The organism is Kribbella sp. NPDC051718 (genome assembly GCF_040681515.1).
Classification (GTDB): domain Bacteria; phylum Actinomycetota; class Actinomycetes; order Propionibacteriales; family Kribbellaceae; genus Kribbella.
In genome coordinates, this window is sequence record NZ_JBFAYZ010000002.1 from 55728 (window position 1) to 167761 (window position 112034).

Below are 112034 nucleotides of genomic sequence, written 5' to 3' on the forward strand. Positions count from 1 at the left end.
CCGCCGGTGTTGCCCGCGCTGTACTCACCAAAGCCCGTGTAGCCCGCGCCGAGACCGGCGATCTTCTTGGCCGCTTCCTGTACCTCGGACCAGGTCTTCGGCGGCGAGTCCGGGTTCAGGCCCGCCTGGGTGAAGAGCTTGCGGTTGTAGACCAGGCCCATGTTGTAGTTGTTGCGCGGCAGACCGTAGGACTTGTCGCCGTCCTTGAAGACGCTCTGGACGTCGGGGCGGATGTCCTTGAGCTCCTTCACGTCGCCGATGTACTGGCTGATGTCCGCGGCCTGCTTGGCCTTGATGATCTTCTGGACATCGGTGTAGTAGACGTAGAACACGTCCTCCTGGGTGCCGCCGGCCAGCTTCGCCTGGAAGGTGTCCGGGTTGATGCAGGGGAACGCGTCCTTGCTCTGGATGGTGATGTTCGGGTGCAGCTTCTGGAACGCCGCGACGTCCTCGTCCCACCCGGCGCGTTCCTTCGGATTGCTCTTCGGCGGCTGGCAGCCCACGGTGATGGTCACGGGTGCGTTCGCGTCGCCCGAACCCTGGGCGGCCGGCTTGTTGTCGTCCCCGGATCCACAGGACGCGGCGGCTAGGCCGAGCCCTGCCACGAGCAACAGGCTGAGCGCCTTGCGGTGGCTCGTTGTCCTCATCGATGTGCCCTTCTACTGGCGAGGGCGCTTTCCGTCCCGCCCCTCGGATGTGGTCCGTACCGTAGGCAACGCGACTAGATGTGCGCAATAGTTCGATCGCAAGTTGCAAAAACGTGACTCCTGACCGGAACAACGCAAAACGGGGGCCTTGAGCAGGATTTCTGCTCAAGACCCCCGTGGGGTGTCTGTCGTTGTCAGACCTTGGCGGCCGTCCGCAGCCGGGCGGTCGACGCGCGGACCACCAGCTCGGGCTCGAACAGCAGCTCGTCGGCCGGTACGGCGGCGCGCTCGATCAGCGCCACCAGCATGTCCACCGCGGCCCGGCCCATCGCGTCGATCGGCTGCCGGACCGTGGTCAGTGGCGGGTCGGTGCAGTTCATCATCGCGGAGTCGTCGTACCCGATCACCGAGACGTCGTCAGGTACGGACAAACCGGCCCGGCGGACGGCCCGGATCGCGCCGAGCGCCAGGATGTCGCTCGCGCAGACGATCCCGGTGACGCCCTGCTTGACCAGCCGGGTCGCGGCCGCGTGACCGCCCTCGAGCGAGAACATCGTGTGCTCGACCAGCTCCGGATCAGCCTCCGGAGACTTCAGGAAGGCGTCCAGCTTGCGCCGCGAGGGGATGTGGTCGCGCGGGCCGAGCACCATCCCGATCTTCTGGTGCCCGAGCGCGCGCAGGTGCCCGATCGCCATCTCCGCGGCCACCACGTCATCCGATGACACCTGCGGGAAGCCGAGGTGGTCGACGGCCGCGTTGACCAGCACGGTCGGCAGCCGGCGCTCCTGGATCAGTTCGTAGTGCGCGTGCGGCGCGTCCGCCTGGGCGTAGAAACCACCGGCGAAGACGACGCCCGAGACCTGCTGCTGGAGGAGCAGGTCGACGTAGTCAGCCTCGGACACACCGCCGACTGTCCTTGTGCACAGCAACGACGTGAACCCCTGCTGCGCGAGCGCTCCACCGACTACCTCGGCGAAGGCCGGAAAGATCGGGTTCTGCAACTCCGGCAGCACCAGGCCGACCAGGCGGGCCCGATCCCCCCGGAGCTGGGTCGGCCGCTCGTAGCCGAGCACGTCGAGCGCGGTGAGCACCGCCTCGCGGGTCGCCTCGGAGACCCCCGGTTTGCCGTTCAGTACCCGGCTCACGGTCGCCTCGCTGACCCCGACCTTCTTCGCCACCTCAGCAAGTCGTCGCGTCATAGCGCAAACACTACGCCACATTCCGCAAATTCTTGCGGCCACTTGCGTTCGTTACCCGATCCGTCAGGAACTGCCACACTGGTCTGCGTGCCTCGTTTCGTAGCCACTCGCCCGGACACCGGCCTGCTGTCGCTCCCCTGGGACATCCCACTGGAGGACTGGCCGGAGGACCAGCTGGTCGCGCTCCCCCGCGGTATCTCGCGCCACGTCGTCCGGTTCGTCCGGGTGAACGGGACCGTCTACGCGATCAAAGAGGTGATGGAACACCTCGCGATGCACGAGTACCGGCTGCTGCGCGATCTCGAGCGGCTGGACTCCCCCTCGGTCGAGCCAGTCGGCGTCATCACCGACCGGCTGGACAAGGACGGCGAGCCGCTCGACTCGATCCTGGTCACCAAGCATCTGCAGTTCTCGCTGCCGTACCGGGCGCTGTTCTCCAGCACGCTGCGACCGGACACGGTCAACCGGCTGATCGACGCGCTGGTCGCGCTGATCGTCCGGCTCCATCTGCTGGGCTTCTTCTGGGGCGACTGTTCGCTGTCGAACACCCTCTTCCGACGTGATGCCGGCGCCTTCGCGGCGTACCTGGTGGATGCGGAGACCGGTGAGCTGCACCAGGAGATCTCCGACGGGCAGCGCGCGCACGATCTGTACACGGCCGAGATCAACCTGTTCGGCGAGCTGTCCGACCTGGAGGAGGGCGGCCTGCTCGACGAGTCCATCGACCCGTTGGAGACGATCCACTCGATCACCGCCCGGTACGAGGCGCTCTGGAAGGAGCTGACCGCGCCGGAGGAGTTCCGCACCGACGAGATGCACCGGCTGGACTCGCGGATCCGGCGGCTGAACGAACTCGGTTTCGACGTCGCCGAGATCGACATCATCACCGACTGGGACGGCAGCCAGGTCCGGATCCAGCCGAAGGTCGTGGACGCCGGCCACCACTCGCGCCGGCTGCTGCGGTTGACCGGGTTGGACGTCGAGGAGAACCAGGCGCGCCGGCTGCTGAACGACCTGGACTCGTACTCGGCTGCGACCGACCAGCAGGGCGAGGACGAGGAGATCGTCGCGCACGAGTGGCTGACCGAGGTGTTCGAGCCGGTCGTCCGGTCGGTACCGCGGGACCTGAAGCGCAAACTCGAGCCGGCCGAGGTGTTCCACGAGGTACTGGAGCACCGCTGGTTCCTGTCCGAGCAGGCCGGCCACGAGGTCGACACGATGGAGGCGGCCCGCTCGTACGTCGAGGAAGTCCTCGCCGCCAAGCCCGACGAGAAGCTCACCTTGCCACCCGCGCCGCTGCCGGGCGCGACGCTGGATCCCGATCTGGACTGATGCAACGTCTGGGCTCCTACTGGCGTGGTACGGGGTAGGAGGTGGCAGATGGATTTCGACGAATGGATCCAGTTACGCGGGGCGGCGCTGCTGCGGTTCGCATATCTGATGACGCGCGATCACTCGCGCGCTGAAGAGGCGGTCCAGGACGCCCTGGTCTCGGCGTACTCGCGGTGGTCCCGGATCCAGCGCGTGGGCGACCCGGAGGCGTATCTGCGCCGGTCGGTCATCAACGCGGACATCGCCCGCTGGCGCAAGTTCTTCCGCCGCGAGACCCCGGTCGCCGAGCCGGCGACGCTCGACACGGCCACTCAGGACCACGCGGGCCCGCACGCCGAGCAGGACGCGGTCTGGACGCTGTGCGCCTCCCTCCCGACCAAACAGCGCGCCGCCGTCGTCCTCCGGTACTACGAAGGCCTGCCGGACAGCGAGATCGCCGAGATCCTCGACTGCACCTCCGCAACGGTCCGTTCCCAGATCCACCGCGCCCTGGCGTCGCTCCGTACGACCCTGAGCACAACCGAGGAGGTCGCGCAGTGACGACCGAAGACCCGACCGAGACCCTGCTGACCGAATCGCTGGACCGCCACGCCGCCGAGGCGCCCGACGGCCACCACCTGCTGACGACAGTTCACAGTCGCCTGCGCCGCCGGCGTACCGGCCGAACCATCGGCGCTGCGGCACTGGCGGTCGTTGCGGTCGCCGCGACCATCACCGTGACCCAGTCCCTGAACCACGACGCCGGCCCGGCTGGGAAAACGGCCAGCACCGCGGCGACGAACTTCCGCTGGGAGTCGTACAAGACGGTCCAGGTCCAGGTGCCCGCGAGCTGGAAGACCTTCAGCTCCGGCCCGGCACCGTGCGGCACTTCGAAGGCACCGGGCGTCGGCCGGCTCTCACCATGGATCAGCCTCAAGAACCCCGTGTGTTCCGTGGCGGTCCTGCCGCTGGCCGAACGCCACGAGTACGTCTGGTTCGACGACGTCCAGAAGCCCGGCGTGAAGCAGTACGACGGCGGCTGGACCGAGGAGACCCGCGAGGTCGGCGGCGTCCACGTCAGCGTGCTCACCAAGGACGACGCCCTCCGCCAACGCATCCTCAACTCGGCCGTCCCCCTCACCAACGGCCCGGACGCCTACGGCTGCGAGCAGAACGGCTATCTCCCCAACGAGGACGATTCCACCGAGCCGCCGGCCCTGGGCAAGATCGACTCCATCGACATCTGCGAATACTGGGGCCCCTACCACTCCACACAGCAGCCGTCCCTGATCGCCGGCTCAAGGCTCGACGGCAAACAGGCGACCAGCCTGGCCCAGCAGATCACCAAGGAACTCAGGACCGCACCCAAGACGTCCAGCGAGTCTCCGTTGTTCTGCTTGCCGGTCGGCCTGAGAACCATCCGCCTCACACTGCACGGCCCCGACGGCGACTGGTCCATGCTCTTCAAGGAACAGAACTGCATGAACCGCTACTACACGAAGGTCGGCTCCGACCTCCGCCTGTTCTCCATCGCCTTCACCGATCTGGTCTTCACCGGCGTCCACCGCCCGGACCAACCAAGCGACATTGCCCTACCCGTAGGCATCACCCCACCGGCCCGCTAGCGCGGGGGCATGCGGAGGGCGCCGTCCAGGCGGATTACCTCGCCGTTCAGCAACTGGTTGCTGACGATGTGGTCGACGAGGGCGGCGTACTCCGAGGGGCGGCCAAGGCGGGCCGGGTACGGGACCTGCTGTTCCAGGACCTTGCGGGCGTCTTCGGGGAGGCCGGCGAGCATGGGGGTTTCCATGGTGCCGGGGGCGATCGTTACTACCCGGATGCCCTTGTCGGCCAGGTCGCGTGCAGCGGTGAGGGTCAGGGCGACGATCGCGCCTTTGCTGGAGGCGTACGCCGTTTGGCCGATCTGGCCGTCGTAGGCGGCGATGGAGGCGGTCATCACCACTACGCCGCGGTCGCCGTCTTCGTCGGGCTCCAGGGCGATCATGCGCTCGGCGGCCAGGCGGAGGACGTTGAAGGTGCCGATCAGGTTGACCTCGATCACCTGGCGGAAGGTTGCCAAAGGCAACGGACCCTTGCGGCCGACGACCCGGCCGGGGGTGGCGATGCCGGCGCAGGTGACGACGAGGCGGAGCGGGCCCAGCCCGGCGGCGGCGTCGAGGGCTGCGGTGACGGCGGCCTCGTCGGTGACGTCGGTGGGGACGAAGACGACGCGGTCGCCCAGTTCGTCGGCGATCGCCTTGCCCGCCGAGGACGGGAGGTCGCAGATCACCACGCCGGACCCGGCGGCGGCATACCGGCGTACGGTCGCCTCACCGAGCCCGGAACCACCGCCGGTGACGAGAACGACATCGGACGCGGCAAGCTTCATCGAACGCTCCTGAGGAGATCGCGGCTGATCACCAGTCGCTGGATCTGGTTGGTTCCTTCGAAGATCTGGGTCACCTTGGCCTCGCGCATGTAGCGCTCGGCCGGGAACTCGCGGGTGTAACCGTAGCCACCGAGCACCTGGACCGCGTCGGTGGTCACCTTCATCGCGGCGTCGGTGCAGACCAGCTTGGCGATCGCCGCCTGCTGGGTGAACGGCCGGCCGAGGTCGCGACGGCGAGCAGCCTGGATGTACGTCGCCCGCGCCGACTCGGTCGCCGCGGCCATGTCGGCCAGCAGGAACTGCATGCCCTGGAAGTCAGAGATCGGATGACCGAACTGCTCGCGGCCCTGCGAGTACGACGCGGCGAGGTCGAGCGCCGCCTGCGCCAGGCCGACCGCACAGGCGGCGATGCCGAGCCGGCCGGAGTCGAGCGCCGAGAGCGCGATCCGCATCCCGTCACCCTCGTTGCCGATCAGGTTGGCGACCGGCACCCGGACGCGGTCGTAGTTGACCAGCGTGGTGGTGGATCCAGTCAGGCCCATCTTGCGTTCCGGAGCGCCGAAGCTGAGACCCTCGGCCGATGCGGGCACGTGGAAGGCGGAGATCCCGTGCTTCGGGTCGGCCGACGTCCGCGCGAAGGTGGTGTAGAAGTCGGCGTGCGAGCCGTGCGTGATCCAGGACTTGGTGCCGGTGAGCACGTAGTGGTCGCCGTCGCGGATTGCCTTCGTTGTCATCCCGCTGATGTCAGACCCGGCCTGCGGCTCCGAGAGCGCATAGGCGCCGAGCAGTTCGCCGCCGACCATGTCGGGCAGCAGGAGCTCGCGCTGGTCCGCAGTACCGAAGGTGGCGATCGCGTAGCTGGTCATCGTGTGCACGGACAGGCCGACGCCGACCGACATCCAGGCCGCGGCGATCTCCTCGAGCATCTGCAGGTAGACCTCGTACGGCTGCTCGGCGCCGCCGTACTGCTCCGGGTAGGGCAGGCCCAGCAGCCCGGCCTTGCCGAGCGTGTGGAACGCCTCCCGCGGGAAGGTCTCGGTCTCCTCGGCCTTGGCGGCGTACGGCGCGAGCTCGTGCTCACACAGGTCCCGCACCAGCCCCAGCAGCTCACCGGCCTCCTCGGTCGGGAGCAAGCGATCGACAGCCATCACGCACCCCTCTCAGCGGCTACCGAAATGATACTCCTATCGATACTGAAGACCAAAGTTCCGTATCGTTCTATGCTGTCTCGATATGACAACAGTCGTCCCCGGGCGTCGTACCCGCAGGCAGTCCGAACTGCTCGACCGGCTCCTGTCCCTGTTCCTCACCCAAGGCTTCAGCCGGTTCACCCTGGACGACCTGGCCGCCGAGCTGCGGTGCAGCAAGACGACCCTGTACGCGCTGGCGCCGAGCAAGGAGCAGCTCGCCGTCGAGGTGGTCAAGCACTACTTCAAGAATGCCACCGCCGAGGTCGAGTCCGCGGTGGCCAAACAGACCCGGCCGGACCGCCGGATCGCGGCGTACCTGAACGCCGTCGCCGACGCGCTGCGGCCGGCCAGCCGGACCTTCCTGGACGACGTCGCGACGTTCGCGCCGGCCCGGTCGGTGTACGAGCGCAACACCCGGATCGCGGCGGACCGGGTCCGGTCGCTGATCGAGGACGGGATCGAGAGCCGGGCGTTCCGGCAGGTCGACATCGGCTTCGCGGCCGAGATGGTCGCGCACACGATGCAGGCGATCCAGCGCGGCGACATCGCCCGGCGTACCGGCCTGAGCGACGCCGAGGCGTACCGCGAGCTGTCCTCGTTCGTCCTGCACTCACTGCGTCACGACTGAACGACAGCTTGCTGCCAAGTCCCCCGGCTGAACCGGTCGCGGTGGAAAGGTGTGCTCCATGACATCGCTTTCCCTCCGCCGCGCGATGGCGACGCTGGCCACCGGCGCGCTCGCCCTGACCGCCATCCCAGCCGCCCACGCTGCCTCCGCCGCCCCCCAGCAGACGCCGCCCGGACCGCGTACCGCCGCCGCGATCTCGGCCGCCCTGACCAAGGACGCCGCCGTCCCTGGCACGGCCTGGATGACCAGACCGGACGGCAAGGTCGTCGTCTCCTACGACTCGACCGTGATCGGCACCAAGTACAACTCGCTGACCAAGGTCACCAAGCAGTTCGGCGACCAGGTCGTGATGGAGAAGCTCCCCGGCAAGCTGACCAAGTACGTCAACGGCGGCGGTGGGATCTACAGCGGCGACTGGACCTGCTCGGCCGGCTTCAACGTCCAGCGCAACGGCAAGTACTACCTGCTCACCGCCGGTCACTGCGGCAAGGACGCCGCCACCTGGTACAGCGACGAGGCCCACCGGAACCTGGTCGGTTCGGTCTACCGGCCCAGCTTCCCAGGCAACGACTACGCCGTGATCACCTACCGGGCCGGCCTCAAGCCCGGTGGCAGCGTGAGCCTCTACAACGGCCGCTCCCAGGACATCGTCCGGGCTGCCAATCCTGGTCTCGGCCAGACGGTCTACCGCTCGGGTATCACCAGCGGTCTGCACGGTGGCAAGGTCACCGGCCTGAACGCCACGGTGATCTACGACGAGGGTGCGGTGGGCAACCTGATCCGTACCAACGTCTGCGCCGAGCCCGGCGACTCCGGCGGCCCGCTGTTCTACCGCACGTACGCCTATGGGCTCACCTCCGGTGGTACCGGCGACTGCAGCTCGGGTGGAGTCACCTACTTCCAGCCGGTCATCGAGGCGATGAACGCGTACGGCGTGACGATCTACTGACTCGACGGCTTGGCATCTTGGCCGCAGCCGGTAGCGTCGTTTGAATGCAACTGAAGCTGGGTCCGCTGCTCCGGTACGTCGACGAGACACGCGCGACCGTCTGGGTGGAAACCACCTCAGCGGGCGAGGTCGAAGTACTGGGGCACCGGACCCAGACCTGGTCGGTGCACGGTCATCACTACGCGCTGGTGCTGATCGAGGGACTGCAGCCGGCCAGCGCCACGCCGTACGAGGTGCATCTGGACGGCGTGAAAGCGTGGCCGCTGGAGGAGAGTCCGTACGGGCCGAGCGTGATCCGGACCCCGCGGGCCGACGGGACCTTCCGGCTGACCTTCGGGTCCTGCCGGCGGTCGGCGCCGTTCGACGAGCAGGGGTTCAAGGATTTCGGCCCGGACGCGTTGGTGGCGCTGGCCGGGCGGATGTCGTCGGGTGAGGCCGACTGGCCCGACGCGGTGCTGTTGCTGGGTGATCAGGTGTACGCCGACGACCCGTCGGACGCGGTCCTGGCGAAGTTGCGGGCGGCGCACGGTGGCCGGCAGGGGTCCGAGGTGGCCGACGAGATCGGCAACTTCGAGGAGTACACCTGGCTGTACGACGATGCCTGGCTGAACCCGGCCGTCCGGTGGCTGTTCTCGACCGTGCCGTTGTGCATGCTGCTCGACGACCACGATCTGCGCGACGACTGGAACACCTCGCTGACCTGGCGGCGCTGGGTCACTGCGCAACCGTGGTGGCACGACCGGGTGGTCGGCGCCTACGCGTCGTACTGGGTCTACCAGCACCTCGGCAACCTGTCGCCGGAGCAGCTGGAGAAGGATCCGACGTACGCTGCGATGCGTGGGCTGGACGACGAGGACGAACGCAGCTCCTACCTCGACGCCTTCGCCTGGGAGGCCGACGAGGACCCGGCCTCGACCCGCTGGAGTTTCTACCGCGACTTCGGCGCCCGGTCTCGCGGGGTCCGGTTGCTGGCCGTCGATTCTCGTTGCTCGAGGCAACTGCAACCCGGCGAGCGGGCGATGGTCGACGCGCACGAATGGGAGTGGGTCCGGCGGCACACGATCGGCGCGACGCAGCCGATCAACCATCTGCTGCTCGCGTCCACGCTGCCGTTCCTGCTCGCACCCGGGCTGCATCATCTGGAGGGCTGGGACGAGGCGATCTCGTCGGGCGCCTGGGGCCGGCTCGGATCACGGCTCGGCGAGAAGATCCGGCAGGGCATGGATCTGGAGCACTGGGCGTCGTTCCGCAACTCGTTCGACGATCTGACCGATCTGCTCGGCGAGCTGGTCCAGTCGGAGAATCCGCCCAGCTCGGTGCTGATGCTGTCCGGTGACGTGCACTGCAGCTATCTGGCCGAGGCGTCGCTGACGGACGTCGAACACCCCGGTACGGCGATCCGCCAGCTCACCATGTCGCCGTTCCGCAACCCCGTCGGTTGGCATATCAGGCTGGCCAACAAGTTGCTCGACAGTCGTGGGATGACGAAGGTCCTGCACGGACTGTCGCGATCGGCCGGGGTCCGAGAGGTCGCGGCCAGCTGGCGGACGGCGTACGGGCCGTGGTTCGAAAACGGCGTCATGACGGTGACCGTGGACGGCGACACCGCGGCCGTCGACGTGGATCACGCGCGGCTGGTGGACGGGCGGCAGGAATTGGTGAGCACGCTGCGTTACCAACTCGCGCCTGAGGGTATGCAAGGGGTGCGGCGGAGGTAAACCCTTACGCTCCGAGTTGACCCGGGTACTTTATGACAGTTTCGGGTAGAACAGATCACGGTTGGATCAAGGACGCTCCCGCCCCGAGCGCGTCCTCACCCCACGAGGAGGCTGACCGTGAAGTTCGCCCGCATCACCGCAGTACTCGGCTCCGTAGGTCTGGCAACGGCAGGAATGCTGGCCACCCAGGCATCGGCCGCACCCACCCCCGTCTCGACGTTGTCGGCAAGCGCCATCACCGCGACGCTGAGCAAGGACGCATCCATCCCCGGTACCGCCTGGAGCACCCAGCCGGACGGCCGGATCATCGTCTCGTACGACAACACCGTGACCGGCTCGAAGCTGGCGTCGCTGACCGGTGTCACCAAGCAGTTCGGCAGCCGGGTCACCCTGGAGAAGCTGCCCGGCAAGCTGACCAAGTACATCAGTGGCGGCGACGCCATCTACGGCGGTCAGTACCGCTGCTCCCTCGGCTTCAACGTCCGCAGCGGCAGCACGTACTACTTCCTGACCGCCGGCCACTGCGGCAACATCGCGTCCTCCTGGTACGCGAACTCCGCCAAGACGACGCTGCTCGGCACGACCTACGGGTCGAGCTTCCCGGGCAACGACTACGCGATCGTCAAGTACTCCACCTCGTACACCAACCACCCTGGCAACGTCGACCTCTACAACGGCTCGACCCAGGACATCACCACGGCCGGCAACGCATCGGTCGGCCAGGCCGTCAAGCGCAGCGGTAGCACCACCGGTGTGCACAGCGGCTCCGTCACCGCGACGAACGCCACGGTGAACTACGCCGAAGGCACCGTCACCGGTCTGATCCGGACCAACGTCTGCGCCGAGGGCGGCGACTCCGGCGGCGCGCTGTTCGCCGGTACCACCGCACTGGGCCTGACGTCCGGCGGCAGCGGCAACTGCTCCTCCGGCGGTACGACCTTCTTCCAGCCGGTCACCGAGGTCCTGAGCCGGTACGGCGTCAGCGTCTACTGATCGCTCGCGCTTCTGGACGCCCCCTGCCGCGTGCGGCAGGGGGCGTTTCGGCATAACTCCTGAGTTAGGTACGGGCATAACACGGGCTCGGCCAAGTGAGGGATGACCCTTACGTTGTGGAGTTGTCCGAGTACGGATAGACAGGCCGGGTAGGTCCCTCTTCGGTTAGGTCTAGGACGCGTCCGCCCCCGAATGCGTCCTCATCGTGAGGAGACTGACTATGCGTATATCCCGTACCGCGGCAGTGCTGGCAACCGCCGGCCTCGTCGCCACCACCTCTCTGCTGGCCACTTCGGCCACCGCCGCGCCACCAGGCCCGGCCGCGATCAGCGCGATGCTGACGCGTGACGCGTCGATCCCGGGTACCGCCTGGGTGACCGACGCCAAGACGGGTGTCGTCACCGTCTCGTACGACGACACCGTCACCGGCTCGAAGCTCGACGCGCTGACCGGCGTCACCAAGCAGTTCGGTGGCAAGGTCAAGGTCGAGAAGCTGCCCGGCAAGCTGACCAAGTTCCTCAGCGGCGGCGACGCCATCTACGGCGGCCAGTACCGCTGCTCGCTCGGCTTCAACGTCACCGACGGCAGCTCGTACTACTTCCTCACCGCCGGCCATTGCGGCAACATCGCGGCCACCTGGTACGCCGACGGCGCCCACACCCAGACGGTCGGCGACACCCAGGGCTCGAGCTTCCCCGGCAACGACTACGCCTTGGTGAAGTACCCGGCCGGTACGCCGGAACCGCCCGGCAACGTGGACCTCTACAACGGCTCCTTCCAGGAGATCACCTCAGCCGGTGACGCCACGGTCGGCCAGTCGGTCACCCGTAGCGGCAGCACCACTCAGGTCCACACCGGCACGGTCACCGGCGTCAACGCCACCGTCAACTACGCCGAAGGCACCGTCACCGGCCTCATCCAGACCAACGTCTGCGCCGAAGGCGGCGACTCCGGCGGCGCCCTCTTCTCCGGCACCACAGCCCTAGGCCTCACCTCCGGCGGCTCCGGCAACTGCTCTTCCGGCGGCACCACCTACTTCCAGCCAGTCCCCGAAGCCCTCTCCACCTACAACGTCAACGTCTACTGACCCATCACTTCTGGTGTGCTTGAACACCAACCGGCGACCTTGAACACGTTATTACTTGTTCAAGGTCGCCGTTTGGTGTTCAAGGTCGCCAGATGTGGTTATCCCCAGGGGGAGAAGTCGGGGCTGGGTGGCGGTGGAGAGGGGGCATTTTCTTTGGTGTGAATAGGAAATTGCAGCGGGTGGTGCGGGAGCGGGGCGGATGGTTCAGCCGGGCTGACGCGTTGGAGGCCGCGTACACCGGGAGTGAGATTCGGCTTCGGCTCAAACATGGACAGTGGAAACGCTTGTGCCGGGACGTGTACTGCGAACCGGACGGCTGGCCCGAAGACGAATCCCCTTGGGCCCGTACCGAGCGATTGCATACTCTGATGGCGCGGGCTGTGGTCGGGCGGCTGGATGGTGCGGTTGTCATCAGCCACCAGTCGGCCACCTTGCTCCACGGGCTCCCAGCCTGGGGACTGGACCACAGCAAGGTCCACGTGACGAGGACTGCGGGGCGAGCACGGTCGGACCGCTCGGTTCAGGTCCATCGGACGGTGCTCGCGACGGACGAGGTCAGCGAGATAGGCGGTTTGCTTGTCACCGCTCCGGCCAGGGCAATCGTCGAGACGGCCTGTACTTCGTCGTACGAGGTCGGCGTGGTGTTGGCGGATGCCGCCTTGCGGGCTGGCCTGGTGACGCCCGAACAGCTGATCACGATGGTTGACTACCTCGAGCACTGGCCTGGATCGCCGGCCGCCCGGGCCGCAGTCGCCTTCGCCGATGGAACAAGCGAGTCGGTGGGCGAGTCCAGGCTCCGGGTCCTGATGGCCAATGAAGGTCTCCCCACCCCCAGAGCCCAGGTGGAGATCCATGATTCGGCCGGGCGGCTGCTCGCGCGAGTCGATTTCCTGCTGCTCGACCACCTGATCGTCGAGTTCGACGGCGCCCTGAAGTACGAGAGTTCCAAGGCCTTGGTCGCCGAGAAGTGGCGCGAAGATCGTCTTCGCGAAGAGGGCTACACCTTCGCCCGCATCAGTTGGGCCGACCTCGACCACCCCCGGGCGACCGCCACGCGTCTCCGGCGCCTACTCGGCGTACAGGCGATGTCGGCCTGAACACCAAACGGCGACCTTGAACAAGTTATTACGTGTTCAAGGTCGCCGTTGGGTGTTCAAGGTCGCCATGGACGGCGGGTCAGCCGCGGCGGCGGGAGATTTCGTAGAGGGCTACGCCGGTGGCTATGCCGGCGTTGAGGGATTCGGTGGCGCTCGTCATCGGGATGGAGACGATGAGGTCGCAGTTTTCGCGGACCAGGCGGGCCAGGCCTTTGCCTTCGGAGCCGACTACCAGGACGATCGGCTCGGTGGCGGCTACCAGGTCGGGGAGTTCTACCTCGCCGCCCATGTCCAGGCCGATGATCAACAGGCCGGCGTCCTTGTAGGACTTGAGGGCTCGGTTGAGGTTGGTGGCCCGGGCGACCGGGATGCGGGCCGCGGCGCCGGCGGAGGTCTTCCAGGCCGAGGCGGTCATCGAGGCCGTGCGGCGCTCAGGGACCAGTACGCCGTGCGCGCCGAAGGCCGCCGCGGACCGGGTGATGGCACCCAGGTTGCGGGGGTCCGTCACACCGTCGAGGGCGACGATCAGCGGCACCTGGCCGGCGTCGTACGCCCGGGACAGCAGGTCGTCCGGGTGGGCGTACTCGTACGGCGGGATCTGGACCGCGAGGCCCTGGTGGGCGCCGTGGCTGGTCAGCCGGTCCATCTCGATCCGCGGTACCTCGAGCAGCGAGATGCCGTGCTCGGTCGCGATCAGCAGCGCCTCCCGCAGCCGGGCGTCGCGTTCGGTGCCCTCGGCAACGTACAGCGCGTTGATCGGGACGCCCGCGCGGAGCGCCTCGACCACCGGGTTGCGGCCGTAGACCCACTCGACGGTCGCCTCGGTGTCCTTACGGTCGGTACGGCGGCCGCCGGTGCGCTTCTCGGCGCGCTCCTTGGCCTTCGCCCGCTTGTGGGCGGGGTGCTTGGTGCGGTCCACCGCCTTCGGCGTGGGGCCCCGGCCCTCGAGGCCCTGGCGGACCCGGCCACCGGAACCGGCGGTCGGGTTGCCCTTGGGCTTCCTGCGGATGGCGCCCTTGCGCTGACTACTGCCTGGCACTTCAGTTTCCTTCGGTTGATTCGGGCTGGGCTACCGTCCAGCGGGCACCCTGTGGGGTGTCCTCGACGATGACGCCCAGCGCCTTGAGCCCGTCGCGGATGTCGTCCGACGCGGCATAGTCCTTACGTTCGCGGGCGGCCTGCCGCTGATCCAGCAGCGCCTTCACCAAGCCGTCGACGACCTCGGTGAGCTCCTCGCCGCCGCCGGCCCGCGAGGCCCACGGCTCGGCCAGCGGGTCGAGCCCGAGCACGCCGAGCATGGCCCGCACCGCGGCCAGATTCTCTTGCAGGGCAGGGGAATCGCCGTCGGCGACCAGCTTGTTGCCGTCCCGCACCGTGTTGTGCAGCACCGCGACGGCGGCCGGCGTCCCGAGGTCGTCGTCCATCGCGTCGGCGAACGCCTGCGGCACATCGGCGGCCGGCGAGACCCCACCGGTCACCTCGGTCGCGCGATCGACGTACCCCTCGATCCGCTGGAAGCTCGTCGCGGACTCCTCGAGCGCACCCATCGAGAACTCGACCACCGAACGGTAGTGCGAGCTCACGAGGTAGTAGCGCAGCTCGATCGGCCGGACCTGCTCGACCACGTTGCGCACGACGGCGCCGTTGCCGAGCGACTTGGACATCTTCTCGCCGGCCGCGGTGACGAGCGCGCTGTGCATCCAGAAGCGGGCGAACTTCTGCCCGACCGCCTTGGACTGGGCCAGCTCGTTCTCGTGGTGCGGGAAGCGCAGATCGAGGCCGCCGCCGTGGATGTCGAACTCGGTGCCGAGGTACTTGCCGGCCATCGCCGAGCACTCCAGGTGCCAGCCCGGGCGGCCGTCGCCCCACGGGGTCGGCCAGGAGGCGGTCCGCGGGGTGCCCTCGGTGTAGCCCTTCCAGAGCGCGAAGTCGCGGGGGTCGCGCTTGCCGCGCGGGTCCGCGTCCTCGGCCGGCTCCATGTCGTCGATCCGCTGGTTCGACAGCTCGCCGTACGCCGGCCAGGACTTCACGTCGAAGTAGACGTCACCGGAGCCGTCGGTCGCGGCGTACGCGTGCCCGCGCTCGATCAGCTGCTCGATCATCACGACCATCTCGGGGATGTGCCCGGTGGCCCGCGGCTCGTACGTCGGCGGACGGCAGCCCAGTACGTCGTACGCCCAGTGCAACTCGCGCTCGAACTCGTAGGCGTGCGCCCACCACGGCACGCCGCGCTCGGCCGACTTGGCCAGGATCTTGTCGTCGATGTCGGTGACGTTCGCGATCACGGTGACGTCGTAGCCGGAGCGCTCCAGCCAGCGCCGGAGCACGTCGAACACGATCTCCTTGTAGATGTGCCCCACGTGCGGGGCACCCTGCACCGTCAGCCCACAGTGGTAGATCCCGACCTTGCCCGGCTGGACCGGCTCGAAATCCCTCACTGCTGCTGTCGCGGTGTCGTACAAGCGAAGTGTCACCGATCAAGGGTAACGGTGATCAGGGAGTGCTCTTGACAATTCTCCACCGGCTGTCCCTTCGATCGTCGTCAAATAGCCACAGCAAATTCTCCGAATGAGTTACTTTCCGCCGACGAGCGGCGTAGCGTCGCTGAGTGAGCGCTCTGTTCCGCCCTCATCGCTCTCCGTGGAGGTTCCTCGTGAAATCCCTCATCACGGGTGCCGCCGCCACCCTCGGCCTGCTCTTGGCCCCGCTTGGCGCCGCCGCCCAACCCGCTGCTCACCAGCCGACACCCACTGCCCGCCAGCACGGCATCACCAAGGCCGGTGACGCCTACATGGGCTGGCTCGCGCCCACGACCGCCAGCCGCTCCACCCAGGCCGCGCCCGCGGCAGTAGTGGAAGGTATCGACGTCTCCAGCCACCAGGGCAACGTGGACTGGGCCAGCTGGTGGAACAACGGCAAGCGGTTCGCCTACAGCAAGGCCACCGAAGGCAACTACTACTCCAACCCGTACTTCGCCCAGCAGTACAACGGGTCCTACAACGTCGGGATGATCCGCGGCGCCTACCACTTCGCCACCCCGAACGACTCCAGCGGAGCCAACCAGGCCAACTACTTCGTCGACCGCGGCGGCGCCTGGTCGCGCGACGGCCGGACCCTGCCGGGTGCGCTCGACATCGAGTACAACCCGTACGGCGCGACTTGCTACGGGCTGAGCCAGGCCTCGATGGTCAACTGGATCCGCGACTTCCTCAACACCTACAAGTCCCGTACCGGTCGCGACGCGGTCATCTACACCAACCTGGACTGGTGGACCCAGTGCACGGGCAACAGCACCGCCTTCAGCTCCACCAACCCGCTCTGGGTGGCGCGGTACAACTCATCGCCTGGCACCCTGCCGGGCGGCTGGCCGTACTACACGTTCTGGCAGTGGACCTCGTCCCCGCTCGACCAGGACCACTTCAACGGCGACCAGTCCCGGCTGGTGGCACTGGCCAACGGCTAAATCGGGTTGCAGCGGTCTCTTAGGCTCGATCGGTGAGCTATTCCTTGCCGATCGAGACCGACCGCCTGACCCTTCGCCGCTACCTCGAGACCGACTACGACGACCTGCTGAAGCTCCAGTCCAGCCCCGACGTCACCAGGTTTCTGCTGTACGACCCGAAGACGCCCGAGCAGGTCCGGCAATCCCTGGCCGGCCGGCTGGCCGACGTACCGATGGACACCGACGGACAAGCGCTCACCGTCGCGGTGATCCTGCGGGAGACCGGCCGGCACGTCGGCGAGGTGACGCTGTTCGTCCATCAGGCCGAGCAGCGGACCGGTGAGGTCGGCTTCGTCTTCCACCCTGACTTCCACGGCCAGGGGTATGCCCGCGAAGCGTCGGTCGAGTTGCTCCGGCTCGGCTTCGAGGAGCTCGGCTGGCACCGGATCATCGGCCGCCTCGACCATCGCAACACCGGCTCGGCCAAACTGCTCGAGCGGCTCGGGATGCGGTTGGAGGCGCATTTCGTGCGCAACGAGTTCCTCAAGGGCGAGTGGACCGACGAGCTGGTCTACGCGCTGCTCGCGGACGAATGGAAGGCCCGCTGAGCGGGCAGGTAATAAAATAACCGAATAGCGACACATCGCGGCACGCGTTCACCGCGACAGCCGGCCTGAGCGGGTCTACCGTCGAAAACATGACCGCCGCCCGCCCCCTTGCCGCGCTGATCACCGGCGTGGTCACGCTCAGTCTGATCGCCGGACCGAGCCTGGCCGCGCCACCCCAGCAGCGCGAGATCACCTACCGCACGTGGACGTCGTCCGCCGACTTCCTCAAAGGCACCCGCTCCGGGACCACCGTCGTCAACGGCGCCCTGCGATTCGGCTCGGCCACCGGCACCACGTCGTACGTCGATCCGTTCGGCGACGGCACCGCCAAGGCCTACGAGCAGGCCACCTGGGTCTCGCCCGAGGTGAAGACCAGCTACGGCCTGACCGAACTGGTCGCCTCCTGGAACGCCACAACTCCCGCCGGGACCTGGATCGAGGTCGCCATGTCGGGCCACTCCGACGAGGGCACCACCACCAAGTGGTACGTGCTCGGCCGCTGGAACCGTGGCGACGACACTGCCGCCGGGGACATCCACCGCACCTCGGTGAGCGGCCAGAAGGACACCACCGGCACAGTCTCGGTCGACACCTTCGTAGCCGGAGCAGGCCGCTCCCTGGACCGCTGGCGCCTCAAGGTCACCCTCTACCGCCTCGCCGGTACTACGAAAGTCCCAGTACTCCAGTCGGTAGGCGCCATGGCCTCCCGCCTGCCCGCTGACGAGACAGTGCCCGTCAGCCGGGGCGGAGGCGCCTGGGGTCGCGTACTCGACGTACCGACGTACTCGCAGGAGACACACATCGGCCACTACCCGCAGTGGGACAACGGTGGCGAGGCCTGGTGCTCGGCGACGTCCACTGCAATGGTGCTCGACTACTACCGGCGTGGACCGACTAGGGCCGAGACGGCCTGGGTGGATCCGGCCGATCCCGATCCGCAGGTCGATCACTCGGCCAGGTCGGTCTTCGACTACAAGTACGACGGCGCGGGCAACTGGCCCTTCAACACCGCGTACGCCGGAACGCGCGGGCTCGACGCCTTCGTCACCCGGCTGCGCTCACTGACCGAGGCCGAGCAGTTCATCAAGGCCGGCATCCCTCTGGTCGCGTCGCTGTCCTTCGAGAAGGACGAACTCCCGGGCGCGGGCTACGGCACCAACGGCCACCTGATGGTCATCGTCGGCTTCGCCGCGAACGGCGACGTGGTGGTCAACGACCCGGCGTCGCACCTGATCAAGAGCAATGACGAGGTCCGGACTGTTTACAACCGGGCCGCCTTCGAGAACGCTTGGATCCCGCACTCGGGCGGGATCGTCTACGTGATCCACCCGGCGGCGAAGCGACTGCCACCGAAGACCCACCAGGCCAACTGGTAACCCCACAAACAGGAACCGCCCGTATGCCGGGGGCGGCGTACGGGCGGTTCCGACGTACTGACTAGCGCGTGAAGAGCGCGCCGGTGAGGTTCGTGGTGAGGTTGCGGAGCGAGTCGGGCAGGTACTGCAGGTGCCAGCCCCGCGGGCCGCGGTACCAGTGGAAGCCCTCGTCTTCGTCCTCGTCCGAGTCCGTCGCCACCAGGGCGTCGATCCAGCGCTCCGAGCCGCCCAGGACGACGGCATACGGGAGCGCGCGGGAGCAGAGCTCGGCGTGCTGGTCGGTCGGCAGCTCGCTGACGTCCATCTCCAGCAGCTCGCCACGGATGGCGGCGACCTGGCCGAGGACGCGGCCGGCGGCAGGTGCCTTCGCCGGCATGTGGCGGCCGATGACGAGCAGGCCGACACCGACCGCGGTGAGGGCGATGCCCACCAGGCCCCAGGTCGAGGTGAGGGCGAGTACGACGGTCAGGACGATGCCGATCCCGGTCGTGACGATGCCGATGGTCGCCCAGAGCGAGCGGGTCCGGTCCGGGCGCTCGGTGAACCAGCCGCGCTTCACGACCCCGTCGTACAAGGCGTCCTGGACCTGGCCGAGGTTCGCGCGGACCTGGCGGCCGAGCTCGGAGACCAGCACCGAGTCGTTGTCGCCGAAGATCGCGCGGACCAGGACGTTCTCGTACCGCTGCAGCTCCTCGGCGGGCGCGTTCTTGACCCGGCGCAGTTCCCAGTCCGGCCGGGAGAACTCGCTCTCGTGCTCCAGCTCGGTGATCGTGAGGTGCCCGCGGACGGCCAGGTCGATGATGGTCGCGGTGACGTCGACCGGGTCGATCCGCTCGTCGATCAGGGTGCCGACCTCGCCGGGCCGCAGATCGGCCGGCGGGGTGAAGTCGATCCGGGTGTCCTGGCCGAGGCTGAACAACGACGCCGGTACGACGCGGCGCGGGTCCACCTGGTCACGACCGCGCAACCGGTACAGCAGCAGCAACGCGAGCGCGCCGAGCAGCAGTACCGCGAGTGCGGTGATCAGCTGGGCCGTGTCGGTCGAGAACGCCCGCTTGAACGTCTTGCGGTACTCCACGATCGAGTTGGCCGCGATCTGGCCCTTGGGGAAACCGACCGTCATCCGGATCGTGTTGCCCGGCGGCAGCCCGGTCTGCTTGAAGGTCGGGCCGGACGTCTCGCCGATCTGCGCCAGCGTGCACGGGAAGTTGCTGTCGATCGCGCCGGCGAAGCAGGAGACGTGGCTGACCTCGGGGGTGCTGTAGACGATGTTCGCGTCCTGCACGGTCATCGCCAGCCCGGTCAGCGGCGAGAACCGCACCTCGGTGCCGTTCAGCGTCTCCGCGACCGCGCCCTTGACGGTGTAGTCGAACTCGAGCTCGGTGTCGCCGCCGGACAGGTCGGCGACCGCGATCGAGCTGATGTCGCCGGTGGTGGTGAGTTCCTTGGTCTTCTCCGCACCACCGGACTTGACCTGCAGGTCCTCGATCTTCTGCACGTGGTCGACGTCGTCGGCGAGGTGCTCACGGGTGACCACGAACCGGGTGAAGGTCCCGGACACGTTGCTCAGCTTCCAGACCTCGACGACCTTCAGCGTGCCGTCCCGCTCGACCCTGATGGTGCTGTTGAAATTGGTGACGACCGGGTCGGCGGTGGTCGTCGCGCCAGCTGGTACGCCGGTCAGAGCCAGGAAACCGAGGGCACACAGAGGTACCCCGAGCAGACGTCTACGCATCGCCCAATCACACCGTATCGAGAGGGTCAGAGCCTTGCGGCCGGCCGGCCGGGGCAGTAGTTGCAGACCGCACCATACCGGGTCTGAGCCAGGGCTCCGATAGCGTCAGCCTTCGTGTCCTACCAGCCGCCCCCTGGGCAGTACCCGCCGCCACCGCAGTACGGATGGGGGCCGCAGACCAGCCTGCCGCCCAAGAAGAGGGGTGGGTCGGGCAAAGCCCTGCTGATCATCCTGGGAATCGCAGTACTCGGAACAGCCGGGATCGCCGGCCTGTCGGGCGCTCTGAAGCACCACGATCCTTCCTATACCGGTATTCCGTACCCTAGTACGACGTACAGCCCGACGTACGAGCCGACCGAGGCGCCCTCCGCGCAGCCGCCCAGTGTGAAGCCGACTCGGCCTGTGGTGACCGCCAAGCCGCCAGTGGTCAAGCCGCCGGCGCCGCGGCCGACCGCGCCTCGGGTGAAGCCCAAGCCGGAGCCGAGCGACCTGGACATCGTTGCCCGCAACAAGCTCTACAAGGCCGGCACGATGGGCTCGGTCAACTGCAAGGAGTCCAAGGCCCGCCCGTCGACCGTTGCCGGTGCCCGGGCCAACTACGCGAACCTGGCCCGGTGCCTCAACCGCGCCTGGCCCGCCCTGGTGGTGAAGGCCGGCGCCACGTTCCGCCCGCCGACGGTGCTCTCGTTCTCCGGAACGGTCAACTCGCCCTGCGGCAGCATGTCCGACACCGGGCCGCCCTTCTACTGCCCGACCAACCAGACCATCTACATGAACCTGTCCGAGGACATCGGCGACTACAACCAGGACCCGTCGGTCTACAACCGGGTCTGGGCGCGGATGTGGATGCTGCACCAGTTCGCGCACGAGTACGGCCACCACGTGCAGACGCTGACCGGCATCTTCCAGGCCAGCTGGAACCTGCGCTACGAGGCGCCGAACCAGGCCGCTGAGCTGCAGGGCAGCCGCCGGCTCGAGCTGCAGGCGTCCTGCTTCAGCGACATCTTCATCTCGGCCAACAAGCGCAGCTACCCGCTCACGGGCGAGTCCCTGCGGCAGTGGAAGTGGTTGATCGGGGACACCATCGACCGGCGGCACGACCACGGCAGCACGGCCAACCACAAGTACTGGGCGCTGAAGGGCTACAACAGCCGCGGCCCGGCCGCCTGCAACACGTTCACGGCCTCCGGCGCGAAGGTGTCATAGGGAACTCCCCTGTACCGATATGGAGACGGATAGCGGTATTGATGGTTAGCCTGGTCCCCCGGATCACGCCCTGTGTGTCCCGGGGGGATGAGGAACGACCGTGTCTGACCAGGAATGGAGCGAGCCACCAGGGCCGCATGTGCCGCCGGCTGCACTGCCCGACGGCTCGATACCGCTTTACCGCAGTGCAGCAGCCGGCGAAGCACAGCCGCCGGTCGGGTGGGGGCCTGACCTCGGCGGCGACCGGCATTTCCGGCATGGGGGGCCACAGCCGCGAAGACGCCCGACCGGGCTGCTCCTCTGCATGCTCGTGCTCGGAGGCGTGACGGTATTCGTGGTGACGGTCGCTCTCGCACTCCGCGAGAGCGACTCGTCTGCTGCGGCCCCGGAGCCTGGCGCGGGCCGGTCGGCACCGCTCGGTACGCCGGACGACAGCACTGCTGGTACTCCGCAGTCACAGGCTGCGACCAGGACGGTGACGGCCGACGCGCTCTACGCGACCGGACCGCAGAAGACGGTCGGCTGCCAGGAGGCGCCGGTCCCGTTGAGCAAGCAGGCGAACGTCAAGCTGTACTACTCGAACGTCGTCGCCTGCCTGAGCAAGGCGTGGGCCCCGAAGGTCGAGGCGGCCAAGGACGCGTTCGCGGCGCCGCGGCTGGTCTTCTGGGCCGGTGTAAGCCAGACGCCGTGCGCGGCTGGTTCGACGGTGTCGTTCTACTGCGGGACGAGCCAGACGCTCTACCTGAAGTACACCGATGACATCAAGCTCTGGAGCCGCTCGCCGGACGCCGCGAACCGGGCGTTCACGCGGATGTGGGCGACGTACACGGCCGGGCACGAGTACGCGCACCACGTGCAGCAGCTCACCGGCGTCCTGACGGCCGCCCGGCAGCTCCAGTACGACGCTCCGGACCAGGACGCGCGGCTGGAACTGAGCCGGCGACTCGAACTCCAGGCATCCTGTCTGAGTGCGGTCTTCGCCGGAGCGAACCAGAGCAGTTACGGGATCACCGGTCTGGACCTGACGATCTACCAGAAGTACGTCCAAGGGCAGACCGGGGACGAGAACAACCGCGGCGGGCCGCGGGACCACGGCGCGCGGGCCAGTCACCAGTACTGGACCGAGCGCGGCTTCACCACGCTGGACAGCGTCAGCTGCAACACGTTCACGGCTACGGCCGGCAAGGTTTCGTGAGGAGTATCGATGTCGGACAACTGGACTCCACCCCCTGGGCGGAACCCGAACGAGCCGGATCCGGAGGGCGAGCAGCCCACCGAACCGGCCAAGGGGCCTGCCCGCGGGGATGGCCAGTCGCCCCTGTGGTGGACCGAGTCCACCGAGAAGCAGAAGGAGTACCTCCAGCCCGCCCCACCCGGCGAGCAGACCCCGTTGGTGGGCCCACCCGGCTCACGCCAGAACAACCTCACCTGGAACCTCCCGCCCTACTCCCAACCAGGCGCCACCCCACCCCGCCGCCCCACCACCCCCGGCCCTAGCACCGGCGCCGGCGGTCAGTCGTCCTTCGCTCCCGGTCCGGGCGCTGGTACTGGTGCGGGTCAGCCTGGTGGTCAGTCGTCGTTCGCTCCGGGGCCGGGTGGATCCGCGTCCGGCGGGGGCGAGCAGGGTGGGCGGCGGGCTCGGCATGCTGGGCCGCCTTCAGGTGGGGTACCGCCTGAGGGGCTCCGCGGGTTCGGCCAGCCGGTGCAGCAGCCGCAGACGTGGCAGTACCCGCCGATTCCGATTCCGCAGCCGCCGGGCCCGGGACGCCGCCGGAAGCCTCGCCGTGCGTCCAAGGGGCTGCTGATCGGTCTCGTGGTGCTTGCCGTGCTCATCGTCGGTTCAGGCGTCACCCTGGCGCTTAGGAACACAGGCGACGACAACACCCCCGTCGCCGTGGACACACCGAGCCCAGTAGCTTCGGAGACACCCTCGGCGACCCCGTCCGCAACACCGAGCACCACCGCCTCGGCCACCCCCGGCGGACCACCCACGGTCGACGAGATCGTCACCACCAGCAGGCTGTACAGCAAGGTCGGCGTGCTCACCCCCACGCAGTGCCTGGAGCCCAAAGTGCTCCCGAACACCTTCGCCGGCGCCAAGGCGTACTACAACCTGATCGTGCCGTGCATGAACCGCACCTGGTGGCTGGCGATGAAGAAGGCGAGCCTGCCGTACCGCGCGCCGAAGCTGGTCGTCTTCGTCGGCCCGATGAAGACCGTCTGCGGCGCGGAGAAGGGCACCCGCGCCTTCTACTGCGGCACCAACGAGACCATCTACATGCCGTACGCGGTCGGGCTGAACTACTACAAGCGCAACCCGATCTCCGGTCGCGTGTGGATGATGACCACGATCGCCCACGAGTACGGCCACCACGTGCAGAAGCTGGCCGGCATCTACGCGGCCTCACTCTCCCGGCAGGTCAACGCGCCCAACGCGGCCGCCCAGCTGGCCGAGAGCCGCCGCCGCGAGTTGCAGGCGTCCTGCTTCGGCTCGGCGTACCTGGGCGCAGCGGGTGCGTACATTCCGCTCCGCGGTCCGCTGCTCAACACCTGGAAGGTACTGGTCGCAAACACCGGCGACGAGTTCTCCCGGCCGCGTATCCGCGACCACGGCGCCAAGCTGAACAACAACTACTGGTCGCTCCTCGGCTTCAACACCAAGGGACCGTCCAGGTGCAACACCTTCGTAGCGAAGACAGCACTCACCAACTAGTGCCCCGAAGCGGTGCGCCGGCTCAGAAGAGCCGGCGTGCCGTCGACAGGTGGCCGCCGAACGCGGTGACGAAGTTCGACAGCGACTCCCCGATGTCGGACAGGTGCCAGTTCTCCGGACCGGAGTACCAGCCGATGCCCGCGTCCGGGTCGTCGTCATCATCCGTCGCGGCGATCTCCAGCGCCCACTTCTCGGTGAGGCCCAGCACAGCGGCGTACGGCAGGCAGCGCGAGGCGAACTCCAGCCGGTGGCTCTGCGGCAGGTCCGCGGACGTCTCGTTGGTCAGGTACTGCTGTAGCCCGGCAACGCGGCCCAGTACCGCGGCACCGCGAGCAGTGCGGGCCGGAGCGACCTGCCCGACCAGCGTGAGCGCCAGTCCGGCCAGCATCACCGCGAAGCCGACCAGCCCGTACTTCGTCACGATGGCGAGCACGACGGTCAGCACCACCCCGGCACCCAACAGGACTAGTCCAGCCGTGGTCCACCGGTTGCGCACGGCATCCGGCCGGCTGGCGAACCAGCCCTGCGTGACGACATCGGCGTACAGCTGCTCGCGGACCAGGTTGAGCCGCGACCGCAGTCCGTGGCCGAGCGCGGACACCTGGACGGTCTCCCCGTCGGCGAACACCGCGTCCAGCAAGGCCTTCTCGTACGGCAGCAGCTCCGGACCACCCGCGTTGAGCCGGCGCAGCTCCCAGTCCAGCTTGCCGAAGTGCGTCTCGCGCGGCAGCTCCACGATCGTCAAGTAGTTGCGCACGGCAAGGTCCAGCAGCGTCGCGGTGATGTCGACGACGTCAGCCGTCTCGTCCACCACCGTGCCGACCTGACCCGGCCGGATCCCGTCCGGCGCCGCGAACTGCGGTCCGTCGGCACCGTCGAGCACCGGCCGCTCGGGCGCACCCGGGCCGACCTTGCCCGCGTCCCGGCCGCGGAGGAACCACAGCGCCGCCGCACCCAGTACGCCCAGGCCGAGCAGCAGCACGCTCAGCCCGATCGTCGACTTGTCGAGCGTGAACGCGTTGCCCAGACTCCACCGGGTCTTGAACTCCGCGTTGGCCTTCACCGTCGCCTGGTCGCTCAGCCCGGTGAGGAAGGTCAAATGGCCACCCGCCGGTACGCCGTTCTGCTCGATCTCCAGTGCGGCCGACTCGGCCAGCTGCGACGAGGTACAGGGGATGCTCGAGCCGACCCGGCCGGCGATGCAGGTCACCCAACTCGCGAACGGGATGCTCACCGAGAGGGTGGCCTTCGGGATGCTGGTGCCGAAGCCCTGGACGATCGGCCAGCTCACCTCGCGGCCCTCGATCGAGTCGGCCACGACGTTGCCGACCTCGTAGCTGTAGACGACCTTGGCCTGGCCGGACACCTTGACGCTGATCCGGCGGCCGTCGTCGATGCTCTTGTCCTCGAAGCCCTGCGCGGGTTGGCCGTTCACGGTGGCCGAGACGTTGCGCAGCTCGTAGGTGCGGTCCTCGGTCGCGTTCGCGCGGACCCTGGTGGTCAGGGTCCGGGCGAAGGTGTCGCCGCCGGCGGTCAGATCGACCGTCTCCTTGACCTTCAGGACGCCATCTCCGGTCAGTGACGCCTCTGCGGCGTACCCGGTGATCTGGTCGTCCGCGGCGTGCGCGGGCAACGTGCCGAGAGCAACCATGGGCACTGTCAGAGACACGAGCAGGGCGGCCGGCAAGAGGCGGCTCTTCAGTGACATGGGTCGAGAGTAGTCTCGTGCCGGTTCGACCAGCGAACTCCCACATCGAGCTGAAGGGGAACGACACGTGAGCACCCCGTACGGGTACGGCGGCCGCCCCCAGGACCGGGTGGGACCGCCTCCGGGCGTACTGCCGCCGCCGGTTGCGCAGTACCCGCAGCAGGGCGTTCCGCAGTACGGGGGCCAGCAGTATGGCGGGCAGCAGTACAGCGGGCAGCAGTACGGGCAGCCGCAGTACGGGCAGCCGTACTACGGGCCTGGGCCGAACCAGTTCAACGGGTTCCAGCCGCGGCGGCGCCGGGGTAGCGCTATCCGGCTGGTGCTGATCGGGTTCTTCAGTGTCGCGTTCCTGGGGATCGCGCTGAGCGTGGTCGGCGTCCTGCTGGCCGGCGGTAACAGCTCGTCCGCCGACAGTGGCGGTCCGCAGATCACCAGTGGGCCTTCGGTGGTACCGACTGCCAAGACCAGCGCGCCCAAGGGGTCTGCCGAGGACTACCTGCTGAACGCGCCGATCTACAAGGTCGGCGGCCTCGGCGAGCTGGACTGCAAGGCCGAGGACCTCGGCGACGGCAGCCTGGCGGCGCAGAAGGTCTACTACGAGAAGCTCTTCAAGTGCCTGAACGACGCCTGGCGCCCGGCCTTCGCCAAGCTGGGCAAGCACGAGCCCGACCCCGGCCTGGTCGTCTTCGACAAGCCGGTCGACGGTCCCTGCGGCCACTTCGAGCCGCTGTCCGGGCGGGTGCTGGCGTTCTACTGCTTCGGCAACCACGTGATGTACACCGACGTACAGCAGATGAACAAGGCGTTCGGCCCGAAAGAGGACCTCGCCTACCTGATGACGATCGCCCACGAGTACGGCCACCACGTGCAGAGCGTCTCCGACCTCTTCTACGCCCGCCAGGCCTACCTCGCCGACCACCCCGACGAGAAACTCGAAAGCTCCCGCCGCAACGAACTCCAGGCCTCCTGCTTCGCCGGCGTCTTCAGCCGCGCCATCGAGAAGTCGTACCCCTTCACCGCCCGCCTGAAAGAGTTCGAGTTCCAGGCCAGCAACAGCTTCGGCGAAACCCCCAAAACCCCAGAAAACGAACGAACCCACGGCCTAGCCACCAGCCAGGGCTACTGGATCGTCAACGGCCTCAACGTAGGCGAAACCAAAGCCTGCAACACCTACGCCGCCAGCCAATCCCAGATCAAGTAACCGACCCGCGCAGGGCAACCCGGCTTGCCACGCCCCTGCGTCAGCTGGTCCTCAGCTCGTCCGGCCCGTACCTAACGACAGGAAGTAGTCGGGCAGTCGGCCGAGCACCACGCTCAGCGAGACAGCGACCGACCGCAATTCAGCCACCACTTCCTGTCGTTAGGTACAAAACGGAGCTCTGGCGGCGGCGACAGTCGAGCTGGCTTCTCCGCGATGCAAGCGTTCGACGGCGCCGGCCGTCTCGGCTCAGTCGAGGCCTATGTCAGGGCGACCCGCGAATCCACTGACCAGTTCGACGAGAGATGCTCACCGGGCACCGGGTCGGGCGCTGTTGGCTGGACGGCTCTACGCCACAACGGAGTTCGCGGTCGGCAACCAGCAGGTCGTTGGTGTCTACCCGGTGCGACCAGCCACCGAGGCTTTCGCGGAGCGGGCGACGGAGCGTGCGGCGTCGGGTGCGTGGGGGTGTATTGCGTTCGCATGTTGGTGTTGCGTTGGTGGGGTGGACAACTGGGCGGCGTATTCTTCGGCCGTGACTTTGCGACGGGGGGACAGCGCTCCGCCCGAGCGGACTCTGGTTGATGTCTTGCAGGCCAGTGCTGTGGGTTTTCCGGATGAGCCGGCGCTGGACGACGGCAGTGTGAGTTTGAGTTATCGCGAACTGCTCGGGCAGGTGACCAAGTTCGCCCGGCGGTTGACGGACCTCGGGATCGGGCCGGGTGACCGGGTCGGCGTACGGATCTCGTCGGGGCACAACGATCTGTATGTGGCGATTCTCGGGAGTCTGCAGGCGGGCGCGGCGTACGTGCCGGTCGACGCGGACGACCCCGAGGAGCGCGCCGAGCTGGTGTTCGGGGAGGCGCAGGTCGCCGCGATCGTCACCGACGATCTCGAGATCACCTCGACCAGGACCGCCCCAACAGACCCCGCGGACGCCGCGGATGGTGGCTACGACTTCCCGTACTCCGCCCGGATGGATTCGGACGGTACTACGCCCGCAGCCGCGGGATCGGGCTCCCGCGGCGACGGCCCCTCACCGGACGACGATGCCTGGATCATCTTCACCTCGGGCTCGACCGGCGTACCCAAGGGTGTAGCCGTCACGCACCGATCGGCGGCGGCCTTCGTCGACGCCGAGGCGCGGATGTTCCTCCAGAAGGAACCGATCGGCCCCGAGGACCGGGTGCTGGCCGGCCTGTCCGTCGCGTTCGACGCGTCCTGCGAGGAGATGTGGCTCGCCTGGCGGTACGGCGCGTGCCTCGTCCCCGCACCCCGCTCCCTGGTGCGCAGCGGTATGGACCTCGGCCCCTGGCTGGTCGCGCAGGGCATCACCATCGTGTCGACCGTGCCGACGCTCGCCGCGCTCTGGCCGTCCGACGCACTCGACAACGTGCGCCTACTGATCTTCGGTGGCGAGGCGTGCCCACCCGAGCTGGCCGAGCGCCTCGCCGTCGACGGCCGCGAGGTCTGGAACACCTACGGCCCCACCGAAGCGACGGTCGTTGCATGTGGAGCGCAACTGACTGGTGAAGGCCCGGTACGCATCGGCCTCCCCCTCGACGGCTGGGATCTCGCAGTAGTCGACAGTGAAGGCAATGAGGTAGCAGAGGGCGGTACTGGCGAGCTGATCATCGGCGGCGTCGGGCTGGCCCGGTACCTCGACCCGGCGAAGGACGCGGAGAAGTTCGCCCCGATGCCGTCGCTCGGCTGGGATCGCGCGTACCGCAGTGGCGACCTGGTCCGCAACGAGTCCGAGGGCCTGGTGTTCATGGGCCGGGCCGACGAGCAGATCAAGCTCGGTGGCCGGCGGATCGAGCTGGGCGAGGTCGACGCGGCCCTGCAGGCTCTCCCCGGAGTCAGCGGCGCCGCAGCCGCAGTACGGGTCAGTGGAGCCGGCAACCAGCTGCTCGTCGGATACGTAGTACCGGACGACCCGGAGGCCTTCGACCAGAAGGCTGCCACCGAGCGACTCCGAGAAGCTCTCCCAGCCGCGCTGGTTCCTCTGCTGGCCGTCACGGACACCCTGCCGACCAGGACCTCCGGCAAGGTCGACCGCAACGCACTGCCCTGGCCGCTGCCCGGCATGGACACGGACGCTCCGCCCGCTGAGCTCGATGGGACAGCAGGCTGGCTAGCGGAGCGCTGGACGCAGGTACTGGGAGCAACAGTCACCGGTGCCGACAACGACTTCTTCCTGCACGGCGGTGGCAGCCTTGCCGCGGCACAGCTGGTCTCGAAGCTCAGGGAGAAGTACACCGAAGTCACAGTCGGCGACATCTACGAGTACCCGCGTCTAGGCGCACTCGCAGACCGCCTCGACGACTTCAAGGCCTCCACGACTCCAGTAGAGATCCGTGAGGTCCGCCTGACGCCGCCGGGCACTCAGCTCCTTCAGACCGCACTGACGTTGATCCTGCAGACAGTGGTCGGCGTGCGCTGGATCGTCTGGCTCTTCACTCTCAACAACCTGCTCGCACTCACCGACGGCCCGCACCCGTGGATGCGCACTGTCTCGTGGTGGTGGATCCTGGCGGGCTGGCTGATCCTGATCACGCCCGCCGGCCGGATGGGCATCGCTGTCGTCGGCGCTCGCATCCTGCTCAGAGGACTGAAGCCCGGCGTCTACCCGCGCGGTGGCAACGTGCACGTGCGCCTCTGGGCGGCGGAGAACCTGGCAGACGCAGCAGGTGCCGCCAACCTGGCCGGTGCGCCCTGGATCGCCTACTACGCAAGGGCTCTGGGCGCGAAGATCGGCAAGGGCGTAGACCTCCACACGCTCCCACCGGTCACCGGCATGTTCACGATGGGCCGTGGCGCCTCGATCGAACCAGAGGTCGACTTGTCCGGCTACTGGATCGACGGAGACCGGCTGCACGTCGGGACGGTCACCGTCGGCGCCGAGGCGGTCGTCGGCTCCCGCAGTACTCTCCTGCCGGGCGCAGAGATCGGCCGCAACGCGGAGATCGCCGCAGGCTCGGCTGTCTCTGGCAGAGTCCCAGCGGCCGAGCGCTGGTCCGGCTCCCCTGCCTCACGCGTCGGCAAGGCCCGGCACCCCTGGCCGGAGGAGCGTCCCGCCCGCGCACCCTGGTGGGTGCTCGCGTACGGCGCCGCATCCGCCCTCATGTCGCTACTGCCCCTGGGCGCGGCGATCCTGGCGATCCTGGTACTCCGTAACGCCGTCGCCGGCACCACCTCCCTCGGGGACGCCGCACTGCACGCCCTGTACGCCATCCCGCTGATGACGCTGGTCGGCTTCGTCACGCTCGCCCTGCTGACCGTAATCATCGTCAGGCTGCTGGGGATCGGCATCAAGGCCGGCCACTACCCCGTCCGCAGCCGGATCGGCTGGCAGGTGTGGGCAACAGAGCGGCTACTCGACTCGGCCCGCACGCTCCTCTTCCCCTTGTACGCGAGCCTGCTCACGCCCTGGTGGCTCCGCGCACTCGGCGCCAAGATCGGCCGCGACGTCGAGGCATCGACAGTCCTGCTGCTCCCCAAGATGACCACCGTCGGTGAGGGCGCGTTCCTGGCCGACGACACCATGATCGCGTCGTACGAACTGGGCGGCGGCTGGCTGCACGTGGCCGGCGCCAAGGTCGGCAAGCGTGCCTTCCTCGGCAACTCGGGGATGACGGCGCCTGGCCGCTCGGTCCCGAAGAACGGCCTGGTCGCAGTGCTGTCCGCGGCCCCGAAGAAGTCCAAGGCCGGTACGTCGTGGCTCGGCAGCCCGCCGGTCAAGCTGCGCCGGCAGGCCGTCGACGGCGACCAGAGCCGCACGTTCAACCCGCCGCTGCGACTCAAGTTCGCCCGTGCGGCCGTCGAGCTGTGCCGGTTCGTGCCGATGATGTGCACGGTACTGATCGCGCTCGGCGTGCTGTTCGCCCTGCAGGGGCTGGACCTGTGGCTCGGACCGGTGCCGACGATCCTGCTGTCCGGCGCCGTGATCCTGGTCGCCGGTGCGGTGGCCGGCACGATGGCGACCGTCTCCAAGTGGGTCATCGTCGGCAAGACGCGCGCGGTCGAGTACCCGCTGTGGAGCAGTTTTGTTTGGCGCAACGAAGTGGTGGATACCTTTGTCGAGATGGTCGCCGCTCCGTGGTTCGCGAACGCTGCTGCCGGTACGCCGGTACTGACGCTGTGGCTGCGTACCCTCGGCGCCAAGATCGGCAAGGGCGTCTGGTGCGAGACGTACTGGTTCCCGGAGGCCGACTTGATCACACTTGGCGACGGTGTCACGATCAACCGCGGCTGTGTGCTCCAAACACATCTGTTCCACGATCGCGTGATGTCCATGAGCACCGTAACCTTCGGGGATGGGTCAACTCTTGGGCCGCACGGCATCATCCTCCCCGCTGCATCGATCGGCGAAGGCGCTACGATCGGTCCGGTGTCTCTGGTGATGCGCGGAGAGAGCGTTCCGGCCGGATCCCGCTGGGCCGGCAATCCGATCGCGCCCTGGCAGGGTTGATGGTTGCCCGTGACACAGCTCGGGGCGGCGGGGCGGGGAAGGCAGAACGCAGTCAGCCGGGTGAGGACACAGCCGGTGATCCCTATGTACCGTCCCACGGCAACGGTGGCTACAAAGTCGAGTCCTATGAGCTCGACCTCGACTACCGGCTCAACAGCAACCGGCTGAGCGGCAAGGCCACCATCACGGCCGTCGCCACGCAGGCACTGTCCCGGGTGAGCTTCGACCTGACCGGGCTGCGAGTGGCCAAGGTGCTCGTCAACGGCCGCCGGGCCGGGCGGTACGCGCACCGCAACGGCAAGCTGCACATCTGGCCGTCCCCTGCGCTCTCCGAAGGCTCCGAGTTCGTCGTAGACGTCCAGTACTCCGGCAACCCGGCTCCCGTCGACAGCCCTTGGGGCGAGCTCGGCTGGGAGGAGTTGACCGAGGGCGTGATCGTCGCGAGCCAGCCGAGTGGTGCTGCGACCTGGTTCCCCTGCAACGACCACCCGAGCGACAAGGCGCACTACCGGATCACGATCACCACCGATTCGCCGTACCACGTGGTGGCGAACGGGAGGCTCGTCTCGCGCCGTACCAAGGCCAGCCGGACCAGTTGGGTGTTCGACCAGGCAGCACCGATGGCGACGTACCTGGCGACCGTCCAGATCGGCCGGTACGACGTACTGGAGCTGGCCACGTCACCGGTGACCACGCGTGGCGTGCTGCCCTCGGCGCAGATGCGCGACTTCCGCTGGGACTTCGGGCGGCAGCAGGACATGATGCGGCTGTTCAACAAGCTGTTCGGCCCGTACCCGTTCGGCAGCTACACGGTAGTGGTGACGGACGACCCGCTCGAGATCCCACTGGAGGCCCAGGGCATCTCGGTCTTCGGCAGCAACCACGTGGACGGCCGCCGCGGTGCTGAGCGACTGGTGGCGCACGAGCTGGCCCACCAGTGGTTCGGGAACAGCCTGACACCCTCCCGGTGGCAGGACATCTGGCTGAACGAGGGATTCGCCTGCTACGCCGAGTGGCTGTGGTCGGAGGAGTCCGGCGGGCTGACAGCGTCCCAGCAGGTCTCCAAGGCCTACAGCCGGTTGCGCGGGCTGGAGGAGGACCTACTGCTCTCCGACCCCGGACCGGACCTCATGTTCGACGACCGGCTCTACAAGCGCGGTGCGATCACCCTGCACGTGCTGCGGCTGCAACTCGGCGACGAAGCGTTCTTCGAGCTACTGCGCGCTTGGACCCGGACCCACCGGCACGGCTCGGTCACCACGGAGGACTTCATCGCCCTCGCCAGTACCTTCACCCCGGACCCGTACGACGTACAGGCCCTCTTCGCCGTCTGGCTGGACGCTACGGAACTCCCCGCCCTCCCACGCCGTCGCCGCTAACGGTCAGCTGTCGGCGACCTGGCTGGCTGCGGTGAGGAAGTGGGAGACCAGTGGCGAGGGGAACGCCGGATTCCACGCAGCACCCGTCCACCAGCTCGCCGCCTCACCCGGGAACGGGATGAGGCGCACAGCATCCGGAGCGATCGAAGCGCTGCTGGCCGGTACGACGGCCGGCCCGACTCCTGCTGCGACCAGGGCGAGGACGGTTTGCAGGTCGGCGGCTTCTTGGAGTACCAGCGGGCGGCAGCCGAGTTCGGCGTACAGGGCGGTGATCTGGGCGGTCAGGCCGGGGCCGCGCTCAGGTGTCAGGCGTACTAGCGGTCGGCCGTCGAGCCAGGTCGCCAGCCCAGCCGGGACAGGCTCAGTGGCCGGTACTGCGACCGCCAGCCGGTCCTTCCGCAGTCGGAGGTGCTTGAGGCCGGTTGGCACGGGCAGCCGGACCAGGCCGACCTGAAGGCTGCCGGCCAGCAGGCGCTCGTACTGGACGGCCGACGACATGTCGTCCAGGGTCACCTCCACTCGCGGATAGCGGCTCCGGAACAGCGCCACCGCTCGGGGCGCCAGCTCGATGCCGGACATCCCGAAGCCGATCGTCAACGCTCCTTCGACGCCTAGGGCTATCTGCGCGGCCCGTCGCTCGAACGCCTCGACCCGGCCGAGCACCTCCAAGGCATCCGGGAGCAGCAGCTCACCAGCGGCCGTCAGCCGGGCACCGTGCCGCCCGCGGTCGAACAGCGTCGAGGCCAGCCGCCGCTCGAGCTGCTGGATCTGCTTCGTCAGAGCCGGCTGACTGGTTGCCAGCTCGCCGGCCGCGGCGCCGAAGTTCCCACACCGAGCCACCGTCACAAAGGCCAGCAGCAGCTTGAGGTCCATAACCCGATGATATGGATCATGCCCCAATCGTCATTGGACGGCATGGAAAAATCGCGCTTTCCTGGGTCCTGTGAGCACCTTCCGCAGCGCTGTCGTCCAGTTCGAGGCCGTCCCCGACCGCCCGGACCGCAACCTCGAAACCATCACCCGCCTCGCCCGCCAGGCGGTCGCCGACGGTGCCCGGCTGGTCGTCTTCCCGGAGATGTGTCTGCTCGGCTACTGGCACCTCCGACGGCACACCGCCGAGCGCTTGTACGAGCTTGCCGAGCCGGTTTCGGGACCTTCCGTCAGCCGGATCCAGCAGTTGGCCGTCGCGCTGGGCGCCGGACTCGGCGTCGGCTGGCTCGAGGTGGACGACGGCGCGCTCTTCAATTCGTACGCCGTCTGCCTGCCGGACGGGACCACCCAGGTGCACCGGAAGCTGCATGCGTTCGAACACGAGGCGATCTCCAGCGGGTCGCGGTTCACCGTCTTCGACACGCCCTGGCAGCTCCGGATGGGCGTGCTGATCTGCTGGGACAACAACCTGGTCGAGAACGTCCGCGCCACGGCGTTGCTCGGAGCAACCATCCTGCTGGCGCCGCATCAGACCGGTGGGACGAACTCGGTCAGTCCGCACGGGATGAAGCCGATCCCGCTACAGGTCTGGGAGAACCGGCTGGCCGATCCCGCGGCGGTGGAGAAGGCGTTCAACGGGCCCGACGGCCGTGAATGGCTGCTGCGGTGGTTGCCGGCCCGGGCGCACGACAACGGGCTGTTCGTGCTGTTCAGCAACGGGGTCGGGCGCGATGACGACGAGCTGCGGACCGGCAACGCGATGGTGATCGACCCGTACGGGCGGATCATCGCCGAGACGCCGGCGCCGGTCGAGGCCGTAGTACTGGCCGACCTGGATCTCGATCTGGTGCCCCTGTCCACCGGCCGCCGCTGGATGCGGGGACGGCGTCCTGAGCTCTACGGCATCCTCACGGAGCCCCAGGGCAACGAACTCGCCCCGCGGGCCGCCCGCTTCTCACCGGATCCCTTGGATCCGGGCCGCGCTGACTCCGGCCGGTAGACCGGTGGCCCGGCTCTGGTCAGTAGACCAGCGCTGTGGCGATGGCGGCGATGCCTTCGCCGCGCCCTGTCAGCCCGAGGCCGTCGGTGGTTGTGGCGGAGACGGAGACCTCGGCGTCGCAGGCGGCGCTGAGGGCCTTCTCGGCTTCTTCGCGACGAGCAGCGAAGCGCGGGCGGTTGCAGATCACCTGGACGGAGATGTTGCCGATTTCGAAGCCGGCTGCCCTGACCCGTCGGGCGGCCTCGCCGAGGAGGGCCGCACCCGAGGCGCCGGCCCATTGCGGTTCCGAAGTACCGAAGTTGGAGCCGAGGTCGCCGAGCCTTGCCGCGGACAACAAAGCGTCGCAGGCAGCGTGCGCGGCGACGTCGCCGTCGGAGTGTCCCGACGGTCCGGCGGTCTCCTCCGGCCAGTGCAGGCCGGCCAGCCACATCGGGCGGCCTTCCTCGATCGGGTGAACATCGACGCCGGTGCCGACGCGCGGCAGCTTCACGAGGTACGCCTTTCAGCCAGGATGGATTCGGCCAGGATCAGGTCGCGCGGCCGGGTCACCTTGAACGCATCCTGGGATCCCTCGACCGTCTGTACCGGTACGCCGAGACGCTCGCACAGCATCGCGTCGTCGGTCGCGCCGGCGGCGTCGCCACTATGGGCCCGACGCAACAAAGCAGGCTCGAACCCCTGCGGGGTCTGTACTGCGACCAGCGTCGACCGGTCGGGCGTGTCGACCACCAGACCAGTAGCGTCGACTCGTTTGATCGTGTCGGTCACCGGTACGACCGGGATCACCGCGGGGGCGCCGGCGCGGACCGCGGCAACGACCCGCTCAATCACCTCAGCCGGTACGAACGGCCTCGCGGCGTCGTGGACTAGCACGCAGTCGATGCCGTCCTCGGGTACCAACTCCAAGGCCAGCCGGACGGAATCGGTCCGTTCGGCGCCGCCGGCAACGATCCGCAGCGCCACCGGACCGGAGTACGGGGCGAGTAGTTTGCGGACGTCGTCCTCCGTCCCCGGCGGAACGGCGACCACAAAGCAGGCGAGGTCGGCGGCGGTCGCTGCCCGCAGTCCACGAATGGCGTGGACCAGCAGCGATTCGCCACCGACCTCTCGCAATGCCTTTGGTGCCTCACCACCGAGCCTGAGCCCGAGACCGGCCGCCGGAATGATCGCCGCTGTACTCACGACCACATCATGCCGGACAGTTCAGCCGCGCAACCCCGACTCCACTGCTGACCAGTAGGTCAGGAGGCGAGGACCTCGTCGAGGATGGCTTCCGCCTTGTCCTCATTGGTGTGTTCGGCCAGGGCCAGCTCGGAGACCAGAATCTGGCGAGCCTTCGCCAGCATCCGCTTCTCACCGGCGGAGAGACCGCGGTCACGCTCACGGCGCCACAGGTCGCGGACGACCTCTGCCACCTTCATCACGTCACCGGAGTGCAGCTTCTCCAGGTTCGCCTTGTAACGTCGCGACCAGTTGGTCGGCTCCTCCGTGTGCGGCGCCCGCAGCACGTCGAAGACGCGCTCCAAGCCGGCCTGATCCACGACGTCACGCACGCCGACAAGATCGAGGTTGCACGCGGGGACCCGGACGACCAGGTCGTTCTGAGCGACGATCCTCAAGACCAGATAGGTCTTGTCCTCACCTTTGATCTTACGGGTCTCGATGTCCTCGATAACGGCCGCACCGTGGTTGGGGTAAACAACCGTTTCGCCGACGTTGAAAGTCATATGTCACGTGCCCCTTTCCGGCTCCTATCCTACCACGCGGTCGCTGGTCCGGTTCTGGCGTTTGCGCTGGTCAGAGGCCATTTCCTGCCTTGACAAACGCTGTCCGGCGTGCCTCACACGCGCGAGGGTGGTTGCCCAGGACATCACCGAAAGGGGTGGTCGCCGTCGGGTGCACCCGCCCTGCTCGCTACGCTGTGCTCCGCCGGAGGCTTTTGCCGGCGGCATCCACCCGGGTTGTAGGAGAGGGAACACCAGTGCCCATCACGTTGTCCTCGCAGGCCGTTCGGCGTACCGCGCTGGCCGGAGCCACCGTCGCTCTGAGCGTCACGGTCGCGGCATGTGGCGCCAGCTTCGACGCCCAGACCTCCAAGCCGTACCAGGCCGCCGAAGGCGCCAACGGACAGTCCGGCGGGATCGCCGTCCGTAACCTGCTGATCCTCGCCTCCGAGGACGGCAAGGGCGAACTGCACGGCGCCTTCGTGAACACGGGCCAGTCGGACGACAAGCTGGTCAGCATCACCTCGGCCGCCGCCGACGCCCAGAACACCAGCACCGAGCAGACCGGATCCGTGACGTTCACCGGCCTCAAGGCGACCGACCTCAAGGCCGGCCAGTCCTACACGATCCCGCCCGCGGGTGGAACGCCCGTCACCGTCACCGGCGGCAAGCCGGGCCAGATGCTGAAGGTGACGATCACCTTCGCCGAGGCCGGCCCGCTCACCACGTCGGTACCGGTGCTGACGACGGACCACTACTCCCCGTCGCCGCGACCGGACGCCGAATCACACGGCTGATCAGCCGTTCACAGTCCTTAAGAGCTGGCCTGGGCTGCCTTGGCGAGACCCGGAAGGATCTTGTCGAGCACCCAGGGCACGCTCAGCACGCTGACCGCGCTCATCCCGGAGATGACCTGCTGATCGGTCATCAGGTAGGTACTGCCCTTCTTGTACGCGGGCAGTGACGCGTAGACCTTGTCGGCCGCGAACTTCTCCGGCGTCTGCCCGTCGATGTAGCCGACGACGACATCCGCGTCGAGGTCGTTGAGCTTCTCCTTGCTGACGGTGAGGGCGAACTCCTTCTTGCTGTTCGTCTGCTCGAGCTTCTCGATGCCCGGTGCGTTGACGAAGCCCATCTCATTCATGATCTGTACTCGCGGATCACCCGGCATGTAGGCATAGTTCTCCGCGCCGTACGACAGGATCGAGATCGTCTTCCCCTTGAACTCGGGGTGTTCCGCAGCCGCCTTCGCGGTCAGCTCCGAGATCCCGGCGACCAGCTTGTCCGCCTCGGCCGACTTGCCGAGCGCCTTGCCGATGATGGTCGTCTGGTCCTGCCAGGTGGTCTGCCACGGCGCACCCGGGTACGCGACCGTCGGCGCGATCTCCGACAGCTTCGTGTACGTCGCCTTGTCGAACCCCTCGTACGGCGCCAGGATCACGTCCGGCCGCAGCGCCGCCACCTTCTCGAACGGAATACTGTCCGTGGTGTCGAACAGCGTCGTCTTCGCCGGGTCGAACCTGTCCGCATCCCAGGCGGTCGTCCCGGCCGACGTCGGCCCATAGGTGACCTTCGGCATCCCGACCGGCGTCTCACCGAGCGCGTACACGACATCCTGCGCGTTCCACCCGAGCGTGACGATCCGCTCCGGCTTCTTCGTGATCGTCGTCTCCCCGAACGTGTTCTTCAAAGTCACCGGAAACCCGGCCGAGGCCGCCGCCACGGGCGCCTGGCCTTTGTCATCATCACTCCCACACGCAACCAACGCGCTGGACGCAACAAGCGCGGCAACCGCCAACGCACCGGAACGGGACCAGAACATGAGCACTTCTCCTTAGGGCTGGAAACTTAGGACAGCCTAAGCTAAGAACCCTGTACTACGCCCACGCCCCCTCCACCTCCGCTCCTGCGTCGCGCGAAATGACCACCTCCGCCGCGAGCCCGTTGCCCGACCTCAGGTGGTTGGCGGGCTCCCACGCGTCCGCAGGTGATTGACCGCTCTCCACGCAACAGCAGGTAGCCGCTAGGCATGGCTGGCCGGCTTACGACTCGATGAGACGCTGCCGCATGCTCCTGGAGCTCCAACTACTGCAGAAGTCACCGCTGGTGATGAATTTTGCAGTAGGTCACCTGCATCCCGGGGCTCGCCGCAGCCACATCACCCAGGCTGTAATGTCGTAACCGTCAGGGGCGCTAGCCCCTCGAAAGTGAACCCGGCAGCCATCCGGACGGTTGGTGAGCCGGGTTTCGCGCGTCTAGACCTCTCCTAGAGGTCGGGCAGGACGCCCTGGTCAGCGCGGAGGTAGCGAGCCCAGATCTGGGCTTTCCGGTACGGGCCGTCGTCGGAGGTGTCGTGCTGAGGCTCGTCGAAGTCGACCCAGTAGGCCAGTTCGCCGTCGTGGGCCATCGGGTGGTCGACGGGTTCGGGGGCAGCCATACCGCTGATGGTCCCGGTGAAGACCTGCCGCCATGGACCGGCCCAGTTCTCGTCCTGGACCACGGTGACGCGGATCCCCGCCGGCAGCGCACCTGGCGGCCATTCCTGGGCCAGCGGACGGCCGATGATGTGCTCGACGGCCTCGCGATCCCCGAGATGCTCTGACATGCCACCCAGTCTGCCGGGCCGCAAACACCTCCACCACCGACTTTGTGCTTCGTCTGAGCAGATCCAGCCAGCTGATTTGCTCAGGTGGAGCACAAAGTCGCCCCCAGCCAGGTCGGCAGGCGAGCTCGCAACGCAGGAGCGGACACGGCGGGCGCGTGGGGCTCCTACGTCGCAGTCACGCCTCGAACTTGTAGCCCAGGCCTCGTACCGTGACCAGGTGGGACGGGTTGGACGGGTCCTTCTCCAGCTTGGAGCGGAGGCGCTTCACGTGGACGTCCAGGGTTTTGGTGTCGCCTACGTAGTCGGCGCCCCAGATGCGGTCGATCAGTTGGCCTCGGGTGAGGACCCGGCCGGTGTTGCGGAGCAGCATCTCGAGGAGTTCGAACTCCTTCAGGGGAAGGCGGATCTCGGTGCCGGCGACCGTCACCACGTGGCGTTCGACGTCCATCCGGACCGGGCCCGCCTCCAGGGTGTCCGGGAGCAGCTCGACGTCCTGGCCGCGGCGCAGGACGGCTCGGATGCGGGCCAGTAGCTCGCGCGGGCTGTAGGGCTTGGTGACGTAGTCGTCGGCGCCCAGTTCGAGGCCGACGACCTTGTCGACCTCGGTGTCCTTGGCGGACACGATGATCACCGGGACGTTGCCGCGGCTACGGAGCGCGCGGCAGACCTCGGTACCGGACAGGCCGGGCAGCATCAGGTCCAGCAGGACGATGTCGGCGCCGGCCCGGTCGTACTCGTCCAGCGCGTCCGGTCCGGTCTCGGCCACGGCGACCTCGAACCCTTCCTTGCGCAGAACGTACGACAACGCGTCGCTGTAGCTCTCTTCGTCTTCGACGACCAGCACTCGGGTCACGAAGCTGCCTCCTTGGTTTTCTCCGACGAGGTCGGCGTCGGGGGTAGCTCGAACTCCTCCTGGATGGAGGGGTCCGTCGGTTGCCCGGTAGCGGGATCGAGCCGCAGCGGGAGTCGGACGGTGAAGGTGGAGCCCTGGCCCTCGACGCTCCAGACTCGCACGTCGCCACCGTGGATCGAGGCGATGTGCTTGACGATGGACAGGCCGAGTCCGGTACCACCGGTCTCGCGGCTGCGGGCCCGGTCGACCCGGTAGAACCGCTCGAAGATGCGTTCCAGGTCACTGCTCGGGATCCCGACGCCCTGGTCGCTGACGGTGATCTCCACCAGGTCCCCGATCGGGTGGGCGGCGACCGCCACCCGGGTTCCGTCGGGGCTGTAGTTGACGGCGTTCTCGACCAGGTTGCCGATCGCGATCGCCAGCTGGTCCTCGCTGCCCATCACCTCGAGGGCGGGGTCGGTCTTCACCACCAGGTTGATGTCGCGGTCCTCGGCGTCGACCCGGCAGCGGTCGACCGCGGCTTCGATCACGGCGTTGATGTCGACCGGCGTCGGGTGTTCCAGCGGGTCGTCGCCCTGCAGCCGGGACAGTTCGATGATCTCCTTGACCAGCCGGCTCAGCCGGGCGGCCTCGATCCGCATCCGGCCGGAGAACCGCTGGACGGCCTCGGGATCGTCGGAGGCCTCGGCGACTGCGTCGGCGAGCAGGATGATCGCCCCGATCGGGGTCTTCAGCTCGTGGCTGACGTTGACGGTGAAGTCGCGCCGGATCGCGTCCAGCCGGCGCTCCCGGGTCCGGTCCTCGACCAGTACCAGCACCAGCTGACTGCCCAGCGGGGCGACCCGCGCGCTCACGTACTGGGTGGCGCCGAGCCGGCCGCGGACGATCTCCAGGTCCTGCTGGCGGATCTCGCCGTCGCGGCGGACCGCCCGGACCATCAGCAGCAGGTCGTCCACGACGAGCCGCTCGCCTCGTACGATGCCGAGTACGTGGGCCGGGGCGCTCGCCTGGAGCACCTGGTCCTCGGGGCCCATCACGACCGCGGAGGAGCGGAGGACGGACAAGACGGTGGCGACGCCGTTGGGCACGATCGGGTCCGGGGAGACCGGAACCTTGGTCTGGGATCGCTCGCTCAGCACCAGCGCACCGAGCGAAAGCAGAGCCAGGGCCGCGCCGATGACGCCGCCCAGCACCGCAGCCAGCGTGGGGTCCACGGAACCGATGCTACGCGGGCAACGAGGAGGGAAAGACCGAATGAGCACCCGATGACCGGAACGCGACTCAACTGTTCATCGGGCGTTCACCACTCGTCGCCACCCGGCAACCTGGCTGGCATACCTTCCACGGTGGGCGGGTACTGAACCGTGCCCGCGGATCCGCCCACCGCAGTACCGGACACCACAGATCGGATGCAGACACGATGCGCGACACCTATCACGAGCAGCTCGACGACATCCTCGCCGAGCTCGAACGGATGACCCGGACGGTGTCGACCGCCGTACGCCGCTCCACCACGGCGCTGCTCACCGCCGACATCCGGCAGGCCGAGGAAGTGATTGCCGCCGACATCCAGCTGGACGCGGCCGGCGAAGGCGTCGAGGAGAAGGTCTTCGAGCTGATGGCCCGGCAGGCCCCGGTCGCCAACGAGCTGCGGATGCTGGTCGCCGCGCTGCGGATGGTCGCCGACCTGGAGCGGATGGGCGACCTGGCCGCGCACGTCTCCAAGATCGCCCGGCTGCGCTACCCCTCGCCGGCCATCCCGGCCGAGCTGCACAAGGTGATCGAGGACATGAGCACCGTGGCCGGCCAGATGGTCGACGCCGCCGGTGACGTGATCAAGACCCGCGACGTCCAGGCCGCCACCGCGCTGGAGTCCGCCGACGACGAGATGGACAAGCTGCGCACCAGCCAGTTCCGGCTGATGATGGACGACTCCTGGCCGCACGGCGTCGAGGTCGCGGTCGACATCGCCCTGCTCGGCCGGTACTACGAGCGCATCGCCGACCACGCAGTCTCGATGGCCCGCCGGGTCGTCTACCTGGTCACGGGCGAGCTCCCCGTCGCGATCGGCGGCACCGCCGCCGGCTCCGGCGCCGGCGCCTCCACCCCGAGCCCGAACGGCAACTGAGCAACCAGAACCACAAAGTAGCCCTCGGCAACCATTTGGTTGCCGAGGGCTACTTTTGTGTCAGAGTGGCAAGCCTGGCGCGGATTCCGGCGGACTCCGGCCGGCCGAGTTCGTCGAACAGGTCGGCGGCGATATTCAGCGACTCGACGGCTGCCGAAGACTGACCGCGGGCAAGTTGCAGGTCTGCGAGGTCGGCCAGGACCTTTGCTTCCTCGGATTTGTTCGCTCCTTCGCGGGCCAGGGCCAGCGCGGCGTCGAAAGCTTCGGCGGCGGATTCCAGTTCGCCGCGGGCCAGGAGGCTGGTGCCCAGGCGGCGGTGGACGAAGGTGTTGCAGGCGGGGCCGGGGGCGGTGACGTAGAGGTTCAGAGACGCGCGGAAATGGGCGATCGCCAACTCGTGGTTTCCCGTGTCTGCGTAGGTGTCGCCGGCGGTGCCCTCGCGGCGGGCGGCTGCTCGGAGGTCGTCGTCTGCCAGGGCGAATCCGATCGACTGCTCGAAGCAGGACTCGGCCTCGGCGACCCGGCCGACTCGCGCGTGGAGTGCTCCCAGCGCGAGCAGGCCGGAGCCCAGGCCGTACTCGTAGCCGGACTCCCGGCTGGCCTCGATGGCCCGCTCCGCGAAGGGGATCGCCTCTTCCAGCCGGCCGAGGTGCTCGAACGTACGGGCGACGGCGAAAGCGCATCTGACCACGCCTCGCGTGTCGGAACCCTGCTCGGCGATCGACAGGCCGGCGGTGAAACGGGTGAGCGCGGCCTCGAACCGGTCCTGTTCCCAGTCCGCGATACCGCCGTAGTACTCGAAATAGGCCTGGTCCGCGGCGGTACGGGCGGCTGCGCGGGCGATGATCGCGACCTCGCGCATCTCCGGCCAGCGGGCCCGCGCGTCGAAGTACCCGAAGAGCGAGTAACCGAGTTCGATGAGCGGGTCGGCGAACCCACCACCCAGCGCGCCGAGCTGCCTGATCAGCGCCACGATCGACGCGCGTTCCGCATCCAGCCAGGCCAGCCGCGCGGGCAGGCTGTCCACCGAAGGCTCGCCGACCGGCAGCTTGGTGAGCTTGATCCGGTCCCCTGTCTTGTGGGTCAGCTTGTGACAGCGCCAGGCGGCCAAGGTGTAGAGCTCCGCCACCCGGAGCACGGCCAGTCGTCGTTCGTCGGCGCTGAGGTTTCGGGCAGCCCGCTCGCCGGCCACCGCGCGGAGCAGGTCGTGCAGTCGATAGCCGCCTGGCTGCGGCGATCCGACCAGATGCAAGTCGACCAGGTGCGCCATCACGGCCTCGGTCTTCGCGGCCGGCAAGTCGAGCAGCGCACCGACCGCCGCCTGCGAAAGCTCCGCGGTATCGATCAGCCCGAGGAAGTCGAACGCTGCCGCCGCCTGCGGACCCGTACTGTCCGGAGAACCCAGCAAATGCTCGAGAGAACTCGTCACGGTCGCCTGTACCGCCGCAGTCACCCCCAAGTGATCGATCCCTCGCCCGGCATCCCCGATCTGCCGCGCCAACTGCGCCAGCTCCCAGTTCAACCGCTGATCGAGCCGGGCCCCGACCAGCCGAACGATCAACGGCAACCCGTGCGAGGTCCGAACGATCGTCCGGGCCGCCTCGACCTCGGCTCCCACCCGCTTCGACCCGATGATGCTGCCCAGCATGGCCAGGCTGTCGACATCGTCGAGCGGCGTCACCTCAAGGGAGGTACCGATCCCCAGCGCGCGGCGACCGGTCACCAGCGCGACGCATCGGGGTGCCTCGGGCAACAACAGGTCCAGTAGCTCGGGATCGGAGGCGTTGTCGAGGACGACGAGCATTCTGCGGCCGGCCAGCTGGGCGCGGTACAGCTTGGACGCGGCGTCGACGTCGACCGGCACCGCCTGCTCCCGCATCCCAAGACTGACGAGCAGCACCCGCAGCGCGGCCGACGCGGTCAGCGGGCTGCCCGGTCCGTACCCCTGCAGGTCGATGTAGAGCTGACCATCCGGAAAGTCCCCGGCGGCCAGATGCGCCGCATGAACCGCCAAGGTGGTCTTCCCGACTCCGGCGAGACCGTGCAGGACCACGACGGCGGCCGATTTCTTCAGGGCTTGGGCAATCAGCCCGAGTTCCTCGGCCCTGCCGACGAAGTCCAGGGTGTCGGGAGGTAGTTGCCGCGGCGCGCCATCCGAGGCGACAGTCTCGGCGGGTCCGTGGGCCGCGACCACCAGCGCGCTGGTGTCTTCCGGGCCGAGCTGCAGCACATCGGCCAGCGCCAGCACGGTCGCCCGGTACGGCCGCCGCCGCACTCCCCGCTCGAGCAGCCCGATCGCCTGCTCGCTCAGCCCGGCGGCCTCGGCCAGTGCAGCCTGTGTCAGCCCGGCGGCGCGACGGTGCCGCCGCAGCAGCTGGCCGAAGTCTCCGGGCTCGTCGGACAAGTTCCTTAGCGACCTTGGTTCTTGACCGCTTCGATCGCGGCCGCGGCGGCCTCGGGGTCGAGGTACTCGCCGCCCGGCTTGAGCGGGTTGAAGTCGTCGTCCAGCTCGTAGTACAGCGGGACGCCGGTCGGGATGTTCAGCCCGACGATCGTCTTCTCGTCCAGGTTGTCGAGGTGCTTGACCAGGGCGCGTAGCGAGTTGCCGTGGGCGGTGACCAGGACGGTCTTGCCGGCCCGCAGGTCCGGCACGATCGCGTCGTACCAGTACGGCAGCATCCGCTCGACGACGTCCTTCAGGCACTCCGTTGCCGGCAGCAACTCGGACGGCAGTCCGGCGTACCGCGGGTCGCCGGCCTGGTCGAACTCCGAGCCGCGCTCGATCGCCGGCGGCGGGGTGTCGTAGGAGCGGCGGAACAGCATGAACTGCTCCTCGCCGAGCTCCTCCAGGGTCTGCTTCTTGTCCTTGCCCTGCAGGCCGCCGTAGTGGCGCTCGTTCAGCCGCCAGGACCGGCGGACGTCGATCCACTGCCGGCCGGCCTCCTCGAGGGCGATGTTCGCCGTCCGGATGGCGCGCCGCAGGACCGAGGTGTGCAGTACGTCCGGCAGCAACTCGCGCTCCAGCAGCAACTGGCCGCCGCGGTGGGCTTCCTCCACCCCCTGCTCGTTCAGGTCGACGTCGACCCAGCCGGTGAACAGGTTCTTGGCGTTCCAGTCGCTGTGGCCGTGGCGCAGCAGGATCAGGCGGTATGTCATGCCCTCAGACTAGCGAGGCTCCAGCCAGCCCATGAACGCGTCCAGATTCCGGGTGGATTCACCGCGCTTGACCCGCCATTCGTATTCCTTGCGAATGGACGAGCCGAAACCCAGCTCGAGGATCGTGTTGAACGACGAGTCGGCGTACTCCAGGACCGCTCCCAGCAACCGGTCCACCTCGACCGGGGTGATCGCGTGCAGCGGAACCCGGCCGTCCAGGTGGATGTCGCCGAGATGGTCGACCGCGAAGGCGACGCCGTACATCTTGAGGTTGCGCTCCAGCATCCACCGGTAGACGGCCTCGTGGTTCTCGTCCGGGCGGCGCGCGACGAACGCGTGCACCTGGACCGCCTGGCCGCCGACCGTCAGCTGCACCGTCGTCTTCAGCTTGCGCTCGCCGGGCAGGTCCGCGCTGAACACCCCCGGCTCGGCCTCGGTGTAGTCGAGCTCGTTCTCGTCCAGCACCTGGCGGATCACGTCCGCCGCGGACACCCTCATCGATCGACCTCCTGGGCCAGCTCGGCCGCCATCGTCTGCTGCGCCGTCCGGTACGCCGCGAGCGTCTTCTCCGCGGTCAGTTCCCAGCCGAACCCACCGGCATGCCTGACCGCCGCGCGGCTCATCGTCTCGCGCAGCGGCGGATCCGTCGCGATCCGGTGCAGCGCGTCGGCGAAGTCACCGATGTCGTGCCCGGGGACGAGCAGCCCGGTCACCCCGTTCGCGACCGCGGTCGTCAGCCCACCGACGGCCGCGGCGACCACCGGCGTACCGCAGGCCTGGGCTTCGAGCGCGACCAGGCCGAAGGATTCCGAGTACGACGGTACGCAGACGACCGACGCCGCCCGGTACCACTCGGCCAGGGCCGCGCGAGCCATCGGCTTCACGAACCAGGTGACGTCGTAAACCCCCAGCTCACGGGCGAGCTGAGCATGCGACTCGGGGTGTTCCATCCCGTTGCCGGACGGGCCGCCGATGATCGCGACCACCAGCCGGTCCCGCAACGACGGGTCCTTCTCGAGCATCCTGGCCGCAGCCCGGATCAGGATGTCCGGCGCCTTCAACGGCTGGATCCGGCCGACGAACGCGAGCACGATCGCGTCCGGGCGCAACCCGAGCCCCTTGCGCGCCACGAACTGGTCGCCCGGGCTGAACACGTCCAGGTCGACGCCGGGGTTGACCACCCCGACCTTCGCCGGCTGAGCGCCGTACAGGCTGATGAGTTCGTGGGCCTCGTCGTCGGTGTTGGCCAGCAAGCGGTCGGCGGCCTCGACGACCTGCTCCTCACCCAGGAGGCGGGCGGGCGGCTCCGGTACGTCGTCCTCGGCCAGGCTAGCGTTCTTGACCTTGGCCATCGTGTGCATGGTGTGGATGAGCGGCACGGCCCAGCGGTCGCGGGCGAGCAGGCCGGCCTGACCCGACAGCCAGTAGTGGGAGTGGATGACGTCGTAGTACCCGGGTTCGCGGATCGCCTCGGCCCGCAGTACGGCGCGGGCGAACGTGCACAGCTGCGCGGGCAGCTCGTTCTTCGACAGGCCCTCGTATGGACCCGCGGCCACGTTCCGCACGGTCACGCCGGGCATCAGCTCGACCTTCGCGGGCAGTGCGGACGAGGTCGCGCGGGTGAAGACGTCGACCTCGATCCCGAACGTGGCCAGTCGCTTGGACAGCTCGACGACATAGACGTTCATCCCGCCGGCATCCCCGATCCCGGGCTGGTCCAGCGGTGAGGTGTGCAGGCTGATCATCGCGACCCGCCGGAGAGGACGGTCTGCCGAAGGTTGGGTCACCTCGTCAGGGTAACTCCGGGGCTCTCCGAGGAAATCGGGACTTCTCCCTATCGGGCGCCTTGGGCGATGATCGCGGCCAGTTCCCCGGGGCGCGACAGGAACGGTGAGTGCCCGGAGGCCAGGCGTTCGACCTTGGTCGCCGGTCGTCCGCCAGGCCGCCGCACTGAGCTCCTCGACTGCGACCTCTCCATCGATCTCCCACCACGGCGGCGGCGTACCGCCGATCGCTCCAACTGCCTCCCGGACCGATTTGCGTCAGTGCACCGCCAAACCCTTGCGCCAGCAAGCGCCCTTCCGCCTGACGGAAGCGGCGGGCGTGAGACGCCGCTCAGAGCTCGATCCGGGCTGGTGGAAGACTGAGGGTATGACTTCCAGCCGTCCTGTCGCCGTCGTCACCGGAGCCAGTAGTGGGATCGGGGCCGCCTCGGCCCGGTATCTCGCCCGCGAGGGATTCGAGGTGGTTTGCGCCGCCCGCCGGCTGGACCGGATCGAGGCGCTGGCCAAGGAGATCGACGGTCGCGCGGTGCAGTGCGACGTGACTTCGGCCACTGATGTCGCCGCCCTGGCCGCGGCGGTCGGCGACCAGGTGGACCTGCTGCTGAACAACGCGGGCGGCGCCTTCGGCTTCGAACCGGTCGCCGAGGCCGATCTGGAAGCGTGGCGGCAGATGTTCGAGGTGAACGTGATCGGCGTCGCCGCCGTCACCAAGTCGTTGCTCCCAGCATTGATCGCCGCCGAGGGCCAGATCATCGTGATGGGCTCGACTGCCGGCCAGGTCGCCTACGAAGGCGGCGGTGGCTACGTAGCCGCCAAGCATGCGGCCAAGGCGGTCGTCGACACCCTCCGCCTCGAACTGTGGGACCAGCCCGTCCGCGTCTGCGAGATCGCCCCCGGCATGGTCAAGAGTGAAGGCTTCGCCCTGACCCGCTTCGAAGGCGACCAAGCCAAGGCCGACGCCGTGTACGCCGGAGTCGCGGAACCCTTGCTGGCCGACGACATCGCCGACATCGTCGCCTGGATCGCCACCCGCCCGAAGCACGTCAACATCGACCGCCTGACCGTCCGCCCCCGCGCCCAAGCGGCGCAACACAAGGTGCACCGCGTTACTTAGCCCGTAGGCGATCCACCTGAGGTGAAGCGATTGGCAATGGACTGTCCGGGACCGGCAGTCCATACCCCGCGTACAGCCGCCGCCGGACAGCCTCCACCGGAAAAGTCTCCGGGTAGATCGCCAGCTTCACCGTCACGCCTTCCAATGTTGCCCTGAGCAACATTTCCTCGACCGCAGGATCAGCGGCGCCGCGGTCGGCGAAGATCGAGCGGATCGCGTCCTCGATCTCCACCACCCGGTCGGCCTTGGCCGCCTCGACCTCGGCGAAGACGTCGTGGGTGGTGGGCTGCATCATCAGTGAGATCGCCAGCCGCTGGATCTCCAGCGTCGATGCCGCCGCCATCAGGGTGCCGTCGATGATGCCGGCCAGCCGCTCGTTCGCAGTACCGGTGAGAGTGAGGATCGCGCCGATGCCGTCGAGCCAGCGGTCGAGCAGTTCGGCGGCCAGCTGTTGCTTGGTGGCGAAGTAATAGGTGACCAGCCCGCGGGAGACTTCGGCACGCTGCGTGACGTCGGAGATCGACGCGGCCTCATAACCCTTCTCGGCGAACACCTCGAGGGCAGCGGACAGGATGCGCTCGCGCGACTTCTCGCGCAGCTCACGGTTGGTACTGGCCGATCGCGGCACGGCACTTCTTCCTGATCAGAGCCCTCGGAGGCCGAGTACACCCCCCACGGTCACTCGACCCCCGAGGTTGGACCCCTCCCCAGGCGCCCATACATAGACTGTACGTACAGCGAACGAATGTCAAAGGCTCAACTGGATTCGGCGCCACCCCCGGTGACGGGTAGGATGAGATGGCTGCGCACTGCGTCTCCAGTGGCACGTAGGACTTGCCGTAGCCACCGCCTGACCTCAATCCGACTTGCTTGGAGCGCTTCCGCATGCCCCTCCGTAATGATCTGCGCAACGTGGCCATCGTGGCCCACGTCGACCACGGGAAGACCACCCTGGTCGACGCGATGCTGTGGCAGTCCGGTGCCTTCGGAGCCCACCAGCACGTCGACGAGCGAGCGATGGACTCCGGCGACCTGGAGCGTGAGAAGGGCATCACGATCCTCGCCAAGAACACCGCCGTCCGGCACAAGATGGCCAACGGCGAGCAGATGACGCTGAACATCATCGACACCCCCGGCCACGCCGACTTCGGTGGTGAGGTCGAGCGCGGCCTGTCGATGGTCGACGCGATCGTGCTCCTGGTGGACGCCTCCGAGGGCCCGCTGCCGCAGACCCGGTTCGTGCTGCGCAAGGCCCTGGCCCGCAACATGCCGGTGATCCTCGTGGTGAACAAGGTGGACCGGCCGGACGCCCGGATCTCCGAGGTCGTCGACGAGACGTACGAGCTGTTCCTCGACCTGCTGGACCACGACGCCGACCAGTCCGCGCTGGACTTCCCGGTCGTCTACGCCTCGGCCCGCGCCGGTCGCGCCTCGCTGACCCAGCCGGCCGACGGCGGGATGCCGGATTCGGAGGACCTCGAGCCGCTGTTCGAGACCATCCTGGCGAACGTCCCGGCCCCGGAGTACACCGAGGGCGCGCCGCTGCAGGCGCACGTCACCAACCTCGACGCCTCGCCGTTCCTCGGCCGGCTCGCCCTGGTCCGGGTGCACGAAGGCACCCTGAAGAAGGGCTCGCAGGTCGCCTGGTGCAAGCACGACGGCAGCATCCAGAAGGTCAAGATCACCGAACTGCTGATCACCGAGGCGCTCGAGCGCGTTCCCGGCGACTCGGCCGGCCCCGGTGACATCGTCGCGATCGCCGGTATCCCGGAGATCATGATCGGCGACACCCTGGCCGACCCGGAGAACCCGAAGGCCCTGCCGTTCATCACCGTGGACGAGCCGGCCATCTCGATGACCATCGGTACCAACAGCTCGCCGCTGGCCGGCCGGGTCAAGGGCACCAAGGTCACCGCGCGACTGGTCAAGGACCGGCTCGACCGCGAACTGATCGGCAACGTGTCGATCAAGGTGCTGCCGACCGAGCGTCCGGACACCTGGGAGGTGCAGGGCCGTGGTGAGCTGGCGCTGGCCATCCTGGTCGAGCAGATGCGCCGCGAGGGCTACGAGCTGACCGTCGGCAAGCCGCAGGTGGTCACCAAGGAGATCGACGGCAAGCGGCACGAGCCGGTCGAGCGACTGACCATCGACTGCCCCGAGGAGTACCTCGGTACCGTCACCCAGCTGCTCGCGGTCCGCAAGGGCCGGATGGAGCAGATGACCAACCACGGCACCGGCTGGGTCCGGATGGAGTTCCTGGTCCCGGCACGTGGCCTGATCGGCTTCCGGACCGAGTTCCTCACCGACACCCGCGGTACCGGTATCGCGCACCACGTGTTCGAGGGTTACGAGCTGTGGTTCGGCGAGCTGCGTACCCGCCCGTCGGGCTCGCTGGTCTCGGACCGTACCGGCGTCACCACGTCGTACGCGATGGTGAACCTGCAGGAGCGCGGCACGATGTTCTGCGAGCCCGGTACCGATGTGTACGAGGGCATGGTGGTCGGCGAGAACTCGCGCGCCGACGACATGGACGTGAACATCACCCGTGAGAAGAAGATGACCAACGTCCGGTCGAACGCGGACGAGTTCGAGAAGCTGGTACCGGCGCGCAAGCTGTCGCTGGAGCAGTCGCTGGAATTCTGCCGCGAGGACGAGTGTGTCGAAGTCACCCCGGATGCCATCCGGATCCGTAAACTCGCGCTGACTCAGATCGAGCGCGCGAAGCTCGGCCGCAAGAACAAGGCCTGAGAGCACCAGCCACTCAAGTAGCCCGTTCACCTGGTTTCCCGATCCGACGGGGGAAAATTCCGGATCGTTATGAACCAGGTGGCGGGCTGCGGCGTCTGACATATCGGAAGCAAGTCAAGTTGGGGGAAGGAAAAGGACCATGGGCATTCTGCGTAAGCTCGGCGCCACCACCACGGCGGTCGCGATGCTGGGAGTAGGCGTTCTCACCGCCGCGACGACGGCCGAGGCTGCTCCTGCCGCCAAGACCGTGGTGGCCACCAAGGCCGCTGTCGCCACGAAGACCACGGCGAAGAAGACGGTTCTGGTACCGGGCCGACGGCACATTGCCAAGGTGTGTATGACCGGGCGTTACCTGTGCATCAACAAGAAGACCCGCAAGGTGATGTTCATCGTCAACGGCAAGCTGATCGCCGAGGGCGACGCCCGCTTCGGTGCGGCCAAGACCCCGACGCGCAACGGATCCTTCAAGGTCTACCGCAAGTCGAAGAACCACGTCTCCTCGATCTACCACTCGCCGATGCCCGACGCGATGTTCTTCAGCGGCGGCCAGGCGGTGCACTACTCGTCGGACTTCAAGGCCCGCGGCTACAACGGCGCCTCGCACGGCTGCGTGAACATGCGCGACCGCAAGAAGATCGACTTCATCTTCAGCAAGGTCAAGATCGGCGACAAGGTCTTCGTCTACAACGCCTGATCCACACCCAGCACTCCAAGCGGCCGGCTCCCTCGCGGGAGAGCCGGCCGCTTCGCGTTATCCCAGTGCCTTCGAGAACGCCTTGTACAAACGGGGTTCCACCAAGCAGAACGTCACCCGCGCAACGCTGGTCTCAGCCTCCTGCAGCGTCCGTACGGCGATCTCGGCCGCCGACTCCTTCGGCCACCCGTAGATCCCCGCCGACACCGCGGGAGCCGTCAGCTCGTCGACTCCCAGCTCGTCCGCCAACCGCAGCGCATTGCGGTAGCAGGACTCGAGCAGCCCCGGATCCTGTTGCCCAGCGGTGTAATTCGGGCCGACCACGTGGATCACGTACTGCGCGGGAAGGTTCCCCGCCGTCGTCCAGCCCGCCTCGCCGGTCGGTACGCCGTGCGGGTAGCGCTTGATGCAGTCGGCCAGGATCGACGGGCCGCCGGCGCGATGGATGGCGCCGTCGACGCCTCCGCCGCCGCGCAGGGCGTGGTGGGCAGCGTTCACGATCGCGCCGGTCGCGACGGTGGTGATGTCGGCGGTCGAGAGGTCGATTTCCATGGAATACCTTAGGCTTGGGTGCCAACCATGTGAGGTGTGTGGGCGTCTCAGGAGTGTTGGGACAGATCTACTCGAGGGGTTCCGATGCGCTGGACTCGTGATGCTCTGGTTGTTCGTAACGTGCTGGCGGCTGTTGTCGTCGTCGCGATCGGTGGGACGGCCATCAGCGCGTCGGCGGCGCCGGGGCAGCAGAGCCGGACCGCTGACGTCAAGACGGTGCCGTTCGAGGTCAGTGGGGAACTGCCGATCTACCCGAAGGCCTTGTGGAGCAACGGGTCCAGTGGTGCCTCGGTGCGGAAGGTCGAGGCGCGGCTGGTGCAGCTCAAGTTGCTCGACCCGCAGTGGATGGACAACGACTTCGGCACGATGACCCGGTCAGCGGTGAAGAAGTTCCAGAAATCCAAGGGGATTCCCCCGCTCGGGTATGCCGACCAGAACACCTGGACCCAGCTGACCGCCGCGACCCACGAGCCCACCCAGGCCGAGCTCTTCCCGCCGGCCCCGGTCGTGGGTGGCAAGAAGCTCGACCAGCGCTGCGCGACCGGCGTCGCGCTCTGCATCGACAAGACCACCCGCAAACTCCGGTACGTGGTGAACGGCGTCGTGAAGATGCAGCTGGACGTGCGGTTCGGCGCGCAGAAGACGGCGACCCGCGAAGGCGGCTTCACGGTCGGCTGGAAGAGCCGCAACCACGTCTCGAAGCTGTACGACTCGAAGATGCCGTTCGCGATGTTCTTCAGCGGCGGCCAGGCCGTCCACTACTCGTCGGACTTCGCCGCCCGCGGGTACGACGGCGCGTCGCACGGCTGCGTCAACGTCCGCGATCTGGCCAAGATCAAGGTCCTCTTCGACCAGGTGCACGTCGGCGACAAGGTGATCGTCTACCGCTCGTAAGTACTAGAGCGGGCGGGGACCTCGACGGCGGCGGATTCCCCAGCCGCCGCGACCCCGGCCGGAGGCTGCCCGCAGGGCGGGACGGGCGTCCACCAGGTAGACGCCGGCGGCGACGATGCCGATCAGCCCGAAGAAGCTCAGCCAGCCGCCCTGGAAGATCTGCGAGAGCGTGAACGCCGACAGGATCAGCACCCAGCCGGGCTTGGTCAGCTTGTCGGCGGCGACGAACACCGCCCGTGGCCGGAACGCGGCGTCGAGCAGGGCCACCAGCTTCAGACCGAGCACGACCCACCAGATCACGCTGATGGGATCAGCGAACCCTGGGAACAGGTTCTGGAACGTGGCGAGTGCGAGCATGCAACGAGCCTAACGTAGGCACGGGTGGCCCACGATCCATCGAACCCGGATCAGGACCACCCGTACTACGCAGAGCCGCAGGACTACTCTCAGTCGCCGACCTTCTCGGCGGCCGCCTCGGCAGCCTTGGTGGCCTTCGCGGCCGTCTTGCGGGCGCTGGTCGCGGTCGCCTTGACGTTGCGGGTGGCCGTGTCGGCGGTCTTCTTGACGGTGGTGCGGGTGGCCTTGGCCTTGCTCACCGTGGTCTTCGCCTGGGCGGCCAGGTCCTCGGTGGCCTTCTGGCTGCGGATCCGGGTGACCAGGTCCTTGCCACGACCGGCGAGGTCCTCGTAGGTCTCCTCGGCCTGGCCGAGCACGGTGGTCAGCCCGGCCTGGGCGACCGACGGCAGCTCGCGCAGCTTGGCCGGCACCGTCTTGGCCTCGGCGGCGAGCACCTCGAGGCGCTTGCTCAGCTCGGCCTGACGCTTGGTCAGCTCGGTCTGCAGGGACGACTGCAGGGTCTTCTGGTCCAGCTTCGCGAACCGGGTGGTGACGTCTTCGCTGACCGCGCGGAACTTCTCCACGGCCAGGTCGCCGGCGCCGGCGATCGCGTACAGCGGGGTGACGGGGGTACGGGTTGCCATCAGGCATCTCCTCGTGAGGTGTTTTTCTTCAGCGGGGTCGTACGTTTTGTTGCAGGGGTCTTTTTGGCCGGTATGGGCTCGTCGGAGCCATCGGTCGTGTTCTCACGGACGAACGAGGCGTACACGTCGAGCAGCACACGCTTCTGCCGCTCGTTCAGCGCCTCGTCGAGCAGGACGGCGTCGACCACTCCCGCCGTCCGCCGGGTGCCGCCCTCGCTCTCGTCCGGATCGAGGATGCCGGCCCGGACGTACAGCGTCTCGGCCGAGATCCGCAGGGCTTTCGCCAACTGCTGCAGGACATCCGCGGACGGCTTGCGCAGCCCACGCTCGATCTGACTCAGGTACGGGTTGGACACCCCGGCCAGGTCGGACAGCTGCCGCAACGACAACTGCGCGTGCCGGCGCTGCTCGGCGAGGTACTCCCCCACCGAACCCACAGCACCCGCTGCACGATCACTCAACCTGGCCATACGTCCATAGTGCTAGCAGGGTGCTTGCAATTGCAAGCAGACTCGACGTGAGGCCGCTCACTACACCGGGTAGCGGACGATCAGGCGAAGGCCTTGGGGTGCGGTTGCACCGCGCCGACCTCGATGCCGCCGCCGTAGAGCGGGGAGCGGGTCTGCTTGGCGATCTCTTCGTGGTCGACGCCGAGTTTCTGCAGGGTCGCGGCCATCACTACGGCGCGGGCGCGCGGAGTACCGTCGTCGATCTTCACGGCCAGGCCGCGGCCGTCGGCGAGGCCTACTGCGTAGACGCTCTCGGCGCCGGCCTTGCAGAACAGGCCGGGGATGGCGTGCATGAGGGCGGACTCGTCGCGCCTACTCCCGCTGGCGTACTCGGGGTAGGCGCGGAAGGCGTTGGCGACCTTGCCCTCAAGGGTGTCGGGCGCGGCTGCGGCGAAGAGGCCGAAGGAGCGGGCGAGGCCGGAGAGGGTGATGGCGAGGATGGGGGCGCCGCAACCGTCGACGGCTACGTAGGAGACCTTCTCGCCGGCCGAGTCCTCGACGGCGGTACGGATCGCCTGCTGGAGGGGGTGGTTCGGGGAGCGGTAGTCGTTCGGGCCCCAGACCGCGCCGTCAGCTGCTGCGTCGTCGTGCAACGGCCAGTCGTTGACCACGCAGGTGGCGAGCATCGCGGCGTGCTTGCCGGAGCAGTTCATGGTGATCCGGTCGAGGCCGTGACCGGCGCGGACCCACTCGTCGCGGGCCTGGTCGTCGATCGGGTACGCCGGAGGTGTGCGCAGGGCCGACTCGTCGAGGCCGGCACCCGCGAGGATCCGGCGTACGCCGGCCAGGTGGAACGACTCGCCCGAGTGGGAAGCGCCGGCCAGCGCGAGTAGCTCGCCGTCGAGCTCCAGACCGTTGCGGAGCATGCCGAGCGCCTGCATCGGCTTGTTGGACGAGCGCGGGAACATCGGCTCGTCGATCACGCCGGCCGACCACTCGACGGAGCCGTCGGGCGCGGTCACCACGACGGAGCCGCGGTGATGTCCCTCGACGAAACCGCTGCGGACGACGTCGGCCAGGATCACAGGTTCGGTCACGGCTGAAACTGTACGGCTCGGAGGTCAGGTGCAAACAGGTGGATAGGAGATGATCCGGCTCACAAGTTTCACAGTCGGGCGCGGACGTGCAGGCCGACCTCGGGGTCGACGAGCAGCTCCTGCGTGGCGGTGACTGTCGGCTGGTCCTCGGCGACCACCTCGAGCACCGCTTCCGGGTCCACGTTGCGCTTGATCAGCGCGAGCGCGATCGGCCCGTACTCGTGGTGGCGGGCCGCCGAACCGATGAACCCGACCTGCTTCTCCCCGATCCGTACCGCATACCCGTGCGCCGGCAGGTGATCCACCGACCCATCCAGATGCAGCCGCACCAGCCGCCGCGGCGGCCGCCCCAGATTGTGCACCCGAGCAACCGTCTCCTGCCCGCGATAACACCCCTTGTCCAGATGCACGCCAACCCCAAGCCACCCCAACTCATTGGGGATAGCCCGCTCATCCATATCCAGCCCGAGCCGCGGCGCACCGGCCTCGATCCGCAGCGCCTCGTACGCCCACACACCCGCAGCGGGTCCTTCAAGCGCACTGAGTTCTTGCCTGGGTAGGAAGACTTCGTGTCCACCCAGGGAATCCGCTCCGCTACGGGTCAGCGGACCGTCCGCAGGCGCGGGACCGGGACGCCACACGATGGCGTAGTCGTCCTTCACGTCTTTGATCTCGACGCGGGACATGAAGACCATCTTCTGGAGCCACTCGACGAGTGGGGCGGCTGCGCCGGGCTCGGTGTGGAGCCAGAAGGTTTCGCCGTCGTCTAGGCCGTACATGGCGTGCTCGACGTGCCCTGTCGGGGACAGCAGGAGGGCTGTGGTCGACGTGCCGGGGCGTAGGCCCTCGAAGTACTGGCTGGTGATTGCGTGCAGCCAGGTGAGGCGGTCGGGGCCGGTGATGTTGACCACGTCGCGGTGAGAGAGGTCTACGAAGCCCTTGCCTGCGACCAGGGCCCGCTGTTCGCGCAGGTCGGAGCCGTAGTGCGCCGCGACCCCGGCGTCCAGCCCGTCCGCCTCGACCGCGCCTGGGAGGTCCAGCAGGGGGCTACGCGTCAGTGACATGTCACCAGAGTACGTCCACCGGCGTACGCCGACTGCCTCCCGCTGTGGGATGTGGACAACACCACGGTCCGCAACGCTGGTAGTACCAAATTCGAGAGGAGCAGGACGATGACGAACAGGGCATTCCGGTTCGGTGTGGTGGGCAGCGCGGACCGCGGCGCCGAGGAGTGGAAGCGGACGGTACGCCGGGCCGCCGGCCTCGGGTACTCGACAGTGCTGATGCCGGACGGCCTGCAGCTGCTGTCACCGTTCCCCACGCTCGCAGTAGCCGCCATGGCAGCCGACATCCGGGTAGGCACCTTCGTAGCCGCCGCACCGCTGCGCCTGCCGCGCTCGGCCGCCTGGGACGCCCACACGCTGTCCGTACTGACCGACGGCCGCTTCGACTTCGGTATCGGCACCGGGCGCCCGCAGGCCGAGCAGCAGGTCAATGAGGTCGGCCTGCCCTGGGGGTCAGCCAAGGAGCGCCGGGACCAGGTCCGCGAGACGCTGGACCAGCTGGCGAAGCTCGACGGCGACAAGCACACGCCGGTCATGCTCGCCTCGGGCGGACCGCGTTCGCTCGCACTGGCCGCCGCTCGGGCAGACATCGTCTCCCTGGCCAAGCCTGCGACGGCACCGCGCGAGGAGATGCTGCAGCTCACCCAGGAGCTCCGCGAGCTGGCCGGTGCGCGTGCGGACCACATCGAGCTGGCCATGAACCTCTTCGCCGCCGGTACGACGGCACTGCCCGCCTGGAGCAAGAAGGCGACCGGCCTGGACCCTGCTGAGCTCGAGAAGAGCGACTCGCTCATGCTGCTGCGCGGAACCCCGCAGGAGATGGCCGACGAACTCCAGCGCCGCCGGGACGAGTTCGGCGCGTCGTACATCACCGTCAACACCGACTACCTCGACGAGCTCGCCCCGGTGGTCGAGATGCTCAACGGCAAGTAGCAAGCACGCTGCCCGCCGACTCCCAGACGGTTGGGAGTCGACGGGCAGCGTTGAGGGGTGGGACAGATGGTCTTGGAGGCCGGACCGCCGGCCGGTCGGCCGGCGGTCCGGGGTACTCAGTGGTCGGCTGGGCGGCCTTCGAGGGCTGGGACCGGCTCCGGTACGTCGCCTGCGTGGGTGTCGCCGGCGGCGAAGGCGACCTCGTCGAACGGGTCCTCACCGGCGAACACCTGGCGGGCCTGTTCCTTGTCGAAGCCGCCGGTCCAGTGACCGACCAGGACGGTGGCGACCGCGTTGCCGGCGAAGTTCGTCAGCGCGCGGGCCTCGGACATGAACCGGTCGATACCGACGATCAGGCCGACGCCGTCGACCAGTTCCGGCCGGTGCGACTGCAGACCGCCGGCCAGCGTCGCGAGCCCTGCTCCGGTGACGCCGGCGGCGCCCTTGGAGGCCAGGATCATGAACGCCAGCAGGGAGATCTGCTGACCGATCGAGAACGGCTGGTCCATTGCCTCGGCGATGAACAGCGACGCCATCGTCAGGTAGATCGCGGTGCCGTCCAGGTTGAACGAATAGCCGGTCGGGACGGTGATACCGACGACCGACTTGTCGACGCCGAGATGCTCCATCTTCCCGATCAGTCGCGGCAGCGCGGTCTCCGACGACGAGGTCGAGACGATCAGCAGGAACTCGCGGCCCAGGTACTTGAGCAGCTGGAAGATCGACAGCCCGGTGACGACCCGCAGGATGGTGCCGAGGATGACGATCACGAACAGCAGACAGGTGATGTAGAAGGCCAGCATGATCTTCAGCAGGCTGACCAGCGCGGTACTGCCGGCCGCGCCGACGACCGCCGCGATCGCGCCGAAGGCACCGACCGGCGCCGCCCACATGATCATCGACAGCACCTTGAACACCAGTCGCTGGATGTGGCCGATGCCGTCCAGGACCGGCTGGCCCTTCGAGCCCATCGCCTGCAGTGCGAAGCCGACGAGCAGGGCGACCAGGACGGTCTGCAGCACCTGGCCCTCGGTCAGCGACGAGACGATCGTCTTCGGGATGATGCCGAGCAGGAAGTCAGTGGTGCCTTCGTGTGCGCCCGCGGCCTGCTTCTGGCCGGCGTCGCGCAGCTTCTCGGTGAGATTGAGGCCGGAACCCGGCTGGACCAGGTTGCCGACGACCAGCCCGATGGCCAGCGCGACCGTCGACATCACCAGGAAGTAGCCGAGCGCGAGACCTCCGACCTTGCCGACGCTGGCGGCTTGCCGGACCGACCCGATGCCGAGCACCAGGGTGCAGAAGATGATCGGGCTGATCATCATCTTGATCAGGTTCACGAACCCGGTACCGAGCGGTTTCAGCTCGATCGCGAAGTCCGGGAAGATGAAACCGACGCCGATGCCGAGCAGTACGGCGACGATGACGGCGATGTAGAGGAAGTGGGTCCGGTCGTTGCGAACCGGAGTCGGTCGGGGTGCGGTGGGGCTCGCCATGGGGGACTCCTGATTTGCCGGGCGGGCGGGTTCTGAGTAACTGTGACGTGACGCACAGGACAACTGCGCATTTCGTTCATATCGTTCGCGAACGGATCCGCCGGCCGGGCGCGCGGTATGCCAGTGATGACAGTGGTGTGGAGAATGACGGCTATGAGAGACCGCCCGTGGGAGCTGCGCCGCCAGGTGTTCTGGCTGCAGACGGCCACGGTCTCGGTGATGATCGTGCTGGTCTGGATCGTGCTGCTCGCCCACTCGCGGACCCAGGCCGACCGGGACGCGGCCGCGGCCGGGATCGCACGGACCGGCTGGGGTGACCTGATCCAGATGGAGCTGCGTTCGATGCTCGGCGTCGCCAGCCTGCTGCTCGGCGTCGCGGTGGCCGGCAACGCGCTGGTCAGTTGGCGGGTCCGGCACACCACCCGCGGGATGGGAACGCAGGCGCTGGCCTGGATGCTCGACTTCTACGAAGGCGTACTCCGGGCGGCGCGCGAGGGCCTGATCCTGGTCGACTCCCACGGTCACGTCCAGCTGCTCAACGACGAGGCCCGCCGGCTGCTCGGCCTGCGCAACGTCCCGCCCGGTGCGACGGTTGACGACCTTCACCTTCCCGCGACGCTCTCGGGTCTCTTGCGCGCCGGCAGGACGGCGTACGACGAACTGCATCTCGGCGCGCTCGGCGTCGTCGTGGTCAACCAGCAGCCCGCCCGCTCCGGCCGGATCGTGACGCTGCGGGATCACACTCAACTGCAAGCCCTGCTCGGCGAATTGGACGCGGTCCGCAGCCTGGCCGAGTCGCTGCAGGCGCAGAACCACGAGGCCTCGAATCGCCTGCACACGGTCGTCAGCCTGATCGAGATCGGCCGGCCGGAGCGCGCGCGGGAGTTCGCCGTCTCCGAGCTGCAGCTCGCGCAGGCGATGACCGATCGCGTCGTCGGTACGGTCGGCGATCCGGTGCTCGCGTCGCTGCTGCTCGCCAAACTCGCCCAGGCGCAGGAACGGGGTGTGCTGCTCACGCTCGAGCTGGGCTCCGAGGCGCTGCATACGAAGCTCCCCGCCCAAGACATCGTCACCGTGGTCGGCAACCTGCTCGACAACGCGGTCGAGGCGGCGCGCGGCGGTACTGCGCCACGGCGGGTCGAGCTGAAAGCATCGACCAGCACGGAGTACATCGATCTCGCCGTGACGAACACTGGCGCCGAGTTGGGGGCCACCGAGTTGGCGCGGATGTTCGACCGGGGCTGGACGACGAAGGCCGAGCCGGGGCATGGGTTGGGGCTGGTGCTGGTCCGCAGTACCGTCGAGCGCTGGCAGGGGACGTTGATGGTCGACCCGGATTCCGAGCTGGACGACGTACCGGCGTTGACCGTCCGGGTGCGGTTGCCGCGGGCGGTGAGCGCTAGTGCCCCGTAACCGACATAGCTTGAACGATGGAGGTGTCCAGGTGCGTGCATCGCGGTGCTTGAGGAGCGTCCTCGATGCGGAGCATCGTGGATGCTCGTCAAGTGCCGCGAGGTGCGTGCCTGGGCGCCTCCAGCGTCAAGCTACGTCGGTTACGGGGCACTGATGCATGACCTGCGCGTGTTGGTGGTGGAGGATGATCCGGTCGCCGCGGAGGCGCATCGGGTGTACGTCGATCGGCTGCCGGGGTTCGTGTGCATTGGGTTGGCCGGTACCGCGGCCCGCGCGCTGCATGTGCTGAGTCAGGAGCAGGTGGATCTCGTGCTGCTCGACATGAATCTGCCGGATGGGCACGGGCTGGACGTCGTACGGCGAATGCGTGCTGCTGGCAACCAAATTGATGTGGTTGCGGTGACGGCTGCTCGCGAGGTGGCTGCGGTGCAGGCTGCTGCTCGGATCGGGGTCGTGCAGTACGTGTTGAAGCCGTTTGCCTTTGAAACGTTGAGGGATCGGCTCAGCGCCTATGCGCGGCAGCGGCGTGCGGCGGAGTCCGGGCAGGTCGTCGCGGACCAGGACGAGGTCGACCGGTTGTTGCATCCGGCAACCAGCTCGTCGGTGCCGAAGGGGTTGGCTGGGTCCGTACTGGACCGCGTGGTCACTCTGCTCGGCGACCGCGAAGGGTGGACCGCCGAGGAGGTCGCGGCTTCGATCGGTACGTCCCGGATCACGGCGCGGCGGTACTTGGAGCACCTGGCCGACCAGGGTCAGGCGCTGCGGACCCAACGCTATGACGGCCGCAGCGGACGACCGAAGGTCGAGTACTCCTGGGTGTCGGAGAGTTAGACGCGGACGAGCGTGGCCCAGAGGTGGGGCTGGAGCGGGAGGCCTTCGGCGGCCATGTCGTACGCCCAGAGGAGCTCGCCCTTGACCAGGCCGTAGAGGCGGTGGCCGGCGTTGACCTCTTTGGCGGTGACGGTGCGGGCGATCACGTCGGTGCGCATCTCGATCTTGGCGCCGTCGATCTCGCCGTACCAGACCTCGGCGAAGCCGGTCGGGTGGGCCATCACGACCTCGAGCTTGCCGTCCGGCTTCGGCCGCCAGAACCCGGTCTCCATCGCCAGCGGGCGCTCGCGCTTGCCGTCCTCGCCGACCACGAAGGTCTGACTGACGTAGTGCAGGAACGGCTTGCCGTTGTGGCTGAAGTCGATCTGCTGGCCGAACTCGAACTTCTCGATCGTCGGGTAGTCACCGTGCCCGCGCCCCTCCCACCGGCCGAGCAGCCAGGCGAGCGGCATCAGGTCGGGGTGCAGGTCCTGCGGGATCTCGAACGCCATCGGTCGCCTCAGTTCGCCGCGCGGCCGCGGTACAGCCGGTAGACGACGAACGCCGAGAACCAGCCCATGAACACGGTGACGAGCACCAGCAGGGTCGTGAAGATGACGTGAAGCACGATTGTCAGTCTAGGGGATGGCGGCAGCCGTCTGAGCTACGGTGGCGTGATGTCCCGCACGCTGGTGATCAAGCTGACCGCAGGCGCCGAGGAACCCGAGCGCGCCAACCAAGCCCTGACCGTCGCCGCCACCGCCGTAGCCGCCGGCGCCCAGGTCTCCCTCTGGCTCACCGGCGAAGCCGTCTGGTTCGCCGTCCCCGGCCGAGCCGAGGCTCTCACCCTCCCCCACGCCGCCCCCGCCGCAGACCTCCTGTCCGCCGTCCTAACCGGCGGTCAACTAACCGTCTGCACCCAATGCGCCAAACGCCGAGACCTGACCGAGCCCGACCTACTCCCCGGCACCCGCGTCGCCGGCGCCCCCACCTTCACCGAAGAAATCCTCACCGAAAACACCCAAGCAATCGTCTACTAACCGGTACGCCGGTACGCGCGGGCTACTCGCCGACGCCGGGGCTGTCTCGGCGGCTGCCTTTGTCGGCTCGGAGTTCGGCTGCGCGGGCTCCTGGGTTCTTGCCGCCTGCGCCGACCTCGGCGGGCTCGCCGGTGCGCGGGCGGGTCGCCGCGGCGGCGTCGGCTTGGCCGCCCTGGAGTCCTCGGAGTTTGTTCATCTCGTCCTGCGACATCCCCGGGCGCTGACCGGTTTGCTCACCCTGGCCGTTCTGGCCGTTCTCCGAGCGCGCTTGCTCCAAGGTGGTCTCGACGTAGTCCGGCCCGCGCTGCTCGTTCTGCGCCTCCTGATCGGCCGCCGCAGCCTGATCTCCTCCGGTCGGCAGTCCCGGCTGAGGCCCAGCCTCCCCCGGCTGAACCTGTTCTTCCCGCCGCTCCCGCTCAGTCCCGTCCTGCTCGACACCTTCCTGGTCCAACCCGTCCGACTGCACCCCGTCCGGCTGGGCCCGGTCCTGGTCCAACCCGTCCGGCTCCAACCCGCCTGACTCTGCCCGGTTCTGGTCCAGCCCTTCTTGCTCCTGCTGGACCTGCTGGGCGTCCTCCCCGATGACAGCGGGCGCTGCACCGTCCTCATCCAGGATCCGCTCGTCCTGCTCCTGCTGGACCTGACGCGCATCCTCACCGATCACCGCAGGCGACGCGCCATCCTCATCAAGCAGGCGGTCGTCCTGGGTGACCTCCGGCTCCGCCAACCGAGCATCCCGCTCAGCCTCGGTCTCGCCGATCACCTCAGGCGCCGCACCGTCCTCATCAAGCAGGCGGTCGTCCTGGGTGACCTCCGGCTCCGCCAGCCGAGCATCCCGCTCAGCCTCGGTCTCGCCGATCACCTCAGGCGCCGCGCCGTCCTCGTCGAGTAGGCGGTCGTCCTGGGTGACCTCGGGCTCGGCGAGTCGGGTGTCGCGCTCGGCCTCGGTTTCGCCTAGCACTTCGGGGGCTGCGCCGTCCTGGTCCTGCAGTCGGTCGCCCTGTTCCTGGCGTTCGGATGCCTCCGCGGCGGTCTCGCCGAGCACCTCGGGCGAAGTACCGTCCTCGTTCAGTGCGGAGGCTTCCTGCTGGTCTTCGAGGTCTTGCTCCCGGCGCTCCTCCTGCAACTCCTCAGCAACCTCTTCGGCAGCAATCGCAGTAGCTCCAGCCGCAGCGGCAGCCGGCAGTACGTCGCCGCCGCGCGCCTCCTCCGTCTCGCGCTGCTCGGCGTTTCGCTCCTGCTCGCGCTCTCGCGCCTGCTCGGCGTCGCGCTCGGCCTGCTGCTCCTGCCGCTGCTCGACCGCGTCGACCTCCCCGTTGCCATCGCGATCGACGACGTTCCGCTCGAAGTCCTCGGCCTCCCGCTGCCGGTCCTCGCGGTCATCGAGCCCGTTGTTGTCCAGGTCGCGGTCGACATCCCGCTGGATTTCCTCCGGCGTCAGGTCCGGGTCCGCATCCATCCGATCCCGCTGGTCCTGCTGCCAGCGCGCCTCAGCCTCGACCCGCTGGGTGCGCTCGGCATCCGACAGCCCGTCGAGCGCACTCGCGTACTCCGGGTTGTGCCGCCGCTCGTTCTGCATATCTTCGACCAGCGAGCGGTACTCCTGCTCCCGCAGCGCCTCCAGCAACTGCGCCTGCTGCTGAGCCCGCGCCTGCTGCATCCGCTGCGACATGCTCGGACCGCGCTTGCGCAGATACTTGGCGGCGATCTTCCGGAACACCTTGTAGACATCCCGGAGCATGTCTTCTTCGATCGACGCCATCAGGCCACCTCGCTCGCATAGACGGAGTACCCGAAGCCGGCGCTGGTCCCTGCCGGGTCGACCTGGGGCTGGGTCGCGTACAGATGCATCTCGGCGCCAGGCCGTAACCAGACTGCCAGATGGCGGCGCCGGCCGCGCCATTCCAGCGGGATCCGCGGATCGGTGCCCGGCCCGACGAAGACCGGCTGACCCCAGTGCCGCCGGGCCAGTTCGAGTTGGTCGGGCCACCGGTCGTCGAGGCCGTCCTCAGCCTCGCCGACCTCATCAGGACCGATCTCGTACGCCGACCAGCCACCGCGCGGGCTGTCCGGAAGTACCGCGTCCGGCAGCACCAGCATCACGGTCCGGCGCGGAGTCACGAGGCCCCAGGTGTAGCGATTCGGGTCGATGTTGCCGGGAGCCCAAGGGCGCCAGCCGGTAGCGGCGGTGACGCGCGACACCAGCGTGCGGATCGCATCCAGCCCGGTCTCGGGCGGTCCCCAGACGCGCTTCCAGTCGGACACCTCCGCAAGGTCGGCCAGAGCGCGCTCGTCATCGTCCGACGACCGCTGCTGCGTCCTCACTGTCCCGCTCCTCTCGCTCGAACCTGCCCAGCCTAAAGCGATGAGGTGCCATCCCGCTCGGACGCAACCCCAAACCTGTGGATACCAGGCCCGCAGCCGCGACTCTGGGTGTTGATCCGCGCACGAGCGGATCGCCGAGCACGCACATGTCGCGCTACAAGTGCTCACTCAAGCGGTGTAGCCCCGTCCGACCGCAACTTATGCATGCATGGCCGTCCGGGTCGGACGCGGCGGGAAGCGCCAGGCCGGGAGGGCAGGGAATGGAAGGGATGTGGCCGAGCGTTCGCGAGCCGTAAGCGGCTGTACGGCGTACCGGGAGGGCGTTCGCGAGCAGTAACCGGAGGCGGGCGTTGGGTGGGTGGATTGTGCGCTCTGATGAGAAGCATGAAGTTGCCGCAGCCACCGACCGAGGAATCGTTCCCGTCGCCGTTGCACCATCCGCGGGTGGCCGTCGTGCTCGGGCGCTGGCTCGGGGTGGCGATCACGATCTGCTTCCTGACCGGGCTGTTCAGCCATTTCCAGCAGGCGACGCCGGGCTGGCTCGTCATCCCCAGCCGGCCGGCCTCCCTGTACCGCGTGACGCAGGGCGTGCACGTGCTCAGCGGAATCGTCTCCGTCCCGCTCCTACTGGCGAAACTCTGGACCGTCTACCCGAAGCTGTTCGCCAAGCTCCCCTGGCCGCCGAGCCGCAAAGCCCTCGGTACGGTCCTCGAACGCGGCTCGATCCTCGTCCTGGTGTCGGCGCTCGCACTGGAACTGTTCATCGGCTTCCTCAACACGCTGCAGTGGTACCCCTGGCCGTTCCCCTTCAAGGAAACGCACTACGCCCTCGCCTGGATCATCATCGGCGCCCTGCTCGTCCACCTAGCGGTCAAGCTCCCCCTCATCATCACCAACTGGCGCCACACCCCCGCCGACCGTACGCCGCTACCGCACGACCCCACCCGTACGCCGGTACCGCAGACCGACTCGTTGCCGCCAGCAATCACCGGCCTGACCCGTCGCGGCCTCTTCCGCACCGTCGCCGGCGCCGCCACCTTGGTCGGCATCACCTCCGTCGGCCAATCCGTGCCGGCCTTCGGCCCGATCGCCGTCCTGTCCCCCCGCAAGCCCAACATCGGCCCCCAAGGCCTGCCGGTCAACCGAACCGCCGAGGCAGCCGGGGTCCTCCCCGTCGAGGCCGACTGGCGCTTCACCGTCAAAGGCCCGACACCACTGTCCTACTCCCTCGACCAACTACGCGCCCTACCCCAAAGCCGCTCCGCACTCCCGATCGCTTGCGTAGAAGGCTGGAGCCAAGGCGCCCGCTGGGAAGGCATCCGCATCCGAGACCTCCTTGCCCTCTGCGACGCCCCACCCAACTCCCACCTCCGAGTGATCTCCATGGAGAAGGGCGGCTTCTACGCCACCACCGAACTCCCACCAAACTTCGCCGAAGACCCCCTGACCCTCCTAGCCCTACGCCTGAACGGCTCCCCGCTAGCCCTGGACCACGGCTACCCCGCCCGCATCATCGCCCCCAACCGCCCCGGCGTCCTCCAAACCAAATGGGTCCACCGCTTGGAGGTCCTCCAGTGAAAGAAGCTGAGCCACCGACCAGCGCTGCGGAGGCAAGCCCGCAGGACTCCGCTGCAGCCGCCAAGGCACAGGCGAGTCCGCAGGACTCCGCTGCAGCCGCCGAGACGCAGGCGAGTCCGCAGGACTCCGCTGCAGCCGCCGAGACGCAGGCCGCCCGCCCCCTCCCCACCCGCGCCGCCGCGCGCGGAGCGCGCGCGGCGCTAGGTGCTGTCGGCGTCGGCTTCGGGCTCTGGGGGCTGCGGCTCTTACTGCAGGCCGTCAGCGTGGACGCACTGATTCGACTGCCACTGTGGCTCGGGGGTGCAGTGGTGACTGACGACTTCCTTCTGGTGCCGTTGACCGTGGCCGCCGGTTGGCTGCTGACCCGGTGGTCGATCGGGCCCGGGCGGCATCGGATCGTCGGGGTGGTTCGGACGACGTTGCTGTATGTCGGGGTGACGACGGTGGTGGCGGTTCCCTTGCTGATCAGGCAAGGGAAAGGGGTCAACCCGACGGTGTTGCCGCGGGATTACCTGCGGGACTGGTTGTTGCTGGAGGCCACCATTGTCGTCGTCGGTGTGGTGATCGGGGTGGTTCAGGGGCGCGGCTTGATGTTCAGGAGGTCGCGCGCCTCGTCGGGAGACATCGGCGGGCGCTGAGCCAGCGTGGCGATGGTAGCGGCGCGTTCGACCAGTTCGGCGTTGTGGGTTACCGGTTGGCCCTTGGCGAGCGTGAGCGTGTCTTCCATGCCGACGCGGAGGTGTCCACCACAGGACAACGCGGCCAGCGCGATCGGCAGCGTCGTACGGCCGACGCCGGTGGCCGACCAGGACGTGACGCCCACCGGGAGACCGTTGACTGCGGCAACGAGTGCGTTCGTGGTACCGGGCATGCCACCCGGGACGCCCATCACCAGGTCACAGTGCACCTTGCCGCCATACGGCAGCCCGTACTTGTCCAGCAGCCGTCCCAGTGCCGCCACGTGTCCGAGGTCGAACAGCTCGAACTCCGGTACCACCTCGCGCTCCTGGGTCAGCTGGTACAGCTCCGTGACGAACGGCCACGGGTTCATGAACACATCGTCACCGAAGTTGACCGTGCCCATCGTCAGCGAACACGAGTCCGGCGCGGCGTCCAGCACCCGCAGCCGGTGGTCGAACGGGTCCGTCACAGCACCACCAGTTGACAACTGAACGATCAGCGCCGTGTTCTCCCGGACCGCCGTGACCGTCTCGGTCAGCCGCCCCAGATCCAGCGTCGGCCGATGCTCACCGTCCCGGATGTGAATGTGAATCATCGCGGCCCCCGCCGCCTCGCACCGCTTGGCCGTCTCAACCAGCTCGTCAAGCGTGGTCGGCAGGGCCGGACAGTCCGCCTTCGCGGTCTCGGCGCCAGTGGGAGCAACGGTGATCAACGTCGACGTCATGAACGAATCGTGCCAGATCCCGGCCCCAGACGAGATATTCCCCCGTACCACGCCCCGAAAACCGGACAATCTCCCGCTCAACTCACACCCGGCGACGCCACCACCCGATCAGCCACGCACCACCGCAGAGCACAGCCAGCCCACCACAGATCCCGCTGACGAGCCGATCCTGTGCGACATCATCAGCCGCCCGCTTGGCCGCTCCGGCCGGCCGGACCCGGTGCGGATCCGCCACCAGATACTCGACCTCCACCTGCTGCCCAGGACGCGGGACATCGCGATCCAGGTCGAGGTCATCGGCCAGCACCTCCCCGGTGATCAGCTCGTCCCCCACCGGATACCGCGTCACCAGATGCCGCTTGCCGAACCCACCCGGCCCATCGTCGTACCGGAGCACCTCCCCGGCGACGACCACCTTCTCCCCGCCGTACTTCCGCTCCTGCACCGCCGTCACCGTCGACCCGACCAGCAGAAACCCGACCATCAGCAGAAAGAACCCGGCCAGGCTCAACGGCATCAACGGATCCTGTCCCCGGCGCCGCCAGCCCGGATCGCCCACGCCCGCAGCGTGCCGCGCATGGCTGACGCCGTCATCCAGCCCCGCGACCACCATCGGCGACCGGCCGGCTATCCACAGCACGACATACAGCAGCAGGCTGTAGACCAGCCAACCCAGCAATACCAGCAGCCCACCAAGACCCCAGTTGAAGAACGCGTCCCCGACGGAGCCGCCGGCAACGAGAGCAACAAGCGCACCGACACCGCCACTCAACGCCGCGAAAGCAGCCATCACCGCGATCACCGCGATGGGCAGAACGCCACCGCCCGCCTCGCCGAGAACGTACAGGCGACAGGGGCCGACGAGGAACACCCATCGCAGCAGGCGGCGCATGGGTTGAGCGTGACAGAGAATTGGGGGCATGAGAGCAGTAGTGCAGCGGGTCAGCCAGGCATCGGTCAGCATTGAGGGAGAGGTGGTCGGCGCGATCGACCAGCCCGGATTGCTCGTACTGCTTGGCGTGACCCATGACGACACCCCCGAGAAGGCCGCCGCGCTGGCCGCGAAGATCTGGACGCTGCGGATCCTGCACGACGAGCGCTCCTGCGCCGACGAGCAGGCCCCGATCCTCGCGATCAGCCAGTTCACCCTGTACGCCGATACGCGCAAGGGCCGCCGCCCGTCGTGGAGCGCCGCGGCGCCCGGCCCCGTCTCGGAACCCTTGTACGAATCGTTCTGCGAAGCCCTCGAGGCTCTCGGCGCCAAGGTCGAGCGTGGCCGGTTCGGCGCCGACATGCAGGTGTCCCTGGTCAACGACGGCCCGGTCACCCTGATCCTCGACGCCTGACTCCGGACGAACAAGCCCGGACAAGACAGAACCCCCGGACCGGATCTCGAGGATCCGGACCCGGGGGTCCTGGAGCTACCTGGCTGAATCGGTGAGGTTCGGCTCAGCGAGGTGACGGGTGTGGTGGCTGGATCAGCCGATCACACCGGCGGCCGAGTGGCCGAGGACAACCTTGGTGTTCAAGCTGTAGACGTCGATCACCAGGGCGTTGACGGACACGTACCGGCTCTGACGCACGACCTGGTTGAAGGTCAGCTTGGCGACACCGGGGATGTCCAGTACTGCGTTCGGGCCGGTCGCGACCTGGTAGGTCTTGTTGCCGACCTGGATCGAGGCGACGCTCGAGGAGGAGTGGATGCCGACCTTGCCGTCCTTGGTCTTCCAGGCGGAAGCCGACGACTCGATCGCACCGACGCGCAGGGTGCCGACGCGGACGCCGGCGATGTGCGAGGTGAAGTTGACGGCCGACTTCTCGGTGCCCATGTAGCCGTTCTTCGTGGTGTAGATCGCGCCCACGGAGGCGACCTTCGGGATCTCGATGCCGGCGATCGAGTTCTTGATCGTCTTTCCTTCCGTGCCCTGGCAGGTGGCCTGGTAGGAGGTCTTGCCCGACTTGACGAGCTTGTCGACCTGGACGGTCGAGCCGTACGCGTCACCCGTCACCATCGCCGTGGCCGGCTTGGTGATCTCGGCGCGGGTTTTCAGCACCGCGACGTCGACGCCCTCGGGGATGTACTTGTTCTTCACGTTCGCGTGCAGCACGACGGCCTGCGCGTACGAGTAGATGCCGGCGCTGGTCTTCACGCCGCCCACGCGGTTCAGCACGATGTAGCCCAGGCCCGGGATGGCGACCTTGAAGTTCGGGCTCGGCTTCAGCAGCGACGGAACCACGACGCCACCGATCTTCACCGCGGCGAAGGTGGTGTTGCCGGTGTACGACAGCTGGCCGTTCTTGTAGACCGACGTGGTGGTGGTCTTGGCGCCGACCAGGTGCAGCAGGTTGCCGACCTTGATGTCGGCGGCGGTCGCGTTGCTGGTCACGCCGTTGCCGTGCGCGTCGTTGAACGCGTGGGTGTCGGTGGTGACGGTCTGCGCGATCGCCTGGTTGTTGATGTTCGCGGTGGCGAGATCGTTGCGGTCTTTCGCGCTCGAGTTCGTGGTGCAGCTGAACTGCGCGACGACGTTCGGGCCGTGCTGGACGATGCCGGCCTCGATGCCGGTGCCGAACGAGTAACCGCTGTAGCCAAACACCGGCGCGGCGGACGCCGAACCCGAGGTCAGCGCGATCGTCGAAGCTACGCCGACAACCGCCGCAACTCCGACGGCAGCGAGCTTCTTGTATCCGATGCGGGGTCTCATGACCCCTCCTCCCTGAGTGATGACGTGACCCTAGTGAGCGGGCCAGGACACAGACACAACTCAACCGGTTGCGGTAGGTAACGAAAACTTCGCCGTCGAGATCAAACCGTTACCTGATCAGTCACCCCGTGAGAATCGAGATCTTGCGCGTAACCCCGTCCCGTGTAAGCGATGCCACAGGAAGTCCCTGATATTGCAGCTAGTTGCAGTCCGGGCCGGCCGTGACGGGATCGGGCAGGCCGTACAGTTCCCGGCGGTCTGTCCGGGTGACGCTTGCGCCAAGGCTGTCATCACCAGCCCGGACGCCGCGGATCTCAACCCGGGGACGGCCGCCTTCACCTACGGCGCTTGGATCAATGTGACGTTGGCCGAGCTCACCACCGACCACGGCTCGAACGTCTACCAGAAGGGCCTGTCCACCACGTCACAGTGGAAGCTCCAACTGGACAAGCCGTTGACCGGCGCACCGAGCTGCGTGGTCCGGGAGGCCGGTGGACTCAACGCGGTGGTGGTCTTGTCGAGCGTCGGCGTTGCCGACGGCAACTGGCACAAGGTCTCCTGCCAGCGGACCGCCAGCTCGCTGGACATCCTCGTCGACTCCGTGGTGCGCGGCAGCACCGCCCTGGCGCCGACCTACACGATCAGCCCGGCCGGGCAGCAGGTGACGCTGGGCGCGAAGAGCGCCGGCAAGAACAACGACCAGTTCCACGGCCGGCTGGACGACGTCTACTACAACCTGGACTGAGACAAGCCGAAGGGCCCGTCGCGCAAGCAAACGGGCCCTTCGGGGTCAGCAAAATAGCAGGGTCAGACGGCTACGGCGACCTCGGCCACCTCGCCGTACTGGGCCACTACCTGACGGTCGACCGGGTCGGCCTTGGGGGCCAGGGTCCGCAGCGTCCAGGTGCCGGGGGCCGCGAAAAAGCGGAAGTGCCCGGTGGCTGAGGTCGGGACCTCGGCCGTGAACTCACCAGAGGAGTCGAGCAGCCGCACGTAGGCGCCGTTGACCGGCTCCTCGCCGCGCAGTACCTGGCCCTGGATCACGGCTTCCTTGTCGACGTCGACGCCCTTGAGGTCGAGGCCGCCCTTCTTCGCTCCGCACATGTCAGGCCTTCCCTGGCTCGTCGCCGAGAGCAACCGGTACGCCGACCAGCGAACCCCACTCGGTCCACGAACCGTCGTAGTTCTTGACGTTCTCCTGGCCGAGGATCTCGTGCAGCACGAACCAGCTGTGCGCCGAGCGCTCGCCGATCCGGCAGTACGCGATGGTGTCCTTGCCGAAGTCCACGCCGGCGTCGGCGTACAGGGTCTTCAGCTCCTCGTCGACGCGGAAGGTGCCGTCGTCGTTGGCGGTCTTGCTCCACGGGATGCTGACCGCGGTCGGGATGTGCCCGGCCCGCTGGGCCTGCTCCTGCGGCAGGTGCGCCGGGGCCAGCAGCCGTCCGGCGTACTCGTCGGGACTGCGCACGTCGACCAGGTTCTTCACGCCGATGGCCTCGTTGACCTCGTCGCGGAAGGCGCGGATCTCCAGGTTCGGCTCCTTCGCCTGGTACTCCGTGGCCTCGCGCTTGACGACCTCGTCGGTCAGCTCGCGGCTGTCCAGCTCCCAGCGCTTGCGGCCGCCGTCGAGCAGCCGGACGTCACCGTGGCCGTAGAGCTTGAAGTACCAGTACGCGTAGGCCGCGAACCAGTTGTTGTTGCCGCCGTAGAGCACGACGGTGTCGTCGTTCTTGACGCCGCGGGAGGACAGCAGCGCGGAGAACTGCTCCTGGTTGACGAAGTCGCGGCGGACCTGGTCCTGGAGGTCGTCCTTCCAGTCCAGCTTGATCGCACCGGCGATGTGGCCGCCGTCGTACGCCGAAACGTCTTCGTCGACCTCGATCAGGACCACGTTGGCGTCACTCTTGTGCTCCTCGACCCAGTCGGCCGAGACGAGCGAGGATTCCCTGCTCATTGAATGCTGCTCCTAAGAAGTAGTAGCGGTGGATGGCGTACGAATGCGGTGGATCAGCAGATAGGCCTCGCAGCCGAGGCAGAGCCCGACGGCGGCGTTCACGAACGCGGCGACCAGGGCGAAACCGGTGGCGACCACGGCGAGCAGTTCGACGCCGGCGAAGTAGCCGATCAGGCCGAGGACGGCGAAGACCAGCCCGACCAGCTGCGCGAACCGCGGCGGCGCCGCGTCCTCCAGTTCCTTCGGCGGGCCGAGCCGCGGCCGTACCAACCGCTTGAAAAGCAGCCCGTACGGCGATGCCTGCACGCCGAAGACGACCGAGACCGCGAACACGACCGCCTGCACCACGAGTGGCCAGGGGTTGTTCAGGATCAGGGTCAGCGCCAGCACGACCGTGGTCAGCGCCGCCGCGAACCGGAGTCCGCGCGGGTCGACCTGGGGCTGCTGTTGTGCCGCCGGAGTGGACATGACGACTCCCGAAGAAGGAGGTGGTTCGAGCCGGACCCGCCCGGGGCTGCGGGAGGCGACGTACTGGGAACCGTGCTCAGCTACCGGTTCCGGAGCGCTCGGGACGCCGCCTGGTCAGTGGGTACGACACAGGGACGAGCGCATGCGGCAGTTGTCCACTGCCCTGCGCTTGGTCAGCCATGTCGTGTACTCCACGCCTCCGAGAGTACGGAAACGATCCGTGACCGCCAGCAGTGGTCCCACCTGGTGAGACAACTGATCACATGCTGATCAGGCTCACCGGCGCTGCTGCGGTCCGACCACGACGTTGGTATCGGCGATCTTGTCGTGCAGCGCCTGTTTCTTGTCGTCCCAGAGCGGGAAGAGCACGTCGACCAGGCTCAGGCAGCCGCAGATGAAGCCGAACACGCTGGTACTGGCCCAGCGCTTGAGCACGGTCGACCCGGTCGGCGGGCCCGGGACCGCGCGCAGCCGCACACTGAGCCCCATCACCTTCTTGCCGGGCGTCGCGCCGGTCCGGGTCAGGAAGAAGTAGGAGTAGGCCAGCTCGACGAGCAGGCCGACGATCGACAGCGGAATGGCCCACTGGTAGATCTCCACCGGCAGCTCGAAGCTCGGCGTGGCCCCCGCGGCCGGCGTCGCGAAGAGGTCACTGTCGTCGACCGCCTGGATGTACCGGTAGAAGAAGTAGCCGGTGAACGGCAGGCCGATCACGAACACGATGATCGAGTCGATGATCCGCGCCGCCACCCGCTTCCACCAGCCGGCCAGCTGCTGACCGTCCGGCGTGGACGGTACGCCCGCCGAGTAGCCGAATCCCTGCTGGGGATGGCCTTGCGGCCCGTACCCCTGCCGCCCCATCCCCGGCTGCCCGAGCCCCGGACCGAATCCAGGCTCACCCTGCGCAGGCTCACCACCTTGGCCGAACTGGCCCTGGTACGGCGGCGGGCCCTCGCGGGGCCGGCGGTAGTCCGTCCAGAACCCGCCGTCCCAGTACCGCTGCTGGGTCGGGTCCTGCGGATCGTCGTACCAGCCGGCCGGGAAGCTCATCGCCAAAGCATCACGTACCGCTGGGCCAGGCCGCCAGTTGGGGCTAGCGCTCGGCCGGGCTGGCCGTGTCGACGGCCGATCCGAGAGCGGCGATCACGTCCGCCTTGCGGGGCTGACCGCTGGCCCGGGTGACGATCGCGCCGGTCGCGTCGAGCACCAGCACGGTCGGCGTCCGCATGATGTCGAGCCGGCGGACCAGCTCGAGATGCGACTCGGCGTCCAGCTCGACGTGCTTCACGCCGGGGACCATCGCCTCGACCTCGACCAGCGTCCGCCGGGTGGCCCGGCAGGGCGCGCAGAAGGCCGACGAGAACTGGAGCATGGTGGCCCGCTCGCCGAGCCCGGTCCCGAGGTCCGCGGCCGAGATCCGGTCCGCTGCCGCTGTCGCGTCGTCCACTGCTTCCTTCTCACCGGCCACCCGGACCGCGCGGGTGCCGCGGAACCGGCCGTCGAACCGGGACTTGAGCACGCTCAGTACGACGCCGAGGGCGACGGCACTGACCAGCACGATGATCCCGGGGCTCATGACAATCCAGACTACGTCGGTCCTGATTACGCTCAACCGGTCGTTCACCCAGTGGACCGAACGGCTAAGAAAAGAACTATTCCAAAACTATGTTTCAAACGTGCGTTGCACACCGTCGGTAATTGGCAGGCAAGCCTTACCTGGAGGCCACTGTGATGACCACCCGGCGGTTTTTCTGCCGATTGGCATCCGAGGTGTTCGGAACGGCCGGAGCGGTCTCCCCGAAACCTTTGGTGGTGATCTGCGCGGCGGCGAAGTGCTCGGTCCTGATCAGGTACTGCGCGACCGCCTGGGCCCGCCGCTCGGACAGTCGCAGCCCGTAGGTCGCGTCGCCGCGGTCGTCGGTGTGCCCCTCGACCCGGAGCTTCGCGTTCGGATGTTCTCCCTTGATCTTCACCGCGATCGCGTGCAGCGCCTTGGCCGCATCCGGACGGATGGTGGCCTTGTCCGTGTCGAACAGAACGTCACCGGGAGCGACGTAGGAGACCTTGCCCTCGCCGGTGAAGACGTCGACCTTCTCCTGCCCGGGCAGTTTGCGGGATTCGAGCCGGGCAGGATCGACATCCACATCGGGCAGCCTGACCTCGGGCACCTTCACGGTCTGGATCCGCAGGTCGGGCACGGACCCCTCACCCTTCACGAACCCACCCGGCCGGGCAGCCCCGTTCCGGGACACCCCACGCCGTACTACGCCCTTGCGGGTCACGGTGGGCAGTACACCCTTGTTCTCGACCTGGCAGATCTGCGGCGACGTCACGGCTGGCACCGCCTTGCCGGGCACGGTCACGCCCGGGAACTGCTGCTGACTCCCGGCCAGCACACTGCCCGGAATCGTCACCGGCGGGATCGTCGCACCGGTGATCTTGACCGCGCCGAGGCAGCCGCCGGGAGCGTCGTACTGGATCACACAGCCGGCGTCGATGAGCTGCGCCGGGACCGTGAATCCCTCGACCGCGGTCTTCTGCGTGCCGTTGTCGTCATAGGTCAGCGGCTGGACGACCACCTCGGGCACGGTCACCGCAGGCAGCTTCCGGACGGTCCGGCCGGCGCCCGGGGCGCACTCCGGATCCGCGGTCGCCGTCGGCGTCGGGCTGGTCGTCGACGGCGTACCAGGTGTCGCCGGGGCGGTCACCGAGGACGGTCCGGACGGCGGGACGGAGCCCGCCGAGGAGGGCTTTTCGGTGTCGCTGCAACCGGCCGGTGCGGTCGTCACCGCAATCGCGAGTAAACAACAAGTCACCAGCCGTGACGTATTCCGCATTGGCCAAGTCTTGCACGCGGCCGGAACCGGCGGAAATACCACCGGTGGATATGTTACCCGGCGATTAATGTTTCGTGAACGATCCCGAAGTGAGCAGCGCCCGGCCGGTGGATGCGACTAGTTTCAAAACTGGCCGCACCGCGTTGACGATCTCGGCGGTGGCGACTACTTTCGACGGAGGCCGCGAACAGAGTGGTTACTGTCCGCAGCCGTCCGCAGGACGGCCGACGTGAGGCTCGGCCGAGGTGTCACCCGACCCTGGGGTGGGGTGCTGGGTGAAATTCGACCGCTGCGCGCGGTGGGGGGATTAAGGATGATTGTGTCGACTACGCCCATCAGCCGATTTAGTCTGGCTGACGTCTGGGACCGGATTACACATTTCTCATTGTCGATGGACGATCTTTCGCAATGGCGGAATCTCGTCCCACTGGCAGCCGCCGGAATCGTGGTGTGGGCCCTTTGGCTTTACCGCTTCTTTCTGTCCCGGCTGGCCAGACCGATCGAGAACGACTTCACCACCACCACATCGGTGGTGGTTCCTTCTTTTCATGAGGATCCCGACATTCTGATGCGCTGCCTGGAGACCTGGCGGCACCAGAACCCGGACGAGATCATCATCGTGCTGGACGTCGCCGACACCGAGGCCTATGAGCGGTTGGTCGCGCTCGACGACCCGCGGATCAACCCGATCCTGTTCAAGCACGCCGGCAAGCGGTCCGCGCTCGGCGTCGGGATCCGGGCCGCCAGCTACGAGGTACTGCTGCTGGTCGACTCGGACACGAGCTGGGAGCCCGGCCTGCTGAAGGCGGTGCAGCGCCCGTTCATCGACCCCGAGGTCGGTGCGGTCAGCACCCAGCAGAACGTGCACGAGCGCACCACCAGCGTCTGGCGCCGGGTCGCCAACTGGCTGGTCAACCTGCGGTACTACGACTACGTCCCCGCGATGGGCGCGGCCGGCGCGGTCGCCTGCGTCTCCGGCCGGACCGGCGCCTACCGCCGCAGTGTCGTACTGCCGGTGCTGGAGAACCTGGAGAACGAGTTCTTCCTCGGCCGGCGCTGTATCGCCGGCGACGACGGCCGGCTCACCTGGCTGGTCCTCGCCTCGGGCTACAAGACCGTGCACCAGTCGTCGGCCAAGGCCTTGTCGATGTTCCCGGCCACCTTCCGCGCCTTCGCCAAGCAGCGGATCCGCTGGAGCCGCAACTCCTACCGCTGCTACCTCACGGCAGTCTGGAAGGGCTGGCTGTGGCGGGTGCCGCTGGTCACCAAGGTGACCGTGCTGCAGATCCTGCTGACGCCGGTGACGATGGGCATCACCATCGGCTACATGGTCTTCAGCCGGCTGGACTGGACCTGGCAGAGCTTCACCCTGGCCGCCGTCTGGATGACGATCGCCCGCGGCATCCGCGGCATCTCCCACCTGCGCAGACATCCGGGCGAGATCGTCCTGCTGCCACTGATCGCCGTCACCGTCATCCTGATCGCGCTGCCGATCAAGCTGTACGCGTTCGTGACGATGAACAAACAGGGCTGGCTGACCCGGTCCGAGGACACGATCGGCGGCGAGGGCCAGGACGCGGCCTCGCTGATCCGGCAGAACCACAGCACCACCAGCACGGGCCCGCTGCAGCCGGCCCTGCACAACGAGGCGAGCCGGCCCAAGCACGCGGCCGCCGAGCTGAACCACCACAACGGCGAACTGCAGACGGAGCCGGCCTCATGACCGAGCCGAAGAAGAAGAGCCGCAAGGGCCTGCGGGCTGTTGCCGTGGTCGGAGTGCTCGGCATCGCCGGGTTCGTCCTACTGCAGTCCACCGCGTCCGGCTCGCCCAACGCGTCCCCGACGCCGAAGCCCAGCGCGACCACACCGAGCACCACCCCGAAGCCGCAGCCGCCGGACGCCACCCAGCCGACCACGCCCGGCGAGGCCAAGGACGACAAGACGATCGACCGGCTCCCCTACCCAGGTGACCCGGAGGCCGAAGCGGCGTACGTCGCCGACGAGGACCGCCGCCTGGTCGAGGTCCGGACGGTCGACTCGCTGGCTCGCTGGAGCAAGACCTCACTCAATTCGCCGTACCGGATCGCGACCGGATCGGCGTACACGCTGGTGCTGACGCCGCGCCGTGAGGTGTACACGATCAAGGACCTGCTCGGGCTGGCCCCGCAGACCTTCATCCGGCAGCCCGACGGCGGCTACCTGCTGTCCGAGCACGTCGTGATCCAGAACGGCGCCACGCTCAACCTGGCCTCGTCCGGCGGCCTCACGCTGCGGCTGGCCAGCGACGACAAGGGCTTCGTCTCGATCGTCAACTACGGCGGCGTGCTGAACGTCCAGGGCGTCAACGGCCGCCCGGTCCGGATCTCCAGCTGGAACCGCGACACCGACGGCCCGGACACCCTCACCAACGACGGCCGGGCCTACATCCGCTCGCTCGGCGGCCAGGTCCGGTTCCGGTACGCCGAACTGTCCGACCTCGGCTTCTGGAGCGGCCGGACCGGCGGTCTGTCGCTGACCGGTACCGACCGGCCGAACAGCGGCTCGCTGGACAAGCTCGGCGAGACGATGCGGGTCGGCAAGCGGGCCGCGAAGGAGCGCGAGGCGAACAAGGACGCGGGCAAGAACAAGACCACCAGCACCACCGACAAGCTCAACGGCGCGGGCAAGAACAGCCTCAGCCAGGTGCTGCCGGCCGGCAAGCTGCCGCTGCCCGAGGTGGACATCGCGGACCCGGAGTACAGCTACGTCTCCGCGCTGATCCAGAACACCACGATCAAGCGGAACGCGTTCGGCCTGTTCGCGGCCAGCGCCAACGGCCTCGACATCCGCGACAGCCACTTCGACGACAGCCTGGTCGACGGCATCGTGATGCACCGGTACGTCACCAACGCGGTGATCGACTCCAGTACCGCCGACGGCAACGCCGGTGACGGGTTCGTGTTGTCGCGGGCGACGACCGGCATCGTGCTGTCCGAGATCGAGGCCAGCCGCAACCACCGCAACGGGCTGACCATGTCCGGCCTGCCGCTGGCCGACGGCCCGAGCGCGACCGGCTCCAGCCTGGGCAGCTACGGCAACAACACCGTGTCCAACAGCAAGCTGATCGACAACGCCCGGTACGGCGTCGAGGTGATCGGCGGCACCAACATCGGCGTCAACGCGAACGACCTGCAGGGCAACGACATGGGCGTCGTGGTCCGGGGCGGCGCCGAGGACGTCTCGGTGGTCGGCAACCGGGTCACCGAGCCGATCCGGCAAGGCATCGCGATCCGCGACGGCGTCACCAAGTCCGTTGTCACCGGCAACATCATCAGCGGCGGCAACACCAGCGTGTACCTGCGCGACTCGGCCGCCACGGTGCAGCGCAACACGATGTCGGACGCCGACTCGCACGCCATCTCCCTGGTCGGCTCGGTCAGCCAGACCAAGGTCACCGAGAACACCATCAGCGGCCGGGGCCCGAGCGCGATCGACACCAAGCGGGCCGCCGACGTCAACATGCACCGCTGGAAGAACGACGAGGACAACTGGCACGACACCACGCCGTTCGTGGTCACCCTGAAGCGGTTCCTGCAGCCGCTGACCGCGATGTGGATCTTCCTCGCCGCACTGCTGATCTTCACCGCCGCCCGGGGCTCGCGCCGGATCCGGCGGGTCGTCCACCCGTACGCCGACAAGCGCCCGGTGACCGATGGAAGGTCCGTGCCGGCCGGCGCGGTCCCGGTCGCCGGCGACAACAACAACCACTTGGGAGCCAGATGACCCGGCTGAGCCGGCTGCTCGAACTGACCAGGCTGAACAAGCTGTCCCGGCGCGAACTGATCATCGCCGGCAGTGCGGCCGGGGCAGTCCTGCTGGTCGGCGGCGGCATCGTGGCCGCCGCCTGGCCGGACGACCACACGTCAGCCCCGCTGCCATCCGTCGGACCGTCGATCCCATCGGTACCTCCGGAGCCGAGCATCCCGGACATCACCGACGAGCCGAGCGACCCGGCCAGCAGCACTCCCACGACGGAGCCGACCGAGAGCGAGTCTCCGGACGAAGGCGAAGGCAGCAACGGCAAGAAGAAGCCGGAAGACGCACCGGTGATCGCCAACGCGGCGGCCGCCGGTCAAGGACCGCTGCCGAACTCGGCGCCGGTCACCTGCCCCGCGGCCACCGTCACGGTGCAGGACACCAAGAGCCTCGAAGAAGCGCTGTCGAAGGCCGGCCCCGGGACCAGCATCGCTCTCGAGGACGGCACGTACACCGGGAAGTTCGTCACCCAGGCCTCTGGTACCGCGGCACAGCCGATCTGGCTGTGCGGCGGAGCGGGCGCAGTACTGGACGGCGACGGCATCAAGGGTGGATACGTCTTCCACCTGAACAAGGCCAAGTACTGGCGGCTGGTGGGGTTCACCGTCACGAACGGTCAGAAGGGTGTGATGGCCGACACCACCGTCGGCACGGTCGTACAGGGTCTGACCGTGCACGACATCGGTGACGAGGCGATCCACCTGCGGGCCAACAGCACGGACAACGTCGTCCTGAACAACACCATCTCCAAGACGGGTCAGCGCCGGGACAAGTTCGGCGAAGGCGTCTACATCGGCTCCGCGGTCAGCAACTGGTGCACCACCAACAACTGCCAGCCTGATCGCAGCGACCGCAACGTGGTCAAGGGCAACAAGATTTCGCAGGTCACCTCAGAGGCCGTCGACATCAAGGAAGGCACCACCGGAGGACTGGTCGAGGGCAACACCTTCGACGGCTCGGCGCTGAGCGGCGCCGACTCCTGGGTGGATGTCAAGGGCAACAACTGGCTGATCAAGGGCAACAGTGGGACGAAGTCGACCCTGGACGGCTTCCAGACCCACCAGATCCTGAAGGGCTGGGGAGATCACAACCTGTTCACCGGCAACATCGCCACCGTCGACGGACCCGGCCTGGCCTTCGCGCTGCGCCAGCCCGCCGGCAATGTCGTTGCCTGTGACAACAAGTTCACAGCGGCCGGCGAGGGCCTCAGCAACATTCCCTGCAAATGACCAGCCGGCACCACCTGATCGTCCGCCCGGTGACGGCGGACCGCTTCTACCTGCGAACCTATGGGGGGTTCTGATGGCTGCCAAGCCACGCATCACCGTTCTGGGCACCGGTTACCTTGGTGCGACGCACGCGATCTGCATGGCGGTACTCGGCTTCGAGGTGCTCGGGATCGACACCGACGAGGCCAAGATCAAGGCGCTGGCCGACGGCCGGGTGCCGTTCTACGAGCCCGGCCTGCCAGAGATGCTCAGCAAGGCCCTGGAGACCGGGCGGCTCCGCTTCAGCACCGACATCGCCGAGGCGGCCGAGTTCGGCGACGTGCACTTCGTCTGCGTCGGTACGCCGCAGATGAAGGACTCGCCCGCCGCCGACATGACGTACGTCGACGCCGTGGTGACCGACCTGGCCAGGCACCTGACCCGGCGTGCACTGGTGGTCGGCAAGTCCACCGTCCCGGTCGGGACCGCCGCCCGACTGACCCAACTACTCCAGTCGACCGCTCCGGCCGGCGACCAGGTCGAGCTGGCCTGGAACCCGGAGTTCCTGCGGGAAGGCTTCGCCGTCGAGGACACGATGCGGCCGGACCGGCTCGTCTTCGGGGTCGCGTCCGACTGGGCCCTCGAGCAACTGCAGGCGGCTTTCGCGCCGCTGCTCGAAGCCGAAGTACCGGTCGTGGTGACCGATCTGCCGACCGCCGAGCTGGTCAAGGTGTCCGCGAACTCCTTCCTGGCCACGAAGATCTCGTTCATCAACGCGATGGCCGAGGTCTGCGAGACGACCGGCGCCGACGTCCAGCAACTGGCCGCGGCACTGTCCTTCGACCCGCGGATCGGCGGGCGTTTCCTGCGGCCGGGACTCGGGTTCGGCGGCGGCTGCCTGCCGAAGGACATCCGTGCCTTCATCCACCGCACCGAGGAGCTCGGCGTCGGACAGGCGGTCTCGTTCCTGCGCGAGGTCGACGCGATCAACCAGCGCCGGCGGCAGCGGACGGTCGACCTGATCCGTTCGCAGGCGGGCGGATCGCTGGCCGGCGTGACGATCTGCGCGCTGGGGGCGGCGTTCAAGCCGGACTCGGACGACATCCGGGACGCCCCGGCGCTGGACGTGGCCCGGCTGCTGCAGGCCGAAGGCGCGATCGTGCGGGTCTACGACCCGCAGGCGATGGAGAACGCGCGTAAGGCGTACCCAGACCTGCATTACGCCTCGGGCGTCGCAGAGGCGGCTGAAGGCGCACAGGTCGTGGCGCTGTTGACGGAGTGGGACCAGTTCCGCGACATCGACCCCGAGTGGCTCGGCGAGATCGTCGCCGTCCGGGCGATCGTGGACGGCCGGCACGCCCTCGACCCGGTCGCCTGGCGCGCAGCGTCCTGGGACTACCGGGCCCTCGGCCGCGCTGTGGATCCCGCCGCCTGATCACCCCGCCTGATCACGCGGCCTGAGCACTCCACCTCGGCGCCGGCCTCCCCAGGCCGGCGCCGAGGCGCTATCCCACCGGCAGCCTCGCGAACGGCGGCGGGCCGAGGATCACGGTGCTGCCGTTGGCCCGGGCCGACTCCTGGATCTTGCCGAAGTCGACCTCGTGCGCGGCGCCTTCGACGTACGGTTCGCTGGCGTCGAAGAAGAAGTCCTGGCCGACGCCGGGCGTGATCAGCACGAGCATCCTCGCTGTCTCGGACGTCACCACGAACGCGTGCGGCGTCCCTCGGGGCACCATCGCCAGACCACCCGGACCGACGCGATGCTCGACGCCGTCCAGGTGGATCAGGATCTCCCCCTCCAGCAGGTACATCGACTCGTCCGCGTCGGGATGCAGGTGGAGCGGCGTGACCTTGCCGCGCTCCATCCGGTCCTCGAACAGCAGATAGCTCTCGCCGGTCTGCTCAGCCGTGGCCAGCCAGCGATGCACTCCACCGCCGGAGAACCAGCGCAAGTCGCCTTCCGTCGCACCTCTGACGAATCCGTCCACCCTGTCCACCCCTCCCGTTATGATACTTAGGTCTCACCAAGAGACTGCGGTATCATTTGCACTGTGTCAATGCCCTACGAGACCGGCGGCCGCAGCCGGCAGAAGCAGCGCACCAGAGACGCCCTGGTCACCGCGGCCCGCGAGCTGGTCGCCGCCGGGGTGACACCGACCGTCGAGCAGGCGGCCGCGGCAGCGGACGTGTCCCGCCCGACCGCCTACCGGTACTTCCCGAACCAGCGCGCCTTGCTGGCGGCCGCCCATCCCGAGACCACGACCACGTCCTTGCTGCCGGCGGATCCACCCAGCGCCGTGAGTGAGCGGCTGGCGGCGGTGATGGACACCTTCATCAGGTTGCTCGTCGAGACCGAGGCCCAGCAACGCACGATGCTCCGGATCGCTCTCGAGGCCGACCCCACCGAGCGGGCGGCCCTCCCGTTGCGCCAGGGCCGCGCGATCGGCTGGATCGAGGAGGCGCTGCTGCCGCTGCAGGACGAACTGCCGGCCGAGACCGTCCATCAGCTCGCGATCGCGATCCGGAGCGTGGCCGGGATCGAGGCCTTCAGCTGGCTGCTGGATGTGGCGAAACTGCCGCACGCCGAGGCGGTCCGGCTGATGAAGTGGTCGACGCAATCCCTGCTGGCCGCGGCCCTGGCTGGATCCCCGCCACCATCGGGCCCTTTGATTGAATAGCCCCATGGAGACCGGGTTGATCGTGCGCCACGGCGTTGTCATCCCGGAATCCGAGCTGGCGTGGCGGTTCTCCCGGTCGAGCGGGCCGGGTGGGCAGTCGGTCAACACCACCGACAGCCGGGTGGAGCTCAGTTTCGACGTGGCGGCCAGTACGGCGCTCAGCGCAGTACTGCGGGAGCGGGCGCTGGAGCGACTCGGGTCGCGGCTGGTGGACGGCGTACTGACCGTGGTGGCGTCCGAGCAGCGGTCGCAGTGGCGTAATCGGGAGGCGGCGCGGACCCGGCTGGCGGCGCTGATCCGGGAGGCGATCGCGGCACCGCCCCGGAAGCGGCGGCCGACCCGGCCCAGCAAGAACGCGGTCCGGCGGCGGCTGGACGACAAGAAGCGCCGCGGCGAGACCAAACGATTGCGTGGTCGGCCCGCTGACTAGTGCCCGGACTTGGGGCACTAGCCCCTTTGGGTGGTTAGGCTTCGGGGCGTGCCAGAAGCAACGGGGAGCGGTGACGGCGAGGAAGAGCTGCCGGAACTGCAGGACATCAAGGTGCGCGGCAGGTCGCTGAAGACCTGGGGACTCAGCGCGGGCGCCGTGCTGCTGGTGATCTCGGCGGCGTTCGGCGGCCTGGAGAAGAAGGCTGACGAGACCCCGCAGGTGGCGGCCGGGACGGCGATCGACACCGGCCAGATCGAGGTGACGATCCAGCGGGTGGTCACGGTCAAGGACCTCAAGCCGCTGTTCCAGCCGGAGGACGGTGGCGCGCTGATCGCGGTGGTCACCAAGCTGAAGGTGACCGACGACACCGGCACCAACCCGCCAGGTGATCTGCTCCGGCTGATCGGCGTACCGGGGATCAAGGACACCGATCCGCCGATGGGCACCACCAACATCAAGGACGAGACCCGCGACCCGGTGCTGACGCCGGAGTTCGGCGAGGACGTCGCGTATGTCTGGAAGCTGCCCAAGCTCAGCGACCTGCCGACCGAGGTGAAGCTCACCGTGCAGCACTACGAGCACACCGACGAGTCGATCCTGGACCACCACGAGAAGTGGATGCCGGACAAGCTCGCGGCCGAGAGCACCGTCAAGGTGAAGGACAACACGAAGTGACCGCCCCGCCTCCCCTGGAAGGGGCCGCGCGCAACAACTGGCTGCGCAGGCTGGCCAACTACGGGCTGGTGCTTGTCGTGCTGGTGGCGATCATCGGGCTGTACCGGCTGACGCCGACGCAGAAGGACATCCAGGACCCGGTCGAGGTGCACGGCGTCGTCGGCAAGGCGGTCAAGACGCCGCGGTTCGAGCTGACCGTCAAGACGGTCCAGGTCAGCAAGAAGCTGCGGATCCCGCGCTCGGCGCCGGACCGCGAGTCGCTGTCCGACTTCGTCGTGATCGAGGCGGAGGTACAGGCTCTGCGGGAGCCGATGCACCTGAACAAGGTGTCGATCAAGGCTGCTGACGGCACCACCTATCTCGGCGCCGACCGGTCTGGCCTCGAGACCGTCGACCTGAGCAGCTACGAGTTCGCGCCGGGCATCCCGGCCCGGGGCGTGTTCGTGGTGGAGATGCCGGCCGACAAGCTGCCCGGAGCCGTGCTGCAGGTGATGGAGAAGGCGTTCCTGAACGATTTGGAGCCGCAGGCAACGATCCCGCTCGGCGTCTCGAAGGACGAGCTGCCCGGTCTCCGCAAGGATGTGGCGATCTTCAACGCCGCGGATGCGTTGTGAGCAGCGCGCGACGGGCGCGGCCGGGGTGGTTCCGGAAGAACACGGCGGCCTTGCTGTCGCTGGTGATCACGGTGCCGCTGGCCGGGTGGTGGACGACACGGTCGGACTACAAGTCCTGGTATGACGCCGAACCTCGGGACGCCGTGACGGTGGCGGCGGGTGGTACGGAGTACCAGGGAGCAACCTGGTACGCGGCAAGTGTCGAGGTCGATCCGGACCCGGTGCGCAAGAACGCCGTACCGAGCACGTTGCCGGACGGTACGGCGCGGGTGCGCGTGTACCTGCGGATGCAGGTGGCCGACCTGAAGGACATCGAGAAGCTGAGCGGCTGCCAGGTCCACCTCCGGGCCCCGGACGGGCGGATCTGGGACGAGTCGATCCTGGAGGACGACTTCCAGGACCGGCCGACGGGTTGCACCGGCGGCTACGACGACAAGCCGGCCAGCTATCGGGATCCGCGGATCGCGCCGTACTTCCTGAAGCCGGTGGCCGGGAAGCCGTTCGAGGCGGTCGCGATCTTCATCGTGCCCGAGTCGGCGGCGTCGTCGGTCGAGCCGACGGTCACCTGGGCTACGAAACTTCCTGAGTATCTGGCATTCCCGAGGTAGCGGCGGTCAGGTCCGCGACGCCCTTGTCCGCCTGGGGTCCGGGAGCCGCGTGCGCGGCGTGCGTCCTGGTCTTGAGGTAGCCGGCCAGGCCGCCGATCATCCGGTCGTACGCCGCGGCCAGCAGGCTGACCTGGAGCATGATCTTCAGGCCGTCGGTGACCAGGTTCAGCGGCTCGTCGATGACCAGCCAGAACGGCAGCGAGTGCGGGCCGAGCACGTAGAGCTTGAGGAAGATCCAGACCTCGCTGGCCAGGAAGGTGACCACCGCCCAGGCGAGGAAGTAGCCCAGCATCGGCCGTAGCCCGGACCGGACCACCAGCCGGAACGCCTCGGCCACCGGCGTCCAGCGGTCCTTCCAGTCCGACACCACCGAGTTGCCGGCCACCCGGACGATCTTCGGCGTCTGCTGCCAGCGGTGGGTGATCCGGTCGAACCGCCAGCGCCGCTCGGTCGGCTCGGCCTTGTGCACGGCGCGGCCGTAGATCACCGCGGTCATCGTGATCCACATCAGCGGGAACACCGCGGCGTTCCACAGGTCACCGATGCCTGCGGCAATGAATCCGGTGATGGTGTCCCAGATCTCACGGACCGTCTCGACACCGAGGATGTGGTCGAGCACCCAGCCGTAGCCGTCCTGCACCCAGGCCCAGACCTGGCGGTCCTTCAGCCAGTCCTTCGGCGACGGGATGAACGAGGAGGCCTGGTAGATCACGACGAAGATCCAGAGCGCCTCGAGATAGGTGACGAACAGGCGGCGTACCGGGCCGCCGGTGTTCTTGCCCTTGCGCTTGAAGAGGAACCGCAGCAGGTACGCCGTGACGCCGAGGCCGATGAACAGCCAGGTGGACAGCGACTGCAGCCCGGTCGACTGCTCGGCAACCGTGCCACCGTTGAGGACGGTCGCGAGGGTGTCGTTGGCCTTGTGGACGGCCAGTTGGTACTCGTAGTCGAGCGCCTCGTTCTGGAGGAACTTGTACGCCGCGTAGAACGCCAGGAACGGCAGCAGGGCCGCCGCGAGCGCGTCGATCGGGCGGTGCTCCTTGCCGGGCTCGACACCGTCAGGCGCGAGCATCCCCTCGGCGACGGCCCGCTTGTGGAAGGGGAGCTCGCCGCGGAGTACGAGGAACATCGTGACGTACATCGCCAGCGAGACGACGACCAGCATCGCCAGCACGGCGATACCGGCGGCCTCGGCCTTGGCTCCCGCCTGCACAGCCACCCACTGCAGACCCCGATGCGCCAGCTGCGCAATCAGGAACACAGCCAGTAGCCGAGGCCAGGCCTTCCCGAACAACGCCCCCGCGCGGCCCACCGTAGTGAGCAACGTCCCCGATTCCATCGCCACAGTCGGGCAATCTACCGCTCCGGGAGGGTCCTCAGCCGCCGGCGAAGGGTGGCAGGGCGTCGACGAGGGCGCCGTCTTGGAGGCCGGTGTCCAGGTCTACCCGCTCGCCGTCGAGCAGGAACGTGCAGATGCCGAGCACCCGGGCCAGTTCGGGCCTTCCCGCTGAGACCACGCCCACGAGATCCTTGACGGATGCCGCCTGGGCGGTCGCACTCGACTCGCCCGCCGCGGCCCGCGCAGCGGCGAAGTACCTGATGGTCACTTCCGGCATCTGGGTTGGGCCTCACTCTGATGGTTTGTTGTGAGCTATTATGTCAGCTTGCTGTTGCTATCCAGTGTGACTCGGGCCCCCGGCAATGACGCCGCTGGGGCCTGACGTGCATAAGGACCGGGTCGCTCACCAGGGATCCGACGACCAGCACAAGGAGACAGCGTGAGCACGTTGCTTCTGCTGACGAACGCATTGCAGGCCTCCACCGAGGTGCTGCCGTCGCTCGCCCTGCTGCCACACCAGATCCGCATCCTGCCCGCCGAGGTCGCCGCTCTCGTGGACGCGCCCGACGCCGACGCGGTCCTCCTCGACGCCCGCCGCGACCTGGTCACGGTCCGCGGGGTCTCCCGCCTGATCCGGACCACGGGCATCGACGTACCGCTGATCCTGGTCGTCACCGAAGGCGGCCTGACCGCGGTGAACGCGGACTGGGGCGCCGACGACGTACTGCTCGACACGGCCGGCCCGGCCGAGATCGAGGCCCGGCTGCGGCTGGTGATCGGCCGCCTCGCCGCCGCTCGCAACGAGGACCCCGACACCACGCTGATCCGCAGCGGCGACGTGGTGATCGACGAAGCCTCGTACACGGCGAAGCTCAACGGGCGGGCGCTCGACCTCACGTACAAGGAGTTCGAGCTGTTCAAGTTCCTCGCGCAGCACCCGGGGCGGGTGTTCACGCGGGAGCAGCTGCTCCAGGAGGTCTGGGGGTACGACTACTTCGGCGGCACCCGGACGGTCGATGTGCACGTCCGGCGGCTGCGGGCCAAGCTCGGGCCGGAGCACGAGTCGCTGATCGGTACCGTGCGCAACGTCGGGTACCGGTTCGTCATCCCGCCGTCCAAGGACCGCGAAACGGCCGACGTCAGCGTCTGAACCCGGCGGCCTGGCTGCTTGCTGATCATGTTCTGGACTGGACCAGGCGCCGGGATTCCGGGCTTGACCCGGAGCGTATTCATGCTGCTACGGTGCGTATTCGGTCTTTTCACGGAAGGTGACCGATGGCGCACGCTGCTCCGACTTCGCACCGCCGAGGCGCTCGCGCTTCACATCGTCTTCGGACGGACGGTCCGATCCAGCCCACAACCTGGCTCGGCCTGACCTTCGCCCTGATCTTCGGGCTGGTTCTGACCGGCCGGTCCCATGTCGGCGTGCACGCGGCCGGCATCACCCTGCTGGTCATGCTCGTGCCGCTCACCGTGGCCGTCTTCGCCACCGGCCTGCGCCAGGGCATCGGGTCCACCAAGGCGGCGCTCTCCACCGGGATCGCGTTCGCCTTGGTGGTCCTCAAGTTCTTGCTCTGAGCTTTCAGAGCTGGTTGGTGCCGCCGTCGACGAAGATCTCAGCGCCGGTCATGAAGCTGCTCTCGCTGGAGGCGAGGAACAGGACGGCGTTGGCGATCTCCTCGGGCTCACCGAGCCGCCCGAGCGGCACGCCGGACGCGATCGCCCCCAGCAGCGCGGGCGCCTGCGTCGCGTCGGGCGCCAGGCCGGCCAGGCCCGGTGTGTTGGTCGGGCCAGGGATGACGGTGTTGACGCGGATCCCGCGCTGCGCCAGTTCCGCGGCCCACGTGCGGCCGAAGGACCGGATGGCGGCCTTCGTTGCGGCGTACACGCTGAACGCCGGAGTGCCGTCGGTGGCCGAGATCGAGCCGGTCAGGACGATCGTGGCGCCCTCGTTGAGCAGCGGGAGTGCCTTCTGCACGGTGAAGAGGGTGCCGCGGACGTTGATCCCGAAGGTCTGGTCGAAGCTCTCGGGCGTGATCGTCCCCAGCGGTGCCAGCTCGCCACCGCCCGCGTTCGCATGGACGATGTCCAGGCCGCGGCCGAACCGGGTGATGGTTTCGAAGAGTGCGTCGAGGTCGTCGAGGCTCGCGACGTCACTCGCCATGCCGGTGACCTGGCCGCCGGCTTGCTTGATGTCCGCTACGGCGGCGTCGAGTTCGGGCTTGCGGCGGCCGGTGATGAAGACGTGTGCGCCTTCGGTGGCGAGGCGGCGGGCCGATGCGAGGCCGATACCGGTGGTGCCACCCGTGACGAGTGCGACCTTGTTGTCCAGCTGTCCCATGATGAATTTCGTTTCGTTTCGTTTGTTTGGTTTGGTGAAGGTCAGATAGAGAGCGCGAGGTTCGTCAGCCGGCGCCAGTCCTCGAGCGGCAGGCCATCGCCGTCCGCCTGCTCTGCGGCCGGGAGGACCTGCACGGCAACGTGGTCCGCACCGGCATCGAGGTGCTCGCGTAGTCGCCTGGCGATGGCCTCGTCGTCCCCCCAGGCGACCAGTGCGTCGATCAGGCGGTCGCTTCCGCCAGGTACGAGATCGCTGTCGGTGTAGCCGAGCAGCCGGAGATTGTTGCGATAGGCATCGAATCCGATGAACATCCCGAGCTGCTCGCGCGCCACTGCCCGGGCCTGCTCGGCGTCGGTGCTGAACACGACCGCTTGGTGGGGCGCAATGAAGGCGTCGGCTCCCAGCTGGGCGCGCATCCTCGCGGTGTACTCCGGGCTCACCAGGAACGGATGGATCCCGGCGGTACGGTCCGCCGCGAGCTGGGCCATCTTCGGACCGAGAGCGCCTAGCAGCATCCGCTCTTTCGCTAGTGGGCTTGGCTCTTTCGCCAGCTCGTCGAGGTACTCGCTGACGGCATCGACTGGGCTCGTATATGTCCGACCCACCGCCGCCGCTGCGTTGCGGTCGCTCACGCCGAGGCCGACGATCGTCCGTGGACCGTGCCGGAGGTCGAGCTCATGGATCCTCGCCGCGAGTTCCTTGGCTTCCTGGCGCCAGATGCCGAGCACGCCGAGTACGACGTACGTGCTGGGCGACGCGGTCAGCAGCTCGTCGGTGTCGTCGAAGATGCCGCGGCCGTCGAGGCCTGGGATCCAGATGGCTTTGATCCCGCGATCGGCCAGCCCGGCCGCCGCTTCGACGCCTGGCTGACCGGTGTTGCGCAGTTCCATGCTCCAGACGCCGACCCGCCCCAGGGCCTGCTGCTTCACGCTGCCGCTCATGATCTTGCCTCCTTGGGTTTCATACCGTTCGGTTAGAAACTCAAGCTAGCAGTGGTTGAAGCTTCAGGCAAATTTTTGAACCGAGCGGTTAAGAACTGTATTGTCGGGAGCGGACCAGGAGGTGGCAGATGCCGGGAGGACGACCGCGCACGTTCGACGAGGACGAGGCGCTGGAGCGCGCCGTCGAGGTGTTCTGGCGGCAGGGGTACGAGGGCACGTCGATCACCGACCTGACCACCGCGATGGGCGTCAACAAGCCGAGCCTGTACTCCGTGTTCGGCGGCAAGGCGGATCTCTTCCGCCGGGTGATCGCGCACTACGCCGAGCACGACATGGCCTACGCGCGCGCAGCCATCGCCGAACCGACCGCGTTGCAGGTCGTCCAGCGCTTCCTCCGCGACAACGTGGTCGCGGTAACGCTCGACGACAAACCGAACGGCTGCCTGTCGATCCAAGGCGGCGTCTCCTGCAGCGCAGAGAACCAGGACGTCGCCCAGTCCCTGGCCGCCAGCCGCCTAGGCGGCGAGAAGGCCTTCGCTGACCGCTTCCGCCTCGCCATCGACCAAGGCGACCTACCCACCAACGCCGACGCCGATGCCCTGGCCCGCTTCCTCATGGTCGTCTCCGAAGGCCACGCAGTCCACGCGGCAGCCGGCGTCCCCCGCGATGCCCTCCAAAAGTCCGCAGCCATCGCCGAACAAGCCTTCAAAGCAATGACCACCGTCTGACCCCAGACGTCGACAGGAAGCGGCCAAGCGGCTCAATGGCGCCGTCACCAGCGCGATCATTCAATCCGGACCTCGGCTTCGGCCCCAGTCTTCGGAGGAGCGATGGTGGTTGGCGGACGGTGGATTGCTGGTCTTGTGGGGATCGTCCTTGTCTGTGGCGGCTGTGCATCGAACGCGGGGTCACCCGCGGCTCTGAGATCTCCAACGAGCACTCCGGTATCGACGAGCAGCCCGACGCCGACAGCGACGACTCCGGGGCCGCTCAGCGTCGCGGCGTACCAGCTGGTGTTAGCGCGGATCGAAACCACGATGCGCCGCTACCTGACGAGGGCGATGGCCGCGAAGTCCATCGCGTCGGCAAATGCCTATCGTGAACTTCTGACCGCGGCGATCGAGCAACAGGCCGCGATCCTCCGAGCCGTCGACCCTCCGACCCGGCTGGCCGCTGTGCACGCTGATGCGCTGCAGACCCTCTCCGGCAGTCTGATCGGCAGCCTCGTGAACGACCCGGTCGACGGCTGCACCGTGGCCGAACCGTTGGCCGCCTTCCTCTACTACGCGAACCTCGAGATCTACGACGCGATCACGCAGGGCATGAACCCGACCGGCCGACGGTCGACGTTCGGCCGCAAGTTGCTGCCGGCTCCACCCCGGAAGCTGCCGCCGAGGCGCGGGGCCAATGGGCACGTGGTGCAGCGGGTCGGGAAGCGTGGCTCCGCGCAGATCCGCGTCACCAACAAGCGCTCGACCGACGCCTTGATCGTGGTATCGACGGGCGGCAAGACACAGGCATCGATCTATGTGCGCGCCAAAAAGTCCGCGACACTGACCGGCCTGCGCGGCTCATTGGGGATCTCGATCCGGACCGGTTCAGATTGGGACGCCGCGGGGCGGGGCTTCACCCGGGGCTGCGAGGAAGAGACCTTCACCGAACCACTCGATCGCGGCTACGACTGGCAGTTCGCCATCTGATCCCGGAGCTGTTCCTGGTACTGGTAGCGGCCGGGGTCGCGGTGGGGCAACGCCCGGGCGGTCAGTGGAGAACCGCCCGGGCATCGCAGCTGCGGTGTTCGGTCAGGAACCGAGGGAAATACGGTCCGTCGGGCCCGGGGTGTACGGGTCGTGCGCGGCGAGGTACTTGGCGAACGCGTCGATGTCCAGACCGCCGAAGAACTTGTCGGTCGCCGTGGTGAAGGCCGGGAAGCCGTCACCACCGTCGGACAGGAAGTTGTTCGTGACGATCCGGTACGTCGTACCGTCGACCAGCGGTTGGCCGGCGATCTTGATCGAGCTCGCCACCACCTTGGCGCCCGGCGTTGCGGCCGGGTTGTAGGTGTAGGTGATGCCCGCGATCTGGAGCACCTTGTTCGAGGCCGTGTTGACGCCGGAGAACTGTTGCTCCAGCAGCGCCTTGATCTGCGTCCCGGTCATGTCCATCGAGACCAGGAAGTTGTTGAACGGCTGCACCGTGAAGGCCTGGCCGAAGGTCACCGCGCCCGCGTTGGAGGCCAGGTCGGCCCGGATGCCGCCCGGGTTCATGAACGCGACCACCGGCGTCTTGCCGTTGGTGACGGTCGAGGTGTCGGCGAGCTGGGCGTCCGCGATCAGGTTGCCCAGCGGCGACTCCTGCGAGTCGTCCGCCGTCTTCGTCACCATCGGCGTGGTGATGTGACCGATCACCTTGGTCTCGATCGGGGCGACCAGCGTCTGGTACTTGGTGATCAGCTCGGTCAGGTGCCGGTCCTTCGGCACGTCCCGGGTGACGATGTGGTTGTTCGCCAGCGTGTTCAGCCGGTCCACGTCGTTGGTGGCCAGGTCGATGCTCAGCCGGACCTCGGTGACCAGCTTGCCGAACGACGAGGCGCTGGTGACGAGCCGCGGCTTGCCGGCCGGGTCGGGGATCGAGCAGTTGTACGCCGCGTGGGTGTGACCGGAGATGATCACGTCGATCGCCGGGTCTAGGTTCTTGGCGATGTCGGTGATCGGGCCGGAGATGCCCGGGCAGCTGTTGAACGCCTTCGGGTCGGACGGCAGACCGCCCTCGTGCAGCAGTACGACGATCGAGTTGACGCCGTCCTTCGTCAGCTTCGGCACCAGCGCGTTGGCGGTCTCCACCTCGTCCTTGAAGGCCAGGCCCTCGACGCCGGACTTGGTGACGATGTTCGGCGTGTTCTCCAGCGTCATACCGATGAAGGCGACCTTCTGCCCACCGTGGAACTTCTTGATCGTGTACGGCGCGAACAGGGTCTTGTCGGTGTTCTCGTAGAACACGTTGGCCGACAGGTAGTCGAAGTCGGCACCCTTGAACTTGGCCTTCGGGTCCGGGCAGGAGTTCTGGTTGTTGGCGCCGTCACCGTCGGGCAGGCAGCCGCCCTTCTGCATCCGCAGCAGTTCCTTGTAGCCCTCGTCGAACTCGTGGTTGCCGACCGAGGTGGCGTCCAGCCCCATCTCGTTCATCGCCTCGATGGTGGGCTCGTCGTGGAACGCCGCGGACAGCAGCGGCGAGGCGCCGATCAGGTCACCGGCGGCCACCGTCGCAGAGTCCTGACCCTGCGCATCGGCGGAGTCGCGCAGCAGCTCCAGCTGGGTCGCCAGGTACTCCGCGCCGCCGGCCGGCGTGCCGTTCACGTTGCCGCCGGAGCTGGTCGCCGGGTTGGGCGCCAGGTTTCCGTGGAAGTCGTTGATCGCGAGCAGCTGGATCTGGGTGTGCGTCGGCTTGGGTTTCGCCGGCGCAGCCTGGGTCACGGTTCCCCCCGTGGCCAAGCCGAGCACCACAGCGGCACCGGCGGCCCCCAGGGCAACAGCCCGAGGTCCCCGCAGCCACTTCTTGTCTCGTCCTGTGAAGGCCATGTTCTTCGTCTTCTCTGTCGTCGTTTCGATCACCGCTGGTGCGCGGTTCCCGAAAATTACCTTGCTGCGGCGTGGCTGACCAAGGTCTCGACGATGAACTCAGCAGGACCTTTTACGGTATCGGGGTGACCCTCGAAGCCGTTCCCTCACCGTTGCCCCCGGCCACCGCCTCGGCCATCACCGAACTCGCTCGCTCCGCTGCTGAGAGCGACGGCGTCAATCCACTCTCCGAGCACACGCTGCTGCACCTGGAAGGAGAGCACCCGGGCGACGCACACTTCCTCGCGTACGCCGGTGAACCGGGCTCGGCCGAGCTTGCCGGGTACGGCGCATTGGGGCCGGACGGGTCGGCGGAGTTGGTGGTCGGCCCGGAGTACAGGCGCCAGGGCTTCGGTACTGCGCTGTTGCGGATGCTGCTCGACCACGGCGGCTCCGAACTGCGCGTCTGGGCCCATGGGCGACTCGCCGGATCGGACGAACTGGCTGCGCGCCTGGGGCTCGAGGTGACTCGGGAGCTGTACTTCCTTCGCCGACCGAGCGCCCCAGTGCCTGCGGCGGTCTGGCCGGAGGGGGTGTCGGTGCGCACGTTCGTACCGGGCCAGGACGACAGCGCCTGGCTGGCCGTGAACGCCGCCGCCTTCGCCCACCACCCCGAGCAGGGCAGCTGGACCCAGGCAGACCTGGCGGACCGCTTCCAACAGCCGTGGTTCGACCCAGCCGGCTTCTTCCTGGCAGTAACCGCCGACGACACCGTGGCCGGCTTCCACTGGACCAAGATCCACGAGGACGAGGGCCCAGAACCCTTCGGCGAGGTCTACGTAGTAGGCGTCTCCCCCGACCACCAAGGCACCGGCCTAGGCAAGGCCCTGACTCTCGAAGGCATCCGCCACCTCCAAGAGGACCGAGGCCTCTCCTCGATCGTCCTCTACGTAGACGGCACCAACACCCCAGCCCACACCCTCTACACCAACCTCGGCTTCACCACCGCAGCCCTGGACGTCCAGTTCGCCCCTGTAACCGGTGTCACACCGAATTCACCCAGTAACTCCGCGTCATAATCCCCCTCTCCCGCCGTCCCACCCATACCAGGAGCCGTCCGAGCCTCTTACCCCCCAGCCGGGCGGCTCCTGGCCCCACCCACTTATCCACAGCCTCCCCTTCCGCCCCCACCCCCCGCTCCCCCCTCCGGCTACGATCAAATTCGACTACGGAGAGGTGACACCCGTGACAACCCGCAACAGGCAGGCCACCGCCCTAACCCTGACCTGCCTCTGCGCCGCTGCCCTACTAACCGCCTGCACCAACAAAAGCCCAGAAGCCGGCCAACCCAACACCGCCCCGCCATCCACATCGACCACCGGGGCCAGCAGCACGCCATCGACCAGCTCGCCAGTCAGTCCATCAGTCGCCGGCACGCCGCCGAAACGCCCATCGGATGCAGACGGCCTCACGCTCGCTGCTGCGGAGTCGTTCGTGCGGTATTACAGCGCCCTGCTGAACTATGCATCCGACACCGGCCAAACAACCGAGTTGCTCGCCTCCAGCGACTCCGGCTGCCATCGATGCAAGGCCTATGCCGACTTCGTCGCAAAGTCGAACGCCAAGAATGGCGGACTGAGCGGTGACTATCACGAGCAGCTCAAGGAGGTCTCGGAGTTGGTTCGCGGAACAAACGGGCGGCTGGGCGGATCGGCGACCATCGTCATCGGGGCTTACGTCAGCAAGGAGACCCCGACATCCGAGCCGGTCTCGACCAAGGCAACGACATACAAGCGTGAACTAGCTCTCTCCCCCCAAGGCGGCAATTGGGTGATGTACGAGATGAAGCTGGTTGCGCAATGACGCTGGTCCGGGGAGTCGTCACGACGATTGGCGTCTCCACGACCATCTGCCTGGGCATCGCCTCGTCGATCGTCCTGCCCGAAGGCTTCGGCGGCGTCTCTGCGGAGGCCACGATCATTCCTGGCTCTCGCCCGAGCCCCAAGCCGACCTTCAGCGCAGGGAAATCCCGTGAAGGAACCCAGATCACGGGGTGGAGCGACGACCACGAACGATTCGTCGACACCGATAGGAACAGTGGCCCACGTCGACAAAAGGCGGGCGCCAAAGAGGTCGGGGACCGTCAAGTCCGCAGGAACCGCGACTCCACCACCACAACCGTCGAAGACGATCTTCGTCTCCACGACGGGCTCTGCGGGCATTCGCCCACCATGGCGAGTTGTTTGCCCGCGATGGAAGATGACCGACCGGATCAGCCCAATCTGCCGGTGACGACGCCGAGCATGGCTGTCGCAGAGCGGATCCCACGGCCGGAGGATGTTACGTGGGATCAGGTGCTGAGGGAGGCGAAGGCTGTGGTGTTCCCCCGACTGAAGGTGAAGGTCCAGCCGACGGGACGAACGCTGGTCAACCAGGACACCATCGTCTACACGGATAAGTACAAGGTCTACTCGCAGACGGTGACGGTGCTCGGCTTCCCGGTGGAAGTCCAGGCTGCGCCGAGCAGCTACACGTGGAACTTCGGCGACGGAGCAACGCTGACAACCAGTACGCCCGGAAACCCCTATCCGTCCAAGGACATCACGCACAAGTACATGAAAAAGGCCGGGGTGAACCTGACCGTCACCGTCGGGTACGAGGCTCGGTACAACGTTGCCGACACCGGGTGGCGCTACATCGGAACCGTGCCGATCACCGGGCCCGCTACAGCGTTGCGGGTGCGGGAGGCGGTGCCGGTGTTGGTTGGGACGGGGCGGTAGTTACGGGGTGGGGTTGAGGGCTGCGCGGATTGTGGTTGTTATGCGGAGTTGGGCGGCTCGGGTTTCGCCGGGGAGGGCGAGGATGTTGGCGAAGCCGTGGACGAGGGTGGGTTCGCAGGTGTGGGTGGTGGGGACGCCGGCGTCGCGGAGGCGGGTGGCGTAGTCGTTGCCTTCGTCGCGTAGGGGGTCGAAGCCTGCCGTTACTACGTAGGCGGGGGCTACGCCGGACAGGTCTTCGGCGTAGATGGGCGAGACCAAGGGGTTCTTTCGGATGGCGGGGTCTGGGGTGTAGTGGTTCAGGTACCAGGTGATGTCTTCGTCGGTGAGGAAGAAGCCTTCGGCGAAGAGGTCTCGGCTGGGGCGGCGGTAGGCGAGGTCTACGGCCGGATAGAGGAGTACCTGGAGAGCGGGGGACGGTAGGCCGCGGAGGACGCATTGCTGGGCGACCACGGCAGAGAGGTTGCCGCCGGCTGAGTCGCCGCCGACCCCGACCAGGGAAGGGTCTGCGCCTAAGTCTTCGGCGTGTTCGATGGCCCAACTGAAGGCGGCGATCGCATCCTCGGCGGCTACGGGGGCCTCGGCCTCGGGGGCCAGGCGGTAGTCGACTGAGAGGACGCGGATGCCCGCCTCTTCGGCCAGGTCACGGCAGTAGGCGTCGTGGCTGTCCAGGTCGCCGACCACCCAGCCGCCGCCGTGGAAGAACACCAGCAGGCCGCCGCCCGACGACGGGGCCGCGCGGGGGACGTACAGGCGGGCTCCGAGTTGGCCGTCGGCTCCGCGGACGGTGAGTTCCGTCACTCGGAGTAGCTCGCGGGGATGGCCCGCGACCAGCTTCGACACCGAGAGCAGGTTCGCCCGGGCGGTGGCGACGGACTGCTTCTTTGCGCCCGGCAACAAACCCTCGAGCCGCAGCAACAGCTGCAGGTCGGGGTCGAGCACGTTGCCGTCGATCTGGATCGGGGCGCCCGCCAGCCGCCTCCGGACCGCCGGAGGCAGTGCTGTCACAGGCTTCAGGGCACTGCCTTGTACCGTGTTCAAGGCGGTCCGCAGCAAGGTGTCCACTCGACTGTTCACAAGGTGTGACGCTAGCAACAACGTCCGCCTCGCCGTCGAGGCAACCTGCTGTTCATCCAAGGATGGGATGCTGGTCAACGTGGCTGGAGACTTGTTGGCGTCGCACAACCGGGAGTACGACGTCGAACCCCCGTACGACATCACGGAGGCCGGCGATCTCCCGCAGGACCGGTTCTCGGACCGCGAGCTGAGCTGGCTGGCGTTCAACCAGCGGGTGCTCGAGCTGGCCGAGAGTGACCGCGTGCCGCTGCTCGAGCGCGCCAAGTTCCTGGCCATCTTCGCCAGCAACCTGGACGAGTTCTACATGGTCCGGATCGCCGGGCTGAAGCGCCGGATCGCCGCAGGCGTCGCCGTACGGGCCGCCAGCGGGCTGCTGCCGCGAGAGGTCCTCGACCGGAGCCTGAGCCGGAGCCGCGAGCTCATGGACCGGCAGGCCGAGACCTGGCGCAAGGTGGTGCTCCCCGCGCTGGTCGAGGAGGGCATCGACATCCTCCGCTGGGACGAGCTGAGCTCGGACGAGCGCGAGACGATGACCCGGTTCTTCCGGGACCGCGTCTTCCCGGTACTGACCCCGCTCGCCGTCGACCCGTCCCACCCGTTCCCCTACATCTCCGGCCTGTCGCTCAACCTGGCCGTCGTGGTCCGCAACCCCGACACCGGTGGTGAGCACTTCGCCAGGGTGAAGGTGCCGCCGCTGCTGCAGCGCTTCGTCACGGTCGCCGACGGCAAGTTCGTCCCGCTCGAGGACGTCATCGCCGCGCACCTGAGCCAGCTCTTCCCCGGCATGGAGGTGACCCAGCACCACACCTTCCGGGTCACCCGCAACGAGGACCTCGAGGTCGAGGAGGACGACGCGGAGAACCTGCTCGCCGCGCTCGAGAAGGAGCTGCTGCGGCGCAAGTTCGGCCCGCCAGTCCGGCTCGAGGTGGAGGAGTCGATCGACCCGAAGGTGCTCGCCCTGCTCATCAACGAGCTGGGGGTCACCGAGGCGGAGGTGTTCGAGCTGCCCGGCCCGCTGGACCTGCGCGGCCTGTTCACGATCGCCGCGCTGGACCGGGCCGAGCTCAAGTACCCGGCGTTCGTACCGTCGACGCACCCGCACCTGGCCGAGGTGGAGACCTCCAACCCGGCCGACATGTTCCACGCGCTCAAGCAGCGCGACGTACTGGTCCACCACCCGTACGACTCGTTCTCGACCAGCGTGCAGCGCTTCATCGAGCAGGCGGCGGCCGATCCGCACGTACTGGCGATCAAGCAGACCCTGTACCGCACCAGTGGCGACTCACCGATCGTGGACGCCCTGATCGACGCCGCCGAGTCGGGCAAGCAGGTGCTGGTCCTGGTGGAGATCCAGGCGCGCTTCGACGAGCAGGCCAACATCAAGTGGGCCCGTCAGCTGGAGCATGCGGGCTGTCACGTCGTGTACGGCGTGATCGGGCTCAAGACGCACTGCAAGCTGTCCATGGTGGTCCGCGAGGAGCCCGACGGGCTGCGCAGGTACGCCCACATCGGCACCGGCAACTACCACCCCAAGACCGCCCGGCTGTACGAGGATCTCGGCCTGCTCACCAGCGACAAGGTGGTCACCGAGGACATCGCGCATCTGTTCAACCACCTGTCCGGGTTCGCCCGCTCCAGCGGCTACCGGCGACTACTGGTCGCCCCACAGTCGGTGCGCCGGGGCCTGCTCGACCGCATCGAGCGGGAGGTGCAGCACCACCTCGCCGGTCGCCCTGCTCGGGTGCGGATCAAGGTGAACAGCCTGGTCGACGAGGCCCTCTCGGATGCGCTGTACCGCGCGTCACAGGCCGGCGTACCGGTCGAGCTGTGGATCCGGGGCATCTGCACGATCCGGCCGGGCGTGCCCGGGCTGTCGGAGAACATCCGGGTCCGCAGCACTCTGGGCCGGTTCCTGGAGCACAGCCGGGTGTTCTGCTTCGAGAACGGCGGCGAGCCCGAGGTGTGGATCGGGTCGGCCGACCTGATGCACCGCAACCTGGATCGCCGGGTCGAGGTATTGGTGCAACTGAAGGAGCAGGACCACATCACCGAGCTCACCGACCTGTTCGACCTCGGTTTCGACGAGCGGACCGGGTCCTGGTGGCTGCAGCCCGACGACACCTGGCAGGCCCGGCTGACCGACGCGGACGGCGAACCGCTCCGTGATCTGCAAGAACGCCTGATCTCGACGCGTGGCCGCCGCCGGCAAACGGACCCGATTACCTAAGGTTGAAATCGTGAGTAGCCCGGCGACGGTGATCGCCGCGGGTGGTGTCGTATGGCGGGACGGCCTTGACGGCCGGGAGATCCTGTTGGTGCACCGTCCGCGGTACGACGACTGGTCCCTCCCCAAAGGCAAGCTGACTCCGCACGAGCACGTGCTGATCGCGGCCCGCCGGGAGATCGAGGAGGAGACCGGCCAGCAGGTGCTGATCGGTCCGCCGCTCGGCATCCAGCGGTACGACGTCCGCAAGAACGGCGGCACGGTGCCCAAGATGGTGCACTACTGGTCGGCGGAACTGGTCGGGCCCGAGCGCGAGTTCGTACCGAACGACGAGGTCGACAAGCTGGAGTGGCTGCCGATCGAGGGCGCGCGACGCAAGCTCAGCTATCCACGCGACGTCGAGATCCTCGACGCGCTGGCCACTGTCACGCCGGTCGTCTCGACGCTGGTGCTGGTCCGGCACGCCGAGGCGGTCAAGCGCAAGGACTGGGACGGCAAGGACACCAACCGCCCGCTGACCGAGATCGGCCACGCCACTGCCGAGCGCCTGGTGGACGTACTGGCCGCTGTCGGCGTCAACCGGATCCGCAGCAGCGACGCCGAGCGCTGCATCTCCACGATCACCCCGTACGCCGCGGAGATCGGTCGCCAGATCCATTTGCACCCGGAGATCTCCGAGCGCGGGTACGACTCCGATCCGTCCGCACTCGAAGGGATGGCCGAGCATTCCTGGAAGCCCGGCAAGATCACCGTGGTCTGCTCACATCGTCCGGTCCTGCCCGCGTTGCAGAAGGCACTCGGGTTGAAGGTCGGCAAGTTCTCCCCCGGCGCCTTCCTGATCGCCCATCAACTCGAGGGCGGCCGGCTCGTCTACGAGCGCTTCAGGGCCCCCTGAGCACATCGGCAGCCTTCGCGGCCAGCGCCTCGATCTTCGGGTTCAGCCCACTGAACTCCGACACGTGCCGCTCGACGATCTCCTGCTGCATCGGAATCTCCGCTTGATCGATCGCGGTGAACAACCCGCTCGACTTCCCACAGCGGACAAAAGCAAGCGCGAACGCCACCTCGGCCTGGCTCGGCTTGTACTCCCGAGCCGGTACCGCCGCCTGCACCTGAGCGTCGGCGGGCAACCCGGCAGGCCGTGGCGTCCGAACCGGTACTACGGCCGCATGCGCGCCAGGCTTGATCCCGTACTGCGCCAGATCGCCTCGCGGGTTGAACCTGTCGCCCACCTTCAGCCGATACCCGAGCCCGGCCAGGCAGCTGGTCAACCCCTTGCTATGGGCAACGATTGTCTGCTGGATCCGCTTGGCCCGGGTCTGCACCATCGAGTTGCCGAGTTCGGCGTACAGCCTGCGCAGGGAGCCGATCTCGTGCGAGTCGCCGAGCGCAGCCCGCGAAGAGGTCTCGCATTTGGCGGAGGCCTCGTGGAAGGCCGGCTGCGTGCGGGTGATCATCGCCGGCTGGGCCGGTTCCGGCGTACCGAAGCCGTGTCTGCGCGCCTCCGCCTCGGTCCGTGGACTGATCGCCGGACGCAACAGAGCGGCCGCCGCCACGCCAGGCCCCGAGCTGAGCTCGCGCTCCTGCGGGTAGCCCTTGTCGGCGAGACAGTCGAGGAACAGCTTGAGGTCAGCCTTCTCGATCACCGTCACGTCCGCCTGCCGGTACAGGTCGAACGGCTTCGCCCCCGCGGGCAGCGAGGGCAGTTCGGCCACTCGCGGCGCCGGATCCGAGCCACAACCGACGGCCATCACCAGTACCGCCGCACCCACCACCGCAGCTACTGCACGCATCGTTTCCCCTTCGAGGCTTGTTGGCTCAACGCACAGCGGGGACGGAGGGCGGTCCGTCCCCGCAGCGGACGATCGTCAGCAGTTGCGGCGTTCGTGCTTGTTGTTCTCGTCGTTCAGGTCGTTGGCGAAGTTCGACCACGAACCCGACCGGGCCGGGAACTGCCAGCTGTCGTTGATCCAGTCGCCGGACTCGGTCACGCACACGTTGCTGACCGTGTCGCGGTTCCAGATCGCGCTGGCGTTGTGCCAGAACGGCAGCGTCCGCCCACCGGAGAAGTTGCCCTCGTTCGCGTGCGCCAGCGAGCCGTAGTAGAAATGCCGCTGGCCGCCACCGCCGCCGGCGTCCTCGCTGAAGCAGATCTCACCGGAGTTGCAGGCGAACTGTCCGTCGCCCCGGTCGACGGCGCCGGCCATCGTCGCACCCGTGACGCCCACGGCCGCCGTCGCGAGCAGCCCCCCGGCGATCCTCGTGATTACGCGCATGTTCCCACTCCCTGGTTTCGGATTCACTGGCCGCCACCGACGGCCTCCTCAGTAGTCAATCCGCTTCCCCGCCGCCCGGCCCGTGTCGTTCGGACACCCATCACCTGCCCGCACGGACAGGCGGCCGGCAGCAGCCCTGTCCGAAGGGCCAGCTTGACGACGTGAGCGCGGTTGCGGGCCTGCAGCTTGGCCAGCAGGTTGGAGACGTGGAACTTCACCACTCGTTCGCTGCGGTGCAACCGGGTGGCGATCTCGCGATCGGTGTGGCCGTCGGCGACCAGACGCAGCACTTCGTGCTCGCTCGGCGTGACGAGTTCGTGGGCTGCTCGTAGTACCGGCGGTTCCTCGATCAGGGCGGGTGGCTCGTAGCGGAGGATCTCGGCGCCGAGCGTCGGGCTGATCCAGCCGCCGGGCGCCTGGCCGGTCCGGATCGCCGGCAGGATCGCGGCGATGTCCTCGGCCGTCGAGACGATCCCGTCCACCCCGGCCGCGACGTACTCGCGCAGCTCGGCGACCGTCGGCACGTCGCCGGTGACCAGGACGACCACGCTGACCGACCGGCTGCCGGTCGAGTCGCGGACGCGGACCAGGTCCTCGATTCCGCGGCCGAGGCCGGTGTCGACCAGCAGTACTTCGATCCCGCCTCGCCGGATCGCCGCGGCGGCCTCGGCGTACCCGGCCACCGCGCCGGCGATCTCGATCTGCAACTGGTCGTCGACCAGTGTGCGGACGCCGGCCCGGACCAGCTGGTTCGGCGCCACGATCAGCACCGAAACCCGTCTGGTCCCTGCCTGTTCCGCGAACATCCGACTTGTCGGCATGCAGCCCCCAGCCTGTCGCCGTCGGTCCCGCGACAGGAGCGTGCCGCAGGTTACTTTCCTTCTAGCAGGCAATCACCGTTCGTCATTGCCCTACAGCAGGCTGCGACAGCTACCGTCCGTGCACAATCTGTTCGATCTCGACGCAACAGCGGGTGGGCGCTGCCGGATGAGGTCGGCCAGGGCGGGTATGTTCCTACCGAGGCGTCCCACCGGGCGCCGGCTCACGGAGAGGTCGGGGCGCCATGACGATGCGGGAGCTCACTCTGATCGGGATCCGGATGGAGTCGCCCAACCGGGCGCCCGTGATGATGCTGCGCGAGACCGAGGGCTATCGCTACCTTCCGATCTCGATCGGCTCGGTCGAGGCGACCGCGATCGCCTACGAGGAACAGGGCCTGCGCCCGTCCCGGCCGCTCACCCACGACCTGATGCGCGACGTGATCGAGGCGTTCGGCGTCACCATCGAGGCGGTCGAGATCGTCGAGTTGCGCGACGCCGTCTTCTACGCCGAACTCGTGCTCGGCAACGGCGCCCGCGTCTCCGCCCGCCCGAGCGATTCGGTCGCCCTGGCGGTCCGCCTCGGTACGCCGATCCGCTGCACCGAGCAGGTCCTCCAGGAGGCCGGCGTGGCCACCCCGGAGGAGGAGCAGGCCGAGCTCGAACGCTTCCGCCAGTTCCTCGACGGCGTACACCCCGAGGACTTCTCCAGCTGACCTGATTGCAACAAGCTGCAATCTCACTTCTACTCGCTGTACTCCGTGCGTTAGGTTGCACCCCGACGTACTGGCGGCCGGGGGGCCACTCGCCAGGCACCTTCTCACGGGGGAATCCGCTCCATGCACAAACCGCTAGCGGCGGTCACCGCTGCCCTGATCCTCCTCACCGGCACCCAACTCCCCGCCTGGGCAGCCGGCCCGGACGCACCGACGAGTGTGCAGGTCAGCTGGGCTGAAGGCGCTGCCGCCAGGTTCAAGATGGCCTGGAGCGACGGCGGCGAACCGAACCGGGTGCGAGTCGAGTACGAAGACAGCGACCCGTGGGTCTACCTGGCCGAGACGAAGTCGGCAGCGCCGAACGAGATCATCCTCGGAGTCGACAGCCTCCGGAAGGACAAGGTCGCCCGGATCTTCGTCGTCACCGTCGATGAGGCCGGCGCTGAGAGCACGGCGGCCTACTCACCCTGGTTCGATACCAACCTGCCGGCTACAGCGAAGTTCTCGGCCGCGGCGGCACTCCCGGATGGTTCTGTGCGGCTGAACTGGTACCGCGATCAGGAGCCTCCCCAGGACACCACGCCCAACGACTCACTCGACCGTCCGTCGACGAGCGAGACAGTGGTTCCGGTACTCGAAGCCCCGAGTGGCGACTCGGAGGCGTTCCCGGTGCCGATGACTGCCAGGACGACGACGATTCCGCCGCGTCCCCGCCCGTATCGCTTGTGGCTCCGTACGCACAACGAGTGGGGCACCAAGTCCAACTCCGACGGAGCGACCGTCAAAGTGACCTCGCGAGCCGCCGCGCTGGACATCGCAGCCGTCGGGCAGTACTCGAGCACCGTACGATTCACTGCCACCGCTGGATTCCCGGACTGTGCCCCGGCTGCGTGCGGAAACGGCATGGTCTACCTGCAAGCCCGCGCGAACGCGACCAAGCCTTGGGCCACCGTTGGCAGCTACGACGGCCAGCCGCTGAGGTTCTCAGCCGCAACCGGTGTGCCCGGCGGCAGGCAATACCGGCTGTACGTCCCCGCCTACAGCTGGCTTGGCGGCGACTTCGAGGTCGCTCCGGCCATCGCCACCACTCCCCGGTACTCCGCTGCGCAGGCCAAGTACTCCGTCGTCGGGTTCAACACGACCAGCGCCAAGGTCGGTCAGTTGGTCAAGGCAACGGTCAACGTGCTGCCGGCCGGGACGGTGAAGGCCAACCTGCAGTGGTTCGACGGCAAGGTCTGGCGGCACGCGGCGTACATCCCGTTGACCAAGGGCAAAGGCACGTTGAGTTTCAAGGCGTCGGGCCGTGGCACGACGCGGTCCTGGCGAGTGACCGTTCCGGCGATGTCGATGAACGGCCTTCCGATCCTCGCGACCACGAGTCGCACGTTCAAGCTGGCGGTGCGTTGAGATGCGTAGATCTATTGCTGTCGTGGCGGTCGCAGGAGTTGCCTGCGTCGGCGTTCAGGTGCCGGCTTGGGCAGCTGCGCCGGTGGCGCCTACCGACGTACAGGTCAGTTGGAGTGAGGCGGCCGCGGGGTTGGTGCGGACCAGCTGGACCGACACCGGCGAGGCGAACAAGCTGCGGATCGAGTACAAGGACGGCACGCCCACCGCTGATTGGGCCACCCGTAAGGCGAGCCTGCCGAACGAGGTGATCGGTGGGCAGCCTCTGTTCAACAAGGTCGCCAGGATCAGAGTTGTTTCGGTGGATACCGCCGGCACGGAGAGCACTGCGGCAGTGTCGCCTTGGTTCGACACGAACCTGCTGGGGCAGCCGACCATCACCGCGGCCACTTCGCTGCCGGGCGGTTCGTTGCGGCTGAGCTGGAAGCGCACGGCGGTCACCGACTCGACGCCGAACGACCCGCTCGACCTTGCTCCCGGTCCGGAGACGGTCTACCTGAAGGTCGGGATGCCGCACTACGACATGCCCGAGGCGGTCTTCCCGCAGCCGGCCGGTGCGAGCACAGGGGTCGTTCCGGCTCGGGCGCTTCCGTATCCCGCGTTCGTCCAGCTGCGGAACGAGTGGGGCACGGTCTGGTCGAAGTACGTCATGGCCTCCGACATGAAGGTGCTCCTCCGCAAGGTCCCCGCCTACGGGCAGTACGGCCGGCCACTGGTGATCGAGGGCCAGGCCGGGCAGGACAGCTGCCTCTCACGGGACTTCTGCACCCTGTGGCAGGGCTCCGGGGTGCCCGTGACGATGCAGGCCCGGCCCAGCACGACCAAGCCCTGGCAGTACGCCGGCCACTACACGGCGTACGCCGACACCACCAACTACAACGTCGGGTTCGAGACCGCCGGCCTCGCGCTCGGCGGCCGGGAGTACCGCTTCTACTTCCCTGCCTGGACGTACCGCTACAAGGACGAGTGGGACGTCAGCGCGGCCGTGACGACGAGTGCGCGGTACATCCCCACCCGGTCGTACTTCCGGGTCGTCGGCTTCAACACCTTCACCGCCACGGTCGGCCAAGCGGTCAAGGCCACGGTGGACGTAGAGCCCGCCGGCACGGTGAAGGCCGATCTTCAGTGGTCGGACGGGAAGGCCTGGCACCACTCGGCGTACATCCCGCTCACCAAGGGCAAAGGCACCCTCACCCTCAAAGCCTCCGGCCGCGGCACCACCCGCTCCTGGCGGGTGGTCGTCCCCAAGATGACCATGAACGGCCTCCCGATCGTGGCGACCGCCAGCCGCACCTTCAAACTCACAGTTCGCTGACCCGAGGACCTCACCACCATGCGCAAAACACTCATCGCCGCGACTTCGCTGGCTCTGCTCGGTGTCTACCAAGTGCCTGCTCAGGCCGCGGCGCCGGATGCCCCGACCGACGTACAGCTCAGCTGGGTGGACGTCGCCAAGAAGACGGTCAAGCTCACCTGGAAGGACAACGGCGAGAAGAACTACTTCGGCCTCCAGATCGGCACGGCGGAGCCGGTGACCCTGCCTTGGCCCGAAGGCGCCGGCGGCGACAACGCCACGATCCTGACGATGGGCTCGGGTCTGGTCGGCAAGGAGAAGGTGCGCTACCTCGTCTGGACCGAGGACGCGGACGGAGCCGTCAGCACCAAGACCGCGTCGGCGTGGTTCGACACGAAGCTTTCCGGCGTGCCGTGGCTGACGAATGCCGAGGTCCTGGCCGACTCGTCCCTCCGGCTCACTCACCGGATGCCGGCCGCCGACACCACACCTGGTGATCCACTGGACCTTCCGTCGAGCACGACCTTCACCGTCGGACGCTGGGCATCCAACACGGCGCAACCGACCGAGACGTTCCCGGTGCCGGCCGGTAGTACGACGATCACGATCCCGCCGCGGCCACGCGCGTACAAGGTCGACTACCAGTCGCACAACGAGTGGGGAAACAACAGCCTCGAACTGCCGTTCACCTTCGCTCCGATGGGCGCCGACCTGAAGGTCGACGCGGTGACCACGTTCGGGCAGCAGACCGGGTTCCGTATCTACTCGGGTCCGCTGCTGTGCGTACCGTCGCGGCAGTCGTGCCCCTACACCTACACCGAGGAAACGGTCAGCCAGCTGCAGAGTCGCGCGAACGCCAGCCAGCCCTGGAAGACCATCGGCACCTACCGCAAGTTCGGGACCAGCATCGGCAGCGCCGTCCTGGCGACCGGCAGCACGCAGTACCGCCTCTATGTCCCGGCGTGGAAGGCGCTCGACTGGTCCACCACCACGGGCATCTCCGCGGCCACCTCGACGTCCGCGCGGAACGCCGCGACGCAGTCCGCCGTCGATTTCGGACTCACCACGTCGAACGCCAAGGTCGGTCAGGTCGTGAAGGCGGTCGTCTCGGTCAAGCCGGCGGGCGGCGGCAAGGCGAGCCTGCAGTGGCTGGACGGCAAGGTCTGGCGCACCACGGCGTACATCCCGCTGGTCAAGGGCAAGGGCACGCTGAGCTTCAAGGCGTCCGGCCGCGGTACGACGAGGAATTGGCGGGTCGCCATCCCCCAACTGACCTGGTACGGCAAAACGATCATCGCCACCACCAGCTACCCCTTCCCCCTCACCGTCCGCTGATCACCACGGCCCAGCAGTAGCGATTCCAAACCGGCCGGCCTGCGCCTACCATTGGCGCGGGCCGGTTCCGTGTTCGGGCGGGATGCGCTGAGCGTTACCGAAACGTGAGCAAATGACCGTTTCAGGTGACTCAGCGTCACGGGTCTTAACTCAGTTCACCTGCTGGCCGCCTGGCGGCACGCCAAGCGTCGCACACGCTATTGGAACCGTTCACCGCTCGTTCACCGGCGACGGACCGGTCGGTCACTTGCTCTCCCTACCGTCTGTGGAAGTTCAACAAGTCTGAATCCTGCAGAAGGGCAACACTCTCGTGTCCGTCAATCGCCTGCTCCGCGTCGGCACCGTCGCCGTGGCATCCCTCGGCGTCCTCGCCCTGAGCGCCTGTGGCTCCGACCCGGAGCCGTCCGGCTCCTCGAGCCCGGGCAGCACCACTTCCTCCACCGGCGGCGACTGCCCGAAGGGCACCCTGAACGCCGAGGGATCCTCGGCGCAGAAGAACGCCATCGAGGAAGTCATCTCCAAGTACAACGAGAAGTGCGCCGACGTCACGGTGAACTACAACCCGACCGGTTCCGGCGCGGGCATCAAGCAGTTCAACGCGAACCAGGTCGACTTCGCCGGTTCGGACTCCGCCCTCAAGACCGAGGGCAAGGACGGCGCCGAGCCGGAGACGGCTCAGGCCGCCAAGCGCTGCCAGAACAACCCGGCGCTGGACCTGCCGATGGTGATCGGCCCGATCGCGATCGCCTACAACGTCGACGGTCTGCAGAAGCTGGTCCTCGACGGCCCGACCGCCGCGAAGATCTTCCAGGGCACCGTCAAGACCTGGAACGACCCGGCGATCGCCAAGCTGAACGCGGGCGTCACGCTCCCGTCGGCCCCGATCTCGGTCTTCTTCCGCTCGGACGAGTCCGGTACCACCGAGAACTTCACCAAGTACCTGGCCGCCTCCGGCGCGGGTGCCTGGAAGGGTGAGCCGGCCAAGAAGTGGACCGGCACCGGCGCCGGCAAGGACAAGTCCGCGGGTGTCGCCGAGGGCGTCAAGAGCACCAAGAACTCGATCACCTACGTCGAGTGGTCCTACGCGGTCGACAACAAGCTCGGCATCGCGCAGATCGACAACGGTTCGGGCACCCCGGTCGAGCTGACCGCCGAGTCCGCGGGCAAGGCGCTGGCCGCCGCGAAGCCGGCCGGTACCGGTAGCGACCTGGCGCTGAAGCTCGACTACGCGACCAAGGTGGCGGGCGCCTACCCGATCATCCTGGCCACGTACGAGGTCGTCTGCAGCAAGGGCCTGCCGGCCGAGAAGACCGCCATGGTGAAGAGCTTCCTCAGCTACTTCGCCAGCAAGGACGGCCAGGCTGCCCTGACCGACCTGAACTACGCGCCGCTGCCGGAAGAGATCCGGATCAAGGTCGACGCCGCGATCCAGTCGATCAGCTGACGAAACCATTACCACCTGCGAGCCCCGGCCGGTCCGAGTTCATCTCTGGCGGCCGGGGCTTCGCCTCGTGAAGCAGACCTGACCACCCGACCCAGGCGCTTGGAGCACCATCGATGAGTAGTCCAGACGGCACGGAACCGCCAGACCGGCCGGAAGGCACGCAAGAACCCCGAATCGAGGACCTGGTCCACGAGACCTCCGGGCCGGCCCCGCGGTTCGAGGGCCTGGCCGAGGAGCACGCCGAGCACGAGGCCGTCGAGCACCCGGCGGCCACCGCCATGCCGACCGCCGACTCCGGCCGTACCGGCCTGGACCTGGGCCCCGTCGGTCACCTCGGGGACCGGCTGTTCGCCGGAATGGCCCGCGGCTCCGGCGGCCTGGTGGTCGCGATCGTCGCGTTCGTCGGCATCTTCCTGCTGGCGCTGGCGATCCCGGCGCTGGCCGACAACGAGGGCAACTTCCTCTTCTCCCGCACCTGGCTGCCCGGCGGCGACCACCCGAACTTCGGTATCGCCGCGCTCTTCTACACCACCCTGGTCAGCTCGCTGATCGCGATGATCGTGGCGGTCCCGATCGCCATCGGCGTCGCGCTCTACATCACGTACTACGCTCCGCCCCGGCTCGCCCGTCCGGTCGCGTCGGTGGTCGACCTGCTCGCCGCCGTACCGTCGATCATCTACGGCCTGTGGGGCCTGATCTTCTTCGCGCCGGTGGTCCAGCCCGTCTCGCACGCGATCTCCGACGTGCTCGGCTGGATCCCGCTGTTCAAGGAAGCCGCCAACGCCGACCGCGGCACCATCTTCACCGCGGGCCTGGTGCTGGCCATCATGATCCTGCCGGTGATCACCGCGATCAGCCGGGAGATCTTCGCGCAGACCCCGGTCACCCACCGCGAGGGCGCCCTGGCGCTGGGCTCCACCAAGTGGGAGATGATCCGGATGGCCGTGCTGCCGTACGGCCGCTCCGGCGTGACGAGTGCCGCGATGCTCGGTCTGGGCCGCGCGCTCGGCGAGACCGTCGCGATGCTGATCATCCTGTCCCAGCCGAACCCGATAGCGAAGTGGGATCCGTCGATCTTCGCCGGTGGTGAGACCTTCGCCTCGAAGATCGCCTCCAGCGCGGCCGAGCTCGACACCCCGGCCAAGACCGGCGCCTTCATCGCGGCCGGCCTGGTGCTGTTCATCGTCACCTTCATCGTCAACTCGGCGGCCCGGATCATCGTCGCCCGCTCGGGCCCCGGGGCCAAGCGCCGGACGCGCCGGCCGAAGCCCGCCGCCAAAGAAGGAGCAGCCGCGTGAGCACCATCGCCGCGAACCGTCCGCAGTACGACGGCAAGGTTCTCGACCTGACCGGTAAGTCCGGCGCCCGTGCCTTCCGCAACACGCTGGCCACGGTGCTGATCTCGCTCTGCTTCCTGATCGCCCTGATCCCGCTGTGCTGGATCCTCTGGACGGTCGTCTCGAAGGGCTACCACCTGGTGCTGGACGCCAACTGGTGGTCGCAGTCGCAGCGCGGCATCACCTCGCGCCGCGCGGGTGGCGGCGCGTACCACGCACTGGTCGGCAGCCTGATCATGGCGCTGATCTGCGCGGCGATCGCGGTCCCGCTCGGCATCCTCGGCGCGGTCTACCTGATCGAGTACGGCAAGGGCAGCAAGCCGGCCAAGGTGGTCAGCTTCATGGTCGACATCCTCACCGGTGTGCCGTCGATCGTCGCCGCGCTGTTCGTCTACGCGGTCTGGGTGACCATCCTCGGCCAGAACCGGATCGGCTTCGCGGTCTCGCTGTCGCTGGTGCTGCTGATGATGCCGGTCATCCTGCGCTCCACCGAGGAGATGCTCAAGCTGGTGCCGGACGAGCTCCGGGAGGCGTCGTACGCGCTCGGCGTACCGAAGTGGAAGACGATCCTGAACATCGTCGTACCGACCGCCTTCGGTGGCATCATCACCGGCGTCATGCTCGGTCTGGCCCGGGTGATCGGTGAGACCGCTCCGCTGCTGATCCTGGTCGGCTACTCCAAGGTGATCAACTACAACCCGTTCTCGGGCTTCATGGGCGCGCTGCCGACCATGATCAACAACGACCGCGGCGACATGGCCCTGCCGGCCGCCGCGGACCGGGTCTGGGCGGCGGCACTCACGCTGATCCTCCTGGTCCTCGCCCTCAACCTGCTGGCCCGGCTGATCGCCCGGTTCAGCACCATCAAGTCCAAATAGTCGAGAGGTTCTGAGTCGATATGGCTAAGCGCATCGAGGTCAGCGGCCTCAACGTCTACTACGGCGATTTCAAGGCTGTCGAGGACGTGTCGATGACGATCGAGCCCCGCTCGGTCACCGCGTTCATCGGCCCGTCCGGCTGCGGCAAGTCCACCTACCTGCGCACCCTGAACCGGATGCACGAGGTGATCCCCGGCGCCCGGGTCGAGGGCAAGGTGCTGCTGGACCAGCAGGACCTGTACGCGACCGGCGTCGACCCGGTCGCGGTCCGCCGGGTGGTCGGCATGGTGTTCCAGCGGCCGAACCCGTTCCCGACCATGTCGATCTTCGACAACGTCGCGTCCGGCCTGAAGCTGAACGGGGTCAAGGACAAGAAGAAGCTCACCGAGGTGGTCGAGACGTCTTTGAAGGGCGCCAACCTCTGGAACGAGGTCAAGGACCGCCTCGACAAGCCCGGCGCGGGCCTGTCCGGTGGTCAGCAGCAGCGGCTG

109 protein-coding genes (2 of these 109 cut by a window edge) are annotated in these 112034 nt (G+C 67.9%); 59 read left to right on the forward strand and 50 right to left on the reverse strand.

The window, feature by feature from the left end; all coding sequences use genetic code 11:
• Window positions 1-647 carry the 5' portion of an extracellular solute-binding protein gene (locus AB0M15_RS06760; protein WP_363814729.1) on the reverse strand. It extends 736 nt beyond the left edge of the window, so only the first 647 of its 1383 coding nucleotides appear in the window; its start codon is at window positions 645-647; the stop codon falls past the left edge of the window.
• A gap of 194 nt (window positions 648-841) precedes the next feature.
• Window positions 842-1846 (reverse strand): LacI family DNA-binding transcriptional regulator, encoded by a 1005-nt coding sequence (locus AB0M15_RS06765; protein WP_363814731.1) that lies wholly within the window; start codon window positions 1844-1846, stop codon window positions 842-844.
• 87 nt (window positions 1847-1933) lie between these two features.
• On the opposite strand from AB0M15_RS06765, the gene AB0M15_RS06770 reads away from it, so the two are divergent.
• The 3 genes from AB0M15_RS06770 to AB0M15_RS06780 are packed head-to-tail and all read left to right on the forward strand — an operon-like array spanning window position 1934 to window position 4782.
• Window positions 1934-3178 (forward strand): DUF4032 domain-containing protein, encoded by a 1245-nt coding sequence (locus AB0M15_RS06770; RefSeq protein WP_363814733.1) that lies wholly within the window; start codon window positions 1934-1936, stop codon window positions 3176-3178.
• A 48-nt stretch (window positions 3179-3226) separates the two neighbouring features.
• Window positions 3227-3718, forward strand: a complete 492-nt coding sequence (locus AB0M15_RS06775; RefSeq protein ID WP_363814735.1) for a SigE family RNA polymerase sigma factor — start codon at window positions 3227-3229, stop codon at window positions 3716-3718.
• A complete protein-coding gene (locus tag AB0M15_RS06780; RefSeq protein ID WP_363814737.1) occupies window positions 3715-4782 on the forward strand; it encodes a hypothetical protein in 1068 nt (355 codons plus the stop codon). The genes AB0M15_RS06775 and AB0M15_RS06780 overlap by 4 nt, the downstream gene beginning before the upstream one ends.
• On the opposite strand, the gene AB0M15_RS06785 is transcribed toward AB0M15_RS06780, so the two are convergent.
• Both AB0M15_RS06785 and AB0M15_RS06790 read right to left on the reverse strand, forming a co-directional pair.
• Window positions 4779-5546 carry an SDR family NAD(P)-dependent oxidoreductase gene (locus AB0M15_RS06785; RefSeq protein ID WP_363814739.1) on the reverse strand — a complete coding sequence of 256 codons (768 nt, stop codon included), beginning with the start codon at window positions 5544-5546 and terminating at the stop codon, window positions 4779-4781. The genes AB0M15_RS06780 and AB0M15_RS06785 overlap by 4 nt on opposite strands.
• Window positions 5543-6694, reverse strand: a complete 1152-nt coding sequence (locus AB0M15_RS06790; protein WP_363814741.1) for an acyl-CoA dehydrogenase family protein — start codon at window positions 6692-6694, stop codon at window positions 5543-5545. Before AB0M15_RS06790 ends, AB0M15_RS06785 begins: the two co-directional genes overlap by 4 nt.
• Window positions 6695-6779: 85 nt before the next feature.
• Here AB0M15_RS06790 and AB0M15_RS06795 point away from each other — a divergent pair, with 85 nt between their 5' ends.
• From AB0M15_RS06795 to AB0M15_RS06820, 6 genes are all read left to right on the forward strand, one after another.
• A complete protein-coding gene (locus AB0M15_RS06795; protein WP_363814743.1) occupies window positions 6780-7364 on the forward strand; it encodes a TetR/AcrR family transcriptional regulator in 585 nt (194 codons plus the stop codon).
• A 58-nt stretch (window positions 7365-7422) separates the two neighbouring features.
• A complete protein-coding gene (locus AB0M15_RS06800) occupies window positions 7423-8313 on the forward strand; it encodes a S1 family peptidase (RefSeq protein ID WP_363814745.1) in 891 nt (296 codons plus the stop codon).
• 44 nt (window positions 8314-8357) lie between these two features.
• The gene (locus tag AB0M15_RS06805) at window positions 8358-10031 is read left to right on the forward strand and encodes an alkaline phosphatase D family protein (protein ID WP_363814747.1); all 1674 of its coding nucleotides are present in this window, start codon (window positions 8358-8360) and stop codon (window positions 10029-10031) included.
• A 117-nt stretch (window positions 10032-10148) separates the two neighbouring features.
• Window positions 10149-11024 carry a S1 family peptidase gene (locus tag AB0M15_RS06810; RefSeq protein ID WP_363814749.1) on the forward strand — a complete coding sequence of 292 codons (876 nt, stop codon included), beginning with the start codon at window positions 10149-10151 and terminating at the stop codon, window positions 11022-11024.
• A gap of 220 nt (window positions 11025-11244) precedes the next feature.
• Window positions 11245-12111 (forward strand): S1 family peptidase, encoded by an 867-nt coding sequence (locus AB0M15_RS06815; RefSeq protein WP_363814751.1) that lies wholly within the window; start codon window positions 11245-11247, stop codon window positions 12109-12111.
• A gap of 368 nt (window positions 12112-12479) precedes the next feature.
• Window positions 12480-13208 (forward strand): hypothetical protein, encoded by a 729-nt coding sequence (locus tag AB0M15_RS06820; protein ID WP_363814753.1) that lies wholly within the window; start codon window positions 12480-12482, stop codon window positions 13206-13208.
• A gap of 79 nt (window positions 13209-13287) precedes the next feature.
• Here the strand turns inward: AB0M15_RS06820 and rlmB are convergent, their stop codons facing one another.
• Window positions 13288-14247: a 23S rRNA (guanosine(2251)-2'-O)-methyltransferase RlmB gene (gene rlmB, locus AB0M15_RS06825; protein ID WP_363814755.1), complete on the reverse strand. Its 960-nt coding sequence runs from the start codon at window positions 14245-14247 to the stop codon at window positions 13288-13290.
• A gap of 1 nt (window position 14248) precedes the next feature.
• Window positions 14249-15682 carry a cysteine--tRNA ligase gene (gene cysS / locus AB0M15_RS06830; RefSeq protein ID WP_363814757.1) on the reverse strand — a complete coding sequence of 478 codons (1434 nt, stop codon included), beginning with the start codon at window positions 15680-15682 and terminating at the stop codon, window positions 14249-14251.
• Between the two features lie 179 nt (window positions 15683-15861).
• On the opposite strand from cysS, the gene AB0M15_RS06835 reads away from it, so the two are divergent.
• From AB0M15_RS06835 to AB0M15_RS06845, 3 genes are all read left to right on the forward strand, one after another.
• The gene (locus AB0M15_RS06835; RefSeq protein ID WP_363814759.1) at window positions 15862-16671 is read left to right on the forward strand and encodes a lysozyme; all 810 of its coding nucleotides are present in this window, start codon (window positions 15862-15864) and stop codon (window positions 16669-16671) included.
• A 32-nt stretch (window positions 16672-16703) separates the two neighbouring features.
• On the forward strand, window positions 16704-17258 hold the full coding sequence (locus AB0M15_RS06840; RefSeq protein ID WP_363814761.1) for a GNAT family N-acetyltransferase: 555 nt from the start codon (window positions 16704-16706) through the stop codon (window positions 17256-17258).
• An 89-nt stretch (window positions 17259-17347) separates the two neighbouring features.
• Window positions 17348-18634: a peptidase C39 family protein gene (locus AB0M15_RS06845; protein ID WP_363814763.1), complete on the forward strand. Its 1287-nt coding sequence runs from the start codon at window positions 17348-17350 to the stop codon at window positions 18632-18634.
• A 61-nt stretch (window positions 18635-18695) separates the two neighbouring features.
• Here AB0M15_RS06845 and AB0M15_RS06850 read toward each other — a convergent pair whose 3' ends face one another.
• Window positions 18696-20369, reverse strand: coding sequence for a DUF2207 domain-containing protein (locus tag AB0M15_RS06850; RefSeq protein ID WP_363814765.1), 1674 nt, complete (start codon window positions 20367-20369; stop codon window positions 18696-18698).
• Between the two features lie 114 nt (window positions 20370-20483).
• Here AB0M15_RS06850 and AB0M15_RS06855 point away from each other — a divergent pair, with 114 nt between their 5' ends.
• The 3 genes from AB0M15_RS06855 (at window position 20484) to AB0M15_RS06865 (ending at window position 24288) form a co-directional block, all read left to right on the forward strand.
• A complete protein-coding gene (locus tag AB0M15_RS06855) occupies window positions 20484-21575 on the forward strand; it encodes a neutral zinc metallopeptidase (protein WP_363814767.1) in 1092 nt (363 codons plus the stop codon).
• 100 nt (window positions 21576-21675) lie between these two features.
• The gene (locus tag AB0M15_RS06860) at window positions 21676-22770 is read left to right on the forward strand and encodes a neutral zinc metallopeptidase (protein ID WP_363814769.1); all 1095 of its coding nucleotides are present in this window, start codon (window positions 21676-21678) and stop codon (window positions 22768-22770) included.
• Window positions 22771-22779: 9 nt separating this feature from the next.
• Complete coding sequence (locus AB0M15_RS06865; RefSeq protein WP_363814771.1) at window positions 22780-24288, forward strand: neutral zinc metallopeptidase; 1509 nt, start codon at window positions 22780-22782, stop codon at window positions 24286-24288.
• A gap of 22 nt (window positions 24289-24310) precedes the next feature.
• Here AB0M15_RS06865 and AB0M15_RS06870 read toward each other — a convergent pair whose 3' ends face one another.
• Window positions 24311-25996 (reverse strand): DUF2207 domain-containing protein, encoded by a 1686-nt coding sequence (locus tag AB0M15_RS06870; RefSeq protein ID WP_363814772.1) that lies wholly within the window; start codon window positions 25994-25996, stop codon window positions 24311-24313.
• A 67-nt stretch (window positions 25997-26063) separates the two neighbouring features.
• Between AB0M15_RS06870 and AB0M15_RS06875 the strand changes: the two genes are divergently transcribed.
• The 3 genes from AB0M15_RS06875 (at window position 26064) to AB0M15_RS06885 (ending at window position 33044) form a co-directional block, all read left to right on the forward strand.
• On the forward strand, window positions 26064-27197 hold the full coding sequence (locus AB0M15_RS06875) for a neutral zinc metallopeptidase (protein WP_363814774.1): 1134 nt from the start codon (window positions 26064-26066) through the stop codon (window positions 27195-27197).
• Window positions 27198-27729: 532 nt separating this feature from the next.
• Window positions 27730-31665 carry a Pls/PosA family non-ribosomal peptide synthetase gene (locus AB0M15_RS06880; RefSeq protein ID WP_363814776.1) on the forward strand — a complete coding sequence of 1312 codons (3936 nt, stop codon included), beginning with the start codon at window positions 27730-27732 and terminating at the stop codon, window positions 31663-31665.
• Window positions 31665-33044, forward strand: coding sequence for a M1 family metallopeptidase (locus AB0M15_RS06885; RefSeq protein WP_363814778.1), 1380 nt, complete (start codon window positions 31665-31667; stop codon window positions 33042-33044). Before AB0M15_RS06880 ends, AB0M15_RS06885 begins: the two co-directional genes overlap by 1 nt.
• A 3-nt stretch (window positions 33045-33047) precedes the next feature.
• On the opposite strand, the gene AB0M15_RS06890 is transcribed toward AB0M15_RS06885, so the two are convergent.
• On the reverse strand, window positions 33048-33917 hold the full coding sequence (locus AB0M15_RS06890) for a LysR substrate-binding domain-containing protein (RefSeq protein ID WP_363814780.1): 870 nt from the start codon (window positions 33915-33917) through the stop codon (window positions 33048-33050).
• Window positions 33918-33987: 70 nt separating this feature from the next.
• Between AB0M15_RS06890 and AB0M15_RS06895 the strand changes: the two genes are divergently transcribed.
• Window positions 33988-34974: a nitrilase family protein gene (locus AB0M15_RS06895; protein ID WP_363814782.1), complete on the forward strand. Its 987-nt coding sequence runs from the start codon at window positions 33988-33990 to the stop codon at window positions 34972-34974.
• A 19-nt stretch (window positions 34975-34993) separates the two neighbouring features.
• Here AB0M15_RS06895 and ispF read toward each other — a convergent pair whose 3' ends face one another.
• Genes ispF through AB0M15_RS06910 form a run of 3 tightly spaced genes read right to left on the reverse strand, consistent with a single transcriptional unit; the run spans window position 34994 to window position 36701 of the window.
• Entirely contained in the window at window positions 34994-35464 is a 471-nt protein-coding gene (gene ispF / locus AB0M15_RS06900; protein ID WP_363814784.1) for a 2-C-methyl-D-erythritol 2,4-cyclodiphosphate synthase, read from the reverse strand.
• A complete protein-coding gene (gene ispD, locus AB0M15_RS06905; protein WP_363814786.1) occupies window positions 35461-36156 on the reverse strand; it encodes a 2-C-methyl-D-erythritol 4-phosphate cytidylyltransferase in 696 nt (231 codons plus the stop codon). The genes ispF and ispD overlap by 4 nt, the downstream gene beginning before the upstream one ends.
• A gap of 59 nt (window positions 36157-36215) precedes the next feature.
• Window positions 36216-36701 (reverse strand): CarD family transcriptional regulator, encoded by a 486-nt coding sequence (locus AB0M15_RS06910; protein ID WP_132176829.1) that lies wholly within the window; start codon window positions 36699-36701, stop codon window positions 36216-36218.
• A gap of 254 nt (window positions 36702-36955) precedes the next feature.
• Here AB0M15_RS06910 and AB0M15_RS06915 point away from each other — a divergent pair, with 254 nt between their 5' ends.
• Window positions 36956-37495 carry a hypothetical protein gene (locus AB0M15_RS06915; RefSeq protein WP_363814788.1) on the forward strand — a complete coding sequence of 180 codons (540 nt, stop codon included), beginning with the start codon at window positions 36956-36958 and terminating at the stop codon, window positions 37493-37495.
• A 17-nt stretch (window positions 37496-37512) separates the two neighbouring features.
• On the opposite strand, the gene AB0M15_RS06920 is transcribed toward AB0M15_RS06915, so the two are convergent.
• The 4 genes from AB0M15_RS06920 to AB0M15_RS06935 all read right to left on the reverse strand — a co-directional run bounded on the left by AB0M15_RS06920 (window position 37513) and on the right by AB0M15_RS06935 (window position 41370).
• Window positions 37513-38520, reverse strand: coding sequence for an iron-siderophore ABC transporter substrate-binding protein (locus AB0M15_RS06920; RefSeq protein ID WP_363814790.1), 1008 nt, complete (start codon window positions 38518-38520; stop codon window positions 37513-37515).
• A gap of 444 nt (window positions 38521-38964) precedes the next feature.
• Entirely contained in the window at window positions 38965-39303 is a 339-nt protein-coding gene (locus tag AB0M15_RS06925; protein WP_363814792.1) for a hypothetical protein, read from the reverse strand.
• Window positions 39304-39478: 175 nt separating this feature from the next.
• Entirely contained in the window at window positions 39479-40156 is a 678-nt protein-coding gene (locus tag AB0M15_RS06930; protein WP_343969754.1) for a response regulator transcription factor, read from the reverse strand.
• Window positions 40153-41370 (reverse strand): ATP-binding protein, encoded by a 1218-nt coding sequence (locus AB0M15_RS06935; RefSeq protein WP_363814794.1) that lies wholly within the window; start codon window positions 41368-41370, stop codon window positions 40153-40155. Before AB0M15_RS06935 ends, AB0M15_RS06930 begins: the two co-directional genes overlap by 4 nt.
• Window positions 41371-41576: 206 nt before the next feature.
• Here AB0M15_RS06935 and phoU point away from each other — a divergent pair, with 206 nt between their 5' ends.
• Window positions 41577-42284, forward strand: a complete 708-nt coding sequence (gene phoU / locus AB0M15_RS06940; protein ID WP_363814796.1) for a phosphate signaling complex protein PhoU — start codon at window positions 41577-41579, stop codon at window positions 42282-42284.
• A 49-nt stretch (window positions 42285-42333) separates the two neighbouring features.
• Here the strand turns inward: phoU and AB0M15_RS06945 are convergent, their stop codons facing one another.
• From AB0M15_RS06945 to mshA, 4 genes are read right to left on the reverse strand one after another with little or no spacing between them, the layout of a single operon-like run.
• Entirely contained in the window at window positions 42334-44688 is a 2355-nt protein-coding gene (locus tag AB0M15_RS06945) for a helix-turn-helix domain-containing protein (protein ID WP_363814798.1), read from the reverse strand.
• Between the two features lie 5 nt (window positions 44689-44693).
• Window positions 44694-45440: a phosphoglyceromutase gene (locus tag AB0M15_RS06950; RefSeq protein ID WP_363814800.1), complete on the reverse strand. Its 747-nt coding sequence runs from the start codon at window positions 45438-45440 to the stop codon at window positions 44694-44696.
• A 9-nt stretch (window positions 45441-45449) separates the two neighbouring features.
• On the reverse strand, window positions 45450-45938 hold the full coding sequence (locus tag AB0M15_RS06955; protein WP_363814802.1) for a YbjN domain-containing protein: 489 nt from the start codon (window positions 45936-45938) through the stop codon (window positions 45450-45452).
• Entirely contained in the window at window positions 45935-47227 is a 1293-nt protein-coding gene (gene mshA, locus AB0M15_RS06960; protein ID WP_363814804.1) for a D-inositol-3-phosphate glycosyltransferase, read from the reverse strand. The genes AB0M15_RS06955 and mshA overlap by 4 nt, the downstream gene beginning before the upstream one ends.
• 364 nt (window positions 47228-47591) lie before the next feature.
• Here mshA and AB0M15_RS06965 point away from each other — a divergent pair, with 364 nt between their 5' ends.
• Window positions 47592-48338, forward strand: coding sequence for an SDR family NAD(P)-dependent oxidoreductase (locus tag AB0M15_RS06965; RefSeq protein ID WP_363814807.1), 747 nt, complete (start codon window positions 47592-47594; stop codon window positions 48336-48338).
• On the opposite strand, the gene AB0M15_RS06970 is transcribed toward AB0M15_RS06965, so the two are convergent.
• Complete coding sequence (locus tag AB0M15_RS06970) at window positions 48331-48966, reverse strand: helix-turn-helix domain-containing protein (RefSeq protein ID WP_363814809.1); 636 nt, start codon at window positions 48964-48966, stop codon at window positions 48331-48333. The two genes, AB0M15_RS06965 and AB0M15_RS06970, sit on opposite strands and share 8 nt — an antisense overlap.
• 257 nt (window positions 48967-49223) lie before the next feature.
• Here AB0M15_RS06970 and typA point away from each other — a divergent pair, with 257 nt between their 5' ends.
• Entirely contained in the window at window positions 49224-51086 is a 1863-nt protein-coding gene (gene typA / locus AB0M15_RS06975; protein WP_363814811.1) for a translational GTPase TypA, read from the forward strand.
• 139 nt (window positions 51087-51225) lie between these two features.
• Entirely contained in the window at window positions 51226-51780 is a 555-nt protein-coding gene (locus AB0M15_RS06980; RefSeq protein ID WP_363814813.1) for a L,D-transpeptidase, read from the forward strand.
• Between the two features lie 57 nt (window positions 51781-51837).
• Here the strand turns inward: AB0M15_RS06980 and AB0M15_RS06985 are convergent, their stop codons facing one another.
• A complete protein-coding gene (locus AB0M15_RS06985) occupies window positions 51838-52332 on the reverse strand; it encodes an O-acetyl-ADP-ribose deacetylase (protein ID WP_363814815.1) in 495 nt (164 codons plus the stop codon).
• A gap of 84 nt (window positions 52333-52416) precedes the next feature.
• Here AB0M15_RS06985 and AB0M15_RS06990 point away from each other — a divergent pair, with 84 nt between their 5' ends.
• Window positions 52417-53226: a L,D-transpeptidase family protein gene (locus AB0M15_RS06990; protein WP_363814817.1), complete on the forward strand. Its 810-nt coding sequence runs from the start codon at window positions 52417-52419 to the stop codon at window positions 53224-53226.
• A 3-nt stretch (window positions 53227-53229) separates the two neighbouring features.
• Here the strand turns inward: AB0M15_RS06990 and AB0M15_RS06995 are convergent, their stop codons facing one another.
• The 5 genes from AB0M15_RS06995 to AB0M15_RS07015 all read right to left on the reverse strand — a co-directional run bounded on the left by AB0M15_RS06995 (window position 53230) and on the right by AB0M15_RS07015 (window position 56816).
• Window positions 53230-53583, reverse strand: a complete 354-nt coding sequence (locus AB0M15_RS06995; protein WP_343969797.1) for a DUF2516 family protein — start codon at window positions 53581-53583, stop codon at window positions 53230-53232.
• A gap of 89 nt (window positions 53584-53672) precedes the next feature.
• On the reverse strand, window positions 53673-54206 hold the full coding sequence (locus tag AB0M15_RS07000; protein WP_343969800.1) for a hypothetical protein: 534 nt from the start codon (window positions 54204-54206) through the stop codon (window positions 53673-53675).
• Window positions 54206-54676 (reverse strand): helix-turn-helix transcriptional regulator, encoded by a 471-nt coding sequence (locus AB0M15_RS07005; protein WP_363814820.1) that lies wholly within the window; start codon window positions 54674-54676, stop codon window positions 54206-54208. Before AB0M15_RS07005 ends, AB0M15_RS07000 begins: the two co-directional genes overlap by 1 nt.
• Window positions 54677-54756: 80 nt before the next feature.
• Window positions 54757-55752, reverse strand: a complete 996-nt coding sequence (locus tag AB0M15_RS07010; protein ID WP_363814821.1) for an asparaginase — start codon at window positions 55750-55752, stop codon at window positions 54757-54759.
• A gap of 68 nt (window positions 55753-55820) precedes the next feature.
• Window positions 55821-56816 carry a folate-binding protein gene (locus AB0M15_RS07015; RefSeq protein ID WP_363814823.1) on the reverse strand — a complete coding sequence of 332 codons (996 nt, stop codon included), beginning with the start codon at window positions 56814-56816 and terminating at the stop codon, window positions 55821-55823.
• A gap of 108 nt (window positions 56817-56924) precedes the next feature.
• Here AB0M15_RS07015 and AB0M15_RS07020 point away from each other — a divergent pair, with 108 nt between their 5' ends.
• The gene (locus AB0M15_RS07020; RefSeq protein ID WP_363814825.1) at window positions 56925-57749 is read left to right on the forward strand and encodes an LLM class flavin-dependent oxidoreductase; all 825 of its coding nucleotides are present in this window, start codon (window positions 56925-56927) and stop codon (window positions 57747-57749) included.
• 116 nt (window positions 57750-57865) lie between these two features.
• On the opposite strand, the gene AB0M15_RS07025 is transcribed toward AB0M15_RS07020, so the two are convergent.
• On the reverse strand, window positions 57866-59242 hold the full coding sequence (locus AB0M15_RS07025) for a cation:dicarboxylase symporter family transporter (protein ID WP_363814827.1): 1377 nt from the start codon (window positions 59240-59242) through the stop codon (window positions 57866-57868).
• A 153-nt stretch (window positions 59243-59395) separates the two neighbouring features.
• Here AB0M15_RS07025 and AB0M15_RS07030 point away from each other — a divergent pair, with 153 nt between their 5' ends.
• Both AB0M15_RS07030 and AB0M15_RS07035 read left to right on the forward strand, forming a co-directional pair.
• Entirely contained in the window at window positions 59396-60655 is a 1260-nt protein-coding gene (locus AB0M15_RS07030) for an ATP-binding protein (RefSeq protein ID WP_363814829.1), read from the forward strand.
• 153 nt (window positions 60656-60808) lie between these two features.
• Window positions 60809-61486 carry a response regulator gene (locus tag AB0M15_RS07035; protein WP_363814831.1) on the forward strand — a complete coding sequence of 226 codons (678 nt, stop codon included), beginning with the start codon at window positions 60809-60811 and terminating at the stop codon, window positions 61484-61486.
• Here AB0M15_RS07035 and AB0M15_RS07040 read toward each other — a convergent pair.
• Window positions 61483-61977 (reverse strand): FABP family protein, encoded by a 495-nt coding sequence (locus AB0M15_RS07040; protein WP_343969824.1) that lies wholly within the window; start codon window positions 61975-61977, stop codon window positions 61483-61485. The two genes, AB0M15_RS07035 and AB0M15_RS07040, sit on opposite strands and share 4 nt — an antisense overlap.
• 165 nt (window positions 61978-62142) lie before the next feature.
• Between AB0M15_RS07040 and AB0M15_RS07045 the strand changes: the two genes are divergently transcribed.
• The gene (locus AB0M15_RS07045) at window positions 62143-62505 is read left to right on the forward strand and encodes a DsrE family protein (protein WP_363814833.1); all 363 of its coding nucleotides are present in this window, start codon (window positions 62143-62145) and stop codon (window positions 62503-62505) included.
• A gap of 22 nt (window positions 62506-62527) precedes the next feature.
• On the opposite strand, the gene AB0M15_RS07050 is transcribed toward AB0M15_RS07045, so the two are convergent.
• Together AB0M15_RS07050 and AB0M15_RS07055 are read right to left on the reverse strand one after the other, a co-directional pair.
• Window positions 62528-64267 carry a hypothetical protein gene (locus AB0M15_RS07050; RefSeq protein WP_363814835.1) on the reverse strand — a complete coding sequence of 580 codons (1740 nt, stop codon included), beginning with the start codon at window positions 64265-64267 and terminating at the stop codon, window positions 62528-62530.
• Window positions 64267-64830: a hypothetical protein gene (locus AB0M15_RS07055; protein ID WP_363814837.1), complete on the reverse strand. Its 564-nt coding sequence runs from the start codon at window positions 64828-64830 to the stop codon at window positions 64267-64269. Before AB0M15_RS07055 ends, AB0M15_RS07050 begins: the two co-directional genes overlap by 1 nt.
• A gap of 384 nt (window positions 64831-65214) precedes the next feature.
• On the opposite strand from AB0M15_RS07055, the gene AB0M15_RS07060 reads away from it, so the two are divergent.
• Entirely contained in the window at window positions 65215-66408 is a 1194-nt protein-coding gene (locus tag AB0M15_RS07060) for a molybdopterin-dependent oxidoreductase (protein ID WP_363814839.1), read from the forward strand.
• A complete protein-coding gene (locus AB0M15_RS07065; protein ID WP_363814841.1) occupies window positions 66405-67046 on the forward strand; it encodes a hypothetical protein in 642 nt (213 codons plus the stop codon). The genes AB0M15_RS07060 and AB0M15_RS07065 overlap by 4 nt, the downstream gene beginning before the upstream one ends.
• Here the strand turns inward: AB0M15_RS07065 and AB0M15_RS07070 are convergent.
• Window positions 66983-67813, reverse strand: coding sequence for a 3-keto-5-aminohexanoate cleavage protein (locus tag AB0M15_RS07070; protein WP_363814843.1), 831 nt, complete (start codon window positions 67811-67813; stop codon window positions 66983-66985). The genes AB0M15_RS07065 and AB0M15_RS07070 overlap by 64 nt on opposite strands.
• Before the next feature lie 82 nt (window positions 67814-67895).
• Window positions 67896-68705 carry a hypothetical protein gene (locus AB0M15_RS07075; protein WP_363814845.1) on the reverse strand — a complete coding sequence of 270 codons (810 nt, stop codon included), beginning with the start codon at window positions 68703-68705 and terminating at the stop codon, window positions 67896-67898.
• 28 nt (window positions 68706-68733) lie between these two features.
• On the opposite strand from AB0M15_RS07075, the gene dtd reads away from it, so the two are divergent.
• On the forward strand, window positions 68734-69159 hold the full coding sequence (gene dtd, locus AB0M15_RS07080; protein ID WP_363814847.1) for a D-aminoacyl-tRNA deacylase: 426 nt from the start codon (window positions 68734-68736) through the stop codon (window positions 69157-69159).
• Between the two features lie 132 nt (window positions 69160-69291).
• Here the strand turns inward: dtd and AB0M15_RS07085 are convergent, their stop codons facing one another.
• Window positions 69292-70518 carry a choice-of-anchor P family protein gene (locus AB0M15_RS07085; RefSeq protein ID WP_363814849.1) on the reverse strand — a complete coding sequence of 409 codons (1227 nt, stop codon included), beginning with the start codon at window positions 70516-70518 and terminating at the stop codon, window positions 69292-69294.
• A gap of 193 nt (window positions 70519-70711) precedes the next feature.
• Between AB0M15_RS07085 and AB0M15_RS07090 the strand changes: the two genes are divergently transcribed.
• Window positions 70712-71263, forward strand: coding sequence for a LamG-like jellyroll fold domain-containing protein (locus tag AB0M15_RS07090; RefSeq protein WP_363814851.1), 552 nt, complete (start codon window positions 70712-70714; stop codon window positions 71261-71263).
• Between the two features lie 62 nt (window positions 71264-71325).
• Here the strand turns inward: AB0M15_RS07090 and AB0M15_RS07095 are convergent, their stop codons facing one another.
• The 6 genes from AB0M15_RS07095 to AB0M15_RS07120 form a co-directional block, all read right to left on the reverse strand.
• Window positions 71326-71622, reverse strand: a complete 297-nt coding sequence (locus tag AB0M15_RS07095; RefSeq protein WP_363814853.1) for a DUF1416 domain-containing protein — start codon at window positions 71620-71622, stop codon at window positions 71326-71328.
• Between the two features lies 1 nt (window position 71623).
• Complete coding sequence (locus tag AB0M15_RS07100) at window positions 71624-72472, reverse strand: sulfurtransferase (protein WP_363814855.1); 849 nt, start codon at window positions 72470-72472, stop codon at window positions 71624-71626.
• 12 nt (window positions 72473-72484) lie between these two features.
• Window positions 72485-72940 (reverse strand): DUF4395 domain-containing protein, encoded by a 456-nt coding sequence (locus tag AB0M15_RS07105; RefSeq protein WP_363814857.1) that lies wholly within the window; start codon window positions 72938-72940, stop codon window positions 72485-72487.
• A 276-nt stretch (window positions 72941-73216) separates the two neighbouring features.
• Entirely contained in the window at window positions 73217-73990 is a 774-nt protein-coding gene (locus tag AB0M15_RS07110; RefSeq protein ID WP_363814859.1) for an RDD family protein, read from the reverse strand.
• Between the two features lie 43 nt (window positions 73991-74033).
• Window positions 74034-74516: a thioredoxin family protein gene (locus AB0M15_RS07115; protein ID WP_363814861.1), complete on the reverse strand. Its 483-nt coding sequence runs from the start codon at window positions 74514-74516 to the stop codon at window positions 74034-74036.
• A 136-nt stretch (window positions 74517-74652) separates the two neighbouring features.
• The gene (locus tag AB0M15_RS07120; protein WP_363814863.1) at window positions 74653-75729 is read right to left on the reverse strand and encodes an OmpA family protein; all 1077 of its coding nucleotides are present in this window, start codon (window positions 75727-75729) and stop codon (window positions 74653-74655) included.
• Window positions 75730-76168: 439 nt separating this feature from the next.
• On the opposite strand from AB0M15_RS07120, the gene AB0M15_RS07125 reads away from it, so the two are divergent.
• The 4 genes from AB0M15_RS07125 to AB0M15_RS07140 all read left to right on the forward strand — a co-directional run bounded on the left by AB0M15_RS07125 (window position 76169) and on the right by AB0M15_RS07140 (window position 82215).
• Window positions 76169-77500, forward strand: coding sequence for a glycosyltransferase (locus tag AB0M15_RS07125; RefSeq protein ID WP_363814865.1), 1332 nt, complete (start codon window positions 76169-76171; stop codon window positions 77498-77500).
• Window positions 77497-79539, forward strand: a complete 2043-nt coding sequence (locus AB0M15_RS07130) for a right-handed parallel beta-helix repeat-containing protein (RefSeq protein WP_363814867.1) — start codon at window positions 77497-77499, stop codon at window positions 79537-79539. The genes AB0M15_RS07125 and AB0M15_RS07130 overlap by 4 nt, the downstream gene beginning before the upstream one ends.
• On the forward strand, window positions 79536-80801 hold the full coding sequence (locus tag AB0M15_RS07135) for a hypothetical protein (RefSeq protein WP_363814869.1): 1266 nt from the start codon (window positions 79536-79538) through the stop codon (window positions 80799-80801). The genes AB0M15_RS07130 and AB0M15_RS07135 overlap by 4 nt, the downstream gene beginning before the upstream one ends.
• Window positions 80802-80874: 73 nt before the next feature.
• Window positions 80875-82215: a UDP-glucose/GDP-mannose dehydrogenase family protein gene (locus AB0M15_RS07140; protein WP_363814871.1), complete on the forward strand. Its 1341-nt coding sequence runs from the start codon at window positions 80875-80877 to the stop codon at window positions 82213-82215.
• 70 nt (window positions 82216-82285) lie between these two features.
• Here AB0M15_RS07140 and AB0M15_RS07145 read toward each other — a convergent pair whose 3' ends face one another.
• Window positions 82286-82768, reverse strand: a complete 483-nt coding sequence (locus AB0M15_RS07145) for a cupin domain-containing protein (RefSeq protein WP_363814873.1) — start codon at window positions 82766-82768, stop codon at window positions 82286-82288.
• Window positions 82769-82837: 69 nt separating this feature from the next.
• Here AB0M15_RS07145 and AB0M15_RS07150 point away from each other — a divergent pair, with 69 nt between their 5' ends.
• Genes AB0M15_RS07150 through AB0M15_RS07170 form a run of 5 tightly spaced genes read left to right on the forward strand, consistent with a single transcriptional unit; the run spans window position 82838 to window position 85785 of the window.
• A complete protein-coding gene (locus tag AB0M15_RS07150; protein WP_363816564.1) occupies window positions 82838-83458 on the forward strand; it encodes a helix-turn-helix domain-containing protein in 621 nt (206 codons plus the stop codon).
• Window positions 83459-83462: 4 nt separating this feature from the next.
• On the forward strand, window positions 83463-83888 hold the full coding sequence (gene arfB, locus AB0M15_RS07155) for an alternative ribosome rescue aminoacyl-tRNA hydrolase ArfB (RefSeq protein WP_363814875.1): 426 nt from the start codon (window positions 83463-83465) through the stop codon (window positions 83886-83888).
• A 48-nt stretch (window positions 83889-83936) separates the two neighbouring features.
• Window positions 83937-84563: a hypothetical protein gene (locus tag AB0M15_RS07160; protein ID WP_363814877.1), complete on the forward strand. Its 627-nt coding sequence runs from the start codon at window positions 83937-83939 to the stop codon at window positions 84561-84563.
• Window positions 84560-85177 carry a hypothetical protein gene (locus AB0M15_RS07165; RefSeq protein WP_363814879.1) on the forward strand — a complete coding sequence of 206 codons (618 nt, stop codon included), beginning with the start codon at window positions 84560-84562 and terminating at the stop codon, window positions 85175-85177. The genes AB0M15_RS07160 and AB0M15_RS07165 overlap by 4 nt, the downstream gene beginning before the upstream one ends.
• Window positions 85174-85785, forward strand: coding sequence for a hypothetical protein (locus tag AB0M15_RS07170; protein WP_363814881.1), 612 nt, complete (start codon window positions 85174-85176; stop codon window positions 85783-85785). Before AB0M15_RS07165 ends, AB0M15_RS07170 begins: the two co-directional genes overlap by 4 nt.
• Here the strand turns inward: AB0M15_RS07170 and AB0M15_RS07175 are convergent.
• Both AB0M15_RS07175 and AB0M15_RS07180 read right to left on the reverse strand, forming a co-directional pair.
• Window positions 85748-87124, reverse strand: coding sequence for a hypothetical protein (locus tag AB0M15_RS07175; protein WP_363816566.1), 1377 nt, complete (start codon window positions 87122-87124; stop codon window positions 85748-85750). The genes AB0M15_RS07170 and AB0M15_RS07175 overlap by 38 nt on opposite strands.
• A 37-nt stretch (window positions 87125-87161) precedes the next feature.
• A complete protein-coding gene (locus tag AB0M15_RS07180) occupies window positions 87162-87401 on the reverse strand; it encodes a MoaD/ThiS family protein (RefSeq protein ID WP_363814882.1) in 240 nt (79 codons plus the stop codon).
• Between the two features lie 162 nt (window positions 87402-87563).
• Between AB0M15_RS07180 and AB0M15_RS07185 the strand changes: the two genes are divergently transcribed.
• The gene (locus AB0M15_RS07185) at window positions 87564-88274 is read left to right on the forward strand and encodes a response regulator transcription factor (protein WP_363814884.1); all 711 of its coding nucleotides are present in this window, start codon (window positions 87564-87566) and stop codon (window positions 88272-88274) included.
• Between the two features lie 125 nt (window positions 88275-88399).
• A complete protein-coding gene (locus AB0M15_RS07190) occupies window positions 88400-88702 on the forward strand; it encodes a hypothetical protein (protein WP_343969907.1) in 303 nt (100 codons plus the stop codon).
• 4 nt (window positions 88703-88706) lie between these two features.
• Here AB0M15_RS07190 and AB0M15_RS07195 read toward each other — a convergent pair whose 3' ends face one another.
• The gene (locus tag AB0M15_RS07195) at window positions 88707-89465 is read right to left on the reverse strand and encodes an SDR family oxidoreductase (protein WP_363814886.1); all 759 of its coding nucleotides are present in this window, start codon (window positions 89463-89465) and stop codon (window positions 88707-88709) included.
• A gap of 41 nt (window positions 89466-89506) precedes the next feature.
• Window positions 89507-90406 carry a TIGR03620 family F420-dependent LLM class oxidoreductase gene (locus AB0M15_RS07200; RefSeq protein WP_363814888.1) on the reverse strand — a complete coding sequence of 300 codons (900 nt, stop codon included), beginning with the start codon at window positions 90404-90406 and terminating at the stop codon, window positions 89507-89509.
• A gap of 128 nt (window positions 90407-90534) precedes the next feature.
• Here AB0M15_RS07200 and AB0M15_RS07205 point away from each other — a divergent pair, with 128 nt between their 5' ends.
• Both AB0M15_RS07205 and AB0M15_RS07210 read left to right on the forward strand, forming a co-directional pair.
• A complete protein-coding gene (locus tag AB0M15_RS07205) occupies window positions 90535-91134 on the forward strand; it encodes a TetR/AcrR family transcriptional regulator (protein WP_363814890.1) in 600 nt (199 codons plus the stop codon).
• A gap of 309 nt (window positions 91135-91443) precedes the next feature.
• Window positions 91444-92106: a hypothetical protein gene (locus AB0M15_RS07210; RefSeq protein WP_363814892.1), complete on the forward strand. Its 663-nt coding sequence runs from the start codon at window positions 91444-91446 to the stop codon at window positions 92104-92106.
• Between the two features lie 102 nt (window positions 92107-92208).
• Here the strand turns inward: AB0M15_RS07210 and AB0M15_RS07215 are convergent, their stop codons facing one another.
• Entirely contained in the window at window positions 92209-93879 is a 1671-nt protein-coding gene (locus AB0M15_RS07215; protein ID WP_363814894.1) for a bifunctional metallophosphatase/5'-nucleotidase, read from the reverse strand.
• A gap of 230 nt (window positions 93880-94109) precedes the next feature.
• Here AB0M15_RS07215 and mshD point away from each other — a divergent pair, with 230 nt between their 5' ends.
• From mshD to AB0M15_RS07230, 3 genes are all read left to right on the forward strand, one after another.
• A complete protein-coding gene (gene mshD, locus AB0M15_RS07220; RefSeq protein ID WP_363814896.1) occupies window positions 94110-95042 on the forward strand; it encodes a mycothiol synthase in 933 nt (310 codons plus the stop codon).
• A 166-nt stretch (window positions 95043-95208) separates the two neighbouring features.
• On the forward strand, window positions 95209-95826 hold the full coding sequence (locus tag AB0M15_RS07225; protein ID WP_363814898.1) for a DUF6318 family protein: 618 nt from the start codon (window positions 95209-95211) through the stop codon (window positions 95824-95826).
• Window positions 95823-96743, forward strand: a complete 921-nt coding sequence (locus AB0M15_RS07230) for a hypothetical protein (RefSeq protein WP_363814900.1) — start codon at window positions 95823-95825, stop codon at window positions 96741-96743. The genes AB0M15_RS07225 and AB0M15_RS07230 overlap by 4 nt, the downstream gene beginning before the upstream one ends.
• Here the strand turns inward: AB0M15_RS07230 and AB0M15_RS07235 are convergent, their stop codons facing one another.
• Window positions 96744-97748, reverse strand: a complete 1005-nt coding sequence (locus AB0M15_RS07235; protein WP_363814902.1) for an alpha/beta hydrolase — start codon at window positions 97746-97748, stop codon at window positions 96744-96746. It lies immediately after the preceding gene.
• 136 nt (window positions 97749-97884) lie between these two features.
• On the opposite strand from AB0M15_RS07235, the gene AB0M15_RS07240 reads away from it, so the two are divergent.
• Window positions 97885-100044: an RNA degradosome polyphosphate kinase gene (locus tag AB0M15_RS07240; protein WP_363814904.1), complete on the forward strand. Its 2160-nt coding sequence runs from the start codon at window positions 97885-97887 to the stop codon at window positions 100042-100044.
• 10 nt (window positions 100045-100054) lie between these two features.
• Window positions 100055-100936 (forward strand): NUDIX domain-containing protein, encoded by an 882-nt coding sequence (locus AB0M15_RS07245; RefSeq protein ID WP_363814906.1) that lies wholly within the window; start codon window positions 100055-100057, stop codon window positions 100934-100936.
• On the opposite strand, the gene AB0M15_RS07250 is transcribed toward AB0M15_RS07245, so the two are convergent.
• The 3 genes from AB0M15_RS07250 to AB0M15_RS07260 all read right to left on the reverse strand — a co-directional run bounded on the left by AB0M15_RS07250 (window position 100923) and on the right by AB0M15_RS07260 (window position 103138).
• A complete protein-coding gene (locus tag AB0M15_RS07250; protein ID WP_363814908.1) occupies window positions 100923-101834 on the reverse strand; it encodes a hypothetical protein in 912 nt (303 codons plus the stop codon). The two genes, AB0M15_RS07245 and AB0M15_RS07250, sit on opposite strands and share 14 nt — an antisense overlap.
• Before the next feature lie 75 nt (window positions 101835-101909).
• Window positions 101910-102317, reverse strand: coding sequence for a hypothetical protein (locus AB0M15_RS07255; protein WP_363814910.1), 408 nt, complete (start codon window positions 102315-102317; stop codon window positions 101910-101912).
• A gap of 23 nt (window positions 102318-102340) precedes the next feature.
• Window positions 102341-103138, reverse strand: a complete 798-nt coding sequence (locus AB0M15_RS07260; protein WP_363814912.1) for a response regulator transcription factor — start codon at window positions 103136-103138, stop codon at window positions 102341-102343.
• Between the two features lie 248 nt (window positions 103139-103386).
• On the opposite strand from AB0M15_RS07260, the gene AB0M15_RS07265 reads away from it, so the two are divergent.
• The 8 genes from AB0M15_RS07265 to pstB all read left to right on the forward strand — a co-directional run.
• Window positions 103387-103851, forward strand: coding sequence for a bifunctional nuclease family protein (locus tag AB0M15_RS07265; protein ID WP_203589974.1), 465 nt, complete (start codon window positions 103387-103389; stop codon window positions 103849-103851).
• Between the two features lie 123 nt (window positions 103852-103974).
• Window positions 103975-105258 (forward strand): hypothetical protein, encoded by a 1284-nt coding sequence (locus AB0M15_RS07270; RefSeq protein WP_363814914.1) that lies wholly within the window; start codon window positions 103975-103977, stop codon window positions 105256-105258.
• Between the two features lies 1 nt (window position 105259).
• Window positions 105260-106570: a hypothetical protein gene (locus AB0M15_RS07275; protein WP_363814916.1), complete on the forward strand. Its 1311-nt coding sequence runs from the start codon at window positions 105260-105262 to the stop codon at window positions 106568-106570.
• 18 nt (window positions 106571-106588) lie between these two features.
• Window positions 106589-107884: a hypothetical protein gene (locus AB0M15_RS07280; protein ID WP_363814918.1), complete on the forward strand. Its 1296-nt coding sequence runs from the start codon at window positions 106589-106591 to the stop codon at window positions 107882-107884.
• Window positions 107885-108194: 310 nt separating this feature from the next.
• Window positions 108195-109328: a phosphate ABC transporter substrate-binding protein PstS gene (pstS, locus tag AB0M15_RS07285; protein ID WP_363814919.1), complete on the forward strand. Its 1134-nt coding sequence runs from the start codon at window positions 108195-108197 to the stop codon at window positions 109326-109328.
• A 278-nt stretch (window positions 109329-109606) separates the two neighbouring features.
• A complete protein-coding gene (gene pstC / locus AB0M15_RS07290; protein ID WP_363816569.1) occupies window positions 109607-110626 on the forward strand; it encodes a phosphate ABC transporter permease subunit PstC in 1020 nt (339 codons plus the stop codon).
• Window positions 110623-111543, forward strand: coding sequence for a phosphate ABC transporter permease PstA (gene pstA / locus AB0M15_RS07295; protein ID WP_363814921.1), 921 nt, complete (start codon window positions 110623-110625; stop codon window positions 111541-111543). Before pstC ends, pstA begins: the two co-directional genes overlap by 4 nt.
• A 20-nt stretch (window positions 111544-111563) precedes the next feature.
• On the forward strand, window positions 111564-112034 hold the 5' portion of the coding sequence (pstB, locus tag AB0M15_RS07300; RefSeq protein WP_363814923.1) for a phosphate ABC transporter ATP-binding protein PstB. Its footprint extends 306 nt past the window's final position; 471 of the gene's 777 nt are visible here — the first part of the coding sequence; its start codon is at window positions 111564-111566; its stop codon lies off the right edge, out of view.

Coding starts and splice junctions, on each gene's coding strand:
- AB0M15_RS07200 (WP_363814888.1), bottom strand. CDS start 90,406: ATGAGCGGCAGCGTGAAGCAGCAGGCCCTGGGGCGGGTCGGCGTCTGG.
- AB0M15_RS07085 (WP_363814849.1), bottom strand. CDS start 70,518: ATGAGACCCCGCATCGGATACAAGAAGCTCGCTGCCGTCGGAGTTGCG.
- AB0M15_RS06870 (WP_363814772.1), bottom strand. CDS start 25,996: ATGTCACTGAAGAGCCGCCTCTTGCCGGCCGCCCTGCTCGTGTCTCTG.
- AB0M15_RS07150 (WP_363816564.1), top strand. CDS start 82,838: ATGCCCTACGAGACCGGCGGCCGCAGCCGGCAGAAGCAGCGCACCAGA.
- AB0M15_RS07020 (WP_363814825.1), top strand. CDS start 56,925: ATGACGAACAGGGCATTCCGGTTCGGTGTGGTGGGCAGCGCGGACCGC.
- AB0M15_RS07035 (WP_363814831.1), top strand. CDS start 60,809: ATGCATGACCTGCGCGTGTTGGTGGTGGAGGATGATCCGGTCGCCGCG.
- AB0M15_RS07275 (WP_363814916.1), top strand. CDS start 105,260: ATGCGTAGATCTATTGCTGTCGTGGCGGTCGCAGGAGTTGCCTGCGTC.
- AB0M15_RS06795 (WP_363814743.1), top strand. CDS start 6,780: ATGACAACAGTCGTCCCCGGGCGTCGTACCCGCAGGCAGTCCGAACTG.
- AB0M15_RS07175 (WP_363816566.1), bottom strand. CDS start 87,124: ATGGAATCGGGGACGTTGCTCACTACGGTGGGCCGCGCGGGGGCGTTG.
- AB0M15_RS06890 (WP_363814780.1), bottom strand. CDS start 33,917: ATGGACCTCAAGCTGCTGCTGGCCTTTGTGACGGTGGCTCGGTGTGGG.
- AB0M15_RS06925 (WP_363814792.1), bottom strand. CDS start 39,303: ATGTCAGAGCATCTCGGGGATCGCGAGGCCGTCGAGCACATCATCGGC.
- dtd (WP_363814847.1), top strand. CDS start 68,734: ATGAGAGCAGTAGTGCAGCGGGTCAGCCAGGCATCGGTCAGCATTGAG.
- AB0M15_RS06885 (WP_363814778.1), top strand. CDS start 31,665: ATGGTTGCCCGTGACACAGCTCGGGGCGGCGGGGCGGGGAAGGCAGAA.
- AB0M15_RS07240 (WP_363814904.1), top strand. CDS start 97,885: ATGCTGGTCAACGTGGCTGGAGACTTGTTGGCGTCGCACAACCGGGAG.
- AB0M15_RS06765 (WP_363814731.1), bottom strand. CDS start 1,846: ATGACGCGACGACTTGCTGAGGTGGCGAAGAAGGTCGGGGTCAGCGAG.
- arfB (WP_363814875.1), top strand. CDS start 83,463: ATGGAGACCGGGTTGATCGTGCGCCACGGCGTTGTCATCCCGGAATCC.
- AB0M15_RS06980 (WP_363814813.1), top strand. CDS start 51,226: ATGGGCATTCTGCGTAAGCTCGGCGCCACCACCACGGCGGTCGCGATG.
- AB0M15_RS07135 (WP_363814869.1), top strand. CDS start 79,536: ATGACCCGGCTGAGCCGGCTGCTCGAACTGACCAGGCTGAACAAGCTG.
- AB0M15_RS06990 (WP_363814817.1), top strand. CDS start 52,417: ATGCGCTGGACTCGTGATGCTCTGGTTGTTCGTAACGTGCTGGCGGCT.
- AB0M15_RS06845 (WP_363814763.1), top strand. CDS start 17,348: ATGACCGCCGCCCGCCCCCTTGCCGCGCTGATCACCGGCGTGGTCACG.
- AB0M15_RS06865 (WP_363814771.1), top strand. CDS start 22,780: ATGTCGGACAACTGGACTCCACCCCCTGGGCGGAACCCGAACGAGCCG.
- AB0M15_RS07130 (WP_363814867.1), top strand. CDS start 77,497: ATGACCGAGCCGAAGAAGAAGAGCCGCAAGGGCCTGCGGGCTGTTGCC.
- AB0M15_RS07255 (WP_363814910.1), bottom strand. CDS start 102,317: ATGCGCGTAATCACGAGGATCGCCGGGGGGCTGCTCGCGACGGCGGCC.
- AB0M15_RS06985 (WP_363814815.1), bottom strand. CDS start 52,332: ATGGAAATCGACCTCTCGACCGCCGACATCACCACCGTCGCGACCGGC.
- AB0M15_RS06775 (WP_363814735.1), top strand. CDS start 3,227: ATGGATTTCGACGAATGGATCCAGTTACGCGGGGCGGCGCTGCTGCGG.
- AB0M15_RS07000 (WP_343969800.1), bottom strand. CDS start 54,206: ATGGCAACCCGTACCCCCGTCACCCCGCTGTACGCGATCGCCGGCGCC.
- AB0M15_RS07205 (WP_363814890.1), top strand. CDS start 90,535: ATGCCGGGAGGACGACCGCGCACGTTCGACGAGGACGAGGCGCTGGAG.
- AB0M15_RS07105 (WP_363814857.1), bottom strand. CDS start 72,940: ATGTCCACTCCGGCGGCACAACAGCAGCCCCAGGTCGACCCGCGCGGA.
- AB0M15_RS07045 (WP_363814833.1), top strand. CDS start 62,143: ATGTCCCGCACGCTGGTGATCAAGCTGACCGCAGGCGCCGAGGAACCC.
- AB0M15_RS06965 (WP_363814807.1), top strand. CDS start 47,592: ATGACTTCCAGCCGTCCTGTCGCCGTCGTCACCGGAGCCAGTAGTGGG.
- AB0M15_RS07195 (WP_363814886.1), bottom strand. CDS start 89,465: ATGGGACAGCTGGACAACAAGGTCGCACTCGTCACGGGTGGCACCACC.
- AB0M15_RS07040 (WP_343969824.1), bottom strand. CDS start 61,977: ATGGCGTTCGAGATCCCGCAGGACCTGCACCCCGACCTGATGCCGCTC.
- AB0M15_RS06955 (WP_363814802.1), bottom strand. CDS start 45,938: ATGAGGGTGTCCGCGGCGGACGTGATCCGCCAGGTGCTGGACGAGAAC.
- pstC (WP_363816569.1), top strand. CDS start 109,607: ATGCCGACCGCCGACTCCGGCCGTACCGGCCTGGACCTGGGCCCCGTC.
- AB0M15_RS07075 (WP_363814845.1), bottom strand. CDS start 68,705: ATGCGCCGCCTGCTGCGATGGGTGTTCCTCGTCGGCCCCTGTCGCCTG.
- AB0M15_RS07140 (WP_363814871.1), top strand. CDS start 80,875: ATGGCTGCCAAGCCACGCATCACCGTTCTGGGCACCGGTTACCTTGGT.
- AB0M15_RS07250 (WP_363814908.1), bottom strand. CDS start 101,834: ATGCGTGCAGTAGCTGCGGTGGTGGGTGCGGCGGTACTGGTGATGGCC.
- phoU (WP_363814796.1), top strand. CDS start 41,577: ATGCGCGACACCTATCACGAGCAGCTCGACGACATCCTCGCCGAGCTC.
- AB0M15_RS07025 (WP_363814827.1), bottom strand. CDS start 59,242: ATGGCGAGCCCCACCGCACCCCGACCGACTCCGGTTCGCAACGACCGG.
- AB0M15_RS07260 (WP_363814912.1), bottom strand. CDS start 103,138: ATGCCGACAAGTCGGATGTTCGCGGAACAGGCAGGGACCAGACGGGTT.
- AB0M15_RS06805 (WP_363814747.1), top strand. CDS start 8,358: ATGCAACTGAAGCTGGGTCCGCTGCTCCGGTACGTCGACGAGACACGC.
- AB0M15_RS06950 (WP_363814800.1), bottom strand. CDS start 45,440: ATGACATACCGCCTGATCCTGCTGCGCCACGGCCACAGCGACTGGAAC.
- AB0M15_RS06910 (WP_132176829.1), bottom strand. CDS start 36,701: ATGACTTTCAACGTCGGCGAAACGGTTGTTTACCCCAACCACGGTGCG.
- AB0M15_RS07115 (WP_363814861.1), bottom strand. CDS start 74,516: ATGAGCCCCGGGATCATCGTGCTGGTCAGTGCCGTCGCCCTCGGCGTC.
- AB0M15_RS07230 (WP_363814900.1), top strand. CDS start 95,823: ATGACGCTGGTCCGGGGAGTCGTCACGACGATTGGCGTCTCCACGACC.
- AB0M15_RS07060 (WP_363814839.1), top strand. CDS start 65,215: ATGAAGTTGCCGCAGCCACCGACCGAGGAATCGTTCCCGTCGCCGTTG.
- AB0M15_RS07280 (WP_363814918.1), top strand. CDS start 106,589: ATGCGCAAAACACTCATCGCCGCGACTTCGCTGGCTCTGCTCGGTGTC.
- typA (WP_363814811.1), top strand. CDS start 49,224: ATGCCCCTCCGTAATGATCTGCGCAACGTGGCCATCGTGGCCCACGTC.
- AB0M15_RS07005 (WP_363814820.1), bottom strand. CDS start 54,676: ATGGCCAGGTTGAGTGATCGTGCAGCGGGTGCTGTGGGTTCGGTGGGG.
- AB0M15_RS06800 (WP_363814745.1), top strand. CDS start 7,423: ATGACATCGCTTTCCCTCCGCCGCGCGATGGCGACGCTGGCCACCGGC.
- AB0M15_RS07125 (WP_363814865.1), top strand. CDS start 76,169: ATGGACGATCTTTCGCAATGGCGGAATCTCGTCCCACTGGCAGCCGCC.
- AB0M15_RS07030 (WP_363814829.1), top strand. CDS start 59,396: ATGAGAGACCGCCCGTGGGAGCTGCGCCGCCAGGTGTTCTGGCTGCAG.
- AB0M15_RS06850 (WP_363814765.1), bottom strand. CDS start 20,369: ATGCGTAGACGTCTGCTCGGGGTACCTCTGTGTGCCCTCGGTTTCCTG.
- AB0M15_RS07070 (WP_363814843.1), bottom strand. CDS start 67,813: ATGACGTCGACGTTGATCACCGTTGCTCCCACTGGCGCCGAGACCGCG.
- AB0M15_RS06815 (WP_363814751.1), top strand. CDS start 11,245: ATGCGTATATCCCGTACCGCGGCAGTGCTGGCAACCGCCGGCCTCGTC.
- AB0M15_RS06785 (WP_363814739.1), bottom strand. CDS start 5,546: ATGAAGCTTGCCGCGTCCGATGTCGTTCTCGTCACCGGCGGTGGTTCC.
- AB0M15_RS07110 (WP_363814859.1), bottom strand. CDS start 73,990: ATGAGCTTCCCGGCCGGCTGGTACGACGATCCGCAGGACCCGACCCAG.
- AB0M15_RS07050 (WP_363814835.1), bottom strand. CDS start 64,267: ATGGCGTCGATCGAAGAAGACATGCTCCGGGATGTCTACAAGGTGTTC.
- AB0M15_RS07095 (WP_363814853.1), bottom strand. CDS start 71,622: ATGTGCGGAGCGAAGAAGGGCGGCCTCGACCTCAAGGGCGTCGACGTC.
- AB0M15_RS07190 (WP_343969907.1), top strand. CDS start 88,400: ATGGCGCACGCTGCTCCGACTTCGCACCGCCGAGGCGCTCGCGCTTCA.
- AB0M15_RS06995 (WP_343969797.1), bottom strand. CDS start 53,583: ATGCTCGCACTCGCCACGTTCCAGAACCTGTTCCCAGGGTTCGCTGAT.
- AB0M15_RS07100 (WP_363814855.1), bottom strand. CDS start 72,472: ATGAGCAGGGAATCCTCGCTCGTCTCGGCCGACTGGGTCGAGGAGCAC.
- AB0M15_RS07180 (WP_363814882.1), bottom strand. CDS start 87,401: ATGCCGGAAGTGACCATCAGGTACTTCGCCGCTGCGCGGGCCGCGGCG.
- AB0M15_RS06920 (WP_363814790.1), bottom strand. CDS start 38,520: ATGTTCTGGTCCCGTTCCGGTGCGTTGGCGGTTGCCGCGCTTGTTGCG.
- AB0M15_RS07210 (WP_363814892.1), top strand. CDS start 91,444: ATGCGCCGCTACCTGACGAGGGCGATGGCCGCGAAGTCCATCGCGTCG.
- AB0M15_RS06790 (WP_363814741.1), bottom strand. CDS start 6,694: ATGGCTGTCGATCGCTTGCTCCCGACCGAGGAGGCCGGTGAGCTGCTG.
- AB0M15_RS07015 (WP_363814823.1), bottom strand. CDS start 56,816: ATGTCACTGACGCGTAGCCCCCTGCTGGACCTCCCAGGCGCGGTCGAG.
- AB0M15_RS07265 (WP_203589974.1), top strand. CDS start 103,387: ATGCGGGAGCTCACTCTGATCGGGATCCGGATGGAGTCGCCCAACCGG.
- AB0M15_RS06820 (WP_363814753.1), top strand. CDS start 12,480: ATGGCGCGGGCTGTGGTCGGGCGGCTGGATGGTGCGGTTGTCATCAGC.
- AB0M15_RS07270 (WP_363814914.1), top strand. CDS start 103,975: ATGCACAAACCGCTAGCGGCGGTCACCGCTGCCCTGATCCTCCTCACC.